We start from the raw sequence: 115,343 nt of genomic DNA on the forward strand, positions 1-115,343 counted from the left end.
GGAGCGAGGCCAGCAGCATCTTGCCGACGGAGGTGCAGTGGGCCGGAAGACGGCGGCCGGCGGCCGACACCATCCGGACCGCGTGCGTGGAGTCGACCTTGGCGATGTAGATGACGTCCGTGCCCTCCAGGATCGCCACGTGGACCGTCTCGTCACACGTCTCAGCGACGGTGCGCGCGACCTGCTGACCCTCGGCGGCGAGGTCGAGCTGTTCGGCGTAGCGGCTGCCGAGCTGGTACGGACGTACGCCGAGGCGGTACCGTCCGGGCTGTCCCGGTACGGCCACGATGTACGAACGTGCCGAGAGCGTGGTCACCAATTCGTGCACGGTGGTGCGCGGAAGCTGGAGCTTGCGCACGATGTCGGGGGCGGAGAGCGAACCGTCCCCGTCGAGGAAGAGCTCCAGAATGTCGAGAGCTCGGGTCACGGCAGGTACGAGGCGTCCCACAACCGGCCCTCCCTTAGGTAGTCGTCTCAGTGCCTGTGTTCGAGATTTCAACAGGCGATCGGCATGACGAACACAGGCTTTCATACGGCGTTGCGCCGGGCAATGGCCGGGAATCGCGCAGTGGCCCAGGACGGTGCGCCCGGTGGGCCAGGATGGAGGGCATGCCGACCCAGAAACGCCTCGCCGGCTCGTTTTCGGCGCTCGACTTCCAACAGGTCCTGTTGCGCCGCATGGCCGATCACAATCCCGATCTGGTGGAGGAGGCCCGCCATGCGCTGGGCGTCTCCCTCGTACAGACGCGGGAGGCCAACAAGCGTTGGCAGGCGATGCTCCACTCCCCGCACGCCCGGGGCTCACTGGCCCGCTACCGCTCGGTCCTCGGCGAGCCGGAGTCCCGGACGCCCCGTCGCGTCGGGGATCTCGACTGCGAGGCCTGGCTCTGGCCGCTGCCTCTCTGGCCCGACCTGCGCTTCGAGGTGCTCCTCGCCCCGAACGGCGGCGTCTGGAACGAGTGGCTGGTCCGCGCCCCGGGAGCCGCGCCGCCGCGCCTGACGAGCCTCGAAGACCTCACCCCCTGGTCCTGCACGGTCGACGAGGCCGCCCACGCCTTCGCCCCGGCCCGCCCCCTGGAGGGCACCGCCCCCACCCGCTGGGGACTGGCTTTCACCGCCCCGGACAGCTGGGGCGTGCGACGGGAGGTCGTCGCCGAGTTCACCTGGGGGCTGCTGCAACGGACGGCGGTCCGGCAGTAGGGCCGGCCGGTGGTGGCGCGGGAGCGGGCGCGGTCGTCAGGGGGTGGCGGCCGCCGTCAGGATCGCGGCCACGACGGCCGGCACCGACTCCGGGTGCAGGAACAGGAACAGGTTCGGCTCGACCAGTTCCAGCTCCATCACGCGCGGCTCCCCGTCGTCGCCGTCCACGAGGTCGACACGGGCGTAGAGCAGCTCCGGCGCGTCCGGTACGGCGGCCAGGGCGCGTTCCGCGACGGCGAGCTCGGCCGGGGTCGGGGTCCACGGCTCCAGACCGGGATGGGCGACCTTGTCCGCGTCGAACGCGGTTCCGGGGGCCAGGACGGCCCGCTTGCGGCTGGCGTGCAGCAGGCGCCCGCCGTAGAACTGAAGGGCCCGCTCACCGCCGGTGTCGATGCTCCGCATGTACGGCTGCACCATCGCCGTCAGCCCCTCGGCGTGCATCCGCGCGAGGTGCCGTACGGCCGCCTCGTGCTGGTCGGGCGTGTAGCGGGCGGCGTACCGCGCGCCGGCGCCGGAGGTGGGCTTGACGACGTACTCGTGGTCGACCGGCAGCCCCGCGGGGGCGTCCGGGTCGCCCGGGGTGAGATAGCGGGTGGGGACCGTGGGCACCCCGGCCGCCGCGAGCTCCCCGATGTACCGCTTGTCGGTGTTCCAGCGCACGACGGAGGCCGGGTTGGCCAGCCGCGTCAGCTTGCCGCACCGCTCCGCCCAGGCCGTGAACTCGGCGGCGCGCCAGCTGTAGTCCCAGGTCGAGCGGATGACGGCCAGGTCGTAGGAGGCCCAGTCGGCGTCGGCGTCGTCCCAGAACACGGCGTCCGCCTCGGCCCCGGCCGCCTGCAGGGCCGCCCGCAGCCCGGGAAGATCGCTGTCCTTGCCCGGCTCCGGCCGGGGGTCGTAGGTGACGAGGGCGACTCGGGGCACGGCGGGACTCCGTTCTCGTACGTCGGTACCTCCGCACGCCTGTATCCGTACGTCTGTACCTCCGTACATCTGTATTCGTACGTCCGTGTAGTACCTCCGCAGGTTAACGGCCGTCCCCACGACCGGGACAACCCTCGTGAAGGTCCGCGACCACTCCACCTGCCAGCGTCGGCTCCGCCGCCGGATCGTCGAGGGCGCGGACCCGCAGAACCGTTCGGGGCACACGGCTGAGCAGCAGTCCTGGCAACAGGACTCACTTCCCCTCAGTCCGCAGGAACGGTATGAACGGGTTTGTTGTGTCCCGCAGCCACTCAAGGAGTCCGTTCCGTGTCCTCTCTCTTCCCGGCTCTGACGGACGCCCCGTCCGGGCGACCCGCCCTGCGGTTCGGCGAGCGTTCCCTGACGTACGCGCAGCTCGCCTCGGCGGCCGGTGCCGTCGGTGAACGGGTGCGGGGTCAGGAGAGGGTCGCCGTGTGGGCGACTCCGTCGTTGGAGACCGCCGTCGCGGTGGTGGGCGCGCTGCTCGCCGGGGTGGCCGCCGTGCCGCTGAACCCGAAGTCGGGCGACAAGGAGCTCGGGCACATTCTGGGCGACAGCGCGCCGGGGGTGGTGCTGGCGGCCCCGGGCGACGAACTGCCCGCCGCGCTGCGTGAGCTGGAACGGATCGACGTCAAGGTCGAGGTCGAGGTCGACGGGGATGTCGACGGGGACGGTGTCGGGGCGCCGGCCGGGGCGCCCGTGGGTGATGAGGAGCCCGCCCTCGTCGTCTACACCTCCGGCACCACCGGGCCGCCCAAGGGCGCGGTGATCCCCCGTCGCGCGATCACCACGACCCTGGACGCGCTCGCCGACGCCTGGCAGTGGACCGGGGACGACGTCCTCGTGCACGGGCTGCCGCTGTTCCATGTGCACGGGCTGGTGCTGGGGATCCTCGGGCCGCTGCGGCGCGGCGGGTCTGTTCGGCATCTCGGGCGGTTCGGCACGGAGGGCGTGACGCGGGAGCTGAGCACCGGCGCGAGCATGCTCTTCGGGGTGCCCACGATGTACCACCGCATCGCGGAGGCGCTGCCCGACGACCCGGGGCTGGCCAAGGCGCTCACCGGGGCGCGGCTGCTGGTGTCCGGCTCGGCCGCGCTGCCCGTGCACGACCACGAGCGGATCGCGGCCGCGACCGGGCGGCGGGTGATCGAGCGGTACGGGATGACGGAGACGCTGATGAACACCAGCGTCCGGGCGGACGGGGAGGCGCGGGCGGGGACCGTCGGGGTGCCCCTGCCCGGCGTGGAGCTGCGGCTCGTGGACGAGGACGGGTCGGCCGTCGAGGCGTACGACGGGGAGAGCGTCGGGGAGATCCAGGTGCGCGGGCCGAACCTGTTCACCGAGTACCTCAACCGGCCGGACGCGACAGTCGCCGCGTTCACTTCCGACGGCTGGTTCCGGACGGGTGATGTGGCCGTGCGCGATCCCGACGGCTATGTCCGGATCGTCGGGCGCAAGGCGACCGACCTCATCAAGAGCGGCGGGTACAAGATCGGGGCCGGTGAGATCGAGAACGCGCTGCTGGAGCATCCGGGGGTGCGCGAGGCCGCCGTCACCGGGGAGCCGGACGCGGACCTCGGGGAGCGGATCGTCGCGTGGGTCGTGCCGGCGGATCCCGGATCGCCGCCGGCCGAGGGCGAGTTGGCCGACCACGTGGCCCGTCGCCTGGCCCCGCACAAGCGGCCCCGCGTGGTGCGCTACCTCGACGCGCTGCCCCGCAACGACATGGGGAAGATCATGAAGCGGGCGCTGCCGTCATGACGACGCGGCGGGCGAGCGCGCGGGAGGCCGTCGCCCTCGTCACCGACGACTTCAGCGAGTTCGCCGACCCGCCGGGCGGACAGCGGGCGTCCGCTCCCGACGGGCCCCTCGGCTGGCCCGGCTACGACGCCTCGCGCGAGCGCGCCGCCCGGCGCACCGGTGAGTCGGAGTCCGTCGTGTGCGGCACGGGAAGCGTCGGGGGCACCCGGGCCGTGCTGATCGCCTTCGAGTTCGGCTTCCTGGGCGGATCGCTGGGCGAGCGCACCGGTGACCGGCTGGCGGCGGCGTACACGTACGCCCGTGAACACCGGCTGCCGGTCGTGCCGTTGATCGCCACCGGCGGCAGCCGGATGCAGGAGGGCATGCTCGCCCTCACCCAACTCCAGCGGGTGGCACGGCAGTCGGCGCTCACCCGGGAGGCCGGGCTGGCGCAGATCGCGGTCCTGCGGGACCCGACGACCGGCGGCGGCTGGGCCACCCTGGGCGCGGGCGCCGACGTGGTGCTCGCACTGCCGGACGCCCAGGTCGGCTTCGCGGGCTCGCGGGTCCGGCCGCCGGACGCCGACCCGGCCGCCTACACGGCCCGGGCGCAGGTCGCGGCGGGAGCGGCGGACGCGGCGGTGCCCCCGGCAGAGCTACGGGACGTACTGGGCCGGTGGCTGCGGCTGCTGACCGACGGAACACCCGGACCCGGCGGAGCACCCGGACCCGACGGAACACCCGGACCCGACGGAACACCCGGACCCGGCGGAACCCCGAAGTCGCTTCGTGAGGGCGCGCCCGTCCCCGCCGCTCTCGGTGTCACGGAGCTGCCCCGGAGCGGAATGGACGCGGTGCGGCGGGCCAGGGCGCCGGAGCGGCCCCGTGCGCGGGTCTATCTGGACGCCTACTTCACCGACCGGCTCGCGATCTCCGGGGATCGGTGCGGCGGCGTCGACCCGGACGGGATGCTGTGCGGGTTCGGTTTCCACCAGGGCCGTACGGTCGCCTACGCCGCGCAGACCGGGACGGCGACCCGGCCCGCCGGGTACCGCACGGCCGCCCGGCTGATCCGCCTCGCGGACCGGCTCGGCATCCCGGTGCTGACCCTGGTGGACACCCCGGGCGCGGCCAACGACGCCGAGGCCGAGCGGCAGGGGGCGGGCGCGGCGATCGCGGAGCTGTTCGGCGTGGTCGCCACCGCCCGCACGCCGATCACCACGCTGGTCATCGGCGAGGGCGGCTCCGGCGGCGCGCTGGCCCTGGCCGCACCCGGCCGCACCTGGGCCACCCCGGACAGCTACTTCTCGGTCATCGCACCGGAGTCGGCGGCTGCGATCCTCAAGCGGCCCCCGCGGGAGGTGGCGGCGACGGCCGATCAACTCCGTATCCGGCCGCAGGACTTGGTGGAGCTTGGCCTGATCCGGATCACGGAGGCGCGCTGAACACAGGACAATCTCCAGTACCGTCCGTGACAATGGATGCGCGCAGAGCCGCAGGACCACAACGGGTAAGGGGTTACGGGGGCACCGTGGACGCACTGGTGGAGTTCAGGACCGACGACGGGGCCGTGGTCGCGGTCGAGGCGGTCACGGAGGGGCGGCCCGGTTCCCGGCTGGTGGCCCGCGACGGGACGGTCCAGGCGGCCCGCACCTTCGAGGGCGCCCTGGAGGGTGTGCGCGCGGCCGCCGAGTCCGCGCTGCGGGTGTTCCGAGACGGGACGCTACGGCCCGACGGGGTGGAGATCGAGTTCGGGGTGAAGCTGTCGGCGGAGACCGGCGCGATCATCGCCAAGGGCACGGCGGAGGGCCACCTCGTCGTGCGGCTGACCTGGTCGCCCTCCCCCGCGTCATGAACAGCGCCGAGTGGCACGCCCGGATCGAGAGCGCGGGCCAGGTGGCGGGCGCGGGCTTCCTCGTCACCCCGTGCCGGGTGCTGACCTGCGCCCATGTCGTGCGGCAGGCCGACCCGGACGCCCTCACGGTGACCTTCACCGAACGCCCCGGCGCCCCCGCCGTACCGGCCCGGGTGGTCGCCGACGGCGGCTGGGGCGGCGGCGCCACCGACCTCGGCGACCTGGCCGTCCTGGAGCTGGCGCACGAGGTCCCGATCGCCCCGGCCGCGCTGGCCCCCGTGGACGCCGCCCACGACCGGCGGCCCGACCGGCCCCGCAAGCTGGTCGTCTACGGTTTCCCGGTCGGTTTCGACGAGGGCACCCTCGCCGAGTACCGCATCACCGCCACGCAGTTGCTCAACCGCGAGTGGATCCAGCTGGAGGCCTGGCAGCCCGGCGGGCAGCCGCTCGCCCCCGGGTTCAGCGGCGCCGCGGTCACTCTCGTCGACACCGGTGAGGTCGTCGGCATGGTCACCGCGGCCGCCGGTGACCGGGGTGTGCACAACGGGCGGATGATGCCCACGGAGGTGATGGCCCGCTACTGGCCCGATCTGGAGGGCCTGGTCCCCACCTCCGACCACCGCTCCGCCGACCGCGCCCGGCTGCGCGAGCTCGTCGAGCGTGCCGTCCGTGCGGGCCTGGACGGCGATCCGGGGCGGCGCGTGCGGCTCTACGAGTCCGCCCGGGGCCCGCTGGACCCGGACGGGCCCGAGGAGGGTTTCGACTCGCTGTGGTCGGCGGCCCTGTTCGTGCTGTGCGAGGTCGACGGCGTCGACGCGGCGGCCACCGTCGCCCGCTTCACCGCCCATGTGGAGAGCCTCTTCCGGGCGCCCGTCGAGAGGGCCGCCGAGACGGCCGCCGCCCCCGACTGGTCGCCCATCCTCGTCGACCTCCAGCACAGCGGCGCGGGCGACGGACACGTCCGTGTCGAGGTGTCCGCGTACAGCGGGGGCCGTCGGCACCCGGTCGGCTCCGGCACCGTCCCGCAGGCCGGGCTGCGCGCCTTCGTGCAGGACCGGATCGAGGCCGCCTTCCGGTATCTGACGCCCGGCTGCGACGAGTTGCTCGCGTTCGCGCTGCCCCGCGACTGGATCGACCTGCCGGTCGACCGCTGGGCGAGCACGCCCGACGACGACACGCCGCTCGGCTGTGTGTACCCGCTCGTCGTCACCGACCAGGCGCGCCGCAGGGCGGGTCTCCGGCACCAGCTGACCCGGGTGTGGAACCGGCTCGACGCGGCGCCCGGCGCCCGGGTGCACCGCGTCGAGTGCGGCAGCCCCGAGGAGCCCCGCCGGCTCCGGGTGCGGCTGCGTCAGGACGACGCCTGTCTGGCGGGTTTCGCGACCGCCCCGGCCGCCTCCCACACCCGCCCCCACTTCGACACCTCGCTCAACGCGCCCGCCCCGATGGTCATCTGGTCCCGTGAGGGCTGCGCCGGCGGTCCCGACGAGTCCTGCGCCGGCGGGGACGGCTGCCCGGGCAAGACGTTCCTGGACGAGCTCGACACCTGCGTGTCCGGCGTGTCGCCGGCCGAACTCCCGCGCCGGGTACTGGCGCTGCGCGAGGAGGCCGACGCGGAGGACGGCCACTGGGCGCACGACATCCAGCTGCTGTGGGACGACCCACGCCTCTTCGCCGACCCGCACGGTGAAGCGGCCGGCCACCCCCACTCCCCCGTGACCTGAGCCGCGCCCACCACCGCCCTCGCCCCCCACCCCCGCCGCCACCACCACCGAGCCACGAGCCGTACGAGTCACACGAGCCCCACGAGTCACACCAGAGTTTCGGAGAACCATGCCGCACTGGTCCGTCTACACCGGGAACAGCGAGCCGCACGACGGCATCGCCCGGCTCCCCGCGCCGCCGCCCTGGCGGGCGTTCGACGGCGACCCCGTCGTGCCGCCGCCCCGGGACGCCGACGACGAGGCGGCCGTGTCCCCCGACCGCGTCCACCGCGCCCGCTCGTACGTCGCCACCCCGGAGAGCGTCGAACTCGTCAACGCGGCCCTGGTGCTGCGCCGCCCGCTGCTGGTCACCGGACCGCCCGGCACCGGCAAGTCCTCCCTGACGTACGCGGTGGCGCGCGAGCTGGGTCTCGGCCCGGTGCTGCGCTGGAACATCACCAGCCGGTCCACCCTGGCCGACGGCCTCTACCAGTACGACCCGCTGTCCCGGCTGTACGCGGCCCGGCAGGCGGCGTGGCGCGAACGGGACGGGGACGCCGGGGGCGGGATCGAGGACCATCTGCGCCTCGGCCCCCTCGGTACGGCTCTGCTGCCCTACGAACGCCCCCGCGCGCTGCTCGTCGACGAGATCGACAAGAGCGACCTCGACCTGCCCAACGACCTGCTGAACGTCCTGGAGGAGGGCCAGTACGAGATCCCCGAACTCATGCGCGCGGCCCGGCATTCCGCCGAGGACGTCACCGCCGGGGTCCTGGCCGACGGCTCGGACGACCCGGTCGCCGTCACCCGGGGCCGGGTGCGCTGCCGCGCCTTCCCGTTCGTCGTCCTGACCAGCAACGGCGAGCGTGAGTTCCCGCCCGCCTTCCTACGCCGCTGTGTCCGGCTGAAGCTGCGCCGCCCCGGTCGCGAACAGCTCACCGAGATCGTCCGGGCCCACCTCGACACCCCGCCCGGCGAGGCGGAACACCTCATCGACCGCTTCCTGACCCGCGCCGCCGACGGCGAACTCGCCACCGACCAGCTGCTGAACGCGCTCTACCTCACCGGAGTCGCCGGACTGGACGCCGACTCCAGCGACGGGCTGGCGGAGCGACTGATGCCGTACCTCAGCGCCACGGCGGACGGCGATGGCTTCTGAGAAGACACCGGGGGGTGGCATGTCCGCCCTGGACCGGCTGACCGCACTGCTGACGGCCGCGGCGGACACCGCGCCCACCCCGCGCGAGCTGGCCGAACTGCTCTGGCTCGCAGGACTGTCGAGCGACCCGGAGAAGCCGTCGGAGCCGGCAGCGTCGCCGGCCCCGAACACGGCGGCCGCACAGGCTCAGCGGGACACCGACGGTACGCCTGACGATGCGGCCGGCGGCGCGCCCGACAGCTCGGCCGACCGTACGGCCGGGGGTGTGTCGCCGAAGTCCGCCTCCGCCGCCCCCGCCGACCGTGTCCCCCTCCACCTCCCCGCGCCCGCCGCCGACTCCGGCGGCGGCGCCGGGAACCGTCCCGTCCTCGCGCCCGCGCCTCCGATGCTCCCGCACCCCCTCGCCCTCCAGCGGGCCCTGCGTCCGCTGAAGCGCACGGTGCCCTCGGCGCGCGCCCGTCTCCTCGACGAGCGGGCGACAGCCGACCGCATCGCCCGGCTGGGCGCCCACCCGGACGTCTGGCTGCCCGTGCTGCGTCCCGCGCGCGACCGCTGGCTGCGCCTCAACCTCGTCCACGACACCGGCCCGACGATGCCGGTCTGGCGGCCCCTCGTGCGTGAACTGCACACCGTCCTCGCCCAGTCGGGCGTCTTCCGGACGGTCACCCCGCACCCGGCCACGCCCGACGGCGAGGCCCGGCACGTTCCGGACCCGGCGGACGGCCGGACGGTCACCCTCGTCGTGAGCGACTGCATGGGCCCGCAGTGGCGCCCAGGACCGGCGGGCGAGCGCTGGTACCGGACCCTGCGGCACTGGGCGACCCGGATGCCGCTGGCCGTCGTACAGCCGCTACCGGAGCATCTGTGGCCCACGACGGCCCTCCCGGCCGAGCCGGGTCTGCTCTCCTGCGCGACCCGGGCGGCCCCGCTCTCCGCGCTCACCTTCACCCCGTACGACCCCGAGACCGCGCCCCGGCCCGGCGCGGCCCTCCCGCTCCCCGTCCTGGAGCCGGGCGCGCCCTGGCTGGCCAACTGGGCGGCGCTGGTCGCGAGTCCGGGCGGTGCGCGCACCCCGGGCGCGGTGGCCTGGCTGCCCCCGGCCCCCGTCCCGCCCGGGTCCGCCGGGCCGGCGGCCGCCGACCCGGCCGACCTGCCCGCCCGGGACCTGGTGCTGCGCTTCCGCGCCACCGCCTCCCGGGAGGCCTTCCGGCTGGCCGGCCACCTCGCCATGGCCGTCCCCTCGGTTCCGGTGATGCGCCTCGTCCAACGCGCCGTGAACCGCGACCCGCGCCCCCAGCACCTGGCCGAGGTGATCCTCAGCGGCATGCTGACCACGGTCCCGGGTCCGCCCGGCTCGTACGACTTCCGTCCCGGCGTACGCGACCTGCTGCTGCGTACCCTGCCGCGCACGACACGCGGCAGCACCCGCGAACTCCTGGACCGGATCGGCGGGTTGATCGACGAACGGGCCGGCCTCACAGCGGGCGAGTTCCGCGCGGAGGCGGGCGGCACCGGCGGGGCCGACAGCACCGCCGGTGCGTTCGCCACGGTGAGCGCGGAGACGGTGCGCAGGCTGGGCGGGGGCGTCGGGGAACCCCCGCGACAGCCCGCCGGGACGGCCACGCTCCTCTTCGAGACCGCCACCGACCTCACCGCCCGCCCCGAGACCCGCATCACCCTCGAGTACGCCGTCCACGAGGTCCTCGCCCGTGGCGATCTCACCCCCCAGCAGTACGAGGTCCACGTCCGCGGGAACGGCTATGCCGTCCGGATCCAGCCGGAGGCGTATCTCCTCCCGGTGCTCGCCGCCGCCCTGCGCGGGCTCCCCGGCCCGCTCTCCGAGCTGGCCGAACGGCCGCGTCTGCGGGTGACGTTCCAGGACGGGTCCGCGTCCCCCACGCCCCCGCCGGGCGCCGCCCCCGTCCTCCTCACCGTCCCCCCGGCCCTCTACGCGGCCTTCGCCGACAGCTCCGCCGCCGCCGGACCGCACCGCTTCCGGCCCCTGTTCGGCGACGCCCCGGACGCCCCGCCGCTCGCCTGGTACTGCCCGCTGCCGCCGGAGGGCGGCGCGGCGGGAGCGGCGGGCGACCCCGGCGACGTCCGGGACCTGGTGCGCGGGCCCTTCCTCACCCGTGACCTGCGCCGGCTGGGCATCCCCGCGCCCGGCCGCACCGCGATCGTGCACACCCGTCCCGACAGCCCCCTCACCCTCCTGGACCCCGTCCTGCCCTACGACGGCCGCCCGCCGCGACCGGCGACGTACTACGAGGTCGACCTCACGCCGCAGCACGCCACCGACCGGATCTCCCTGCCGAGCTCCGGGAAGGGCCTCTTCACCGCGGCCGTCGAGCTGACCTGGCGGGTCGACGACCCGGTGGCGTTCGTGCGGGCGGAGACCGTGGGTGTGCCCGAGCGGCTGCTGGCACACCTGCGGGCGGCGGGCTCGGGCATCACCCACCACCACTCCGTCCGCCGGGCGTCCGGTGCCCAGCGGGCCGTCAACTCACAGCTCGGCAGGTGGCCGGTGCCGGGTCTGGCGGTGACCTGCGCGGTCACGCTCGCGCCGGCCTACGCCCCGCCCCCCGAGGTGCGCCGGCCGGCCGGCCGCTCCGCACGCCCGCTCCAGGACCTGCTCGCCGACGCCGAGACCGTGCTGTTCGGCTTCGACGGCCCGCTGACCCGGCTCTTCACGGCGACGACCGCCCGTGCGGCCGCCCTCGACCTGCTCAGGGTCGTCGCCGAACACCGCGACCCCGAGGACGCTCTGGCGGGCCGTCCGCCGGGCGACCGCGCCGCGGCCCGGGAGCTGTTCGTGCACCCGCTGGACGTGCTGCGGGCCTTCGCCCAGGACCGGCTGGGCCCGCTGCTGCGGGACCGTCTCGACCGGCTGGAGCTGAGCGCCGTACCGGACGCGCCCACGACACACCACTCCGTCGTCCTCGTCCGCACCCTGAACGACACCGGGCGCCGGGTCGGGGTGGCCACGGACGTCTGCGCGGCGGCCGTCCACCGCTATCTGGAGTCCTACCGGCTTCCGCTCCCGGCCGGCGTCCACGGCCGCGACGACGACCTCGGCCGGCTCACACCGAACCCGCACCGTCTGCTGCACGCCCTGCGGCCGCTCGACGCGCCCGCCGCCACCGGCGTCCTGATCGGCTCCACGCTCGCCGAGCTCGCCGCCGCGCGGGCCGCGGGTCTGCGCTTCCTCGGCCTCGCGCGCAATCCCACCGTCGAGCAGGCGCTGCTCGGGGCGGGCTGCGACGTGGTGGTCCCCTCCCTCACCCCGGTACTGGAAGCGGCCCGCGCCCTGTAGCGCCGGCCGAACCGGGCGATGCACCGTCACAGGCGAAGGTACCGGCGAAAACCGGCACTCTGCGGGGCCAACTGGCTTACTGTGGCGGGGATTTGAGAATCTCATGGAGATTTCCAGGGGGAAACACGCATGTTCAGCACACCGTCAAGACGTACCGTCCTGCGCGGACTCACGGTCACCGGAGCCGCGGTGACCGGCTTCGATCCCGGCGCCCGCAGCTGGGCCGCGACCACGGCCGAGCCGGACTCCGAGGCCGTCACGGAACTGGCCAGGGTTCCCCGGCTGGACGGCACGCTCGTCACGGACGACCTCTCCCTCACGGCGGCGGCCGACGACTACGGGCACATCGTGCACCGCCGTCCTTCGGCCGTCCTGCGCCCGGGCTCGGTCCGTGACGTCGTCGCCATGGTCCGCTTCTGCAACGACCACTGTCTGCCGGTCGCGCCGCGCGGCCAGGGACACGCCCCGTTCGGTCAGGCTCAGGTGGAGGGCGGTCTGGTCATCGAGACCGCGACGCTCACGGACATCGGACCGCTGGGGCCCGACAGCACCACCGTCACCGTCGGCGCGGGCGCCAGGTGGAGCACGGTCGCCCAGGCCACGCTCGCGCACGGCCTCACCCCGCCCGTCTTCACCGACTACCTCGAACTCTCCGTCGGCGGCACCCTGTCCGTGGGCGGCCTGGGCGGCCAGGCCCACCGGCACGGCGCCCAGGTCGACAACGTGACCGAGCTGCGGGTCGTCACCGGGGCGGGCGAGCTGGTGCGCTGCTCCCCGTCCCGGCGCGCCGACCTCTTCCACGCCGTCCTGGCCGGCCTCGGCCAGTGCGCCGTCATCGTCGAGGCCACCCTGCGCCTGGTCCCCGCGCCCCGGACCGTACGGCGCTACCAGTTGACCTACGACGACCTGGAGGTCTTCCTCGACGACCAGCGCGTCCTGGTGCGGGACGGCCGCTTCGACTACGTCGAGGGACAGGTCCACCCGGACGCCGCCGGAGTGTTCGGGGTCTTCGTCCTGGAGGCGGTGGCCTACGGCCCGCCGGTGGGCCCCGCACCGGACGACAGGGCGCTGCTGCGCGGGCTGCGCCACGACCCGGCGAGCGCCCAGTCCACCGACCAGCCCTACTACGACTTCCTCGACCGGCTGGCCCCCGTCATCGCCGCCCTGAAAGCCGCCGGCATCTGGACGTACGCCCACCCCTGGCTCAACCTCATGCTGCCCGGCGGCTCCGCCGCGGCCCTCGGCGCGCGGATCCTGGGCGGGCTCACCCCGGCCGACGTGGGCCCCGGGGCCGTCATCCTCTTCTACCCCCTGCGCGGCGACCGCCTCACCACCCCGCTGCTGCGCACCTCGGACGACGCCGTGTCGTACCTCTTCGACGTGCTGAGCTCCGCCGCGCCGGACGACACCGTCGCCGTCGACCGCCTCCTGGCGGCCAACCGCGCCGCCTACGACGCCACCGCCGCGGCCGGGGGCACCCAGTACCCCGTCGGCAGCATCCCCTTCACCCCCGCCGACTGGCGCGCCCACTTCGGTCCGGCCTGGCCGGGACTGGAGTCGGCGAAACGGACGTACGACCCGCAGGGGATCCTCGTCCCGGGGCAGGGGGTCTTCGGCTGATCCGGCCGCGCGCCTCCCCGACCCGACCGTATTTCATACTTAATCTGGTCATGTGACACAAACCACTCGTTCGGGCGCACCCCGCCCGGCCCACCTGAAAAGGCGGCCTCCTCCCCGCCCCCGCACCATGCGAAGGAGGCCGACCGCCCGGCGGCCCACGCACGAGAGGCCCGCCGGCCCGGCGAGCCCCCAAGGTCTGTGCTCTCGGGAGGACCTGCCATGACCGCCAGTCTGGAGCAGTTGCGCCGCTGTCACTTCGCCGTCGACCTGGGAGCGGCGCGGACGCGGGTGTACGTGAAGGGGGCCGGGCTCGTCGTCGACCAGCCGTCCGCCGCCGCCGTGAACACCCGCACCGGCGCACTGATCGCGGTCGGCGAGTTCGCCGAGAAGATGACCGGGCGCACACCGCACTACATCCGCGTCGTGCGGCCGGTCTCCGGCGGCACGGTCGTCGACATCGAGATGGCGCAGCGCATGCTGCGCCACCTGCTGGGCGACAAGATCCGCCGTCAGCTGCGCCGCAAGCCGTTCCTGCGCGCCGCCGCCTGCACCCCGCACGACGCCGACCCGCTCGCCCAGCGCGCCGCGATCGAGACCCTGGTGGGTCTCGGGGCCCGCCGCGTGGAACTCGTCGACACCCTGATCGCCGCCGCCGTCGGGTGCGGGCTGCCCGTCGAACGCCCCGAGGCCACCATGATCATGGTGTGCGGGGCGGCCGCCACCCAGGTCGCCGTCCTCTCCCTCGGCTCGATCGTGACCGCCGAGCGGATCCCCGTGGGTGGTGAGGCCGTGGACCACGCGATCGTCCAGCACCTGCGCCACGAGCACGAGTTGATGCTGCCCAGCCAGTCCGTCCGGCCCTTGCAGGTCGCCCTCTCCGGCAACGGCCTCACCTCGCAGGGCCCGGTGTCCACCGAGATCCACGGGCGGGACGTCGCCACCGGCCTCGCCCGTTCCGTGCAGGTCGACACCGCGGCCGTCCGGGACGCCATCGAGACCCCGCTGACCGCCGTGCTCGACGGCATCGGCAGGGTGCTGCGCGAGTGCCCGCCCGACCTGGTCGCCGACCTCGCCGACCGCGGGATCATGATGGTCGGCGGTTCCGCCCTGCTGCCGGGCTTCGACCAGATGCTGCGTCAGGCCACCGGTATGCCGGTACACATCGCGGAACGGCCCGACATCTGCGCCGCACAGGGCCTGGGCGCCATGCTGGAGGGCAAGATCGAGCCGCTGACCCTGGACCCGCTGGGCGCCTGAGCCCGGGAACCGGCCACCGTGACCGACCTGCCCCCCCTGCCGCGCGCCTTCCTCGGCGTCGGTGGGAGCGCGGCCTGCGTCCCTTGCCACCCCAGAACTCCTTCGTTAAAATACGATTGCTGTATGCAAATAGAATTTCGATCGGCAAATCGGGGTTGCGCGGGTCACGCCGAGCTTCGCTCAGAGCGTTTATCGGAACACCGGGGGGATTTAATTGGGGGGTTTTCGCAGAGCCGACCCCGATCGGGCCGTGTGCATCACCGGAATGGGCTGGACCACAGCGCTGGGTGACGGTCTCGACGAGGTCTGGCACCAGCTGACGAGCGGCCGCGTCGGCATCCGGGAGTCGGCGGGCGCCGGAGGTCCGCCCGCCGCCCTCCTGACGGACGCCGGGCCGGCCGCGCCTCCGTCCGAGCGGCAGGTCTCGCTCGCCGTGACCACCGCGTCCGCCGCCCTGCGCGACGCCGGCTGCCCGGCCGGGGACGTCGACACGCTGGTGCTCGGCAGCAGCCTCGGCCCGCACCTGGACGACGCCGCCGAGATCTCGCCGCACGCCCTGACGTCCGCCGTCGCCGAACAGCTGGGGGTGGCCGGGTCCGCCTCGGTGAGCACCGCCTGCTCCTCCGGCGCCGACGCGGTCCTGGCCGGCGCGGCCCTGCTCACCGGCGGCGAGGCGGAACGCTGTCTGTGCGGCGGCATCGACCTGCTCACCGAGGGCAAGCTCCTCGGACACCGGGCGCTCGGCACCCTCGCGGCGTCCGGCACCGTCCGCCCCTTCGACACCGACCGCGACGGCACCCTCTTCGGCGAGGGCGCCGGCTTCCTGCTGCTGGAGACCCGGGCCGCGGCCACGGCGCGCGGCGCCCGGATCCTGGGCGAGCTGCGCGGCTGGGGCGCGTCCAACGACGGCACCGGCCCGACCGCCCCCGACGAGACCGGGGCCGGCGCGGTCCTCGCCGTCCGGCGCGCCCTGGCCAGGGCCGGGGCGGACGCCCGGGACATCGCGGTGATCAACGCCCACGGCACCGGCACCCGCGCCAACGACGCGGCGGAGGCGGCGTGTTACGGCACCGTCTTCGGCCCGGAGTCGGAGGCGGTCGTGTTCGCCACCAAGCCGGCCTTGGGCCACACCCTCGGCGCCACCGGCGCCCTGGAGGCGATAGCCCTGCTCCTCGCGCTGCGGCACGGCACCGTGCCCCCGCTTCCGCACACCCGCACGGTGATGCCGGAACTGACCCTGCCGCTCGCCGCGGACGGCCCCCGGGAGTTCACCGGCTCCCTCGGCATCAGCCTCACCCTAGGCTTCGGCGGCTTCAACACCTGCCTGCTGCTGGCGGCTCCCGAGCAGCGGACCGCGGTCGGGGGCGCCGCGTGAACCCGGCCCAGTGGTGCCCCGCGGGAGCCGTCATCACCGGCTCCGCCCTGGTCGAGGCCGACGACCCGGGCACGATCGGTCGCCGCGTCCCCGGTGTGTACGCCGACCCCGTGGCCTGGCTGATGGCCGCGACCGTGGCGGACGCGCTGGAGAACTGCGGCGACGCGGCGCCGAGCCGTCCCGAGGAGGTCGGGGTCATCGGGGTGAGCGAGCGGGCCACCCGACACACCCTGCGCGCACTGGCCGAGTCCGTCCCCCGCGGCCGGGTCTCCCCCATGCGGTTCGCGGGCGCCGGAGCGGGCTCGCTCGTCGGCGTCGTCTGCTCGGCGTTCGGCTTCCACGGGCCGGTGTCGATGCTGCCCATGCCCCTCACCCCGGCGGTTCCGCTCACCAGAGCCCTGTGCGGCGACTGGCTGCTCGGCGACCCGCCGAGCGCCGCACACGTCCTGGTCGTCACCCACGAAGTCGACGACGAAGGCAAGCACCGGGCGCACTGCCTGGTCGTCAGTGGGCCGACGCCCACGCGGAGGCCCCGGAGAACATGACCTCGCAGAACACCACCCCCAGGAACACGACCTCACCGAGCACGACTTCATCGAGCACGACTTCACCGAGCGCGGCTTCAGCGGATCTGACCGATCCGCTGCTCGATCCCGGCGTCGTCGGCGACTTCCTGGGCCGCGTCGAGGAGCTGTCACCCACCGAGGATCCCGGCGGGCCGGCCGGGCTGCCCGCCCTGGTCGACCGGTTCGCGGCGCTGCCCGCCCCGCCCGGCGCCGTCGTAGTCATCGCGCTGCCGAACGGCATCCGGGCGCTGCGGTTCTTCTTCGCCGTCGCGCTGGCCGGACACACCCCCGTGCTGCTCTCCCCGTCCACCCCGGTGTCCCGGGTCCGCGAGGTGGCCCGCGAACTGGGCGCCTGCGCGCTGGTCCGGGCGGCGATCCGGGCCGACGCGTACGGCGTCACCGACGTCACCCGCACCGGCGGCGCCGACCTCGGCCTCTTCACCGGCCGGCCGTATCTGCACCACGGGCCGGGCCATGTGATCCTGATGAGCTCCGGCACCTCCGGCATGTCCACCGGCTGTCTGCACGGCCTCGACGCCCTGCTGCGCAACGCCCGCCGCCACGGCCGTTCCCTCGGCCAGCGCGCCGCCGACACCGCCCTGGTCAGCCTGCCCGTCTACTACTCCTACGCGCTGGTCGCCCAGGTCCTCGGCGGTCTCGTGCACGGCTCGCGGCTGGTCATGGCCGGCCCGCCGTTCTCGGTGGCCGACTATCTGGCCACGGTCGCCGGCCGGGGCGTCACCCTCTCCTCGCTCACCCCGAGTCTGGTGAAGTCCGTCGTCACCGCGGGCGGCGAACTGCCCGCGCCGCTGCGCACGCTGACCGTGGGCGGCCAGGCGCTCGACCCGTCGTACGTCTCCCGCCTGCTGAAACTCAACCCCGAGCTGGGCCTGTACATCACCTACGGGCTGACCGAGGCCGGCCCGCGGGTGTCCACCCTCGCCGCCCACCGCGAGCCCCCGCACCGGCACGGCTCGGTGGGGGTGCCGCTGGACGGCGTCGAGGTGCTCACCCGGCCCACCGACACCGGGGAGCGCGAGCTGCTCGTGCGCTCCGACACCGTCTACCGCAGGCGGGTCGGCGAGCCCGCGCCGTCCAAGCGCGGCGATCTGATCGAGCCCGGCCTGCTGGCCACCGGCGACATCGGGCACGTCGACGACGACGGGTACGTGTACGTGCACGGCCGCTCGTCGGACTTCGCGATGGTGCGCGGCGAGAAGGTGTCGACGGCCACGGTGCGCCGGGCCGCCGAGTCGCTGCCCGGTGTGGTCCGGGCCGCGACCAGGATCGCCGTCGTGGACGACGACTCCGCCGTCCTCGAACTGGATGTCTTCGTCGACGACGCCGTACCGCCCTCCGAGGCGGAGATGAGGCGGCATCTGCGGTCCCTGCTGACCCGTAACGAACTGCCGCTGACGGTCCGGATCCAGCCGCTGCGCGCGGGCGAGCACCACAAGTGACGGGCCCGGAACCGCTCACCCTGTACTGCGTGCCGCATGCCGGCGGCTCCGCGCGCAGCTTCGTGCGCTGGCGGCGCGAGCTGCCGGCCGCCCTGAGCGCCCGGCCGCTGGAGATCGCCGGCAAGGGTCTGCGCTCCCGTGAGCCGCGGGCGGCGACCCTGCGGGCGGCCGCCGCCGACCTCGCGCTGCGTCTGGACCCGTCCGGCCGGTACGCGCTCCTCGGCCACAGCATGGGCGGCCTGCTCGCCTACGAGACGGCCCTCGCCCTGCACGCCCTGGGCCGCCCCGCGCCGGAGTTCGTCGTGGTCGCCGCGGCCCGGCCGCCGCACCTCCTCGGCAGCTCCTCGTACGGCCCCCTGCTCAGCCTGGACGACGACGCGCTGCTCGACGCGCTCGCGGAGAACGGCCGGATCCCGCGGGAGGTGCGCAGGTCACCGATGCGGCACCGGTTCGTGCCGGTCATCCGCGGCGACCTCACGCTGCTCGCCGGCCACCGCCCCGACCCCGAGCCGCGGCCCCTCCCGAGCGACCTCGTCGCCTGGTACGGCGGCGACGACGCGGACACCCCGCCCGAGGTGATGGCCGGCTGGCGGCACTACACGCGGCGCACGCACGCCGGCGAGGCCTTCGCCGGCGGCCACTTCTTCCTCCATGAGCGCTTCGACGAGGTCGCGGCCCGGCTCCTCGGCCTGGCACAGCGCGAAGCGGGCCGCTGACCGAGACCGGCCGGCGGCCCGCTCGCCGAGGGGCGGTGCCAGAAGGGGAGATGCCGAGGGAGCGGGGTCAGTGCTGCACGGGACAGCCGCTCCCGCCGCCGCGCACCGGGGCGTCGGTGTCGTGCCGGGTGCCGAGCAGCCAGTACGCGTCCTCCGCCGCCCGCCACAGTTCCGGGAAGAGCGCCAGCTGAGAGCGGGCCTCCAGTGTCGCCAGGGAACGGCCGCCGAGGCTCTGCGGCAGCTCCAGCTCGTCGTCGCCCTCCTCGTTCCCCTTGCGCAGCCCGGGCTGGCCGCCCAGCTGCGACCAGACCATGATCAGGTGGTGCTGCTTCCAGCCGAGGACACTGCCGTCCAGCCGCAGCATCGCCTCCCGCACCAGGGCCAGCGACTGCGAGCCGGGCGAGCGCGGCCCGTCGTAGCCGTCGTCCTGCTGGGCGATCACGTCCTGGAGGGACAGCCCGGCGCGCTCCACCGCCTGCTCGTAGGCCTTCCAGACCGGACGGGCCACCCGCCGCAGATTGCGGTAGCCGGGCGAGTCCAGGCCGGTGGCGTCCTCGGGGAGGGCGTTGCGCATCATCAGCAGGCTGTGCTGCGGCAGATGGTCGGTGAGCAGCCGCACCGCCTGGACGGTGACCTCGCTGAGCCCGGTGGCCCGGTCGAACATGCGGACCGCCTGGTGGTACCGGTCCTGGTCGAGGTGTCCGATCGCCCGGCGCAGCTCGTAGTGCACCTGCACCCACGCGTACTCGGTGATGAGGTGGGTGACCTGGAAGAACCGCTGGTCGGGGTGTTCGGTCTCGCTCTCCGGGACCAGTGCGCCGAGGGCGTCGGTGAGGTGCAGGACGTTCTCGTAGTTGCTGCCCCGGTCGAAGTCGTAGGAGAGCAGGGCGTTGGGCTCGTCCGGGTTCAGCGAGCGCTTCACCGGGTCTCCTCTTTGGTGTACTCGACCAGCCAGTGGCCGGGCAGCTCGAACTTCCTGGAGTCCGTGAGGGTGAGCCCGACGCCGGCGCCGAGGTCGCGCAGATCGTCCATGCTGCGTTCACGGCCGCCGAGCAGGACCAGCATCAGCAGGTCGGCGTAGCTCGCCATCACGGGGTCCTTGCCGCTGTCCAGCAGCCGCTCGACGACCACGACCCGCCCGCCGGGGGCGAGCGCCGCCGAGCAGCGGCCTAGGATGCGGGCGGCGTCCCGGTCGCTCCAGTTGTGCAGGGTGTTGGCGATCAGGTAGACGTCGCCGCCGGCCGGGATCGGCTCGAAGAAGCTGCCCGCGACCAGCTCGCAGCGGTCGGACACCGGGGCGGTGATCCCGGCGGCCTCGTCGATGACGCTCGGCAGCTCCAGCAGCGTGCCGCGCAGCGCCGGGTGCTCGGTGAGCAGCTTCAGCAGCAGGGAGCCGTTGCCGCCGCCGACGTCCACGACGTGCCCCACCGACGCCCAGTCGTAGATGCGGGCCAGTTCCGGCACGAGCCGGTCCGCGATCCGGGCGATGCCCGCGTTGAAGGACTTCTCGATGTCGGGGTTCGCCTCCAGGTCCTTCCAGAAGGGCCGCCCGTGCGCCTGCTCGTACACCGGCAGACCGGTGCGTACGGCGTCCATGAGCCGGCCGACGGCCGGTTCGAAGCGGGCCTCCATGGGCCGGCTGGGGTCCTCGTAGTCCAGCCAGCGGCGCAGATTGCCCGGATGGTCGCCGAGCAGCACCCGTCCCACGTCGGTGAGCTCGTACGTCCGCTGCTTCGACACGGAGTCGTTCGTCTCCTCGAAGAGGCCGAGGAGGCTGACGTAGTGCAGGACCCGGCCCAGGGACTGCTCGTCGGTGCCGGTCTCGGCGGCCAGGGCGGCCGCGGTCCGGTGCCCCTGCTCGACCAGGTCGGGCAGGCGGAGGGTCGCGGTCACCCGCACGGCGGTGGGGGTGAACCCGGAGCCCAGGGCGAGGATCGTGTTCAACGGGTCTTGGCGGAACACCAAAAGCCTCCAGTCGTTCTCGGTGGAAATTCAGGCGCTCTTCTCGATCTCGTCGAGGGCGTCGAGGAACCGCAGGAGGTCCTTTTGTGCGCCGAGCGACGTACGGAGATAGCCGGGAAATCCGAACAGTCCCGCATTGCGAACGAGAATGCCGAAATCAGCGGCGAGACGATCCTGTGCTCGGGCGCAGTCCCGGGCCGCGACGGCGACGAAGTTGGTCACGGAGGGCAGATGGGCACGCCCCCGCCGGTCCAGTTCGCCGACGAACCAGCGCCGCCGCTCGGCGGTGGACCGGCGTACCCCGTCGACGAAGTCCCGGTCGCCGAGGGCGGCGGTCGCGGCCGCCTGCCCGAGCCGGTTCACGCTGAAGGGCAGGGCGCGCAGGGTCCCCCGCAGCCCGGCGATCAGCTCGGGCCGGCCGACGGCGTAGCCGACGCGCAGCGCGGCCAGGCCGTAGGCCTTGGAGAAGGTGCGCAGCGCGACGACCGGCGCGTCCCCGTCCAGCAGGTCGCGGGTCTGCGGGGTGCCCGGGTCGGCGAACTCCATGTACGCCTCGTCGCACACCAGCGGGACGCCGCTGCGCCCGGAGGCGTCGACCAGCTCGGCCAGCTCCTGCCGGGTGAGGGCCGCGCCGCTGGGGTTGTGCGGGTTGCACAGATAGCCGATCCCGTGTGCGGGCAGCCGCGCGGCGAAGGCGGCGGTGTCGACGGCCGTGCCGGCCGGCGGCACGGCGGTACAGCCGCGCCCGACGAGCTCCAGACAGGCCCGGTAGCCGGGGAACGTACCGTCGGTGACGAGACCGGGAAGGCTCCGGTCCCCGAGGGTGAGGGCGGTGGCGAGTACGAGCTCGTCACTGCCGTTGGCGACGGCGATGTGGTCCGGACCGACACCCCAGTGCGCGGCGAGCGCCCGCACCAACTCCTGCCGTTCGGGGTCCGGATAGACATTGACCCGCCCCAACTCCCGCTCGGCCGCCCGCAGAGCGGCCTCGCTGGCCCCGTGCGGACTCTCGCTCAGATGCAGCCGGATCAGGTCGTCGGCCCCGGGAACACTCGCGTTGAACGACTTGCCGACGGCGGGGGCCGACTGTCCCGCGGCCGTGGTCACAGGCGGTCCCCCAGCAGGACGCCGAAACAGTAGCTGCCGACCTCCGCCTCGAGGGTCAGGAAGCAGTGTTCGCTGCCGGCCGGGATCCGCATGACGGCCGGGGAGAGCAGTTCATGGCGTCTGCCGTCGAGTTGGACCTCGATGCGGGCGCCGCCCTTGTTCGGGGAGACCAGCAGGTACAGCTCGTCGACCGGGTGGGTGTGCGGCGCGGCGACCGGCTTGCCGACCAGCGTGCTGAGTTCACCGCCGGCGAGTTGCACGGGCAGGCCGCCGAACATGTCCGCGGTGAGGTAGAAGGGCGCGGGCTGGTGGTGCCCGGCCACGGCGAGGGGGATGGGCAGACCCTCCACGATCTCGGGGTCGGCGGGACATCGCTCGATCGTCACTGCGCCTCCAGGACGAACAGGTAGGTGTGCGGGGCGCCGAAGGGAACCGTGCGGCGCAGGTGCAGCCCGCCCTCGTGGAAGAGGTTCTCGTACTCCTCGCGCGTGTAGATCGGGACGCCCATCAGGGCGTGGGCGAGCTCGAAGCCGCTGGAGAAGACGGGCAGCGTGTCCTTCTCCCCGCGCGGCCGGACGGTGGTGTCGGCGAGCAGGAAGGTGTGCGCGCGCGGGAAGGCCTTGCGCAGCGCCGGGATGACGTCCGTCCGGGTGGTGGGGTCGACGAGCAGGTCGTGCAGGAACATGAAGCTCATCGCGACGTCCACCTGGTCGGCGCCCTCGATGCGGCGGCCCCGGAAGAGGACGTCGAGGACGTCGGCGCAGATCGGCTGGACGCGGTCGGCCAGCTCGTGGCGCTCGACGGTGCCGGCGGCCAGCGCGGTGGCCGAGGCGCTGATGTCCAGGCCCAGACCGCGGGCGCCGGGGCGGGACTTGACGAGGCGGGACACGCGCTCGCTGATCCCGCTGCCGAGGTCGGCGATGACGGAGAAGTCGAGGGCGGCGATCTGCTCGTCGAGCAGGTTCCGCATCAGCGCCATGTCGGCCTGGGCCGAACCGAGCGCCACCATGGCCTCGTCGCGCAACACGTCCTTGCCGAAGGCGCGTTCTCCGCGCGCGATGGACGCGGCGTTGGCGAAGACGTCGTGGTATCCGCCCACGCCCCAGGTGAAGAACCCTATTTTCCGGCGGAGTTCACCCCAGGCCGGCGTGGGCGTCACCCGGTCGTCCCTGACGTCGAGATACCCGAAGGACTCCGCCGCCGACAGCAACTGGCGGAAAACGCTTTCGTGCACCTGTCGACGCCAGCAGTACTCCGGGACGTCGAGCCGGTCGGCCTCGTCGAACCAGGCGAACAGCCCCAATTGCTCCAAGGCGAAAACGACGTGCGTGGAGATGAATCCGTTGAACGCGGTGTCGGCGTCGAGCGGGGTGTTCGCGGTGCCCTGCCATTCGGCGGGACGGAAAACGCTTTCACCTAACTCTTGGAGGCCGTCACGGGAAAGGGGCGCAGTCACGAGAAGTGCCTTCCTGGTTTCGGTCGAATGCCGAGCTCCGGTCGAGCCGACGTCGAGCCGGCACTGAGCCGGTATTGAGCCGGTATTGAGCCGACCTTGAGCCGATGTCGAGCCGACGTTCAGTCGATGCCCGGCGTTCGAATCAGCGGCGATTCGGCTACACGCGGGGTGCGGTGGCGGCGACACGCTCCACCGCCACCGCCAGTTCGCGCACGGTGGGGTGGTCGAAGAACAGCCGGTTGGGCAGCCGGACACCCAGCCGCCGCCGCAGCCGGATGAGCACCTGCGTGGCCTTCAGGGAATGACCGCCCGCCTCGAGAAAGGGGGTGTCGTCATCGAAGTCGTCATGCCCGAGCACCTCGGTCCACGCGGCTCTGACCTGGTCTTCCATGGCCTGCGCGGGCGGCGTCACGGGCGACTCGAAAGCCGGTTCGGAAAGCGGCCCGGAAAGCGGTCCGGAAGGAAGCCCGGAATCCGGTCCGGCCGGTCCCGAAGGCAGACCCGAAGATGGCCCGGCACATGGATCCGGACGTGTTCTCACGCCGTCGTCGTTCAAAAGGATTCCCCCGTGTCATGACGGATCACGGTCGATTACCCCGGATGCGGAGCAGCCGTGGAACGGCCCCGCACATGGGCGCGGCTCGGTGAAGCTTCAATTGTTTTTCCCCGTAGAAACGGACGCTCCACCGGTGGGTCAAACCGGTTCGGTCCCTGAGGTGATTGCTCACCCTGGCGGCAGATTGCCGATATCGGAGAGTAGGCAGGGGCCATCGAGCCAGTCAAGGGTCGAATGTCGGCCAGCACTTAAACAGAACACCTTTGGCCAACGCTTCCACTCTGGGTGCGAAACCGCCCCGACATTCATGTGCATCGGCCATTCGGTTGGCCGAAAAGCGGGTTGACGGCCGAAACTCGGCAGCTCTACCGTCGGTGAGTCGATTGTGAACGCAGTATTTCAAGGGTTGCGTTCGAGGCCGACACCAACCGGCGTGACAGGGGGAATGATGTACGCCGAAACGGGGGAGACGGAACCGGCTGACCAACCGGTTCCCTATTCCGTCAGAGTCCTTTTCGAACTCCGATGATCCTTGGATCGGCGATCACCTGACCCGTGGCCACCTGGTCCCTCGAAGGCCGTAGCCGGCCTTTCTCCATCATTCACACGGGGTCGTCTTCCGCTGCCCGCTGCCCGCCGCACAGCGCACCGCAGTGCGCGCACCGCTGTGCGGGCTCCGGCATTCGTCACGAGATGCATCAAGGAAGCGTGTTGAGGCATGCCATTCTGGGCGCCGGGGGAGTCGGGCTCGCCCTCGGAGCGGCGCTGGCCCGCGCGGGCCACGAGGTCGTGCTGGTGATGCGGGAGTCCTCACGAGCCCGCTACCGCGGCGTGATCGACGTCCACAGCAAACTGCACGGCGACCTCGCCGTCGAGGCACGCGCGGTGGAACGGCTCGACGAGCCGGTCGACGTCCTGTGGGTGACGGTGAAGGCGCCGGCGCTGGACGCCGCCCTCGCCAGGGTCGCCCCACGGCTGAGCCCCGACTCGGTCGTCCCCCTGCTCAACGGACTCGACCATCCGCGGCCGCTGCGGGCCAGGTTCGGCCCCCGCCAGCTCGTCGGCGCGATCCTCATCGAGGCGGAACGCACCGCACCCGGCCGGGTGACCTGGCACTCCCTGTACGCGGAGATCAGCCTCGCGGCCACCGGCGACGGCCACACCGGGGGCGTCTGCGATGCGGGCGCCGCAGCCGGTGGCCGGCGTCTCGGCGGGCTCGCCGAGGTCCTCGCCGACGCGGGTCTCGGCTGCACCCCGGAGCGGGATCCGGCGAGCGTCCTGTGGCGCAAGCTGGTCCTGCTGCTGCCGTTGGCGCTGGCCACCACCGCCGCCGACGGCCCGCTCGGCGTCGTCCGCCGACGGCTCGAGCTGTCCGCCCTGCTGCACGACGCCGCCCGGGAAGTCTGTGCCGTCGCCGCGGCGGACACCGTCGCCGTCGACGCCCGGAGCCTGCTGCACACCCTGGACACCCTGCCCGGCCGGACCGACACCTCCCTGCACCGGGACGTCACCGCCGGGGTCCGGCCGACCGAACTCGCCGCGCTCGCCGAGCCGGTGCTGCGCCGTGCCCGGGACCACCACGTGGCCGTACCCGCGCTGGCCGAACTGGCCCGCAGGGCCGCGGAGCGGGAGCGGCAGGCGGAGGTTCCCGCACCGCACCGATCCACCTACCGCAAGGGAGAAACGTCATGACAGTCGGTTCGGGCGAGACACTGGGCGAAACCCTGGAAGCGACCCTCAAGGAGATCCTCGTCGAGGACCTCTTCCTGGACGTGCCCACCGAACGCATCGGGGACGACGACGGCCTCCAGGACGTGCTGGGCCTGGACTCCCTCGGCTTCGTGGAGCTGCGCGCCCAGTGCGAGCAGCGCTTCGGCGTGGCCATCACGGACGCCGAGTTCACCCCGCTGCACTTCCACTCGGTGCGCACGGTGGCGGACCTGGTGCGCACCCTGCGCACGGGCGCGGCCGGCGAGCACCTGGCGGTCCCGCAGTGAGAGAACCGGCCTCCTCCGAGCAGCTGGACGTCTGGCTCGCCTGTCAGCGCGAACCGGAGTCCGACCGCTACAACGTCACCGTCGACCTGGAGTTCACCCCGACCGTCGACATCCCGGCGCTGCGTGCCGCACTCGGCGATGTGCTGACCGCCCACCCGGCCCTGCGCTGCGCCTTCGTCACCGAGGGCGGCGAGCTGTGGCGCACCACCGAGGCCGACCCGCCGATGGCCTTCGTCACCGACCGGCTCCCCGGCCGCTACGACCGTGCGCGAGCCCTCGCCCGCGCGGTGGTCGCCGGCCGTGCGCCCTTCGACCTGGCCACCGCACCGCTGTTGCGGGCGACGCTGCTGGCCGGGGAGGGCGGCGCGCTGCTCGCCGTCACGATGCACCACATCGTCTCCGACGGCTGGTCCAGCCGGATCCTCGCCGAGGACCTGGTGACGGCCTACCGCTCCCGGACGGCGGGCGGCCCGGCCCCGGCCCCGGCCCCGCGCACGTCGTCCGACATCGATGCCGACATCGATGCCGAATCCGGTACGGGCGCCCGTGCCGAATCCGGTACGGGTGCCGGTGCCGGTACTGCTCCCGGTAGTGCCGCTGTTGCCGGTATGGATGCCGACGCCCAGGGCGATCACGACGCCGACCCCGAGACCGACGCCGATATCGACACCGACGCGGACGCCGAAGCGGACGCCGACGCCGATGTGGACGCGGACGCCGACGCGGACGCCGACGAGTACTGGACCTCCGTCCTGCGCGACGCCCCCGCCTCGCTCGCGCCCCCGCACGACCTGGTGCCGGAGGACGGTTTCCCCGGTCCCTCCGGCCGGGTGGAGGTGCTCCTGCCCGCCGAGGTGCACGCGGGGGTCCAGGCGCTGGCCGCCGCCGAACGCGGCTCCCCCGCCGTCGTGTTGCTCGCCGCCTGGTCCGTGCTGCTGCACGCGTGGGCCGGGGAGTCCGAGGGCACCTTCGGCATGGTCTTCGCCGGCCGGCGGTACTCCGACGCCGAGCGCGTCGACCTGTTCAGCCGTGCGCTGCCGATGCGCGACCGGACGTCCCTCGACGACCGCTTCCTGGACGTGGCGGCCCGGCTGCGCGAGCAGATGCTCGACGCGATGGAGCACGCCCACCTCCCCGTGCGGCGGCTGCGGGCGATCCGCAGCGCGCGGGCGAACGGGCCCGGCGTCGAGCGGACGGTGTTCATGTACACCCCCGCCTACGAGGACGAGTGGCAGGCCGGAGAGGTGACCGTCCGCCGCTTCGACCACCCGGACGAGACGACGAAGTACGAGTTCTCGGTCAACGTGCTGGAGGGCTCGGCCGGCACCCGGCTGTGCGTCTACTACGACACCGCCCGCTATCTCCCCGCCACCGCCGAGCTGTTCGCCGAGGAACTGCGCGAGCTGCTGGCCCGCGCGGTGGCCGCCCCGGACAGCACCTGCGGCGACCTGCTCGCCACCTGCGACCCGGGGCTGTCCGGGGTCGCCGCGCACGGCGAGCCCGTCACGTCACCGGCGCCCGGCATCCCCGAGCTGGTCCTGCGGCACGCCGCCGACCGCCCGGACGCCATTGCCGTACGCCACGGCGAGCGCACCCTCGCCTACGGCGAACTCGCGGCCCGCGCGGGCGAGCTGGCCGGCTGGCTGCGCGACCGGGGGGTCGGCCCCGGCGACACCGTGGCCCTGCTGCTCGCCCCCGGCGTCGAGACTCCGGTCTTCTGGCTGGCGTCCGCCCTGGCCGGCGCCGCCTACCTCCCCCTCGACCCGGCCTATCCACAGGCCCAGCTCCAGCTGATCGTGGACGACGCCCGCCCCGCGGTCCTCGTCGTCGACCCGGAGTGCGGACAGGCCCTCGACGTACCGGAGGGCACGGCCGTCACGGTCGCCGAGGCGCTCGCGCGAGCTCGCGGCCGGACGGCCCCCGGGCCGGCGTACGACGACAGCGCGACCCTGTGCGTGCTCTACACCTCCGGCACCACCGGCCGGCCCAAGGGGGTCGTCCTGCCGCACCGCGGCCTGGCCCGGCTCTTCGTACGGCCCGACTTCCTGCCGCTGGACGAGACGGACGTCGTCGCCCAGCTGTGCCCGCTCAACTTCGACGGCGCCAGCTACGAGATCTGGGGCGCCCTCACGCACGGCGCGCAGCTGGTCGTCCTCGACAAGCACCTGGTGCTCAGCCCCCGTGAGATGCGCACGGTGGTCCGCGAGCGCGGGGTGACCACGCTGCTCGTGACGACACCGCTGCTCAACCGGATCATCGAGGACGCCCCGGATCTGCTCCAGTCGCTGCGGCGGGTGTACTTCGGCGGCGAGCTGATCTCCGTACGGCACATGCGCCGTGCGCTGCGCTGGTCCCGGCCGGGCGTCCTGCTGCACAGCTACGGCCCCACCGAGAACTCCTTCACCTCGACCTGGTTCCCGATCACCGACCTCGCGCCGAATGCCAGGACGGTCCCGATCGGCCGGCCGGTGCCCGGCACCGAGGTACGGGTGGTGCAGGAGGGCGGCACCCGTCCGGTGCCGCGCGGGGTACCGGGCGAACTGCTGCTCGGTGGCGCGGGGTTGGCCGACGGCTATCTGAACGCGCCCGCGATGACGGCGGACCGGTTCGTCACCGACGGCACGACCCGGCTCTACCGGACCGGTGACCGGGTGCGCTGGCGTCCCGACGGCCTGCTGGAGTTCATCGGCCGCAACGACAACCAGGTGAAGATCCGCAGCCAGCGCGTCGAACTCGGCGAGGTGGAGGCGGTGTTGGACGCACACCCGGCCGTCGAGTCGGTCTTCGTCACGACGCGCGTCAACCGGCGTGCCGAGAAGGAGATCGTCGCCTACGCGGTGGCCGCGCCCGGCACGGACGCCGACGAGATCGGCCGGCACGCCAGACTGCGGCTGCCCGCCTTCGCCGTACCCAGCCATCTGCTGCTGGTCGGCGAACTGCCGCTCACCCCGACCGGCAAGATCGACCGGCGTCGGCTGCCGGACCCGGAACAGTCGTCCCGGTCCGCACAGCCCTCCCCTTCCCCCTCACCCTCCCCCGCCCCCGCATCGGTCCCCATCCCGGCCCTCGCGCCGGAAGCGCCGTCCGTGGCTTCCGTGACCTCCGCGGCTTCCATGGCTTCCGCGGCTTCCGTGAACTCCGTGACGGAAGGCGTGCGGGCCGCCTGGCGGGCGGTGCTGGAGCACGACGGCTTCGGGCCCGACCGCAACTTCTTCGACGCCGGCGGCCATTCGCTGCTGCTGGTGAAACTGATGGAGCAGCTGCGGCTGACGACCGGCGCCGACGTCCCGGTCATCGACCTGCTGCGCCATGTCACGGTCCGCGACCAGGCCCGCCTGATCGCCACGGCCCACCGGCCCGTGGGCGGGACGGCGGCCCCAGCCACCGTCGTACCCCGGCCCCCGCTCGAACGGGTGCCGTCGAGGCCGGCCGGCACGGCGCCGGTGTCGCCTCCCGGTCCGCGGATCATCGCCCTCTCCGCCGCCACCGCCGACGCCCTGGTCGTCGCCCGCGAGCGGCTGGCCGTCCATCTGGAGGCGAATCCGGACCTGGCACTGGTGGACGTGGCGCACACGCTGGAGGTGGGCCGGCGGCACTTCGGTCACCGATGCGCCGTCGTGGCGTCCGACCTGGCCGAGGCGGTACGTGCCCTGCGCGCCCCGCACACCGCGACGCCCGCCGCCCCCGGTTCGCCCCCGGCCGTGGTGTTCGCCTTCGCGGACGGCCCGCCGGACGGCGCCGGCCCGGCCGCCGGTCCGCTCACCCGCCAGCTGCGCCTGGCCGGCCGGTTCGCCGAACGGGGCGTGACCCCGGCGGCGGTGTACGGCGTGGGAACGGGACGGTTCGCGGCCGCGGTGGTGAGCGGCGCGCTCACGGCCGAGGAAGGCGTGCGGCTGGTCGCCGAAGGGCCCGGCGCGCGCGTCCCCGTACCCCGCCGTCCCGCCCTGCTGTGGTCCACCGCGCTGGGTCCGCTCCTGCCCGACGGGCCCGCCCCGCAGGAACAGCACCTGTCGGCCGAGGCCGAACCGGCCAAGCTGCTCCGGACGGCCGGTGACCGGCTCGGCGAGGTGGCCGTCCTCGACATCGCGGCCGTGGAGCCCGCCGAGCGAGCCCTGCTGACGGCACTCGCGGCCCTGTGGTGCCAGGGCGCCGAGGTGCGGCTGACACCGGCCGGCCCGGCCCGCCGGCTGCGCCTGCCCGGCCACCCCCTGTCCTGGGCGTGTTCCGCGTCCCCGCTCCCCGCACATTCCTGAAGGAAGGTCCGCATGCCGCACGTACGTGGCGAAGCCGCCGTTCTCGTCGAACCCGGGCGCCTGGAGGTGGCGGAGGTCGCCTTCCGGGCGCCGGCCGAGGGCGAGGTCCTCGTCCGCAACACCGTGGCCGCCATCTGCGGCAGCGATGTGCACCGGGTGCGCGCCGAGTCCCCCTTCTTCCGGGACATGCGCGACCATCCCTACCCCTGCCCGGCGGGCTATCCGGGGCACGAGGGCGTCGGGGAGGTCGTCGAGAGCCGGTCGGCCCGCTTCTCGCCCGGCGACCTGGTGCTCACCGTGCCCAACCACGCCTACATGGCGTCGTTCGCCCGCTACCAGACGATCGCGGACCGTTTCCTGCTGCCGGTGCGGGGCTCCGGGGCGCCGACCGTCCAGCTGATGGCGCAGCAGCTCGGGACGGTCGTCTTCGCGCTGAAGCGGTTCTGGCCGGAGCCCGTGCCCCAGGGGTCGACGGCCGCCGTGGTCGGCGTCGGCTCGGCGGGACTGCTGTTCCAGCAGCTGCTCAAGCACCGTGGTTTCGAGAAGGTCGTCGCGGTCGACCTGGAGCCGGGGCGGCTCGCGGTGGCCCGCTCCCTCGGCGCGGACGCGACCGCGCACGTGCCCGGGCAGAGCGCCGAGGAGGTCGTCATGGAGGCGACCGGCGGCAAGGGCGCCGACCTGGTCGTCGAGGCGGCCGGCACCGACGGAGCGCGCGAGCACGCGATGCGGATGGTCGGTCAGCACGGCCGGCTGGGCTTCTTCGGCATGCCCGAGGACTACGACATGCGCATCCCGTACGCCCATCTCTTCGTCCGCCAGGCGCAGTTGATCACCGCGGTCGGCGGCGCGCAGCTGGAACCGGGGCTCCCCTCCTTCCGGACCGCGCTGGAGCTGATCGGCGACGGCTCGATCCGGGTCGACGACCACATCACCCACACCTTCGACATCAAGAACATCGCCGACGCCTTCGACCTCGCGCACAACCGGCAGGACGACGTCGTCAAGATCGCGCTCACTTTCGGCTGACGGGAGGACAGGCATGTCGGAACTCGCCAAGCACTCGGCCCCGGTGGCCGTCATCGGCGTCGGCGGCCGTTTCGCCGAGGCGCCCGACGTAGGGGCGTTCTGGGACAACCTCGTCGCGGGCCGCGACTGTTTCCGGCGGGAGCCGGTCCCGGTCGTGGAGGACCTGGGCGAGGACCGGCTGCGGGTCCACTCGTGGGGGATCGCCCCGCACCGGGACACCTACGACCACACGCTCGTCGGCGTCGAGGGCCTGGACCCGCAGCACGGCATCCTCCAGGAGTCGCTGTGGCAGGCGGCGGAGGACGCCGGGGTCAGGATGTCGGCGATCGCCGACCGCACCGCCGTCTACGCCGGCTGCGCCCGCACCAGGCATGTGCCGCGGGCCGCCTTCGACGACGTGGTGCGGGTCGACCCGACGTTCGCCGGGCCCTACTTCTCCTACCTCCAGGACCTGTGGGGCGAGTCGCTGATGCTGGACTCGGCGTGCGCCACCTCCACGGTGGCCGTCCAGCTCGCCTGCCAGAGCCTGCGCTCGCACGCGTGCGACTACGCGCTGGCCGGGGCGGTGGCCATCCAGGAGGACGCCGACGGCTCCTATCTGCGGACCCCGCGCAGCATCTACTCCACCGAGGGCATCGTGCGGCCCTTCGACCGCCGTCACAACGGCGTCGTGCCCGGCGACGGCTCCGGGGCCGTCCTGCTGCGCAGACTGGACGACGCCCTGCGCGACGGCGATCCGGTCTACGCCGTCATCCGGGGCGGCGCCGTCACCAACGACGGGCGGGCCAAGCCCGGGTTCGTCATCCCCGGCGTCGACGGCAAGGTCCGCGCGGTGCGCCGGGCGCTGGAGGCGGCGGGCCTGACCGGGGCCGACGTCGACTACGTCGAGACGCACGGCGTCGGCATCCCGCTGAACGACCAGATCGAGGCGACCGCCCTGATCGAGGCCCTCGGCACCGACGGGCCGCCGGTGGCGGTCGGCTCGGTGAAGGCCTCGGTCGGCCACTGCGACACCGCCGCCGGCATGGCGGCCCTGATCAAGACGTGCCTCGCGATCGACCGCGGCTTCCTGCCCGCGACCCCGAACACCGAGGTCCCCATCGAGGAGTTCACCGGGCGCGGCGAACGCTTCGGCATCCTCCCCGAAGGCCGCGCCTGGCCCACGAACGGCCGCCCACGCACGGCCGGCCTGATGTCGGCCGGCGTGGGCGGCACCAACGCCTTCCTCGTCCTCGAGGAAGCCCCGGCCCACTGACACCGGCCACCGGGCACATCAGTTTCCGTTCCGCATCTTCACCTGCCGAGGAGCACGCATGTCCGTCACCGCCGACCTCTACATCGAGGTCAAGAACTTCTACGCCCGCCAGATGCGCGTCCTGGACGACCTGGACATCGAGCGTTTCACCGCGACCTTCACCGAGGACGGCTCGGTCGCCCACCCCCACCGCGGCGAGAAGGTGGAGGGCCGCGAGGCGATGCGCACCAAGATGAAGAGCATGCTCCCGATGTACGAGGGGCTGGTCACCCGCCACTGGTTCGACCACTTCCTGATCGAGCAGGACGGTGGCGAAGGCCTGCGCGTCACCTACTACTCGCTGGTGACCCAGACGAACACGCAGGACGAGGTCCACTTCTTCTCCTCCTCCAGCGTCGAGGACCGGATGGTGCGCGAGGAGGGTGAACTGCGCATCCGGGAGCGGGTCATCCACCGCGACAACCCCAAGTACGGCCGAGTGATCTGACCCCCCGCCCACGCATCCGTGAACCGCTGAAGGAGGGCAGAGCAGATGGCAGAGCAACCGGCGCGGCAGTTGGCGGAACAGCCCACGGAGTCCTGGGAACGGCCGCCGGCCGAGTGGAACGACACGGCGCGGCCGTTCGAGGACCAGGTGAGCATGATCGACCTGATCGAGCGGCGCGTCCGGAAGTCCCCCGACGCCCCCGCCGTCCGCCTCGGCGAGGGGGAGGTCAGGACGTACGGGGAGCTGTGGGCCGCCTCGGGTCTGCTCGCCCGTTTCCTCTCAGGTCACGGGGTGGGCCGGGGCGCGTTCGTCGGCATCCTGCACGAGAACTCGTGGGACAGCGTGCTGGCGGTCGTCGGTGTGCTGCGCACCGGCGCCGCCTATGTGCCGCTGGACGCGCGCTGGCCGGCCGCCCGGATCGCGGCGCCCGTACGCCAGTCGGGCATCGGATGGCTCGTCACCGGCCATGCGCTGGCGCGCCGCGCGGAGGAGGCCGGGCTGCTCGCGGGCACCGGCGTGCGCCTGGTCTGCACGGACCTGCGGGCCGCGGTCCCGGACCCGCTGGACACGGAGGCGGTGGGCCTGCTGTGGGACGCCGTCGCCGAGGACGAGGACCTGGGCCGGGCCTCGGGCTTCAACCAGAACCCCGGCGACAAGATCTCCACCGCGCACATCGCCACCTACGTCTCGCACGTGCGAGACCTGGTGCTGTCGGCGGCTCCGGCGGAACGGCGGCCCCGGGTCGTCGAGGTGGGCTGCGGTGCCGGTCTGATCGCGGGGGCGCTGCGGGACCGGGTGGCCGGCTACACGGGCGTCGACGTGTCGGCCGTCGCCCTGGAGCGGGCGGGGCGGGAGGCCGGCGAGGGGGCACGGTTCGTACGGGCCGCGGCGGCCGACCTGGGCCGGGTGGTGGCACCGGCGAGCGCGGACGTCGTCCTCCTCGCGAGCGTCGCCCAGTTCTTCCCCGGGTTCGAGTATCTGCGGTCCGTGCTGCGGGACTCCGTGGGCGCCCTGGCGCCGGGCGGGGCGGTGGTCCTCGCGGACCTCGCGGAGCCGGGTGAGGGACCCGACGCCGGTCATCTGCGGGTGCCCGCCGAGTGGTTCGGACACCTCGCGGCCCGACTCGGCCTGCCGGTAAGGGCGGAGATCCACCGACGCGGCGGGGACGGCTGGCCGCAGGTTTTGCGGGACCGGTACGACGTCGTCCTGCGCCTGGCGCCGCAGGACGCGTCCCCGACACACACGCCGGTGATCAGCACCTGGAGCGACGTCGAGGAGGCCCGCGCCCTGCCGCTGCCGGCCGGCCCCGGCGCCGACGACACCGCGTACGTCATCTTCACCTCGGGCTCCACCGGCGTACCGAAGGGCGTGTCGGTGCGCCACCGCAGTGCCGTCAACGTCATCCAGTGGGTGAACGAGACCTACGCGGTGGGTCCGGACGACTGTCTGCTGTGGGTCACCGCGCTCACCTTCGACCTGTCCGTCTACGACCTGCTCGGCGTGCTCGCGGCGGGCGCCAGCCTGCGCGTGGTCCCCGCCGCCGAACTGTCCGACGGCGAGCGGCTGCTGGACATCATGCTGCGCGAGCCGATCACCTTCTGGGACTCGGCGCCGGCCGCGCTCGGCATGGTGATGTCCTTCGCCGACGAGCCGATGGGGACTGCCGGGACGGACGGGACGAACGAGTCGGACGGGACGGACGGGACGGACGAGTCGGAGGAGTCGGAGGAGTCGGAGGAGTCGGAGGAGTCGGAGGAGTCGGCCAGTGCGGACAAGTCGGCCGGGACGGACGGGACGACCAGTGCGGACGAGACGGCCGGGACGGACGGGACGACCAGTGCGGACGAGACGGCCGGGACGGCGGACGGCGGTCCGGTGCCGAGGCTGCGCCTGGTCTTCCTCAGCGGCGACTGGGTGCCGTTGGCCCTGCCCGGCCGGGTCCGGTCCCGCTTCCCGAAGGCCCATGTCGTGGCGCTGGGCGGCGCGACCGAGGCGACGATCTGGTCCAACCACTTCGACGTCGGCGAGATAGACCCGGCCTGGACGAGCATCCCGTACGGCAAGCCGATCCAGAACGCCCGCTACTACGTCCTGGACGGCGACCGCAAGCCGTGCCCGATCGGCGTCGAGGGCGATCTCCACATCGCGGGCGTGGTCGTGGCCGACGGGTATGTCGGCGATCCGGAGCTGTCGGCCGCGAAGTTCACGGCCGACACGGTGAGCGGCCCGGCGGACGAGTCCATGTACGCCACGGGCGACCGGGCCCGCTGGATGGCCGACGGCAATCTGGAGTTCCGGGGACGCCGGGACGACCAGGTCAAGGTGCGCGGCTACCGGATCGAGCTGGGCGAGGTGCTGGCCGCCCTGCGCCAGGTGCCGGGGGTGGTGGACTGCGCCGTCACCACGCTGCGGCGCGAGGACGGACCGCAGATCGTGGCGGCCGTGGCCGTGGGCGGCTCGGAGCCGTTGCCGGGCGGCGGCTTCGTCCGCCGCCACCTCGCGCGGAGCCTGCCCAGCTACATGCTTCCGGAGCATGTGCTCGTCCTGCCGGCCCTGCCGGTCGGCCCCACGGGCAAGGTCGACCGGGACCGGCTGGCCCGCCTGGCCGCCCGCCCCCGGGACCGCCGACGAGCCTGAGCGGGACGCCACGGGACGGCACCGGACGGGACGGAGCGGGACGAAGGGGGACGGCACCGGACGGCACGGGAGAGGGCGCGACGGAGTGGGAGTGGGAGAGGGAAAGGGCGGGACGCACGGCAGTCGCCGGACGTCCCGCCCCTCGGTCCGCACCCGATGCGCGGTCAGGCCGCCACGAGGCCCGACCGCGCAGGTCCTAGCCGCGCACGCCCAACTTCCACACCATCGCGGCGACGGCGTCGCTGTTGACGTCCAGGGCCCGCCTGTCGATGTTGGCGGGGGTGTCACAGGCCTGGTGGTAGCACTTGTCCATGGCCTCACCGGCGGTGCCGCCCCACTTCGCGGCCTGCTCCGGGGTCTTGATCTCGGCGGATCCGGTGAAGATCCCGCCCACCGCGACGCCCTTGGCCAGGAACGGCTCGTGGTCGCTGCGGCCGTTGAGCGCGGTCGCGGGCTCGGTGGGGATGCCCTTGGCGGTGAAGTAGCGGTCGAAGTGCCGGGCGATCTCCGGGCTCTGGTCATAGACGAAGTACCCGGGGTTCGGTGAGCCGATCATGTCGAAGTTCAGATAGGCGGTGATCTTCGACAGTTCGGCCGCCGGCAGGGTGTTCACGTAGTGCGTGGACCCGATGTAGGTCTCCTCCTCCGTTCCCCAGAAGCCGAAACGGAGGTGCTGGGAAGGGGTGACGTTCTTCGCGGAAACCGTCAGCGCGGTTTCCAGGATCGCGGCGACACTGGAGCCGTTGTCGTTGATTCCGGGGCTTGTGTCCACCGAGTCGAGGTGCGCCCCGACCATGAGGACTTTTCCGGTCCGGCCACCCTTGGGCCAGTCGGCGATCAGATTCCAGCTCTTCTTTCCGCCGAACTCGAATTCCTGGAGCGAGGTGGTGAATCCAGCGACGTCCAGCTTCTTCTTCACATAATCCAAGGAGGCCTGATAACCGGCAGTGCCATGGGCCCGGTTTCCGTTGTTCGCGTCGGAGATCCGCTGGAGCGCGTCCAGGTGTCGCATCACTCCGGTGACGGAGATGTCGGGCGCCACACTTGCCTGAGCAGGCTCTTCCGCATGCACACCGACTGTTGTCAGCATCAGGACGGACAGCGTGGACGCCGCGACGGCGGCCGGACGGGACGGCTTGAAAGACACAGCTGATTCCCTTCTCGGTGTGAGCAGTTGATCTTTCCGAATGCTTCCACGAAGCCCGCGCCAAAGCCAACGGACTTCAACAGACTTCACAAACGGAACCGCCCGGACGCCTCTTTTGCGCCAGTCGACCACAACGGCTTTCCCTCCATAAGGCCCACCGGAAATCACCTGCAGACGACCGCCGCCACGCCGAATAAGCGCATCAATTCATGACGCGTTTCGCACTCCCGAGAACCGACCCGAGAATCGACCCGATAACCCGATCGACAACCCGATCGGGAACCGGCCCGGGAACCGGCTCGGCAGAACTGCGGGACCGCCCCGCGCGCGACCGGGCCACAGGACTCGTTCGCGGGCCCGGACCGCCGGGCACCTCGCCGCACCGACACTCGGCGGTCCGCCCACACCCCACCCCTCAGCCCCACACCGTCCCACCCGTCACAGGCGGCACAGGCAGCACAGGCAGCACAGGCAGCACAGGCAGCACAGGCAGCACAGGCAGCACAGGCAGCAACAGCGGCAACAGCGGCAACAGCGGCAACAGCGGCAACAGACGTTACGTGCCCGAAACCTTGACGATCACATCGCCGGGTGCCACGATTCCGGCGCCGCCATGTTTACGTAAACATCAGCCACCCCGGGACATTGATGTTTACGCAAACATCGCGTGGCGGCCGCCGCCCAGCCCGCGCGTCCCCCAGCGCCGAGCCGCCTCTCCTGAAAGGGCACGTCATGCGCAAGACCCCCACCAGAGCCCCCCGCACCCCCCGCCTGCGCGCCGCCCTCGTCGCGGTCGCCGTCGCCGCCGTCACCGGCACGACCCTGGCCGGCAGCCCGGCCGCCGCCTCCTCCGGCGCCGCGCCAACCACCGACACGACCCAGTTCAAGGGCGTGAACTGGGCCGATCCGCGCGACAACTTCGCCGACGACCTCCTCCAGCTGTCCGGTCTGTCGACCACGGACACCTACCGGCAGACCTACGCGAAGGCGACCCGGATCATCGCGGCGTTCCGCGCGAACCTCGGCGCCAACACCGTGCGGCTGCCCATCAACCCGTACACGGTCGACGGCGCCTACTGGAAGTCCTACCGCGGGGTCATCGACGCGGCCTCGGACCAGGGCTTCAAGGTCATCGTGTCCTACTGGGAGGGCACGGGCGCGCAGAAGGACGGCTTCATCGACGACACGGCCACGTACTGGCCGATGTGGGACACCGTCGTCAAGGCGTACAAGAACGACAAGCGTGTCTACTTCGAGCCGATGAACGAGCCGCACGGCTACACCGACACCGAGTGGGCCGACATCGCGGCCAAGTGGCTGTCGACGTACTCGAAGGTCCCGCGCGACCGGGTGTTCGTCAGCGGCGCCGGCTACAACGACCACGTCACCTCGGTCTGCGCCGACCCGCGGCTGAAGGGCACGTACCTCTCCCTGCACCACTACGGGTTCTGGAAGGACTACGCGACCTACGACCAGTGGGTGGCCGACCTGAAGGTGCGCATCGGCGACTGCGCGAACCGGACCGTCGCGGACGAGTTCGGCGCCCCGATGACGACCGGGCTGAACTACAACGTGAAGACACCGGACGACAACTTCGTCAACTACGTCCAGGCCGTCACCGACACCTTCCGCGAGCTGAAGATGGGCTCCGTGTACTGGCCGGGTCTGCGCACCGACGACACGTACTCGGTGCAGACCCTCACCGGCACCACCGCCCGCCCCTGGCTGGCCACCACCAACCAGTCCGGCGCCGACCGCCTCGCCTGGGCATGGGGCCGCGGCAAGCCCGTCAAGGGCTGAACCGACGAGGACCGGGCCCCGTCGAGGACCGGGCCCCGTCGAGGACCGGGCCCCGTCGAGGACCAGGCCCCGTCGAGGACCAGGCCCCGTCGAGGACCAGGCCCCGTCGAGGACCAGGCCCCGTCGAGGACCGGGGCGGTCACGGACCGGCCTCGGTCACTGGACCGGGCGGTCCAGGAGCGAGGCCGTCACGGCCGGGGCGGCCGAGGACCGGGGCGGTCACGACCGGCGCAATCACTGGACCGGGCGTGAGCCGCCTCCCGTGATCGTCCTCGGCAGCGGCCCCCACCGCGCCCGGCCCCACCGGTCACCATCACCGGGCCGGCCGACCTGACGGCCGGCCCGGTGGCGGCTTGCCCGTCTAGACCGACGGCTCCGCGCCGGGGCCCGCGCCGGCGTAGTCGGCGACGAGAGCGGCGAACTCGTCGGGCGCGGCGAGCCGGACGCCGAGGGTCTCCGCCTTGGTCCGCTTGGATCCGGCGCCCTCGCCGGCGACGACCAGGCTGGTCTTCTTGGAGACGCTGGAGGAGGAGCGGCCCCCGGCGCGCTCGATGAGCTCGTTCATCTGGTTGCGGCTGAGCTTCTCCAGCGCCCCGGTCATCGCGCCGGTGACGACCACGGTCATCCCGGCCAGCGGCCCGGCATCGGCGACGGCATCGGAGACGGCCCGCGCGCTCGCGCTGTCGGTCGCTTCGGCCGCGTCGGCCCCGTCGGCCGTCGGCGGGGCGGGCGGGGTGGCGCCGGGCTCGGTCATGTTCACCCCGGCGGCGACGAGTCTGTCGATGAGCGGGGCGAGTTCGGCGAGTTCGGCGACGATGGACGGGGCCTTCTCGGTGCCGATGCCGTCGACCTGCTGGATCGCTTCGGCGTCGGCGGCCCGCAGCAGGTCCATGGTGGCGAAGTGGCGTGCGATACGGCGGGACATGGAGCGGCCGGTGCCGCGCACGCCGAGGGCGCACAGGACCCGCGACAGCGGTTGGTTCTTGGCAGCGGTGAGCGCGGCGAGGAGGTTGTCGGTGCTGGTCTCCCCCATCCGCTCCAGGCCGAGGAGCTGGTCGCGGGTGAGGGCGAACAGGCCGGCGAGGTCGGTGACCAGCCCGGCCTCGACGAGTTGGACGACCCGGGTGTGGCCGAGGCCCTCGATGTCGAGCTGGTCGCGTCCGGCGGCGTAGGAGAGGGAGGCGACGAGGTGGCAGTCGCGGCCGTTGACACAGCGCCAGCGCTGCTCGCTGGTGTCGATGCCCGATCCGCAGCGCGGGCACGCCTCGGGGAAGACGATGGGCTGTTCGTCGCCGGTGCGCAGATGGGCGACGGGCGCCTCGATGCGGGGGATGACGTCTCCGGCCCGGTGGACCATGACGTGGTCGCCGAGGCGCAGGTCGCGGCGGGTGATGTCGGCCGCGTTGTGGAGGGTGGCGTAGGTGATCGTGGAGCCGTCGATCCGTACCGGTTCCAGGACGGCGCGGGGGGCGATGATGCCGGTGCGGCCCACGTTCCACTCCACCGCCAGCAGCCGGGTGATCTTCTCGACGGCGGGCAGTTTGTAGGCGGTCGCCCAGCGCGGGGCGCGTGAACCCGATCCGGCCGCCCGCTGGTCGGCGGCGAGGTCGGCCTTGACGACGATCCCGTCGATCCCGAACGGCAGCGAGGCGCGCAGCCCGGCGATCTCGGCCACCCGGGCCAGGACCTCCTCGCCGGTGCTCGCGGTGATGCCGGGCACGGCCGTGGTCGCGGTGGTGTTCACGCCGTAGCCGCCGGTCCGGGTCATGAGGTCGCTGTGCGCGCTCTCCTCCAGCAGCGCGGCCAGCGCCGGTTCGGTGTCGTCCAGGGGCAGCAGCCCGTAGCCGAAGAAGGTCATCGGCACGGTGTACGCGCGGTCCTTGGCGCGCAGGGTGCCCGCCGCGGCGTTGCGCGGGTTGGCGAACGGCGCGCCGCCGTGCGCGGTGCGTACCTCGTTGGCGTGCTCGAACTGGGCTGTCGTCATCAGGACTTCGCCGCGCACCTCGACCGTGACGGGCTCCGTCAGTTCGTCCGGCAGGCCCTCGACGGTGCCGATCGCGTGCGAGACGTCCTCCCCGGCAGTTCCGTCGCCCCGGGTGATCAGCCGCGTGAGGCGGCCGCGGGTGTAACGGGCCGCGATAGCCAGGCCGTCCAGCTTCGGCTCGACACTGAACGGGGTGACGTCGTGGCCGACGCGCCGGGTGAGCGAGGCGGTCCACGCGGTGAACTCCTCCGCGGAGAACACGTTGTCCAGGCTCAGCATCGCTCTCGTGTGCGGGACATCGCCCTCGACCGCTCCGCCGGCGACCTTGCCGGTCGGCGAGTCGGGCAGCACCTGCTCCGGGTGCTCGTCCTCCCACGCCGAGATGGCGCGCACCAGCCGGTCGTAGGCGTCGTCGTCCAGTACCGAGGTGCCACCCGCGTAGTAGGCGGCCGACGCCTTCACCGCGTCCTCGATCGCCTGCGCGTAGGCGACGGCGTCCACAATCACTGCACCGGGTGTTGTCATGCCTCACATCCTGCCTCCCACCACTGACAACGCCCGGAACGAGAGGGGCGGGCCGGGCTCCCGGGTGCGGCCCCGCGGCCCGGATACGCCGTTGATCCACCCGCTGCCCACCCCATAGGTTCCGGGGCATGACGAACGTGACGAACGTACGGGTCGGTGTCATGTACGACCGCGACTGGGCTCCCGAGGAGTTGCCCGGGTTCGCGCGGCGGGCCGAGGCGCTCGGGGTGGACGACCTGTGGGTGGTCGAGGACCTCGGCTGGAACGGCGGGGTGTCGGCGGCGGCCGTGGCGCTGGGGGCGACCGAGCGGCTGCGGGTGGGCATCGGGATCGCACCGGCGCCGTTGCGCAGTCCGGCGTTGCTGGCGATGGAACTGGCCACGCTGGCCCGGGTGTTCCCCGGGCGGCTGGTGGCCGGGATCGGGCACGGGGTGCGGGAGTGGATGGAGTCGGCCGGTGTCGCTCCCCGGTCGCCGCTGGCTCTCCTGGAGGAGACGATCACCTCCGTGCGCGCGCTGCTGCGCGGTGCTCGGGTCGACCTGGAAGGACGTGAAGTGCGTCTGGACGGCGTGCAGTTGGTGCATCCGCCGGTCCAGGTGCCGCCGGTGGTGGCGGGCGTGGTCCGCCCTCGTTCGCTCGAACTGTCCGGCCGGGTCGCGGACGGCACCCTGATCGCCGAGGGGCACGGCCCGCGGGACCTGGAGAACACGCGGGTCCTCACCGCCAAGGGCGGGGCCGGCCCCGACCACACGCTGACCGTGCTGTCCTTCGCCTGTGTGGGCGACGACCCCGAGCAGGTCGCGCGGATCCTGCATCCGCACACGGAGGGCCACGGCGCCTGGCTGGGCCGTCCGCAGGAGGAGGTGTTCACCGTCTCGGGCACCCCCGCGCAGGCCGTCGCCGGTATCCGGGCCCTGAAGGACTCCGGCGCCGACACCGTCGTCCTGCGCATCGTCGGCCCCGAGCCCCTGCGCCAGCTCGAAGCCGTGCTGACGGCTCTCGGACGCTGAACGGGTGACCGGGCGGCCCGGACCGGCCGTACGGCGCCCGCCCGGAACTCCGGGCCACCGTCCGGGCGTTCCCTCGTGGGTGGCGTACGACAACGGGGCCGTGCGTCCGTGAGCGGAACAGCGGGGTGAGGCATGGCGCGCCTTCTGGTCATCGGCGGCGGGATCGCCGGCTCGGCGGCGGCTCTGGCGCTGGACAAGGCGGGGCAGGAGGTCGCCGTGTACGAGGCGCATCCCGACTCCGCCGAGGACGTCGGCGCGTTCCTCACCCTCGCGAGCAACGGCCTGCGGGCCCTCGCACAGCTCGACGCGACCCCCGCGGTCACCGCGATCGGCTTCCCGCTCACCACCATGCGGCTGCTGGACGCCGAGGGCGGCGAGGTGGCCCGCGCTCCGCTCGGCGAGGCCGACGACCCCGGCCCGGCCCGACGAGGAACTCACCCGCCAACTGGAGTGGACCACGGCTCTCCGGTGACCGGCGCGATCCGCGAACTCCCGCCTCCGCGCGGCGACTTACCGCGGTGCCCGATCGGGCGCTCGCTACGATCCTCGGCGTGTGCGCAAACATCATGGTCGCCGAAGACGACGCGAAGCAGGCAGAACTGGTGCGTCGCTACCTCGAGCACGAGGGACACGCGGTCACGGTCGTCGAGGACGGCCGTGCGGCTCTCGAGGAGGTCCGGCACCGGGAACCCGACCTGCTCGTCCTCGATGTGATGATGCCCCGGGCCGACGGCCTCGACGTGGTGCGGATCCTGCGCGCCGAGGACCGGCAGCTACCGGTCCTGATGCTGACGGCCCGCAGCACGGAGGACGATCTCCTGCTCGGGCTGGATCTCGGCGCCGACGACTACATGACCAAGCCGTTCAGCCCCCGTGAGCTGGTCGCCCGGGTCCGCACGCTGCTGCGCCGCAACCGGCGCACCGCGGCCCCCTCCCCCGCCGTCGACCCCGCGCCCACGCCCGGCCCCGCGCCCGCGCCCGCCCCCGCCGAGGCCGACGACGCGCTGACGGTCGGCGCGCTCCGGGTCGATCCGGTCCGGCACGAGGTGTCGGTCGGCGGGACACCGGTCGTGTGCACGCCCGGCGAGTTCCGCATCCTCGCCGCGATGGCCGCGGAACCCGACCGGGTGTTCACCAGGCAGCGGCTCCTGGCGGAACTGCACGGCTTCGACAAGTACATCGGCGGCCGCACCGTCGATGTGCACGTGATGCATCTGCGCAAGAAGATCGAGCGGGCCCCGCGCCGGCCGGTCCGGCTGCTCACCGTCTTCGGCGTCGGCTACAAGCTGACCGACCCGGCCAAGGGAGCACGCCGTGCGTCGTCGTGACGAGCGGACGAGGCAGAGAAACGGGACACAGCCGGCGGGGCGGACGCGGCTGCCGCTCCGCAGGAGCCTGCTCGGCCGGCTGCTGACCGTGTCGGCGCTGGTGGCCTTCTGCTCGGTCGCCGCCACCGCCTGGCTCGCCGTGCAGACGACCTCCGTCGCGATCCGTCAGGAACAGGGACGCAACCTCAGCACCGACGCGAGGATCTACGACACCCTGCTGGGCTACGCGGCCGGCCATCCCGACTGGACGGACGTCGACGGCACCGTACGGGACCTGGCCCGGGAGTCCGGGCGCCGGATCGTGCTGACCACCGAGGACCGGCAGCCGCTCTTCGACTCCGCCGCCGGCGCCTCGCCCGCCGCAGAGCTGCCGACACAGGCTTCGGCGGTCGTCGACCCGCTGTCGGTCGACACCGTGCTGGTGCCCGACGCCGTTCCGGTCGGCACGGACCGCGTCGATCCACGGGCCGTCGGGCCCTTCCTGCTGCCCGCGAAGGAACGAACGGTCCTGCGCAGGTCCACCACCCGCAGCGCGGAGTGCCTCGCGGGGATGGGGATCGCCGCGGACGTCGTCGACAGCCCCAGCGGGCGGCCCTGGGTCCGGTTCGTGAGCGACGGCACCGACCGCGACAGCGAGCTGAAGTGCCTGTCCGTCGACGGCGCCGAGACCACCGCGACCGAGGACAAGGCCCTGCGGGCGCTGGAGCAGCTCGCCGACGCCTGTCTGAAGCGGCAGGGCCGCACGGGCGTGAAACTGAACCTGGATCTGTCCTGGGACCGGGGATACGGACAGGAAGGCACGGATGTCGGCTCGTCGGCGCCCGTCCCCGTGCCCGAGACCGGCAGCACCAAGGAAGAGGTGATCGAGCGGCGCATGGCCGAGGACAAGGCGGCCGCGGCGGCCGCGGCGGGCGTTGCGGCCGAAGGCAGGAAGGCGGCCACGGACGACAGCGCGGCGCAGGCCCGCAGCAGCGGGTACGACCGGGCCGTGGCCGCCTGTGTGGGCAGCGCCCGCCGTGAACAGCTCACGGCCTATGTCGCCGCGCCCGCCCTGCTGTTCATCGACGGCCCCGGCGCCGTCAGCGTGCCCGGTTTCGACCTCTCACCGGCCAACACCGCGCGCATCGCCGGAGTCACGGCCCTCGTCCTCGCCCTCACCGTCGGCGCCTCGGTGATCGCCGGAACCCGGCTGGTACGCCCGCTGCACGCGCTCACCGGCGCCGCCCAGCGGATGCGGGACGGCCTGGACTCGGCGCCCGTGCCGGTCGGCGCGGACAACGAGATCGGACGACTGGCGCTGGCCTTCAACGACATGGCCGCACACCGGACCCGGCTCGAGGAACAGCGCAAGGTGATGGTCAGCGACGTCGCCCACGAGCTGCGTACCCCGCTGAGCAACATCCGTGGCTGGCTGGAGGCGGCACACGACGGTCTGGCCGAGCCGGACCCGGCGTTCGTCTCCTCGCTCCTCGACGAGGCCGTGCAGCTCCAGCACCTCATCAACGATCTGCAGGACCTGGGGGCGGCCGAAGCGGGCGCGCTGCGGCTGCACCTGGAGCCGGTGACCGTCGGCGACCTGCTCGGCCAGGTCGCCGCGGCGCACCAGGGGCCGGCCGAGACCGCGGGTGTGACCCTGGAGGTCGCCACGGCACCCGGCGCCCCTCCCCCGCCGCCGGTCGAGGCCGACCCGGTCCGGCTGCGCCAGGCCGTCAGCAACCTGCTCTCCAACGCGGTACGCCACACCCCGCCCGGTGGCCGGGTCACGCTGCGTTCGTACGTCACGAAGGGCGGGGCCGAGGTCGCCGTGGAGGTGTCCGACACCGGCAGCGGCATCCCGGCGGGCGATGTCCCGCATGTGTTCGACCGCTTCTGGCGGGCGGAGAAGTCCCGCAACCGCAGCACCGGCGGCAGCGGCCTCGGGCTGGCGATCGTGCTCAAGCTGGCCGAGGCGCACGGGGGCACGGTGACCGTGACGAGCGCCGAGGGGCAGGGCTCCGTCTTCACCGTGCGGTTGCCGGCCATGACCGACGGGGACGCCGAACCGCCGAGGCACGGCGAGGAGACCACCGTCCGGCCTTGATGCGATGACCCTGTGCGATGACCGATGCGATGACCCTGATGCGATGACCACGACGCTCTGACAGCTTCTTCACAACTGACGGCAAGTCTTCGGTCATGCCCGCGGCCACCGAGGCCGGGCTGGAACTGGAGTCATACATGTCCCGCCGTCCCATCCTGCGTCTCGCCGTGCTGACCGCCCTCGCGGGCGGCGCGCTGCTCGCCCCCGCCACCGCGGCCCTCGCCGCCGACCCGTCCCCGGCGGCGTCCGCGCTGACGGACGGCACGGACACGACCGTGGACGAGAAGAAGGCCGAAGACGCCAAGACCAAGGAGGAGGCGGCGGTCGCGGCCAGGAAGGCCGAGGCCGCCAAGCAGCTGCCGCGGGGCGGCGTCGACGCGGGCGAGGCCCCGGCCGGTGGCAGCGGCTCCGGCACCACCGCTCTCGTCGGTTCCGCCGCCGGCGCCCTGCTGCTCGCGGGCGCGGGCACCTTCGTGGTACGCCGTCGCGCCGCCGGCCGCCCCACCGGCTGACCCCGCATCCCACCCGGCCGACACCCCATGGCGCCGCCCCTCACGGGCGGCGCCATCGCGTATCGCCGTACGTCTTCACGTATCGCCGCGCGCACCTCCCGCGTATCGCCGCGGACCCCCGCTCACTCCCGCTCACCCCCGCTCACCCCCGCTCACCCCCGCTCACCCCCGGCGGGAGTCTTCGCGCCTCCGCTCACCCCCCGCGGGCATCCGCGGGCATCCGCGGGCATCCGCGGGCATCCGCGGGCATCCGCTTATCGCCGCGCACGCGTCCACCCTGCTTGGAGCCCCTCATGTCCCCCGTACACCGTCCGGTACGGCCCCGCGCCACCCTGCCGGTCCCGGCCGCTGCCCGTCTCGTCCGCCTCGCCCTCGTCGTACCCGTGGCGCTGGCCGTGCTCACCGGCTGCTCGTCCGCCCCCGAGAAGGCCGCCGCCTCGGCCACCCCGGGTTCCTCCGCCGCCGCGGGCACCCCCGCGTCCGGCGGCGCGCCGCAGACCGAGCAGCCGCCGGACCCCGCCGAGGTGAGCATCCCCTCGCTCGGGATCACCAGTTCTCTGATGGAACTCGGCCTCGACACGGACGGCACCGTCGAGGTACCGCCGGCCGACAAGGGCATGACCGCCGGCTGGTACACCGGCGGTGCCGTGCCCGGTGAGCCCGGCGCCGCCGTCATCATCGGCCACAACGACACCCGGTACGGCAAGGCCGTCTTCCACGACCTCGACAAGATCGCCGAGGGCGCGGACATCATCGTCACCGACGCGCAGGGGGATGCGGCGCACTTCTCCGTCACGAGCACCGAGAGCGTCAGCAAGAGCGCCTTCCCCACCGAGAAGGTCTACGGCCCGACAGGGGACCGTGCCCTGCGGCTGATCACCTGTGACGGCGACTTCGACGCCGAGGGACACCCGGTGAACAACCTCATCGTCTACGCGACGCGGGACTGACCCACGGGCCGGCACCGGCGGGCGCCTCGCTCAGCCCTCGCGGAGGCGGGTCGCCAGGGCGGCCAGGGTCTGGGCGGTGTCGGTCAGGGACTGGACGGCCACCTCCAGGTCCGCGGCCAGGAGGGGGGCCGGGATGGCGACGACCGCCGGCCCGGGTGCGGGGACCGGCGTTCCGCGATAGCCGATCGGGCCCTCGTTGTCACGCTGGTAGTAGCCGGTGAACGCCCGGCCGACGGGACCCTCGACGAAGCGGACCCGGGCGAGCTGGGTCTCGGTCGCACCAGAGTTACGGGTGATGTCGAGACGGTAGTGACGGTAGGCCGTGGGGGCCGCTCGGAGCTGGAACTCCCTTGCCTGGTACCGCCCGTTGAAGGTCTCTCCGGCACGGGAGTCCAGGCGCGTCCAGGTACGGCCGTCGGTCGAGCCGTGCAGGGTCCAGTCGCGCGGGTCGCGATCGGGGCAGTCGTTCGCCGACGTCAGGGTGTAGGAGGTGACGGTGGCGGAGCGGGCGAGGGTGAAGCGGAGACTGGCCGTGTCGTCGAAGGCCAGCCACTTGGCCCGGGTGCCGGTCAGCAGGTTGTCCGCCGTCTCCCCGCCTTCCTCGAACTCCTCGCTCGCCTCGACGTCGGTCACCTCGACGTCGTCCGACCTCGCCCCGGGCGCCCCGGCCGCGGCCGCGGCCGGCGGGACCTGGAGCACGACCACGCCGGAGTTGCCCCGCTGATCACGCCAGGTCACCCGTTCCACGGGGGCTCCACCGTCGTCCACCAGCAACCGCAGTTCGTGGGAGGCGTGCCAGCCTCCGCCCCATCCCTCCTCGGTGATGAAGCGATGCAGGTGGGCCGCCGACGTCTCCTCGAGCCCTTCCGGATAGGCCCAGCCGCCGGTGAGGCGGCCCCGGTACTCGTAGGCCGTACCGTCTGCGGCGCGGTGGCAGCCGTGGAAGTCGGACATGTTCGACTGGAAGCTGATGGCCGATTCGGCCCCGTCGACCCCTCGCCAGCCGAGCTGCGCGGGCAGCGAGTGCTCGTCCCGGTCGAGGTGGAACACCAGCCGCGGAGCCGCTTCCCAGGGCGTGGACGAGGGGGCGTGGGCGGCGCGGAGTTCCGTCCGGAAGGCGAAGACCGAGTTCCGGGCGGCCCGCGCGGCCAGCGCGCGCTCCGAGCGGCCCCGCTCGTCGACGGAGTCCAGGGTGATCCGGTAGAGCCGGAGCGTGCTGCGCGCCTCGGCCGACGCCCGTATCTCCAGGGTGTTGGTCCCCGGCTTCAGCAGGGCGGCCGGCACCGCGAAAACGTTGTCCTGCGGAAGGTCTCCGCCGCCGGGCACGGTGAGGTCTTCGGCCAGCGCCTCGCCCTGGAGCAGTACGTCGATCGGGGCATGGCCCGGGGCGGAGCCGAGCCTGGAGACGAGGGCCGTGACGGTGAGCGTCGCCTCGGGGATGTCCTCCGGGTCCGCCACCTCGAAGTCCAGCGTCACCGTTCCGCCCGCGTTCAGCGTCAGGTGGGATCCGCCGAACTCGGCCCGGTCATGCCCGACCACGGCGTTGGACAGCCGGGCCGGGTCGACGGAGAAGTCGGCGAAGGTGGCCTGCATGCTCATGGTGCTCAGCTCCTGATAGACAGTCAACAACGCTTGCACCAAGGGGAGGTGACGCGTCCAGGGGGACCCTAGCGCCCAGCTCTGACAACGCCGGTGCCCCAAGTCGCCGCCCTCGTACCGCGATTCACGGCTCCGCTGCCCTCTGCCCCGGCGGGGACGACGGCACGTCGAGGCGGAGCAGCACGGCGGTGCCGGGGCGTGGCAGGGAGACGGTGAGCTGCGCGGAACCGGCGTCCCAGGTCGTGGTCGCGTCGGCGGTGACGGGGTAGAGCGGCGTGGGGCGAAGGCGGCTGCCGCGCAGGTGGGAGACCGTGACGGTGCAGGTGCCGTCGTCGGCCGCGTGGGCCGCGTGGGCCGCGTGGGCCGCGTGCCGGTCGCGGGGGCGCGGGACGCCCTCTTGTTCCCCGGCTGCCGGCTCCCGTCGCCACAGCGCGAGCCAGGTGGCGGTGGGACCGCGCCAGCCGTAGGCGATCCAGCCGTCCTCCCAGGAGGGCAGCCCGAGGGGCCAGAACGGCAGGCTGTCGGGGATCTCCGCGCGCAGGGCCTTGTAGACGGAGAGACCCGAGCGGACGAGGTCGAACTGCTCTGGGCTCATGCGGTCGAGGAACCCGGACAGGTGGACGCGGCCCGGCAGCGCGCCGGTGAGGGTGAAGGCGATCTCGTCGAGGCTGAAGTCCGGCTGGGGGTAGGCCCACACGGCGGCCTGCTCGGGGGTCGCCGCGGTGGCGGCCGCGGCGGCGATGGGCGGGTAGCGCAGGGGGTCCTGCTGGTCGCTGGTGGACTGGATCTGGACGACGGCGAGCTGCGCGTAGTCCATGCGCAGCCCGCCCGACGCACAGTTCTCCAGGACGAGACCGGGGTGCCGGTCGAGGAGGGAGCCGAGCCAGTCGAGATGCGCGCGGTGGTGCCCGAGCAGCCCGGCGCCGGCGCTTTCGCCGCCGTTCTCGGTGCCGGGACCGATGTTGATGTTGTAGTCGAACTTCAGATAGCCCACCCCCCACTCCCCCACGAGCCGGTCGACGACCCGGTCGAGGTGGGCGCGGGCCACGGGGTGGCGCAGGTCCAGGTGGTGCCGGCCGTGTTCGGTGACACGGACCCCGCCCCGGCGGAAGAACGCCTCGGGTGGCAGGGAGTAGGCCAACGGGCTGCGCACGCCCACCACTTCGGGCTCCAGCCACAGTCCCGGGGTCATCCCGTGCCGCCTGACGGCGTCCAGCACCTGCTGGATACCGCCGGGAAAGCGCCTGGCGGAGGCGTCCCAGGCGCCGACGGCGTCCCACCAGCCCTGGGCGTCGTCGTCGTACCAGCCGGCGTCGATGACGAAGACCTCGGCGCCGGCGGCTCCCGCCGCCTCGACCAGCGGCAGGAGCCTCTCGGTGGTGGGGTCGCCCATCAGGGTGTTCATGTAGTCGTTGTAGATCACCGGGAGCGTCGTAAGGTCAGGATGACGGCGACGGATCCGGCGCCGGTAGGCGGTGAGTTCGCCGAACGCGGCGTCCAGCCCGCCGGTTGCGACGCCGACGAGCACAGCCGGCACGGTGGTGAACTCCTGCCCGGGTGCCAGGAGTTGGCGCCACTGGTGGTGGGCGTCGTCGGGTCCGAAGAGCGCGAGGTAGGCGGCGCCCTCCCGTTCGCCGCTCTCGTAGCGCCAGCCCGCGCTGGACTCGATCTGCCAGAGCCAGGCGCGGCCCGTCCGGTCGTCGGTGAGCGCGGCCATCGGCAGGTGCCGTCCTGTGGACCAACTGCCCTGCGAGTACCGCTCGAAGCAGCCGCGCCCCTCGTGGCCGTGGGCGGCCCGGTTCAGCGGGACGACATGGTCGCGGAACGCGCCGTGCCGCCAACGGCACTCGGCGAGCCAGTCGTTGTCCGCCCAGTGCAGGGTCAGGCCGTCCGGCGCGCCCACGTCGTCCACGATCCCCCCGAGGGTCAGGGTCGACACGCTCTCCAGCCGGAGCGGGACGTCTCCCTCGTTGACCAGGCGGACCTGCGAGCGGAGGAAGCCGGCGCCGGGGCAGGTCCGCAGGATGATGTCGGCGGCGAGGCCGGTCACCGGATCCGCCAGCCGGATCGTCGTGCGCTGCAGGTCCCCCTCGTCGACCGTCCCGTGGTCCCGGTGGACCAGACGCCCGCCGATGGCGGTGTCGATGAACCGCTCGCCCGACCAGGTGCGGCCGTGTCCGGTGGCGGCGACCTCGACCAGCGGCAGCAGGGTGTTCCAGTTCCGGCCCGGCGCGCCCAGCCTGACCGACCCGTCGGAATCCACGACGGCGTGCAGCCCAAGGGCCTCATGGGACCAGAGCGGAGATCTCCCGACTGCTTCGACGACAACGGTCAACGCGGTCTCCCCTTCTACGATGCCTGGTCTCTCGCATGCGCCGCGGTGTCCGGCTCTCTCGCACGCGCCGCGGTGGGCGGCCCCTTGCGTGCGCCGCGGTGTCCGATGTCGCGCGGATCTCACCAGGGTCTTCCGTCGGCCCCGTCGGCCCCGTCGGGCTCGCCGCTCCGCGTCCGGTTCCGTGCCCGATTCCCCGCCCGGCTCAGCACCCGTCGGCGCGCGATGTGCGCTGATACGATCGCCGGGCAAATCCCGGGTTCGTGTTGACGGTTGACGTTGTGACCGCTCACAATCGTGGCATGGATGTGACCGGTCACACAAGCCCCGACAATCCCTCGGATCCCGGACCGGCACCGCGCAAGGCCGCCAGTATCCGGGATGTCGCTCGGGCTGCGGGCGTCTCGTACCAGACCGTGTCGAGGGTCATCAACAGCCACCCGAACGTCCGCGAGGAGACCCGCAAGCGGGTCGAAGCGGCCGTCGAGACGCTGGGCTTCCGACGCAACGCCACCGCGTTCGCGCTGGCCAGCGGCGTCACCCGGTCGGTCACCGTACTGACGTCGAACACCACCCTCTACGGCTATGCGGCCACCCTCCAGGGCCTGGAGGAAGCGGCCCGCGCCGCGGGCTACTCGCTGGGCGTGAAGCTGCTGACGCCCGAGGACGACCTGAACCGCACCATCTCCTCGGCAGTAGCCGGAGGCGGCGGACTGATGGTCATCGGCTTCGATCCGCTCGGCGCGTCCGCACTGAGCCGGGTCCCGGCGGACGTGCCGTGCGCAGCGGTCGTCGAAGCGCCCTCCCACGGCCGGCCTCCTCCCCGTCCCGCGGTGTGGGCCGACGACCGTGAGGCCGCCCGGGCCGCCACCACGTACCTGCTGGAGCTCGGACACGAGACCGTCCACTACGTGGCGATCCCGACATCGGTGGGCACCCGCCGATCGGAAGGGCCGCGTGCGCAGGGCTGGCGAGGGGCCCTGGAAGCGGCCGGGGTCACCCCGCCCGAACCCCACGGCGGCAAGGGCTGGTACGCGCAGGTCGGCTACGACGAGGGACGGGAACTCGCCCACGACCCGGGCGTCACGGCGATCCTGTGCGGCAACGACGACCTGGCGCTGGGCGTGCTGCGCGCCCTGCACCACGCCGGCCGGTCGGTGCCGGGAGACGTCAGCGTCATCGGCTTCGACGACGCCCCGCACTCGGGGTTCGTCACCCCCTCCCTCACCACCGTCCGGATGGACTTCCAGGGACTGGGCCGCGACGCCTTCGCCCTCCTGCGCAGCCGCATGGAGAACGACTACCGGCCCCCTGCTCCGACCTTCGTCGGCACCGACCTGATCGTCCGCGAGAGCGCGGGCCCCGCCGGGCCGACCACGTCAGCAGCGCCTGAAGCCCCTACGCAGGGTTGAGTACCCGTACTCCGCCCTGCCCGCGCGCCCTGGTCCCTCCTCTTGCATCTCTTCAACGTCCCGGAAAACGCATGACACGGGGTGCCAAAGATTGCTCACCGAGCGTCTCGGGTGCAATGTTCTGTCATGGATCCGATCGATCTGGCAATCATCGCCGAGTTGGAGCAGGACGGGCGACTGACCAATGTCGAGCTGGCGCAGCGGGTCGGCCTCACGACCGGGCCGTGCCTGCGGCGCGTTCAGCGTCTGGAGGCCGACGGCGTCATCCGCGGCTACCGGGCCGTCGTCGACCCCACGGCCGTGGGCCGCTCCTTCGAGGTGCTCATCGAACTCAGCCTCGATGCCCAGGACGCGGATACGGTGGAGCGCTTCGAACAGATCCTGGCCCGGGCCGAGGAAGTCATCGAGCTGAGACGGCTGTTCGGCAGCCCGGACTACTTCGTACGCGTCGCCGTCGCCGACCTGGCGGCCTACGAGACCTTCCTCAGCCGGCACGTCATGACCATCCCGCGGATCAAGAACGTCACGTCGCACTTCACGATGAAGACGGTGAAACCGGCCTGACAACGGGCAACTTCGACGCCGCCGAGGCAGCCGCTTCCGCCGGGAAGCTCGCGGCGTCCGGCATGGACGGGCCGCGTCGACCCTCCCTGGGCCGGCGGTCGCCCACGTAAGGGGTCGGATGAACGCCAATCCGCTCCAGAACTCGCCGAACCCCGCGAAGGCTGAGCCTGCGTACTTTCGCCGCCGCCTTCCCCGCGGTACGCCCGTACCGGCGGGTGTCTACCGGCACGGGCATACCGTCAGGGCGAGCTGCCGTGTGCGTGGCGGGCCGGGTCCTACCGGTGGCCACGCAGGCGGGCGCGCAGGAGATTGGGGTCGGTGGCCGTGGTGTAGGCGGCGCTGAGTACGTACACCTCGTTACCGCGCAGCGCGACGGAGGTGGGGTTCTGGAGTCCGTCGGCCGCGTCCAGAACGGTGGTGCTGGTGCCGTCGGGCCGGATGCGCACGACCTTGTTGGGAGCGTTGAGGGCGGCGAGGATCTCGTCTCCGCGGCCGGTGAAGGTGCGAACAGCCCGTGTCCCGGCCGGTTCCAGGCCAGGACGTCGCCGCGGCGGCCGACGACGACGGCGGGTGTGCCCTCGACGGCCGCGAGCAAGGCGCTCATCGCCGGGGTGACGCGTTCGGCGGGCGGCCGGCCGGCAGCCCTGGCCCTTCGTGGCGCACGGGCCAGGGTGTGCAGATGGGCACGCTCGGACGTCCAGTCGCAGGGCGCTCGCCACGGCGTCGAGCACCTCGCGCGAGGCGTTGCGTGACTGGCCCTGTTCCAGGCGGGTGTAGTAGGGCGCGCTGATGCCCGCGAGCAACGCGAGCTCCTCCCGCCGCAGCCCAGGCACCCGGCGCCGTTCGCCGTAGGTCTCCAACCCGACGTCTTGGGGCCGCAGTTGGCCACGACGTGCCTGGAGGAAGTCGGCGAGCTGCCCGTGCTCGTTCATGGAACCGAGTATGCGTACCGCCGACGATCCGCGCCTCACCCCGCTGGGGTAGGGATCGGCAGGGTCTGGCTCGGCCCGGCCGCCCCCTGGCTCCCACAGCCGACGACTGGAGTTCGTCTCGACTGCTGAAGCCGCGATAAGAGCAACCTGTCAACCAGCCCAGTGTTTCTCCTCGATATGCGGCGTGCGCCATCCAAATGGGACGCACTCCGAAGCTCACGCATTGAGGTGTCAACAATGTTGCTGATAGTTCTCTGCTCATCGCGCGCGTGTCCTGGACGGTGCCGCTCTCCGAGTCGGCGCACCGTCCCCACCCTTGTCTTCAGGGAGTTGTTCGTGAGCAGAGAGAGAACACGTCGGGCGCGTAGCCGACGAACCTGGCGCGCCATAGCCGGCGTAGCCGCCGGTGCGGTCCTCGTGGGGGGCGGATTCGTGGCGGCCAACGCCGCGACGACCACGGGCGACGCCAAGAAGGCCGGCGTCCACTACCCGGTCAACAAGAAGGCCACCGGCGTCGCGGCCGTGGTCAGCGCCGCCAACACGTTCCTGAACACGCTGGACTCCGACCAGCAGGCGGCGACGGTTCTGGACTTCTCCCAGGCGAACGCGACCTCCTGGTCGAACCTGCCGTGCGGCTCGTCCTGCCGGCCGGGCATCCAGACCGGCTCGCTGAGCGACGACCAGCTGGCCGCCCTGAAGAACGTGCTGAAGGTGGCCCTCGGGACCGGCAAGGACACCGGTTACGAGCACGTCCTGCAGACCCTCCTGGCCGACGACCAGCTGGCCTCGGCGGAGAGCTCCGGCTCCGGTCCCTCCGCGCCGTCGGGCAGCACCTCGACCGACGCCTCGGCCACCGCCTCGGCCGACCCCTCCGCCTCCACCTCGGCGGACCCGAGCGCCACGGCCACCGACGCCCCGACGGGCGCCCCGCCGTCCGGCGCCCCCGGTGGCGGCGCCGGCGGCGGGTACGGCAGTGACATCTACTTCCTGGCGTTCCTGGGCACCCCGTCGGCGGACGGCACCTGGCAGCTGCACTTCGGCGGCCACCACCTCGCCGTGAACATCACCTACAAGGACGGCAAGGTGTCCGGCGCCAGCCCGTTCTTCACCGGCGTCGAGCCCACCAGCTGGACCGCGGACGACGGCACCACGTACGAGCCGCTGGCGAACTTCCGCGACGGTCTGCTCAAACTGACCAGCAGCCTCAGCACGGAGCAGCTGGCCAAGGCCAAGCTGTCCGAGTCGTTCAGCGACGTGCTGCTCGGCCCGGGCGAGGACGGCCAGTTCCCGACGACCAAGGAAGGTATCAAGGCCAGCTCCCTGTCGCCCAAGCAGAAGAAGCTGGTCCTGGAGGCGATCCACCCGTGGATCGCCGACGTGGACGACGCCACCGCCAAGCAGCTCACGAAGACGTACGCGCGTGAGCTCGACCAGACCTTCGTCTCCTATTCCGGCGGCACCGCTCTGGACACCCAGGGCGACTACGTCCGCATCGACGGCCCGAGCGTGTGGATCGAGTTCGTCTGCCAGAACGGCTTCGTCTACCAGGACAAGGTCCACTACCACACCGTGTACCGGGACCACACCCGCGACTACGGCAGCGAGTTCTCCTTCTCATGACCCGATCGCGAAACTGGCTGACCACCGCACTCCGTATGGTGGCCGGGATCGCGATCGCGGTACCGGCGGCGCTCCTCGCAGGGGCGTCGCCGGCCGCCGCGCATCCGATGCCCCACTCGGTGGTGGAACTCGACGTGCACCAGACCTCGGTGAACACCCGTCTGGAACTGCCGACCGACGACTTCTCCCGGGCCAGCGGGATCGATCTGAGCAACGCCACCCGGACCACACTGTCCCAGCAGGCCAAGGCCGTCCGGACCTACCTCGGCAAGCACATCCACCCGGTCACCACCCAGGGCAGGGCCTGGCAGGTCAGCATCGGCAGCCTGAGTCTCAGCAGCACCGAGCAGACCTCCACCGGCCCCTATCGCGAGCTGGTCGCCGAGGCCGTGCTCACCCCGCCGGCCGGCACGGACGTACGCCGCTTCACCTTCGATTACGACGTCATAGTCCACCAGGTCATCACGCACACAGTGTTGGTGACGGTACGTCAGGACTGGGCCGCTGGGCAGGTCGACGGCGAGGGCACCACCCAGGTCGGCACCATCAGGATCGACACCCGGACCATGACCGTCCCGGCGCTCAAGGTCGACCTCGGCGAAGGCAGCGCCTGGCGCGGTTTCGTCGCCATGGTGAAGCTGGGCGGCGACCACATCATCACCGGCACCGACCACCTGCTGTTCCTGCTGATCCTGCTCCTGCCCGCGCCGCTCGCGGCGACCGGACGGCGCTGGGACGGCTTGGTCGGCGCCCGGTCCGCGCTCGGCCGGATCGGCCGCATCACGCTCGCCTTCACCGCCGGGCACTCCGTCGCGCTGGCCGCCACGGCGCTCGGCCGTCTGACCATCCCCGGCTGGCCGGTCGAGGCGTTCATCGCCGCCAGCATCCTCGTCGGCGCGATCCACGCCATCCGCCCCCTCTTCCCGGGCAAGGAGGCGCTCGTGGCCGGGGTTTTCGGGCTCGGCCACGGCATGGCGTTCTCCTTCGTCCTGGCCGAGATGCAGCTGTCCACCGGGCAGCTCGTGACCAGCCTCCTCGGCTTCAACCTCGGCATCGAACTGGTCCAGCTCCTGCTGGTCTGCCTGGCCCTGCCCTCACTGCTGGTCCTCGCGCGCTTGCGAGTGCAGCCCGCGCTGCGGCTGACCGGGGCGGGGCTCACCGGCACGGCGGCCGTCGGCTGGCTGGCCGACCGCCTCGGCCTGCCGAACCCCGTTGCCCGGGCCGCCGACAGCGCCGGATCCCACACCACGCTGATGCTCACCGTCCTCACGGTGACCGCGCTGGCCGCCACCGTCTGGACGCTGGCCGCCCGTCGGCACGCACGGCCCGGAGCGGCCGAGCCCCCTGCGGCACCATGTCCCGAGCGTGAAGGGCGACTCGCGGCGACCACGTGTGAGCCGTACGAACGGGACCAGTCCGCGGACACCGCCGGTTCAGCGCAGACGCAGAACCGTTGAGAGCGGGATGCGGGATGCGGGATGTGGGATGTACGAGATGTGCGGCCGACTGCGCGCGCAGCCGAGCAGCCGAGGAGCAGGTGGCCTGCTTACCGGTGTGGGTGGATGTGCCCCCGCCGGTCTGCCCCGCACCTCCTGCCCGAACGAGCCGGAGACGGTCCGCCGCCGCCCTACGGCTACCGCGCTTCAGCCTGCTACGGGCACGGTCGGCGCGCTCCGGGATGGTGTGAGAGATGCCGCTACGCCGCAGCCAGGTGCGGCTGACCTGCGCCGGTTCGACCGGACTCGTCACGCATTCGTGGCCAGCGGGTTCAGGAACGTCAGCACGGAGGCGTCCTCTTCGATCAGCGGGGTCAGGGCGGCGTTGAAAGGGCCGCCGTACGGGGCGTTCAGGTGCGCCTGGAAGGCGTCCTCGTCCCGGTACACCTCGAAGATCCAGAAGGCGCGCGGGTCGGCCGCCCTGGTGTAGACGTCGAAGGCGATGTTGCCTTCTTCCTCGCGCACCTTCAGGGCGTAGTCGCCGATCAGGCGGGCGACCTCGCCCTGCGCTCCCTCGCGGGCGGTGAACTCGGCAAGCAGGGTCTTCTTCACGGTCTCGCGTCCTTGTCGGTCGTGGGCGTCGGTCATGGGCGTCACTTGTGGGCGGAGTCGAGGTGCCGGACGACGGTCTTGTCCCGCCACCGTGCCGTTCTCGGCGAAGACCTGCGCTCCCTGGCCGGCGGGGTCGCGGAAGATCTCGTGGGTGATCGCGGCCTCGCCACTGCCGCCGAAGACCTCGACGGACGCCCGGTCGACGAGGATCCGCAGCTTCACCTTGCCGTTCTCGGCCTTGAGCGGTGCGGTCTGGACGCCGGGGAAGGCGCTGTTGAAGTCGACGGCGCCGGAGTGGGTGCGGTCGACGTACAGCTCCTGTGTCGTGGTGTCGTGGTGTCGTAGCCGATGGCGGTCTCCTCGCCATGCGCTTCCGTGCGCACCTTCAGGCCGACTGTGTCATCGATGACATCGAGTGGCCCGATGATGAGCGACATCCTGCCGATGCGTCAACGGTCCGGGCGGGATTGCCCCAACGCGGCCCAGCCGCCCGTCAGGCGCCGCCGGCGGTCGTCGGCTGCTCCAGCTGGTTTCGCCACGGCGGGTTGGGACCGGCGACCGAGCAGGTCAGGGCTGCGACCCGAGTGCCGAACCGGCAGGCCTCCGCGACCTCGTCGAGACCGAGACCGGCCAGCCGGCCACCGAGGAGTCCGCGGGCGCCGAGGTCGTGCAGCAGGCCGGCGGTGAAGGAGTCCCCCGCGCCGACCGTGTCGACGACCCGGGTGGCCACCGCGGGCACCCGCAGCCGTTCGCCGTCGAGCGAGGCCAGGGCGCCGTCGGCGCCGAGCGTGATCACGACGAGCCGGACCCCCGCGGCATGCCAGGTGTCGCACGCCTGCTCGGGCGGGGTGCCCGGCAGGAGGAGTTCCAGGTCGTCCTCGCTCAGGCGCAGGATGTCGGCGAGAGCGCACCAGTGCGCCAGCCGGGCGCGGTAGTCCTCGGGGCGCACCAGCAGCGGCCGGACGTTGGGATCGATGCTGATGGTGGCCCGCGGAGCCGCTGCTGCCAGGAACTCCTCCACCACCGCCCCGCCGGGCTCACGGACCAGGGCCAGCGACCCGGTGTGCACACAGGCCGTTTCGGACAGATCCACCCTCGCCAGTTCGTCTGGAGTCCACTGCCAGTCGGCCGTGTTCTGCGCGTGGAACGAGAACGCGGCCTGTCCGGTGGCGTCCAGCTCCGCCACAGCCAGTGTGCTGGGCTCGGCGGCGGCGACGGCGTACGACAGGTCCACGCCGGACGCCTCCAGGTGGGCCCGGAACAGGCGGCCGAACACGTCGCCGGACAGGCGAGCCAGGAAGCGGGCCGAGGTGCCGAGGCGGGCCAGGGCCACCGCCGTATTCGCAGGTCCGCCGCCGGGCAGTACCCGAAGGGCGAGTTCGTTCGAGCTGTCTGCCGGTTCGGTGAAGGCGTCCGCGACGCACTCTCCCAGAACGGTGATCTGACGCGGGCTCATGGACTGCTCTCCCTCGGAAAGGCTCGGAAAGGGCTCGGAAAGACCGGGCAACGGGTCCGCTCGGCACCGCAGCCGCTGACCGGCCGCGTGGCGACGGCGGCTACGGACGTTGCCGATTTGTGACGGGTGGAAGGCATTGACGTTGCCGGGATCCGGAGTCCATCATCCTGGCCAGGCAGTGTCAACGATGACACAAGTCAACGATGACACCCCGGGCGGCATGCTCTGATCCCAACCCCGTGCCGCTCGCTATCCCACAGGAGTCGATCATGTCTCGCACCACTCGCCTGCCCTCCTCCCTCCTCAGAGCCGCCGCCGTCACGGGCGTCGCGGCCCTCACCCTGACGGCCTGCGGGTCCGGCTCCGGTTCGGGCTCCACGAGCTCGGGCGAGGTCAAGGTCGGTCTGATCACCAAGACCGACACCAACCCGTTCTTCGTGAAGATGAAGGAGGGCGCGGAGAGGGCCGCCAAGGAGAACGGCGCCCAACTGTCCACCGCTGCAGGCAAGTTCGACGGGGACAACGCCGGTCAGGTCACCGCCATCGAGAACATGGTCGCCGCCGGGGTGAAGGGCATCCTGATCACCCCGAGCGACTCCAAGGCGATCGTGCCCGCGATCGAGAAGGCCAAGGCCAAGGGTGTCCTGGTCATCGCCCTGGACACCCCGACAGACCCGGAGAGCGCGGTCGACGCCCTCTTCGCCACCGACAACCTCAAGGCCGGCCAGCTGATCGGCGAGTACGCCAAGGCCGCCATGAGCGGCAAGACCGCGAAGATAGCCGCCCTCGACCTCGCGCCGGGCGTCTCCGTCGGCGTCCAGCGGCACAACGGTTTCCTGAAGGGCTTCGGCGCCACCGACAAGGACGTCGTCTGCGCCCAGGACACCGGTGGCGACCAGGCCAAGGGCCAGACCGCGATGGAGAACTGCCTCCAGAAGTCGCCCGACATCAACGTCGTCTACACCATCAACGAGCCGGCGGCACTGGGCGCGTACACCGCTCTGAAGGCCAAGGGCCGGGAGAAGGACGTGCTGATCGTCTCCGTCGACGGCGGCTGCACCGGTACCCAGGCGGTCAAGGACGGCAAGATCGCCGCGACGTCGCAGCAGTACCCGCTGAAGATGGCCGCCGAGGGCGTCAAGGCCGTCGTGGCGTACGCCAAGGACGGCAAGAAGGCGTCCGGTTACACCGACACCGGCGTCACGCTGATCACCGACAAGGCGCAGACCGGGGTCACGTCGAAGGACACCGGCTACGGCCTGGAGAACTGCTGGGGCTGAGCCGCGCCCCGAGGACCGTACGACACCGTACGAAACCGCCACTCCCCTCGGCGGGGCGGTCGGCCCATCTCCCCGACCAGGGACGACCGCCCCCCTTGTCCCGGCGGCGGGGCCTTGAGCCCTCGCCCGCCGACAAGGACATCTGTCTTCCGACAAGGACTTCGCATGACAGCCACGACCACGCCGTACTCGGAGCTCAAAGCACCGACCACGGCCCGCAGACTGCTCACGGCGCCGACCACCGGACCCCTGGCCGCCCTCCTCCTGGCCTGTGCCTTCTTCTCCTTCTCGACCGACCAGTTCCTGACCGGCGGGAACTTCTCGCTGATCGTCCAGCAGGTCATGGTCGTCGGCACCCTCGCCATCGGACAGACCCTGATCATCCTCACGGCGGGGATCGACCTGTCGTGCGGGGCCGTGATGGCCTTCGGCAGCATCGTGATCGCCAAGATGGCGGCCGAGGGCTCCGTACCCCCGCTCGTCGCGATCGCGCTGGGCCTGGTCGTCTGCGGCGGATTCGGGCTGCTCAACGGGCTGCTGGTGCAGAAGATCCCGCTGCCGCCGTTCATCGTGACCCTCGGCATGCTCAACGTGGCGTTCGCACTGACCCACATCTACTCCGAGGAACAGACGGTCACCAGCCTGCCCGGCTCGCTGACGGCCCTCGGAGAGACCTTCCCGCTGGGCCACACGGACATCACCTACGGCTCCCTGGTTACCATCGCCCTGTTCCTCCTCCTCGCCTACGCGCTGAGCAGCACCGGCTGGGGCCGGCACGTCTACGCCCTGGGCAACAGCGCCGAGGCCGCCCGGCTCAACGGCATCCGCACCTCCCGCCTCACCATCGGCATCTACACCGTGGCCGGCCTGCTGTACGGCATCGCCGCCCTGCTGCTCATCTCCCGCACCGGAGTGGGCGACCCACAGGCCGGGCAGACCGACAACCTCGACAGCATCACCGCCGTGGTCCTCGGCGGCACCAGCCTCTTCGGCGGCCGCGGCTCGGTCCTGGGCACCTTCATCGGCGTCCTCATCGTCGGCGTGTTCCGCAACGGCCTCCAGCTGATGGGCGTCGCCTCCATCTACCAGACCCTGATCACCGGCGTCCTGGTGATCCTCGCGGTGACCGTCGACCAGATCTCCCGGAAGAAGGCCCGATGACCGCCACCTCCTCCCCCACGCCCGTGCTGCGGGCCCGCGGTCTGGTCAAGCGGTACGGCCAGGTCACCGCCATCGACGGCGCCGACTTCGACCTGCTCCCCGGCGAGGTACTCGCCGTCATCGGCGACAACGGCGCCGGCAAGACCAGCCTGATCAAGGCCCTGACCGGCGCGGTGGTCCCGGACGCGGGCGAGATACGCCTCAACGGCGAGCCCATCACCTTCTCGGGCCCGCAGAGCGCACAGGCCCACGGCATCGAGACGGTCTATCAGGACCTCGCCGTGGCCGCCTCCATGGACATCGCCTCGAACATGTTCCTCGGCCGCGAGCTGCGCCGCCCCGGCCTCCTCGGCAGCACCTTCCGGATGCTCGACAAGAAGCGCATGCGGCAGGAGGCCGCCGAGCACATGGCCGACCTGAAGATCGGCCTTCGCTCGCTCACTCAGGCGGTCGAGACCCTCTCCGGCGGACAGCGGCAGGCCGTCGCGGTCGCCCGCGCCGTCGCCTGGGCCCGCTCCGTCGTCGTCATGGACGAACCCACCGCCGCCCTCGGCGTAAAGGAGTCCGGCCAGGTCCTGGACCTCATCCGCCGAGTCCGCGACAAGGGCATGCCGGTCGTCCTGATCAGCCACAACATGCCCCACGTCTTCGAGATCGCCGACCGGATCCACGTCCACCGACTGGGCCGGCGCGCCGCCCTGATCAAGCCCGCCGACTACTCCATGGCCGAGGTCGTCGCCATCATGACCGGCGCGCTCAGCATCGACGAGGCCGGAGATACTGTCGTAGCGGATTCGGAGGCCGCGAAGGCCGCCGGAGTCCAGGCCACCTGACAGCACAACCCAGCTCTCGCATCTTCCGGCCGAGGCCGCGGCCGGAACCGAGAGCCCTCAGGAGACGGTTTCCTCCATGGCAGCGAACCGCCGCCCCACCCTGGCCGATGTCGCCCGAGAAGTCGGCGTCAGCGCCAAGACGGTCTCCCGGGTCCTCAACGAGGACGGACCCGCCTCCGCGCAGACCAGGGAACAGGTACTGGCCGCAGTGGCCAAGCTCGGTTTCCAGCCGAACCTCATGGCCCGCAACATCCGCGTCGGCGGCCCGGACACCACCATCGGCCTGGTCATCCCCGACCTCGCCAACCCCTTCTTCGGAGCCGTGGCCCGCGCCATCGAGGACACCGTCCGCGAACGCGGACTGACCCTGCTCATGGGCTCCTCCGCGGACGACCCCGAGCGCGAACGCGCCCTGACGGACAAGTTCCTCGCCCGCCGCGTCAGCATCCTGATAGTCGTACCGTCCGTCGGCGCCGACCACTCCCACCTCAAGTCCCACCGTACGGCGGGACTGCCCGTGATCTTCCTGGACCGACCCGGAGTCGGCCTCGCCACCGACAGCATCGTCAGCTCCAACCGGGCCGGAGCCCACGACGGCGTCGCCCACCTCGTCGCCCACGGACACCGGCGCATCGGCTTCGTCGGCGACCTGCCCCCGAAGCTGTACACCCGGCGCGAACGTCTGGCCGGCTACCGCTCGGCACTGGAGGAAGCCGACACTCCCTACGACCGCGCGCTGGTCACCAACGCCCACGACCAGCAGGGAGCCGAGGCCGCGACCGCCCAACTCCTCGGCCTGGCCGATCCCCCCACCGCCCTGTTCGCCGGCAACAACATCATGGCCCTGGGCATCGTCGCCGAACTGGCCCGCAGCAGGCGCAAGGACGTCGCCGTCGTCGCCTTCGACGACGTGTCGCTCGCCGAGGCACTCGAGCCGGCCCTGACCGTCGTCGCCCAGGACCCGGAGGAACTCGGCAGAACCGCCGCGGCCACCGCGCTGACCCGCCTGGACGGCGACCGCACCCGCGCCCGCACCATCACCGTTCCCACCCGTCTGATCGTCCGGGGCTCGGGCGAGCTCCCTGTCCCCGCGCTGCAGGAAGCGTGACCTGAAGTCGGCTCGCTGACATGGCGCTCTTCGGTATGGGTTCCTGGCAGTTGCTCGGGCCGCAAATCGCCCTGTGGGTGGTCGATCGTCACCGCGCAACTACGCGGAACGCCGGACCGTCATCCAGCGCCACTGGGTGAACTGCTCCAGGTTGGCGGTGCCACCGATGCGGGAGCCGTTGCCGGATGCTCCCATCCCGCCGAAGGGGGCGTTCGCGGCGTCCTTGGCAGACACGTCGTTGAGGTGCACCATGCCGGTGCGCAACTGCTCGGCAATGACCGCGGCCCGCGACGCCGACCGGGAGTGCACAGCCGCCGTCAGGCCGTACTCGGTGTCGTTGGCGATCTCGACGGCCTCCTGGTCGGTACGGAACGCGACGACGGGGGCGACAGGCCCGAAGATCTCCTCGGTGAAGGCGGGCATGGTCCGCTCGACGTGGTCCAGGACGGTGGGCGGGTAGAACAGCCCGTCGCGGCGTCCGCCTGCCAGCAGCCGTGCACCGGCGGCCACGCTCGCGTCCACGATGCGTTCGATCCTCGCGGCCTGGCGCTCGCTGATCACAGGACCGAGGGCCACACCCTCCTCCCGGGGGTCGCCGACCCGCAGTTCCTTGGCCTGCCTGATCAGTGCCTCGGTGTAAGGCTCCACGACGTCGGCGTGCACCAGATGACGTCCGGCGGCGACGCAGGCCTGCCCCTGATAGCCGAAGGAACTCATCGCCCCGGCTGCCACGGCGGAGTCGATGTCCGCGTCATCGAGCACGACGATCGAGTTCTTGCCACCCAGTTCCAGGGCCACCCGCTTGAGCCCGTCGGCCGCGGCGCGGGCGACCGCCCGTCCCGCCTCGGTGGAGCCGGTGAACACGACCATGGCGACGTGGGGATCAGCCACGACCGCCTCACCGGTGCCGGGGCCTCCGGGCAGCACATGGAGCAGCCCCTCGGGCAGTCCGGCCTCCTCGAACAGCCGCGCCACGACGACACCGCCGGACACCGGTGTGTGGGGATCGGGCTTGAGCAGGACGGCGTTGCCCAGCACGAGCGCGGGTGCCAGGGCCCGCATGGCGAACAGCAGGGGGGCGTTCCAGGGGTTGATGACGCCGACCACCCCCAGCGGTACCCGCCATGCGTAACTGGTCCGTCCAGGTGCCGACGGGCTCAGGATCTCGCCGCGGGGCAGCGATGCGAGTCCGGCGGCCTGTGCCAGCTGGCTGAGTCCGGCCGCGATCTCGTAGTCGCCCTTCGCCGGGACGCCTGCGGACTCCCTGACGATCCACTCGCGTACCGCCCCGCTGTTGTCGCTCAGTGCCCGGGCGGCGCGGAGCAGGACCTCGGCACGCTGCTGGGGTGCCGTCTCGGCCCAGGCCCGCTGAGCTCGGGCGGCCATAGCCCCGGCCCTGGCGACGTCCGCGGGCCCTGCCACACCCACCTCCGCCAGCCGCTCTCCGGTGGCAGGTTCGTTCACCTGCTGAACTCCGCCCTCGGACTGCCGCCAACCGCCGCTGTAGATCTTCCCGGTCCAGTCGGACACGTCCGGCCACGTCTCCTCCCCGGTGGAAGTCATGGCACGCCGCTCCAGCCCCGATACATTGGTATCTCTTTTCACATTGGTATCTCTTTTACGCTTATGGCCTTATTGAGCATATATGTCCAACCACTCCCCGTCGGCTGCTCGGGTGGCCGGGCCGGGACACACAGTGGAAAGACCGAGGTGAGGGCGGATGAACGCGATGACGGGTTCTGACACCGCCGGCGACGACCGGGCGGCGTGGCGGCCGGACGACCCCATCGACGAGTCGGCCACGGCCAGAGCCTGCATGGATCCGAACGGCATCGTGACCGGGTGGAGCGAGGGAGCACGGCGGCTGCTCGGATACCGGTCCGCGGAGGTCATCGGCCGGCCCGCCGCATCGTTGCTCCCCGGGGAGCCGCCCGCCGAGACGCTGCGCTCCCTGAAGACGCTGTCGAGGTGGAACGGGACGGCCGCTCTCCTGCACCGGGACGGCCACCGCCTCGCAGTGAACCTGCTGGCCCACCGTCGGGCGCCCCACCGCGAGGGCGGGGGGGCCGGCGAGTGGCTCCTGGTCTCCCCCCTGGCCCGGCCGTCGTCGCCGCTCCAGGACGACGCGCTGGTGATGTGGGCGTTCACCCGGTCCCCGTTCACCACGGCGCTCTACGACATCGGCCTGCGGCTGCGGCGGGCGAACACGGACATGGAGCGTGTGATCGGCCTGCCCGAAGCGGCGATGCAGGGGCTGCGTGTATCGGAGATCGTGGTCGATCCGGAGAGCGACCGGACGGAACAGTGCATGCGGCGGGCGCTGGAGACCGGTGAACAGCAGCATCTACAGCAGTCCCTGCACCTCGCGGGCCAAGAGAGCGAGAGCGTCTGGACGACTTCGCTCACACCCGTGCGGGACACCGAGGGGGCGATACGGGGAGTGCTGCTTTCCGCACACGACGTGACTGAGGAGCACCTGGCCCGAGGGCGCCTGGCCCTGCTCAACGAGGCCAGCATCCGCATCGGCAGCACCCTGGACCTCGCCCGGACCGCACAGGAACTCGCCGATGTGGCCATCCCGCACCTCGCGGACTTCGTCACCGTCGACCTGCTTCCCGCCATCGAAGGCGGCGACGACCCACTCGCCGGCTCGCCGCCCAGCCCCGTCATGCTGCGCCGTGTCGCCTACCAGTCCGTCCTGGAAGGCTGCCCCGAGGTCGTGGTGAGCCGCGGAACGGTGGCCGCCTACCCGGACGAGTCGACCGCGGCCAGGTGCCTGACCAGCGGCCGGCCGCTGATCGAGAACGTGACCGTCCCCGTGATCGACCAGGTGGCGAGGCAGGCCCCGGACCGGGCTGAGCAGATGCGGCGCTTCGGCTTCCACTCGGTGCTGGCCGTGCCGATGCGCGCCCGCGGCATCACCCTCGGCGTGGCGACGTTCTCCCGCCACCGGCGCCCGGAACCCTTCGAGCGGGACGACCTGCTTCTGGGCGAGGAGATCACCGCCAGGGCCGCCGTCTGCATCGACAACGCCCGCCGCTACACCCGCGAGCGCCTCACCTCCCTCACCCTGCAAAGCAGTCTCCTGCCGCAACGGCTGCCCCCGCAGGCCGCCGTCGACGTCGCCTCCCGCTACCTCCCCGCCAGCACGCAGGCCGGCGTCGGCGGCGACTGGTTCGACGTGATCCCGTTGTCCGGCGCCCGGGTCGCGCTCGTCGTCGGCGACGTCGTCGGCCACGGCATCCAGGCCTCGGCCGCCATGGGACGACTGCGTACCGCCGTGCGCACCCTTGCCGATGTCGACCTCCCGCCCGACGAACTGCTGACCCACCTGGACGACATGGTCATCCGCATGTCCGCCGAGGGCGAAAGCGCGGCCGACACCGTCGGCGACATCGGCGCGACCTGCCTGTACGCCGTCTACGACCCGGTCTCCCGGCGCTGCACACTGGCTCGCGCGGGCCACCCCGTACCCGCGCTGGTGACCCCGGACGGCGCCGTGGAATTCCCCGACATCCCTGCCGGCCCGCCGCTGGGGCTGGGCGGCCTGCCCTTCGAAGTCGCCGAGATCGAGCTGCCCGAAGGCAGCCTCCTCGCGCTGTTCACCGACGGCCTCATCGAGGCCCGTGGCCGCGACATCGACGAAGGTTTCGACGTGCTGCGCAAGGTGCTGGCCCGGCCGGCTCAGTCGTTGGAGAGCACCTGCGACACCGTGCTCCAGGCACTTCTCCCGGACCACCCCACCGATGACGTGGCGCTGCTGATAGCCCGCACCTGCGCCTTGGACGCGGCCCATGTCGCCACCTGGGACGTGCCGCCCGATCCCTCAGCGGTCGCCGAGGCGCGTAAGAAGGCCACCCGGCAGCTGGACGCCTGGGGCCTGGACGAGGCCGCCTTCGTCACCGAACTGGTTGTCAGCGAACTCGTCACCAACGCCATCCGCTACGGCGGCGCCCCCATCCAGCTCCGGCTCATCCTCGACCGCAACCTCATCTGCGAGGTCTCCGACGCCAGCAACACCACCCCCCACCTGCGCCGCGCCCGCACCTTCGACGAGGGCGGCCGCGGCCTGCTCCTCGTCGCCCAGCTCACCCGGGGCTGGGGCACCCGCCAGACGTCCACCGGCAAGACGATCTGGGCCGAACAGGCCCTCTCCATCCCGCGTTCCTCACCGTCGACGAGGACGGACTGATCGGTGCGCCAGTCCTGCCGCCGTGACGGCGCGGCCGGGCGGAGCCGATGGTGACGCCACGCCCATTCCCGGTGTCCTGCCAGCGTCCCGAGGGGATCTTGGCGGTCCTGGCGTCTCTACGCCGATCCATGGCGTTCCTGCAGGTCAGACGCGCTCTTCAGCGTTGGGATCAGCTGATCTTTGTCGGTCTGTTCCTGTCCTTGTGTCCTCAACGCGTCCTCAACACGGCCATTTAAGGGAGGCCTTCCCCGTGGGGTGCCTGCGGCCGGCGGTCCGCGCCCATGCGACGAGCCCGTTCTCGCGAGCCGACCGGAGCCGAATGCGGGCGGCGGATTCCGGGAGCCGCACACGTGGGAACCGTGCGCAGTGGGCAGAGCGCAGCGGCGGGCCCGATCAGTTGGCCGACGTGTTCCGTGTCATCTCGGCTGCCTCGGTGGTGGCGCGTTGTCTGAGATCGCCGAACAGCTGCATCGTGACGGCGGCCAGGACGTCGTCCCCGCCGACAGTCCGCCCGTCCCCGCGGCGGGTGGACAGGGCGAGGAGGGGGTCCTTGAGCAGCGGGGCCGGGGCCGGCTCGCCCGGCACCACCAGACTGACCGTCCCGAACCGCTTGACCCCGGCCTCGCGGACGACCTTGGCCGCGTCCCGGGCCAGGGCCGTCAGGAACACGCTCGCGATTCCGTCCAGGTCGCGGACCATCGCCGGGACGGCCCTCACCCCCCGGCTCCCCAGCAGCCTTCTCACCCCGGCCTCGAACCGGTGGGCGCCGGCCACACCACTCGGTGTACGCGCCCCGCGGCGCTCACGAAGGGACACGAGCGCACCATCGGCGTTGCGCACCTCGCCCATCAGGCCGTGGAAGGTCGGGCTGTGCAAGTACCACGCCGATCCCACCTCCACCTCGACGTTCCGGTCGATCGCCGAGATGAGGTCCTTGGGAATCAGCCTCGTCCTGGCCTCCTCGGCCGCCGCGCTTCTCGCGCCGTCGATGATCTCCGTCAGCACGGTCCGCGTCACCGACGCGGCGGCCCACGCGGCCGGCCGGGAGACGTGCAACGAGGTCACGTCCCTGAACACCGCTTTGACGAGCTGAGGCTTGAACGGCAGGTCGGCCACGACGGAAGCGGTCTGCGGACCGCTGCGCTCGGTGCGTAGGGGCTGTGTGGTGGTCATCGAAGAATGTGCTTTCTGCTGTCGGAAGTGTCAGTGGCCCATGCCGCACCGGGCGGCGAGACCACAGAGCTCTGCGGAGGGCGCCGAGCCGGCACAGGGCCTGCCGGGCGGGGCCGCCGGCACACAGAGGTGCAGGCGGCCCCGCCCGGATTCTCGGCGTTCGGGCGACCGGGCGTGCGGCAGGGGGTGCCACCCGGGCGACGCGCTGTGGTGCGGCACCGTGCCGGTCAGGCGACCTGGTGTCTGCCGACTTCCAGGAAGTGGCGCAGTGCTTCGGGTGTGTTGTCGTCGAGGGCGGCGTTGGCTGCCGCGCGCAGGGCCGGGCTGATGGACGGGTCGGCGAGGATGCGGGCGATGGCGACGCGGTCGTCCTCGGCCTGGGCTATCCGGTAGCCGGTCTCCAGCCAGGCGCGCATCGCCTCGGGGTCGTTGGCGTCCAGGAGGGCGTTGGCTTCTCGTGTCACACGCCGGCCGCTGTCCGGGTCGGCGAGGATCCGGACTATGGCCACCCTCAGGTCGTCGGCGTCCGGCTCGTCCGCGGACGAGGACACCGCGGGCGCCGGCACCGCGGTCGGTGCCGCCGTGGCGGCGAAGGACGGGGTGGCGAGCAGGAGGGCCGGGGCGAGGATGCCCGCGGCAATGCCGGGCGCTACGCGATGCAGTCGCAAGGGGAATGCTCCTCTTCGTTTGCTACGGAGGTGAGTTGAGGACGCCTCAGGGCGTTCACTTCGGTGATGCTGCCACCTGGGTCTGACAGTGGCAGTTGCCCCCTGCGGTCGCAGGGCACCGTCACCGCGGACGTGGCCGGTGCTTCACGGCGGCGCGCCTTCGAGAAGGGCGGCCTTGAGCGCGGCTCGTGGCTGTCGGGGCATGATCGGGGCGAGACGATTCCTGGGGGCGGTCCGAGCGTGTGGTGGTGCGCGACGGGGTTCGGCTTGTCTGCCGGGACCGGGGCGGGCCGGGGGAGCCGGTCGTGCTGCTGCACGGCTTGGCCGGTCATGCGGGTGAGTGGGAGGTGGTGGCCACGCGGCTGATTGCCCGGTATCGGGTTGTCGCCACGGCAGCGAGGCCGGCTTTGCGGTTCAGGTCCCGCGCGAGCGGGCGTCTTCGTCACTGTGCCGGAGTGATCGACTTTCCGCTGTCCGTGGTTCGTCGGCAGCGGATTGCCCTTCCAACCCGCTGAGGCTCGCCCCGCTGTCAGGGGAGCCTCAGCAGCAGTCTTGACAAGCCAGGACCTCTGCCGCCTGCCACCGACGGACCATATACAAAAGATCTTGTATCTTGGTATACTCCAGTTGATATATACGGGAGGGCACCCATGAGTCGTACCGTGATCGACCTCGACGACGAGGCCCTGGAAGAAGCGGCCAAGGAACTCGGCACCACCACCAAGCGCGAGACCATCAACACCGCGCTGCGGGAAGTCACGGCCCGTTATAGGCGTCTGCGCGCGCTCGACGAAGCCCGCGAGCTGGTGACCGACGGCGCGCTGGACATGGACCTCCTCCTGGACAAGAGCAAGTACCGGCCCACGAGCACAGCCGACGCCGCCTCCGACACCGGAGCGCATGAGTGACCGTCGCCGATTACCTCATCGACACCTCCGCGCTCGCCCGCGTCCTGCTCCGCCAGAACACGGCCGACTGGGATGACAGGATCGGCGCCGGCCTCGTCGCGATCTGCGACATCACCGAACTCGAGGTCCTTTACTCAGCCCGTTCGGCCGCAGACCGTACGCGTGTGAAGGCGGCGCTCGACGCCCACTACGTCTGGTGCCCCATGCCGGACGGCGTCTACCGCCGCTCCCGCGTCGTCCAGGAACAGCTGACCGCCAAGGGTGAGCACCGCAGCGCGGGCCCCGTCGACCTCCTAGTGGCTGCCGCCGCCGAGGAAGCGGGGCTCACACTGCTCCACTGCGACCACGACTTCGACACCATCGCCCGCACCACGGGACAGCCGGTCCGCACGATCGACCTCAGGCAGTAGAGCCTCCACAGCCGCACAGTCGGCGATGAGGAACGGGGTGGCCCGTGGCAACGGCCTGTCGAGGACTCAGCCGAAGCCCGAGCGCCCGAGCCACGGGAATGATCGGCCAACCAGGGAACTCACCCCCGGCCCGTACCGTTCGTCAACCTTGCTCGTGACCCTTGCTCTCGGTCCCGGGTAGCCGAGGACGGGCACTTCGGATGGGTGCCAGGCAGCTACGGCACTGGACCCGCACCGTGCACGCTGCCCTTGAGGTGACCTCGAAGGCAGACAGCGTCCTCAATGACGCCTCCGGCTCCTCGCTGAGGCCGCTCTCTTGGACTCCTCCCCCACCACGCTCCGGCGCATTCACGCAGGTCGGCGCAATGCCTACCGCCACCCGCCGCCCGCCGTCGAACTCGCGAGCAGCGGATTCGGTCCGTTTAGCGGTAGTTGACGCTCCAACACCCAACGAGGAACGTTTCCGCAGGTCACGAGCCTGCGCAGGTGGGGCGGGTGGGACTCGAACCCACGGCCGACGGATTATGAGTCCGCTGCTCTAACCGGCTGAGCTACCGCCCCATCGCGGCGTGTCGCGTACATGTGTGCGCGCCGTCTGCCGCAGCATAGCCGCTCATACGATCTCACGCTCCGGCTGGTCGACCTTGCACGACCATGAGGACAGCGCCCCTGGCCTGCACGGTTCCCGCCGACATGAAAAAGGACCCCCATGGGGCCCTCGTTCACGATGCTCCCCCGACTGGACTCGAACCAGTAACCTGCCGGTTAACAGCCGGCTGCTCTGCCAATTGAGCTACAGGGGACCGAGCTCCCCCGACTGGACTCGAACCAGTAACCTGCCGGTTAACAGCCGGCTGCTCTGCCAATTGAGCTACAGGGGAATGCCTCGTTTGCATCGAACGTGCTCACCTGGGTATTCGCCAGGGGGCGCTCGCTCTCTGCGACACATACATTAGCGCAAGCAGGGGGGTGCTCCGCCAATCGGTTCCCCCCGGCGCCCATGTCGTGCCAGGGACAACGCAAGGAGAGGATGGCCGTCATGCGCTACAAGCTCACGTTCGTCGTCGGGCTGGCTCTGGGTTACGTACTGGGCACGCGTGCCGGGCGCGAGCGCTACGAGCAGTTGAAGAAGTCCGCGCGGCAGGTCACCCAGAACCCCGCCGTGCGCAACACCGCCGAGACCGCCGCCCAGCAGGGCCGCCAGTACGCGGGCAAGGCCTACCACGCGGTGAGCGACAAGGTCGGCGACCGGATGCCCGAATCGGTTGCGGGCCGGGTGCGGTCCCTGCGCGACCGCAACAGCAACGGCGCGGGTGGGGACGACTGGGGCACCAGCAACACCTAGCGGCGCCTTCGAGACGCCGGGAGGGCCGTCCCGGGGCCGCGGGGATGTGACATATACGGCTCCGTCGCGGGGGCTCCCACCAGCGACAACGCCCCGCGTTCGGCAGCAGCGGGGCACCCCTGGGGTCTCCGCGGCCCAACCCGAGCGGCGCGTGCGGCAGAATTTTCGCCATGGGGATAGTCGCCGGGTTGGACAGTTCACCCGATTTCACTCGTATCGTCGTCTGCGACGCGGACACCGGAGCCGTGCTCCGGCAGGGGTATGCGCCGCATCCGATGGAAGGCGCCGAGAGTGCGGGAGGGCGGCCCTCCGATGTCGATCCGCAGGCCTGGCTGCTGTCCCTGGGCGAGGCCGCGGGCGGCGGGCTGCTCGAGGGGGTGCAGGCCATCGGCGTGTCCTCGCAGCAGAACGCCGTCGTGCCGCTGGACTCACAGGGCAACACCGTGCGCCCCGCGATGGTCGGCGGGGACAAGCGGGCGCAGGTCGCGGCAGCTGATCTGATCGACGCGGTCGGCGGGCGCGAGGCATGGGCGCAGGCGGTGGGATGCGTCCCGCAGGCCGCTCAGCCGGTGACCAAGCTGCGCTGGCTGGCGAAGAACGAACCGGACGCCGCCGCCCGGACCGCCGTGCTGCTCCAGGCCCACGACTGGCTGGTGTGGCAGCTCCTGGGGCGGCCCGCGCGCAGGACCACCGATCGCGGCGGGGCCTCCGGGACCGGGTACTGGTCCGCCGCCACCGGCGGTTACCGGCCAGATCTCGTCGAGCTGGCGCTCGGTCACCAGGCCATGCTTCCCGAGGTGATCGGGCCGTCCGACGCGGCCGGTACGACGCCGGAGGGGCTGCTGATCTCCGCCGGGACCGGCGAGACCATGGCCGCGGCCCTGGGGCTGGGAATCGGACACGGGGACGCGGTCGTCTCCCTCGGCGCCTCCGGGTCCGTGATGGCCGTGCACCACGAGGCGCTCATCGACCAGAGCGGGATGATCACCTCGCTGGCCGACGCGACGGGCATGCACCTGCCGGTCGTCACCACCCTGAACGCCGTACGGACCCTGCGCGGGGCCGCCGAGCTGATCGGGGCGCCGGATCTGGAGGCGCTGTCGGACCTGGCGATGAAGTCGACGCCGGGATCGCACGGGCTGGTCATGCTGCCCTACCTGGAGGGCGAGCGGACGCCGAACCTGCCGCACACGGCCGGGACGCTGGCGGGTCTGCGCCGCGAGTCGATGAAGCCCGAGCACTTCGCGCGGGCCGCATTCGAGGGCATGTTGTGCGGGCTCGCGGACGCGCTCGACGTGCTGCGCGGCCGGGGCGTGGACGTGCGGCGCATCTTCCTGCTGGGGGCGGCGGCCGAGCTGCCGGCCGTGCAGGCGGCGGCGCCCGCGCTGTTCGGCGCGCAGGTCGTCGTGCCGCAGCCGGCGGACTACGCGGCGATCGGGGCCGCCCGGCAGGCCGCGTGGGCGCTCGGAGCGTCGCAGGGCACCCTCGACCCGCGGACGCCGCCGGCCTGGCAGGGAGCCACCGCGCAGGTCCTGGACCCGGGCGAGGAGCTGGCCGTCGGGCAGGCGGTGCGGCAGCAGTACGTGTCGGTGCGGGAGCAGACGCATCCGGGAGCGTTCCGCGGATAGAGCGAAGCGTCGTCGCGGACGGAGCGAAGCGTTCCGCGGGCAGGAGCGCACGGGGCGTAGCGGGCGCATCGGGTGCGTGGGGCGCATCGGGTGTACGGGTGTGCATCCGGCTTGCACAGACGGCCGTAAAACCACTGCTCTCAGCTTAATCAGTTGAGGTAACGCGGGTGGAGTGTTCAACGATAGGGGCCAGGGGCAACCAATGCCCCTCCCCTGCTCCTCCCCGCCGACTCCGAGAGACGTAGCGTGCTCATACGACTACTACGGACCTATCTCAGGCCCTACAAGAAACCCATCGCCCTGCTGGTGGCGCTGCAGTTCCTCCAGACCTGCGCCACCCTCTACCTGCCCACGCTGAACGCGCACATCATCGACAACGGTGTCGTCGAGGGGGACACCGGATACATCCTGTCCTTCGGCGGCGTGATGATCGCCATCTCGCTGGCGCAGGTCGTGTGCAACATCGGCGCCGTGTACTACGGCGCCAGAACCGCTTCCGCGCTCGGCCGGGACGTGCGGGCGGCGGTCTTCGACCGGGTGCAGTCCTTCTCCGCCCGCGAGGTCGGCCAGTTCGGCGCCCCCTCGCTGATCACCCGGACGACGAACGACGTCCAGCAGGTCCAGATGCTGGCCCTGATGACGTTCACGCTGATGGTGTCGGCGCCCATCATGTGCGTGGGCGGGGTCGTGCTGGCGCTCGGCCTGGACGTGCCGCTGTCAGCGGTGCTCGTCGCCGTGGTGCCGGTGCTGGGCATCTGCGTGACGCTGATCGTGCGCCGGCTGCGGCCGTTGTTCCGGTCCATGCAGGTGAAGCTGGACACCGTGAACCGGGTGCTGCGTGAGCAGATCACCGGCAACCGGGTGATCCGGGCCTTCGTCCGCGACGAGTACGAGCAGCAGCGGTTCCGGAACGCCAACAGCGACCTCACGGGCATCTCGCTGAAGACCGGCAACCTGCTGGCGCTGATGTTCCCGGTGGTCATGACCACGGTGAACCTGTCGTCGATCGCCGTGGTGTGGTTCGGCGCCCACCGGATCGACAGCGGGGAGATGCAGATCGGCGATCTGACCGCCTTCCTCGCCTACCTCATGCAGATCGTCATGTCCGTGATGATGGCCACCTTCATGTTCATGATGGTGCCGCGCGCGGAGGTGTGCGCCGAGCGCATCCAGGAGGTGCTGGACACCTCGTCGTCCGTGGTTCCGCCGGTGGCCCCCGTCACCGAGCTGCGGCGGCACGGGCATCTGGAGATCCGGGGGGCCGGATTCCGCTATCCCGGCGCCGAGGAGCCCGTCCTGAAGTCCATCGAGCTCGTGGCGCGGCCGGGCGAGACGACGGCCGTGATCGGCTCGACCGGCAGCGGCAAGTCCACGCTGCTCGGGCTGGTGCCGCGGCTGTTCGACGCCACCGAGGGCGAGGTGCTCGTCGACGGGGTGGCCGTCGACGAGGTCGAGCCGGTGCTGCTGGCGAAGACCGTCGGACTCGTACCGCAGAAGCCGTACCTGTTCGCGGGCACGGTCGCCACCAATCTGCGCTACGGCAATCCGGACGCCACCGACGAGGAGCTGTGGCACGCGCTGGAGGTGGCGCAGGCCAAGGACTTCGTGAGCAAGCTGGAGAACGGCCTCGACTCCCCCATCGCGCAGGGCGGGACGAACGTCTCCGGTGGTCAGCGGCAGCGGCTCGCGATCGCCCGGACGCTCGTGCAGCAGCCGGAGATCTACCTCTTCGACGACTCCTTCTCCGCCCTCGACTACGCCACCGACGCGGCGCTGCGGGCGGCGCTCGGGCGGGAGACCGCCGAGGCGACCGTGGTGATCGTCGCCCAGCGGGTGGCCACCATCCGCGACGCCGACCGGATCATCGTCCTCGACGAGGGCCTGGTCGTCGGCACGGGCACCCACAGCGAGCTGATGGCTGACAACGAGACCTACCGGGAGATCGTGCTCTCCCAGCTCACGGAAGCGGAGGCTGCCTGATGGCCGGGCCCATGGGGCGCATGATGGCCGGCACCGGTCCCGACAGCCACTCGCTGGACTTCAAGGTGTCCGGCAGGCGGCTGCTCGCCCAGTTCAAGCCGGAGCGGTTCACCCTCTACGCGATGCTGGCCTGCGTGACGCTGAGCGTCGGCCTCAGCGTGGTCGGGCCGAAGATCCTCGGCAAGGCCACCGACCTGGTCTTCGCGGGCATCGTCGGACGGCAGATGCCGGCCGGGGCGAGCAAGGAGCAGGTCCTCGACTCGATGCGGGAGCGCGGCGAGGGCAGTGTCGCCGACATGCTCAGGAGCACCGACTTCACGCCCGGCAAGGGCATCGACTTCGGCTCGGTCGGCGAGGTCCTGCTGTTCGCGGTCGGGGTGTTCCTGGTCGCCGGTCTGCTGATGGCGGTGGCGACGCGGCTGGTCAACAAGACCGTCAACCGCACCATGTTCCGGATGCGCGAGGACGTGCAGACGAAGCTGTCCCGGCTGCCGCTGTCGTACTTCGACAAGCGTCAGCGCGGCGAGGTGCTGTCCCGCGCCACCAACGACATCGACAACATCGGGCAAACGCTCCAGCAGTCGATGGGCCAGCTGATCAACTCGCTGCTGACCGTCATCGGCGTGCTGGCGATGATGTTCTGGGTGTCGTGGATCCTGGCCCTGGTCGCGCTCGTCACGGTGCCGCTGTCGGCGGTCGTCGCCACCCGGGTGGGCAAGCGGTCGCAGCCGCACTTCGTGCAGCAGTGGCGCTCCACCGGCAAGCTCAACGCCCACATCGAGGAGATGTACACCGGCCACACCCTGGTGAAGGTCTTCGGCCGCCAGGAGGAGTCGGCGCAGCAGTTCGCCGAGCAGAACGACGCGCTGTACGAGGCCGGGTTCAAGGCGCAGTTCAACAGCGGGGTCATGCAGCCGCTGATGATGTTCGTGTCGAACCTCAACTATGTACTGGTCGCCGTGGTCGGCGGGCTGCGCGTGGCGTCGGGTTCCCTGTCCATCGGTGACGTGCAGGCGTTCATCCAGTACTCGCGCCAGTTCTCGATGCCGCTGACGCAGCTCGCCTCGATGGCGAACCTGGTGCAGTCGGGCGTCGCCTCGGCCGAGCGGGTCTTCGAACTCCTGGACGCGGAGGAGCAGGAGGCGGACCCGGTGGCGGCCGAGCAGCCCGCGGAGCTGCGCGGGCGGGTGGCGCTGGAGGGCGTGTCCTTCCGGTACGACCCGGAGAAGCCGCTGATCGAGGACCTGTCCCTGACGGTGGAGCCCGGCCACACGGTCGCCATCGTCGGCCCGACGGGCGCCGGCAAGACGACGCTGGTGAACCTGCTCATGCGGTTCTACGACGTCTCGGGCGGGCGCATCACCCTCGACGGCGTCGACATAGCGAGGATGTCCCGCGACGAACTGCGGGCGGGCATCGGCATGGTGCTCCAGGACACCTGGCTGTTCGGCGGCACCATCGCGGAGAACATCGCGTACGGGGCGTCGGGCGAGGTCACCCGCGGCGAGATCGAGGAGGCGGCGCGGGCCGCGCACGCCGACCGGTTCGTCCGTACCCTTCCCGACGGTTACGACACGGTGATCGACGACGAGGGCAGCGGGGTCAGCGCCGGTGAGAAGCAGCTGATCACCATCGCGCGGGCGTTCCTGTCCGACCCGACGATCCTGGTGCTCGACGAGGCCACCAGCTCCGTCGACACGCGCACCGAGGTGCTGATCCAGAAGGCGATGGCGAAGCTGGCGCACGGGCGTACGTCGTTCGTCATCGCGCACCGGCTGTCGACCATCCGGGACGCCGACACGATCCTGGTGATGGAGAACGGCTCGATCGTCGAGCAGGGCACCCACACCGACCTGCTGGCGGCGGACGGGGCCTACGCGCGCCTGTACAAGGCACAGTTCGCGCAGGCGCTGGCCGAGGTCGACTGAGGGCTTCCGGTCCGGAAACCTTCCGGGGGACCGCTCGCGCCGGGTGACGGCGAGCGGTCCCGCTCAGTCCAGGTAGCCCCTCAGCTGGTCCGCGAAAGCGTGGTCGCGGAGTTTGTTGAGGGTCTTCGACTCGATCTGCCGGATCCGCTCGCGCGTCACGCCGAAGATGCGGCCGATCTCCTCCAGCGTGCGCGGCCGGCCGTCCGCCAGCCCGTAGCGCAGCTGGACGACCTTCCGCTCGCGTTCGCCGAGAGTGGAGAGCACGGCTTCCAGGTGCTCGCGCAGCAGCAGGAAGGCCGCCGACTCGACGGGGCTGGCCGCGTCGCCGTCCTCGATGAGGTCGCCGAGGGCCACGTCGTCCTCCTCGCCCACCGGGGCGTGCAGCGAGACCGGCTCCTGGGCCAGCCGCAGGACCTCTCCGACGCGTTCGGGCAGGAGGTCGAGCTGGGCTGCGACCTCTTCCGCGGTCGGCTCGTAGCCGCGCTCCTGGAGCATCCGGCGCTGGACGCGGACGACCCGGTTGATGAGCTCGACGACATGGACCGGGACGCGGATGGTGCGGGCCTGGTCGGCCAGCGCGCGGGACATGGCCTGGCGGATCCACCAGGTGGCGTACGTGGAGAACTTGTAGCCGCGGGCGTAGTCGAACTTCTCGACCGCCCGGATCAGGCCGAGGTTGCCCTCCTGGACGAGGTCGAGCATGGTGAGCCCGCGCCCGACGTACCGCTTGGCGACGGAGACGACGAGCCGCAGGTTGGCCTCGATGAGGCGGCGCTTGGCCATGCGGCCCAGGACGACCAGGCGGTCGAGGTCGAGGGTCAGTTGGCTGTCCAGGTCGGTGGCGCCGGCCAGCTTCTCCTCGGCGAACAGGCCGGCCTCCACGCGGCGGGCCAGGTCGACCTCCTCGGCCGCGGTGAGCAGCGGGATGCGGCCGATCTCGCGCAGGTACTGCCGGAACAGGTCCGAGGAGGGGCTGCCGTTGTCGGTGGCCCGGGCGCGGGGCGGCGGGACGGGCTCGGGGGCGTCCTCGGGAGCCTCCTCCAGGACCTCGGCGGGCGGCTCGGTCTCGGGCTCGGCCTGCGTCTGCGGGTGCGCTTCCGCGTGGGTCTCGGGGTGGTGCGCGGCACGGTTCTGCGGCGGGACGGCGGCCAGGACGTCGGCCTCGGCGTCCGGTTCCGTGCCGTCGGCCGGGCCGGCACCGCTGGTACCGGCCGTACTCTCGGCAGTGCTGACGGTCTGGGTCAGGGTCCGGGTCTGCACGGGGGCGACCTCCAGGATGATCGCTGCTGAGGTGAGCAGCAGCGGTACTTCGGGGCGGAGTCGGCGGCCACGCCGCGTCCGTCCGGGATCGGCCGCGCTCCGAGGACTCAGGCACCGCACCCAGTGTGGAGTACGACACACAGCCGCCACGAGGGGCGTGCGGCGACTTTTTGAGTCCGGTCAGTGACCGCGTGGTCACCCTGCCGCGGGCGACGGCTCAGAGAGCGGACGGGCCCTCGTGCTGCAACGCCCTGTCGTACCTGGTCAGGATCATCATCTCGTTCTGGACGGCGGCCGACTGGGCCGGGTCCGCGTGGCCGAGACGGGTCAGCGTGCCCTGGAGATCGGTGAGCCTGCGGGTCACGGCCCTGCGGCGGACCGTCACCAACTGCTCCCCCGCGTAGTTCTCGTCGACCGTGCGGCGCATGATCGCCTCGACCGCGAGCTCCGTCACCATCGCGCGGACCGCGTCGTCGGGCGCGGCCTCGCGGACCCGGACGAGGTACTCCTGCCCGTCCTTGACGCCGAACCCGGCGCCGCCCGCGTCCTGGATCGCCTGGCGTACGGCGGCGTAGGGGGCGGCTGTGAACTCGTCGATCCCGTACGCGTCGAAGGCCGGGGAGACCAGTTCGGGGCGCTGGAGGGCGAGCTTCAGCAACTCGCGTTCGGTGGCGTAGACGGCGTTGCGGAGATTGAGGGCGGGGCCGCCCGCGGTGGGCCGGGAGGCGGACTCGTACGACTGGGGGCCGCGGGCCGGCGCCGGGCCCTTGCCGCCCCGGTCGCGGGCCCAACGGGCCAGCTGGGCAACCCTTTTGACGACGAACTGGGTGTCCAGGATGCCGAGCATGCCGGCCAGCTGGACGGCGACCTCGTGCTGGGCGCCGCTGTTCTTGATGCGGGCGACGATGGGCGCGGCCTCGTCGAGGGCGGCGGCGCGGCCCGCCGGGGTGTCGAGGTCGTAGCGGACGACGATCTGACGGAGCGCGAACTCGAAGAGCGGCGTGCGGGGTTCGACCAGGTCGGCGACCGCCTCGTCGCCCTTCGCGAGGCGCAGGTCGCAGGGGTCCATGTTGTCCGGCGCGATGGCGATGTACGTCTCGGCGGCGAACTTCTGGTCGTCCTCGAAGGCGCGCAGGGCCGCCTTCTGGCCGGCCGCGTCGCCGTCGAAGGTGAAGATGACACGGGCGCTGCCGTTGTCCATGAGGAGTCGGCGGAGGATCTTGATGTGGTCGCCGCCGAAGGCCGTGCCGCAGGTCGCGATGGCGGTGGTGACGCCGGCCAGGTGGCAGGCCATGACGTCGGTGTACCCCTCGACTACGACCGCGCGGCTGGACTTGGCGATGTCCTTCTTCGCGAGGTCGATGCCGTAGAGGACCTGGGACTTCTTGTAGATCGCCGTGTCGGGCGTGTTGAGGTACTTGGGCCCGTTGTCGGTCTCGTAGAGCTTGCGCGCGCCGAAGCCGACGACCTCTCCGCCGATGTCGCGGATGGGCCACATCAGCCGGCCCCGGAAGCGGTCGATGGGCCCGCGGCGACCCTCCTGGGAGAGCCCGGAGAGGAGCAGCTCCTTGTCGGTGAAGCCCTTGCCGCGCAGGAAGCGGGTGAGGTGGTCCCAGCCCTGGGGGCTGTAGCCGACGCCGAAGTGGACGGCCGCGGCCTGGTCGAAGCCACGCTCGGCGAGGAAGATCCGGCCGGTGTCGGCCTCGGGCCCGGTGGCGAGCTGTTCCGCGTACCACTCGGCGGCGGTCTTGTGCGCCTCGACCAGCCGGATGCGTTCGCCGCGCTGGTGGGCGGGGTTGTAGCCGCCCTCCTCGTAACGCAGGGTGATGCCGGCCTGGGCGGCGAGCCGCTCGACCACCTCGGAGAAGGTGAGGTGGTCGACCTTCATCACGAACGTGATGGTGTCGCCGCCCTCCTGGCAGCCGAAGCAGTGGAAGAGTCCCTTGCTCGGGCTGACCTGGAAGGACGGCGACTTCTCGTCGTGGAACGGGCAGAGGCCCTTGAGGTTGCCGCCGCCCGCGTTGCGCAGCTGGAGGTACTCGGACACCACGGCGTCGATCGGGACCGCGTCCCGTACCGCCTTCACGTCCTCGTCGTTGATCCGTCCTGCCACGTGGTGATTCTACGGGGGCGCGGTGACATCTCCGGCGGGCCGCGGTGCCCTTGGGGTGTGCGGGGCGGGCCGTGTGCGGCTCGCCCGCGGGGGCGCGACCGGCCGCACACGACCCGCGTCCGCCGGCCACAGCCCCGCGGACGACCGGAACGGCCTAGGCGCCGAGGTCCTCCAGCGGCACCCGGGGGTCCGCCAGGGCCTCCGTGTCGATCCGCTCGCGCGAGCGGATCAGCTTCTGGATCGGCTCTGTGACGTCCCACACGTTCACGTTCATCCCGGCGAGGAGGCGGCCCTCCTTCAGCCAGAACGCGACGAACTGCCGCTTGCCCGCGTCGCCGCGGATCACCACCTCGTCGTACGTCCCCGGCGGTGCCCAGCCGCTGTACTCCATGCCCAGGTCGTACTGGTCGGAGAAGAAGTAGGGCACGCGGTCGTAGGAGACGTCCTGGCCGAGCATCGCGCGGGCGGCCGCCGGGCCGCCGTTCAGGGCGTTGGCCCAGTGCTCGACGCGCAGCCGGGTGTCGAAGAGAGCGTGCGGGAAGGACGCGACGTCGCCGGCCGCGTGGATGTCGGGGTCGGAGGTGCGCAGCCGGACGTCGACCGCGATCCCGCCGCCGTGCGCGCGGTCGGCGAGGGTGAGGCCCGCCGTCTCCGCGAGGCCCGTGCGGGGGGCCGCGCCGATCGCCGCGAGGACGTCGTGCGCCGGGTGTTCCTCGCCGTCGTCGGTGCGGACGGCGAGGACCATGCCGTCCTGGCCGACGATCTCGGTGAGCCGGGCGCCGAAGTGGAAGCGGACGCCGTGCTCGCGGTGCAGATCGGCGAAGACGCTCCCGAGCTCCGGGCCGAGGACGCCGTGCAGCGGGGTGGGTTCCGGTTCGACGACGGTGACCTCGGCGCCGTACCCACGGGCCGCCGCCGCGATCTCCAGGCCGATCCAGCCGCCGCCCGCGATCACGATGTGGCCGTTGTCACGGCCGAGGGCGGCCAGCACGCCCTTGAGACGCTCGGCGTGCGAGAGCCGGCGCAGATGGTGCACGCCCGCGAGGTCGGTGCCGGGGATGTCCAGCCGGCGGGGCTCCGCGCCGGTGGCGAGGAGCAGCTTGTCGTAGTGCGCGAGCGTGCCGTCGTCACCGAAGCGGACCGTCTTCGCGGTGCGGTCGATCGCGTCGACGGTCTGGCCGAGGTGCAGCTCGATGTCGTTCTGCGCGTACCAGGCGGGCTCATGGACGAAGACGCTCTCCCGCGTCTCCTTGCCGAGCAGGAAGCCCTTGGAGAGCGGCGGCCGCTCGTAGGGGTGGTCGCGCTCGTCGCAGATCAGTATCACGCGGCCGGTGAAGCCCTCCGCCCTCAGCGTCTCGGCCGCCTTGGCGCCGGCCAGGCCTCCTCCGACGATGACAAATGTCTGATCCGCGTCGACCACGTGATGCCTCCTACCGGGGATCCGGGGGGTGGTCCCCCGGATAACACTGTGCGTGCCGCCACATGCGAGCGTCCCGCACGCAGCGTGATCGGGGAAGGGGGACGTGCCCGATCAGGGCACGCTGGGTCACGTTCCGGGCCCGTTCGGGCGCACCCGGTCCGCACTTGTCAGGATCTCGTCCGCCTCGTCGGACGGCTGTGCAGCGAGCGGGCCGAGGCGTCGGTGAGGGAGGCGATCTGGTCGACGACGACCCGCTTGCGGGCGCGGTCGTCGGGCGCCTGCTCGAACAGGGCGCGGAACTGGGGGTCGAGGCCGTCGGGGGCGCGGGCGGTGAGCGCCTCGGCGAGCTCGGTGATGACCACGCGCTGGTCGGCGCGCAGGAGTTCCTGTTCGGCGCGCTGCATGACGTACCGGTCGGCGACCGCCTTGAGGACCGCGCACTCCAGGCGCGCCTCCTCGGGTACGACGAGCTCGGCGTCGTAACGGGTGAGGCTCCCGTTTCCGTAGCGCGCGCGTGTGGCGCCCTCGGCGGCCAGACAGAAGCGGCCGATGAGCTGGCTGGTGGCGTCCTTCAGACGGGCCTGGGCGGCCGCCGTGCCGTCGTAGCCGTGCGGCCACCAGTCCTGGTCCTGGAGTCGGTCGAGGGCGGCGGCGAGCGCGGCCGGATCGGTGCCGGCGGGGACGTAGCGGCCGACGGCGACCCGGAAGATCTCCTGGCGCTCCGGTTCGGCGTGCAGGCAGTTGGGGTCGATGTGCCCCGCGTGCAGGCCGTCCTCCACGTCGTGCACCGAGTACGCCACGTCGTCGGCCCAGTCCATGACCTGCGCCTCGAAGCACGTACGCGTGCCGGGGGCCGCTGCGCGGACCCAGTCGAAGACGGGCCTGTCGTCCTCGTAGACGCCGAACTTGGGGGACGCCGGGTCGGTGGGATGGGCGCCCCGGGGCCAGGGGTACTTGGTGGCGGCGTCGAGGGTGGCCCGGGTGAGGTTGAGGCCCACGGAGCCCTCGGCGGTGAAGCGCTTGGGTTCGATGCGGGTGAGGAGCCGCAGCGACTGGGCGTTGCCCTCGAAGCCGCCGCAGTCCCGCGCGAACTCGTTCAGTGCCTGTTCGCCGTTGTGACCGAACGGGGGGTGCCCGAGGTCGTGGGAGAGGCAGGCCGCCTCGACCAGGTCGGGGTCGCAGCCGAGGGCGGCGCCGAGCTCACGGCCCACCTGGGCGCACTCCAGGGAGTGGGTGAGCCGGGTGCGGGGGGTGGCGTCCCACGCGTCGGTGCGGGTGCCCGGTGTGACCACCTGTGTCTTGCCGGAGAGCCTTCTCAGGGCGGAGGAGTGCAGCACGCGGGCGCGGTCTCGTTGGAAGGCGGTCCGGCCGGGGCGTTTGTCCGGCTCGTGGGCCCAGCGGGCGACTGACGTCGGGTCATAGGCGGTGTCGAGGTGTGCGGTGCCTTCCATGCCTCGACAGTAAGCGGCGGGGGTGACAATCGGGTGGTACCGGGCGCCTGACCGGCTGTCGGGTCCGGCACATCGGCGGTCCGGCGCGTCGGCGGTCCGGCACATCGGCGGTCCGGCGCATCGGCGGCCGGCGCGCGTCGGCGGCCGGCGCATCGGCGGTCCGGCGCGTCGGAGGGTCCGGGCCGGTCGGGGGTCTCAGGCCGACGCCAGTTCGAGGGCCGTGTTCGCCGGGGTCGCGCGCGCCTGGTCGTAGCGGTGCAGGAGCAGGCTCGCCATCGCCGGGTGGGTGCCCAGCGGAGCGGACGCGATCCAGGGGGCCGCCCGCGCGGACTCGGTCGCGAAGCGGCCGGGGGCCGTGAAGTAGGAGGCGACCGCCACCCGGTCGCGGCCCCGCGCGGCCAGGGCGCGCAGCGCCGTCGGGACGGTCGGGGTCGCCGTGGAGGCGTACGCGGGGACCACCGGGACGCCCAGACGGCGCGCCAGGAGACGGGCCGTACGGCGGGTGTCGACGGCCGAGTCGGGGTCGCGGGAGCCCGCCGCCGCCAGGACGACCGCGCTCGTCCGGCGCTCCTCCCGCGTCATGTCCTGGCGCCAGCCCGCCTCGGCCAGGCGGGTGTACAGGGTCTCCACGAGGAACGGGTGCGGGCCGAGCGGTGCGGCCACGCGCGTGCGCACCCGCGCCTGCGCGGCCATCTCGGGGATGTCCCGCTTGACGTGGTAGCCGCGGGCCAGGAGGAGCGGGACCAGGACGGCGTCCGTCGTGCCGTGGGCGTCGAGGTCGGCGAGGGTGTCCGACAGCAGCGGCTCGTTGAGCTCGATGTGGCCGAGGTGCACCGGCAGGCCGGGGCGCTGCTCACGGACGCGGTCCAGGAGCGTGCGGACGGTGCTCAGCGCGCGGGGGTCGCGGCTGCCGTGGGCGACGACGACCAGCGCGGGCGGGCCGGGACGCCGGCGGCCGTCGAGCTGGACGAGGCTGAGCTGGCTGGCGAGCTGGGAGCTGATCCGGTTCATGATGTGCGCCGTACTGTCGAGGTGGACTTCGGACTCGTCGTACTGAGCGGGCGACGCCTTCATGAACAGATCCTGACGGCTCGAGGTTGCACCCCCGTTGCCTGACCGTCACGAGTGTTTTCGGGTCGTTCACGTCGCGCCCGGGGGCGGTGTGAGATGTGGCTCGTGGTGCGGGGGCGAACCGGATCACCGTCTGCTGCGTCTTCCGGGGCCGAAGGGGCTTTCGACCTGTTCGACCTGGGGGGAACACCGTATGGACATCCGTCGACCGCGGCTGCCGCGCACTCGTGCCGGCCGGCGGCGGCTGGTGCAGGCCGTGATGGCCGGATGCGTGCTCGCGCTGCTGCCGGCCACCTGGCTGTACGTGTCCACGGCCGGCCGGCTCGGTACGACCGCCGACGCGCCGCGCACCGAGGTCGCCGTCGTGTTCGGCGCCGGTCTGTGGGACGGCGAGCCCTCGCCGTATCTCGCGCACCGGCTGGACGCGGCGGCGAAGCTGTACCGGGAGGGCCGTATCGAGGTCGTGCTCGTGACGGGCGACAACAGCCGCGAGGACTACGACGAGCCCGACGCCATGCGCACCTATCTGACCGGACACGGGGTGCCCGACGCGCGGATCGTCAGCGACTACGCCGGTTTCGACACCTGGGACTCCTGCGTCCGCGCCAAGAAGATCTTCGGCGTCGACCGGGCCGTGCTGATCAGCCAGGACTTCCACATCCGGCGGGCCGTCGCCCTGTGCGAGGCGGCGGGCGTGGACTCGTACGGGGTCGGCGTCGCCGCCAAGCACGACGTGACCTGGTACTACGGGGGCGCCCGGGAGGTTCTCGCGGCCGGCAAGGCGGCCCTGGACGCGGTGTTCGAGCCGGACCCCAGGTTCCTCGGACCGAAGGAAGCGGGAGTGACGAAGGCCCTCGCCGACGACCGGTGAGGCGAGGGCTGCGGCGACCGGTGAGGCGAGGGCTCCCGCCCGGTGAGGCGAGGGCTGCGGCGGGGGCTGCGCCGACCGGTGAGGCGAGGGCTCCCGCCCGGTGAGGCGGGGGCTGCGGCGGCGGATGCGGGGGCTGCGGCGGCAGAAGCGGCGGCCGGTGAGGCGAGGGCTCCCGCCCGGTGAGGCGGGGGCTGCGGCGGCGGATGCGGGGGCTGCGGCGGCGGGCGCCTCACGGTCAGTTCGCCCCGGCGGGCGCCTCACGGCCAGTTCGCCCCGGCGGGCGCCTCACGGTGGGTCCGGTCGGGCGAGGAGGGCACCACCACACCGCCGTAACAGGAGACCGCACGGCGCGTAACACGGCCGAAGCACGCTGGAGCGTATGCCGACCACTTCGACGCCCACCCACTGCCCGTACTGCGCTCTGCAGTGCGGGATGGCCCTGTCGCCCCTGCCCACGGGTGGCGTCGAGGTGGTCGAGCGCCCGGACTTCCCGGTGAACCGGGGCGCGCTGTGCGGCAAGGGCCGTACGGCGCCCGCCGTGCTCTCCTCCCGGGTGCGGCTGACCTCCCCGTTGGTGCGGTCCGGCGACTCGCTCGTGCCCGCCACCTGGGAGGAGGCGCTGGACCGGATCGCCGGGGAGTTCCGCAGGGTGCGCTCCGAGCGCGGGGCCGACGCGCTCGGCGTGTTCGGCGGGGGCGGGCTGACGAACGAGAAGGCGTACACGCTCGGCAAGTTCGCGCGGGTCGTGCTCGGCACCTCGCAGATCGACTACAACGGCCGCTTCTGCATGTCGTCCGCGGCGGCGGCGGGCATCAAGGCCTTCGGGCTCGACCGGGGGCTCCCGTTCCCGCTGGAGGACATCCCGAGGACGGGGTGCGTGATCCTGGTCGGATCCAACCTCGCGGAGACCATGCCGCCCGCTCTGCGGTTCTTCAACGAGCTGCGGGAGAACGGCGGCACGCTGATCGTGATCGACCCGCGCCGCACGAAGACCGCCGAGCAGGCCGACCTGCACCTCGCGCCCCGGCCCGGGACGGATCTCGCGCTGGCGCTGGGCCTGCTGCACCTGATCGTCGCCGAGGGGCGGGTCGACGAGGAGTACGTGCGGGAGCGGACCAGTGGCTGGGAGGAGGCGCGGGCGGCCGCCATGGCGCACTGGCCGGAGTACGTGGAGCGGATCACGGGGGTGTCCGTTCCACAACTCCGCGAGACCGTAAGGCTGTTCTGCGAGCCCGAGGCCGCGATGGTGCTCACCGCGCGCGGGCCCGAGCAGCAGTCCAAGGGCACCGACACGGTCGGCGCGTGGATCAACCTCTGCCTGGCGACCGGGCGGGCCGGGCGCCCGCTCAGCGGCTACGGCTGTCTGACCGGGCAGGGCAACGGGCAGGGCGGGCGTGAGCACGGCCAGAAGGCCGACCAGCTGCCCGGCTACCGCAAGCTGGACGACCCGGCGGCCCGGCGGCACGTCGCCGAGGTCTGGGGCGTGGACCCGGACTCGCTGCCCGGGCCCGGGCGCAGCGCGTACGAGCTGCTGGACGCCCTGGGGTCCGACATCCGGTCGCTGCTGCTGATGGGGTCGAACCCGGTGGTGTCGGCGCCGAACGCCGCGCACATCGAGGAGCGCATCAAGTCCCTCGAGTTCCTCGCCGTCTGCGATGTCGTCCTGTCGGAGACGGCGGCCCTCGCGGACGTCGTCCTGCCGGTCACCCAGTGGGCGGAGGAGACGGGGACGACGACCAGCCTGGAGGGACGGGTCCTGCTGCGACGCCAGGCGATCACCGCCCCGGAGGGGGTACGCAGCGACCTGGAGGTCCTGCACGAACTGGCGGCCCGGCTGGGCTTCGAGAAGGGCTTCCCGACCGACCCCGGGGAGGTCTTCGAGGAACTCCGACGAGCCAGCGCGGGCGGCATCGCGGACTACTCCGGCATCACCTACGCGCGCCTGACGGAGGACGGCGGAACCGGGGTGTTCTGGCCCTGCCCGGCGGAGGCGGAGGCGGAGGCGGAGGCGGAGAGTGATGCGCGGGACGAGGGTGACGCGGCGGCCGAGGGCGGCGCGCGGGTCGCGGGAGGCGAGAAGAGCGACCGGCGGCTCAGTGCGGACGCCGAGGGTGACGCGGAGGGCGACCGGCGGCGCAATGTGGCGGCCGGGGACGATGCGGAAGCCGAGGCCGGTGCGGCACTCGGGGGCGGTGCGCAAGCCGAGGGTGACGCTGCGGCCGAGGGTGGTGCGGCGGCCAGGAGGGGGCGGCGGGGGGCCGGTACGCCGCGGCTCTTTCTCGAGCGGTTCGCCACGGAGGACGGGCGGGCCCGCTTCGTGCCGGTCTCGCACCGGCCCACCGCCGAGGAACCGGACGACGACTACCCCGTCCTGCTCACCACCGGACGGGTCGTGGCGCAGTACCAGTCCGGCGCCCAGACCCGCCGCGTGGACGAGCTGAACGCCGCCGCGCCCGGCCCGTTCGTCGAGCTGCACCCCCGGCTGGCGGCGCGGCTCGGAGCGGCCGAGGGCGACCCCCTGGCCGTGGTGTCGCGGCGCGGACGGGCGGTGGCCCCCGCCCGGATCACCACCGGGATCCGCCCCGACACCGTCTTCATGCCGTTCCACTGGCCGGGCGAGGGCCGCGTCAACACGCTGACCAACCCGGCACTGGACCCGACCTCGCGCATGCCGGAGTTCAAGGTGTGCGCGGTGCGGGTGGAGATCGCCGAGTGACCGGCCGGCCGCCGGCGGGCTAGCCGGGCAGGCGCAGGGCGAGGCCGTCCAGGACGACCTCCAGGCCGTACCGGAACTTCTTCTCGCGCAGCGCGACGGGGTCGGCGGCCGTCGCGGCGGCGTCCGCGTAGCCGCCGGCGAGATGCTCGTGCCCGGCCGCGGCCCGCTGGGCGGCGGGCATGAGGCGGGCGATGAAGTCGGACTCGCTCTCGCCCGAGCGGGCGACCGTGGTGAGCCAGGCGGCCTCGGTGGTGCTCATGCCGATGACGTACGACAGGACGGTGTCGATGGCTCGGCTCGGCTCCGGGAAGCCGGCGGCCGTGAACAGCGCGGCCAGGCGCTCGGAGAAGGACATGAGGTTGGGGCCGAGGTAGGCGAGGCCCGCCTGACCGAGAACCGACGACAGCCAGGGGTGGCGCAGACTCGTCGCGCGGAAGGCGGCGGCGGCCTCGGTGACGGCCGCCCGCCAGTCGGGGGCGGTCGCGTCCGGGACGTGGATCTCGGCGGCGACCTCGTCGACGGCCAGCTCCATCAGCTCGTCCTTGGTGGCGACGTGCCGGTACAGGGAGGTCGCGCCGGCGTTCAGCCGGGCGCCCAGCTTGCGCATGCTCAGCGCCTCGATGCCGTCGGCGTCCAGCATGGCGATCGCCTCGCGGACGATCGAGCCCCGGCTGAGCGTCGGCTGGTCGGGCTCACGGCGCTGCCTGGCCCAGACGGACGGCACGGACGGCACGGGGTGCGGGTTCTTCGGCCTGGCGGCCATGGGTTCCTGTTCCTCTCCTCGGTGCGTACTGCTGCGTCACGTACTGCTGCGTCGCGTACTGCTGCGTGGCGATGCGTGGCGCCGTGTTCGGCGCGTACATCGTGCGCTCCCAGCGTACAGAGTTCGAGGGTTGCGCACACTGTTCCGCCATGCGTACAGTGTGCGCATCGGACGGGACGCCGTACGCAACATCCGGAACGGTGTGCGCATCGAGAGAACGATGTGCGCACGACGAAGGGACAGGACACCGTCATGGAGAACCCCGTGAAAATCCGCGACCCCCGCCGCTGGTGGATCCTCGTCGTGCTGTGTCTGAGCACGGTGGTCCTGACGATCGACAGCATGGCGCTCACCGTCGCGGTCCCCTCGATGACCGAGGACATCGGCGCGAGCGCCCAGGACACCCAGTGGATCCTGGACTCCTACATCCTGGTCTTCGCCGGCCTCCTGCTGACCTCCGGCAGCCTCGGCGACCGCTTCGGCCGCCGCAAGGTGATGCTGCTGGGCCTGCTGCTCTTCGGGGCGGCCTCACTGGCCGCGACGCTCTGCACCGACCCCGGCGAGGTGATCGCCGTGCGCACCGCGATGGGCGTCGGCGGGGCGCTGATCATGCCGTCCACCCTCTCGATCCTCATCACCGTCTTCGACGACGAGGAGCGCGGCAGGGCGATGGCGGCGTGGGGTTCGGTGTCGATGCTGGGGCTGGTCGGCAGCCCGGTCCTGGGAGGCGTCCTGATCGACCACTTCTCCTGGCACTCGATCTTCCTCATCAACGTCCCGGTCGTCGCGCTCGCCGTCGTCGCCGCCGTGGTCCTGATGCCGGAGTCCAGGGCGCCCTGGCAGAAGCCCGACCCGCTGGGCGCGGTGCTCTCCGCGGTCGGTATGACCGCCCTGGTCTGGTGGATCATCGAGCTCCCGCAGCACGGCGCGTTCGGCGGCCGCTCGACGCTCTCGCTGGCGGTCGCCGTGGCCGGCCTGGCCGGCTTCGTGATCTGGGAGAACGTCACATCCGCCCCGATGGTCCCGCTGGTCCTCTTCAAGCACCGCAACTTCAGCGGCGGTTCGCTCTCCCTGGCCCTGGTCCAGATCGGCAACGGCGGTCTGCTGCTGGTCCTCACCCAGTACCTGCAGTTCGTCCTCGGCTACTCCCCCGTCAAGGCGGGCCTCGCCTTCCTGCCCCTCGCCGTCGCCGCGCTGATCGGCAACGGCGTGGCCGTGAAGCTGGCCGAGAAGATCGGCAACCGGTTCGTGATCCTGTCCGGGATGCTGGTGATGACCACCTGCTTCGCCCTGCTGACGACGGTCGACGCCGACTCGGGCTTCACCGTCCCGGCCATCGCTCTCGGACTGCTCGGCCTCGGCGCGGGTCTGGCGATGCCGGCGGCCGTCGGCTCGCTGATGGGGACCATCCCCGAGGACAAGGCGGGCGTCGGCTCGGCCCTCAACGACACCATCCAGCAGGCCGGCACCGCACTCGGCATCGCCATCCTCGGCTCGCTGCTGACCAGTGGCTACGCCGCCGAGATGCCGTCCGACGCCCCCGAGGCGGCCCGGCAGTCGATCGGCGGGGCGCTGGCGGTGGCCGGCCAGGACGCGGGCCTGGTGCGGGCGGCCCGGGAGGCATTCACGGCCTCGATGACGACGACCTTCACGGTGAGCGCGATCGGCGTCCTGGCGGCGGCGATCCTGGCGACCCTGGTGATGCGGGACGGCAAGCCGGAGCAGGAGCGGCACGCGACCGAGGCCCGGGTGGCGGAGCCCGAACCGGCCGCCTGAGCCGGCCGCCTGAGCGGCACGGCTTCCGTTTTGAGAAGGCCGGCATCCCGCGGGGGGTGCCGGCCTTCCGCGTCGTCGGCGGCGTGCGACACGGCCGGGCCGCCGGCAGCCCACCGCTGTCGGTCGACCGCCGTCAGCCCACCGCTGTCAGCCGGCCTCCGTCACCCGGCCGCCGTCCAGCCCGGGATCGCGGGCAGGACCTTCTGCGCGATGCTCAGCAGGGCAGCGTCGTCCGGGCGCACGTCGTCCTGGCGCCAGATGGCGAGTTCGTAGGAGCCGCCGCCGTCCTTGCTGTCCGGGGCGACGACCAGGGCGCGGGCGATGCCGCCGGGGCCGGCGTCGGACTTGCCGCCGCCGAGGTCGAAGCTGAAGGCGATCGTCTGGCTCGAGTAGAGCACCGCGGGGTGGCCCAGGACCGTCTTCGCCTCCGCTTCGTTCAGCAGGTCCTCCATCCCCGCGATCGGGAGCTCGTCATAGGACCGCGAGAGCTTCACCGTGTAGGTGTCCAGTTGGACGGTCCCCTCCGGGCTGGGGATCTCGGTGCCGCTCGCCATCTTGACCGAGCCGTCACTGCCGTAGGCCGTCAGCGCGTGCTCCTGCGGAGTGCCGAGAAGCGCCGGCAGGTCCGCGCGGTTCAGCGCCGTGCACAGCTCCGTCCCGGAGATACGCTGCGCGGCCTTCGCGGCCTCGGCCGCCTTCTCGTCCTCGTCGTCGAGGCGGCAGAGCGCCGGTTTGTCGACGGCAGCGGCGTCGCTCTTCTGGATCACGTACAGCCCGCCCCCGAGCGCCCCGACCACCACCAGCGCCGCGATGGCTTGAGCCCATGCGTTCGGGCCCTTCTCGGGCGCGGCAACTATCTCCGCCATGTCCCCCGTTACCCCCATTACCCCCGGTACCCCCTGCTCGCGCCGGATGCGCGCTGAGGGAGCGTAACGGGTGATCCAGCCACGGGGAAGCGGGATTCCTCACCAGAAGGTCACGTCCAACACCCGCGCGCAGTGCGGATCCCCGGCGTCCGTCACCATCCGCTCCACCTCCCCTCGGACCAGCGAGGGGAGCGCCGCGATCAGCGCCGTCAGCGCCCCGGTCGTCCGGAGGCCGGCGGCGGTCACCCCCGGGGGTCCGTCGGCCCGCAAGTACAGCCGCACCCGATCCTGGTCCAGGAAGAGAAAGCCGTGCAGGAGGGGATCGGCGGAGTGGTTCTCGTCGAAGCACGACGACCGGACCAGGGTCCGCACCAACCGGAGCCCCCGGTCGGCGGCCGTCTCGTCGGCACGCGGCACGACCGCAGGGTCCACGGGAACGAGCGGCATCCCCATCACGGTGCCCGTCCCGGCCGGCCGGCCGCCCTCACCGCACAGGGTGCGCAGCATCCCGATCGGCGCGGGCGGCAACACCATCGGGTTCGCCGACAACGAGCTGCCTCGGGCCCGACGGCCCGAGGCAGCTCCGGCGAAACGCCCGCGCCCGGTACGAGAGCGTGGTCAGCTGACGTTGACCGCGGTCCAGGTCGCCGCCACCGCGTTGTACTCCGTGGTGCCCGTGCCGTAGAGGTCGCGGGCCGCGTTCAGGGTGGCTGTTCTCGCTGCCGCGTAGTTCGTCGAGGACGTCATGTAGACGGTCAGGGCGCGGTACCAGATCGCGCCGAGCTTCTCGCGGCCGATGCCGGTGAGCGTCGAGCCGTTGTATGTCGGGGAGTTGTACGTGACACCGTTGACGGTCTTGGTGCCGCTGCCCTCCGCGAGGAGGTAGGCGAAGTGGTTGGCGACCCCGGAGGAGTAGTGGACGTCGAGGTTGCCGACCGAACTGCTCCAGTAGTCGGCGGAGTTGCCGTCCTTGCTCGGCTTGTCCATGTAGCGCAGGGCGTCCCGGCCGAAGCCGGAGCGGACGATCTTCTCGCCGATGAGGTAGTCGCCGGTGTCCGAGGTGTTCCCGGCGTAGAACTCGACCAGGCTGCCGAAGATGTCGGACGTCGCCTCGTTCAGGCCGCCCGACTCGCCCGAGTAGGTCAGCTTGGCCGTCTTGGAGGTCACGCCGTGGGACATCTCGTGGCCGGCCACGTCCAGGGCGACCAGCGGGCCCAGCTGGGTGCCGTCACCGTCGCCGTAGGTCATGCAGAAGCAACTGTCGTCCCAGAAGGCGTTGTTGTAGCTGTTGCCGTAGTGGACGCGGTTGTAGGAGCCCTTGCCGTCGTTGCCGATGCCGTTGCGGCCGTGCACGTTCTTGTAGTAGTCCCAGGTCACGTCGGTCCCGTACTGGGCGTCGACGGCGGCCGTGGAGCGGTCCGCCGTGGCGCCGGTGCCCCAGTGGTTGTCGGTGTCCGTGAAGAGGGTCGCGGGGGCGCGGCTGATGCAGATGCCGAAGATGCACAGGTCGGTCTTGTTGGCCGCGTCGCCGGTGTACGTGTTGCCGCGGGTCGGGTCCTTGAGCTGGTACGTCGATCCCGAGAGGGTCGTCTCCAGCGGGACCGTGCCGCCGTACAGGGACTTGCCGTCGCCCGTGGCGGTCTCGATGGTGTCCCAGGCGTCGATCTGGGCGCCGGTGCGCGCGTCGGTCAGCACCGCGCGGGCGACCGGGTTGCCGAGCGTGTCCAGGGCGACGACGTCGGTCCGCCAGGCCAGCTTCGGGGCGCCGTGCAGCGCGTCGACGACCAGCTGCGGCTTGGCCTTCACCTGCTTCAGCGTCTCGCCGAGGTTGGCCGCGCGCAGGGCGTTCACGGCGACGTCGGCGGCCTTGGGGGCGGACACCTGCGGGGTGATGCTCGACAGCGAGATCGCCGTCCTCGTCGCCCGGTTCGCGCTGCGGTACGCGCCGTCGGGGGCCAGGTGGACGATGAAGTCACCGCCCAGGACGGGGAGTTTGCGGTAGGTGCGGTCGTAGCGGACGTGCTGGGTGCCGTCCTTGTCGACGACCACGTCACGGACGGAGGTGCCCTGTACGGAGGTGAGGCCGAGGGCCGCGGCGTGGTCGACGAGGACCGCCGCCGCGTTGTCGAGTGCCGTCGCCCGGGTGGGCCTGTCGGCCGCGTCGGCGACCGGGGAGAGTACGGCGGCCAGGAGCGTGGCCGTGGTGGCGGCGATACCGGCGGTGGCGAGACGGGAACCTCGGACGTGCTGCCGTATCCGACTCATCAGTGTCTTCGGTCTCCTCGGGAAGGCGCCGTGGGGGCGCGTGTGGGGGTGGCCTGTGGGTGGCCTGTGGAGGTGGCGCTGATGTCGTCCTGGCATTTAAGAGGGCATGACATGTCATGTCCATAGCGCATACGCGATGGACCGGTGAGGGGGCGGTGAGGAGAGAGAATCGTTTCCGTGAGCGCCCCGGAACTCCCCTTCTTCGTCTACGGCACCCTCCGCGCCGGCGAGGTCAACCACGACCTCCTCCTGCGCGGCCGCACCCTCCGCGAGGAACCGGCCCGGCTGTCGGGAGCGGTGCTCTACCACGGCCCCGGTTACCCCTACGCGGTGGAGGAGCCCGGCGGGACGGTGGCCGGCGAACTCGTCACACCTCTCCCCCGGGCGTACGCGCGACTGCTCGCCGAGCTCGACCGGCTCGAGGAGTACGTGCCGGGCGACCCTCGCAACCTGTACGAGCGGGTCGAGCGCGAGGTGACAGCGGACGGGGGCCGGGACAGGGACAGGGGCGGGGATGGGGATGGCGCGGTCCGCCTGGGCGGGATTCCTCCCGTGCGCGCCTGGGTGTACGTCGCCGCACCCGCCGTCGCCGACCGCCTGCGGGCCCGGGGCAAGCAGATCGAGAGCGGGGACTGGCTCACCCGACGGTGACCTCGCCCGTGCCCCGCGACAGCCGTCGGCCCGCCCCGGCGGGGATCGTCAGCCCGCCCCGGCGACAGCCGTCGGTCCGTCCCGGCGACAGCCGTGGGCCCGTCCCGGCGGGGACCGTCAGCCCGTCCCGGCGACAGCCGTGGGCCCGTCCCGGCGAGGATCGTCAGCCCGCCCCGGCGACAGCCGTCGGTCCGCCCCAGCGAGGATCGTCGGCCTGCCCGGCGGGGACCCACCGGCGGCGGTCACCCGTTCACCCGCCCTGTGGGCGCTTTTCCGCGCCGGGCCGTCCGCACGCCGGTGACCTGGTGAAACCCACACGCGGGCCACTCTCCCGCGCGCACATCTGACACCCATTCATCCCATTCCTGACGCTCCCTCAGGAAGCGCGCTCGCCGCGCTGCGACTTACCTCGGAAGGGCAGGGAGACTCGAAGAGCTCGAAGGAGCACCGATGCGACGCACCGCCCGTCGTACCGCACGTCGTGCCGCACATGTGCTGACCGGTACCGCGCTGGCCGTCATCGCCACGGCCGGGTTCACCGCACCCGCCCACGCCGCGGGTGCCGGAACCCGTGCCGGAAGTCTGGAGGTGTATCCCTCCACCGCGGTGCCGGGCGGGACGGTCTCGGTGAACACGGCGGCGTGCGGGGAGGGCGGAGCGGCGACGGGCGACGCCGGGGCGGTGGGCGCCGGTCGCTTCCCGCTGGCGCCCCGCGCACACGAGGGCGAGGCGATCGGACGGTTCCGGGTGCCGCCGAGCGCGCAGCCGGGGACGTACGAGATCGTCGCGGAGTGCGCCGCGGGCGGGCGGCGCGTCACCGGGGACCTGGTGGTCGTGCTGGCCTCGGACCGGCAGCCGGCGCAGCCGGTGCAGCCGCGAGGAAGTGTGAAGACGGGGGTCGGCGGCGCACTGGGCCCCGACCCCGTACAGACCGCGGCCGGTGTGGCGGCTCTCGCCGTCGCCGCCGCGGGCGGTACCTGGCTCCTGCATCGCCGGGCGAGAGGCGACGGGATCTGACGGACACCCTCCGCTGTCCGTCCGCCGGTACCGCATGTCCCCTCCCCCTCCGGGTCCGACGCCCCTCGCGGCCCGGAGGGGGAACGGGGTTCCCCTGACCAGGAAACGCACGGAAAGCGTTCGCGCGAAGAATCACGGAGAAGGGTCCCGGGATGCGCAGGGTCGGCAACATCGCCATAGCGGCCGTCACCGTGATCGCTCTCGGCAGCGGCGCCTGGCTGCTGCACAGCGGCGCGGAGACACACGCCCCGCCGCAGCCGTCCGCGGCCGAGGCCCACTCGGCCGGCCCTGACGTACGGGCCCGGTCCGCCCCGGCGCTGCCGCCCTCCCCGCCCGACCGGGTCCGTATCCCCGCGATCCAGGTGGACGCCCCGCTGACGGGCCTCGCGCTCACCCCGTCCGGCAGTCTCGACGTCCCGCCCGCCGAGAGGAAGAACCTGGCCGGCTGGTACGAGGCCGGCACCACTCCCGGCGAGACGGGCACCGCGATCGTCGCCGGTCATGTCGACAACGCCGACGGCCCGGCCGTCTTCTACGACCTGGGCGCCCTGCGCAAGGGCAGTGCGGTCGAGGTCGACCGGCGCGACGGAAGCGTGGCCGTGTTCACCGTGGACGCCGTCGCGGTCTACCAGGCACGCGGCTTCCCCGACGAGAAGGTGTACGGAGCGGCGAGCAGGCCGGAGCTGCGGGTGATCACCTGCGGCGGGGGCTATACGAAGTCGACCGGCTATCAGGGGAACGTCGTCGTGTTCGCACATCTCACCTCCTCCCACGCCTGAGGGAGCGGCGGGAGCGCGGGACGCAACCCTCACACCCCCGCCCCGGCCCCGCTGAGGGCAGCGTTCCTCGCGGGAAACAACCGTGATGCGGTCGGGTAACGTCGGCAACGCACGCTCCTGGACATGACCTCGAATTCGCGTGTGGTGGTGATCGGCGCCGGCCTCGCGGGCGTACGACTCGCCCGCCGGCTCGGCGAGCTGGGCACGCCCGCGCTGCTGATCGGCGAGGAGGAGCACCGGCCCTACAACCGGGTCCTGCTCGCCGAGGTGCTGGCCGGCCGGTACGCCCCCGAGGTGATCGCGCTGCCCGCGCCCGCCGGACTGGTCCGGGGCCGGGTCACCGGCATCGACCGCGACCGGCGGACCGTGGCCTGCGCGGACGGCTCGGAGATCGCATACGACACCCTGGTCCTGGCCACCGGCTCCAACCCGGTGCTGCCGCCCCTGCGCGGTCTGTTCACGCCGGACCACGTCCTGCCGGAGGGCGTCCACGCCTTCCGCACCATGGACGACTGCCTCGGCCTGTCGAAGGCGGTGCGGCCGGGCGTGCGGGCGGTCGTCATCGGCGGCGGGCTCCTCGGGGTCTCCGCGGCCCGCGCGCTCGCGGTACGCGGCGCCCAGGTCGTCCTCGCGCAGCAGGCCGAGCGGCTGATGGAACGCCAGCTCGACCCGAACGCGTCCAAGCTGGTGCTCCGGCACCTGAGGGACCTCGGCGTCGAGGTCCACACCGAGTGCCGGGTCCGCGACGTGCGCTGCCTCGGCGGCGCCGTCCGCTCGGTCGAAATGGCCGACGGCTACGCCCTCGACGCCGACCTGGTGGTACTCGCCTGTGGGGTCTCCCCGCGCGCCGGACTCGCCAAGGCGTCGGGGATCGCCGTGCACAAGGGAATCCTGATCGACGACGAACTCCGCACGTCCGACCCGCACATCCGGGCGATCGGCGACTGCGCGCAGCACGACGGGAACGTGTACGGACTGGCCGCACCCGCGCTGGAACAGGCGGACGTCCTCGCCGAGTCGCTCGCCGGAGACGCGGGCTCCCGGTACGGCGGCACCCGCGCCCTCACCCGGCTCACCCTCGCCGGGCACAGCGCCTTCGACCTCGCCGCGTTCGGCGAGACGGAACCGCGCCCCGGCGACGACGTCGTACAGCTCGCCGACGCCACCCGGGGCACCTACCGCAAGGTCGTCGTCCGCGACGACCGCCTGGTCGGCGGGGTCCTCGTCGGCGAACTCGGCACCGTCGGCGCGCTGGCGCGCGCCTGGGAGGGAGCAGAGCCGCTCCCCTCCGACGGCGGACCCCTGCTCCACCTGCTCACCAACGACGGAGGCTCCTGATGACCGCCACCCCCGGGGGCACCCCCACGATCGTGCTCGTCGGCCACGGCATGGTCGGCCAGCGCTTCCTCGAAGCGCTCGCCGAGCGCGGCCTGACCGCCACGCACCGCGTGGTCGTGCTGTGCGAGGAGCCGCGTCCCGCGTACGACCGCGTGCAGCTCACCTCGTACTTCTCGGGCCGGACGCCCGAGGAACTGTCCATGACGGACATGGCGTTCATCGCCGACCACGGGATCGAGCTGTACGTCGGCGACCCCGCGGAGACCATCGACCGCGAGGCCCGCAAGGTGACCGCCCGCTCTGGACTGGCGGTCGACTACGACATCCTCGTCCTGGCCACCGGCTCCTACCCCTTCGTGCCGCCCGTCCCGAACAAGGACGCCGAGGGCTGCTTCGTCTACCGCACGATCGAGGACCTGTTCGCGATCGAGGCGTACGCGAAGTCCCGTGCCACCACCGGCGCGGTGGTCGGCGGCGGCCTGCTGGGTCTGGAGGCCGCGGGCGCGCTCAAGGGCCTCGGGCTCACCTCCCACATCGTGGAGTTCGCGCCGCGCCTGATGCCCGTCCAGGTCGACGACGGCGGCGGCGCGGCCCTGCTGCGCACCATCGAGGACATGGGCCTGAGCGTCCACACCGGGGTGGGCACCCAGGAGATCGTCGTCGGCGAGGACGGCGCGGTCACCGGTATGAAGCTCTCCGACGGCTCCGAACTCGCCACCGACCTGGTGGTGTTCAGCGCCGGTGTCCGTCCCCGTGACCAGCTGGCCCGCGAGTCCGGCCTGACGGTCGGCGAGCGCGGCGGCATCGCCGTCGACGAGCAGTGCCGCACGGTGAACGACCCGCACGTGTTCGCGATCGGCGAGTGCGCGCTGGCCGCCGACGGCCGGGTGTACGGCCTGGTGGCCCCGGGCTACGAGCAGGCCGTCACGGTGGCCGCGACCATCGCCGCCGACGAGTCCGAGCAGCTGTCCTTCACCGGCGCCGACCTCTCCACCAAGCTGAAGCTGCTCGGCGTCGACGTGGCGTCCTTCGGTGACGCGCACGGCACCGCCGAGGACTGCCTCGACGTCGTCTACTCCGACTCCCGCTCGGGCCTGTACAAGAAGCTGGTCATCGGCCGCGACGGCACGCTGCTCGGCGGCATCCTGGTCGGCGACGCGGAGGCGTACGGCACCCTGCGCGCGTTCACGGGGTCCGTGCCGCCCGTCTCCCCCGAGTCGCTGGTCCTGCCGGCCGGCGCCGGCGAGTCCGTCCAGCTCGGCCCGTCCGCGCTGCCGGACGAGGCGATCGTCTGCTCCTGCCACAACGTGTCGAAGGGCACGATCCGCGGCGCGGTGACGGAGCACTCCTGCACGACCGTGCCCGAGGTGAAGAAGTGCACCAAGGCCGGTACCGGCTGCGGAAGCTGCGTCAAGGTGCTCGGCCAGCTGGTCACCGCCGAGCTGGAGGCGAGCGGCGTCGAGGTCGACAAGGGCCTGTGCGGCTGCTTCTCGCAGACCCGCGAGGAGTTGTACGAGATCGTCCTCGCCCTGCGCATCAACACCTACCAGGACCTCCTCGACCGCTACGGCCGGGACGGCGCCCGGGGCGGCGACGGCTGCGAGGTCTGCAAGCCGACCGTCGGCTCGATCATCGCCTCCCTCGCCCCGACGATCGGCGCGAGCGGCTATGTCCTGGACGGCGAGCAGGCGGCCCTTCAGGACAGCAACGACCACTTCCTCGCCAACCTCCAGAAGAACGGCTCCTACTCGGTCGTCCCGCGCATCCCCGGCGGTGAGATCACCCCCGAGGGGCTGATCGTGATCGGTGAGATCGCCCGCGACTTCGGCCTCTACACGAAGATCACCGGCGGCCAGCGCATCGACATGTTCGGCGCCCGGGTGGAGCAGCTTCCGCTGATCTGGACCAGGCTGGTGGACGCCGGCTTCGAGTCCGGCCACGCCTACGGCAAGTCGCTGCGCACCGTGAAGTCCTGCGTCGGCCAGACCTGGTGCCGCTACGGCGTCCAGGACTCCGTCCGCATGGCGATCGACCTGGAGCTGCGCTACCGAGGGCTGCGCTCCCCGCACAAGCTCAAGTCGGCGGTGTCGGGCTGCGCCCGCGAGTGCGCCGAGGCCCAGTCGAAGGACTTCGGCATCATCGCCACCTCCAACGGCTGGAACCTCTACGTCGGCGGCAACGGCGGCGCCACCCCGCGCCACGCCGACCTGCTCGCCCAGGACCTCACCGACACCGAACTGGTCCGCCTCATCGACCGGTTCCTGATGTTCTACATCCGCACCGCCGACCGCCTGGAGCGCACCTCGACCTGGCTGGACCGGATCCCCGGCGGCCTGGACCACGTACGGGACGTGGTGGTGGAGGACTCCCTCGGCATCTGCGAGGAGCTGGAGTCCCTGATGACCGACCACGTGGCGCACTACGCCGACGAGTGGGCGACCACCATCAACGACCCGGAGAAGCTCGCCCGGTTCGTGTCCTTCGTCAACGCCCCCGACACCCCCGACCCGGTCGTCGGCTTCGTGCCGGAGCGCGACCAGATCAAGCCCGACCTGCCGTTGCTGTCCATCGGCCACCGTCCCCTGGAAGGGAGCGCCCAGCGATGACCCTGGCACTCGAGACGACCGACCTCAAGGTCCAACTGCGTTTGCAGGACCAGTGGTTCACGGTCTGTGACCTCAGCCAGCTGATCCCCGGCCGCGGGGTGGCCGCCCTGCTTCCCGACGGCCGCCAGGTCGCCCTGTTCCGGGACCGGGCGGGTGAGCTGTACGCCGTCGACAACCGCGACCCGTTCGGCGGCGCGGCCGTCCTCTCCCGCGGCCTGACCGGTACCCACGAGGGCCGTTCGTTCGTCGCCTCCCCGCTGCTCAAGCAGCGTTTCGACCTGCTGAGCGGGGAGTGCCTGGACGACGACTCGGTGCGCATCGTCACCTACGAGGTGCGCACGGCCTGACGGCCGCCTGTCCCGTCGGCTACCGCCGGCCCGGTGTCGCGGACGGGTGTCGCGGACCGGAGACATCCGACCGGACGCTGGGCCGGGATGCCGGCACTCCTCGTGCCGCCGGTACGGCCGGTGCACCCTGGCCCGCCGGTGCGGCCGGTGCACCCTGGCCCGCCGGTACGGCCGGCACCCTGGCCCGCCGGTACGGCCGGTGCACCCTGGCCCGCCGGTACGTCGGGCTGCGCCCGGTCCCGCAGGTGAGCGGCGGGGCGGCCGGGGCTCGGCGGCTCAGACCTTGAGGGCGTCGTAGGACACCCCGGTCAGCTGTTCGGAGGCGGCCCACAACCGCTCCCCCGCCCGGTCTTCGAGGGTCCAGGGTGCTCGCCGCGACGGCGCGGGCGCCCCGCGCCACATGGCGAGGGACGGCCCGGTGAACGAGTCCGGGCGGACCCCGGGCGCGGTCGCCGCGTACAAAGCGGGCAGCGCGCCGGCCTCGGCGGGCTGGGCGAAGACCCGGTTGCCCAGCGCCATCAGCCGCTCGGCGACCGGTCGCCCCTCCGCGCGTGGCCCCGCCGTCTGGAGGTTGGTCGCCGCGTACCCCGGATGCGCGGCCGCCGCGACGGCCTCGGCACCGGCCTCGTCGAGTCTGCGTGCCAGTTCGTGCGTGAAGAGCAGGTTGGCGGTCTTGGTTCGCCCGTAGGCGATCCAACGGCGGTAGTGGCGCTCGGAGTTGAGGTCGTCCGGGTCGATGTTGCCGAGCAGGTGGGCCATGCTGGAGACGGTCACGATCCGCGCCTCGGGCGAGCGGCCCCGCGTGGCGAGCAGCACGGGCAGCAGCAGTCCGGTGAGGGCGAAGTGCCCCAGGTGGTTCACCCCGAACTGCGTCTCGAACCCGTCGGCGGTGGTGCCGTACGGCATCGCCATCACGCCCGCGTTGTTGACGAGCAGGTCGAGCCGGTCGTACGGCAGCGCGTCCGCGAACTCCCTTACGGAGGCGAGGTCCCCGAGATCGAGCCGCCGCAACTCCGCTTCCGCCCCCGGAACTTCGTCGTGCAGTCGCCGGACGGCCTCCCGCCCCCGCGTCTCGCTCCGGCAGGCGAGCACCACGCGCGCCCCCTTGCGGGCGAGCTCGCGCGCGGTGACATATCCGAGCCCGCTGTTGGCCCCGGTGACGACAGCGGTGCGACCGCCCTGGTCAGGGATGTCGTGCGCGCTCCAGCCGGCCATGGCCGTACTCCCTCCGCAGTGTGCACGGCAGCCTACGACGCTGCCGGTCATCCATCCCGCATCTCCCCGTTACGACATGTCCACAACATAGCTACCCTGCGCTTCTAGCGTTCGGCAGCGCACGACCCCTGAACGACCCCGTCGCCGGGACCGGCGTGCGGGCCGGTTCACCACACCACCCCCGGGAGTGAGCGTGGAACGTCGTACCTTCCTGCGTGCGGCCGCGATCGGCGGCTCCTCCGCCGTACTCGGCGGAACCCTCTGGCGCGGCGCCGCCTACGCCGCCCCGGCCCAGCCCGGCACAGGCCCGTACGGGGCACTCGGCACGGCCGACGCCAACGGCGTCCGGCTCCCGAGCGGCTTCACCAGCCGGGTGATCGCCCGCTCCGGCCAGACGGTGTCCGGGACGTCGTACGCCTGGCACAACGCCCCCGACGGCGGCGCCTGTTACGCGGACGGCACGGGCTGGATCTACGTCTCCAACTCGGAGATCAACCCGTCGGGCGGCGCGAGCGCGGTCAAGTTCTCGGCGGCCGGGACGATCACGGCCGCGTACCGCATCCTCTCCTCCACCCGCCAGAACTGCGCGGGCGGCAGGACCCCGTGGAACACCTGGCTGTCCTGCGAGGAGGTCGACCGCGGGTACGTCTACGAGACCGACCCCTGGGGCGCGAAGGCGGCGGTCCGCCGGGACGCGATGGGCCGCTTCAAGCACGAGGCGGCGGCCGCCGACCCGGTCCGCAGGGTGATCTACCTGACCGAGGACGTGACCGACGGCTGCTTCTACCGTTTCCGGCCGACGAGCTGGGGCGACCTGTCCTCGGGGACGCTGGAGGTCCTGGTGGCCGGCACGGCCACGAGCGGCCCCGTGACCTGGTCGCCGGTGCCCGACCCGACCGGCGCCACCGCCACCCGCAACCAGGTCTCCGGCGCCAAGCACTTCAACGGCGGCGAGGGCTGCCACTACGCGAACGACACCTGCTGGTTCACGACGAAGGGCGACAACCGGGTCTGGCAGTACGACGCGGCCGCCCAGAAGATCGAACTCGCCTACGACGACTCGCTGGTGACGTCCGGCACCGCTCCCCTCACCGGGGTGGACAACGTCACCGGCTCCGCCTCCGGCGACCTGTTCGTGGCGGAGGACGGCGGCAGCATGGACATCTGCCTCATCACCCCCGACGACGTCGTCGCGCCCTTCCTGCGCATCGACGGCCAGTCGGCCTCCGAGATCACGGGCCCGGCCTTCTCCCCGGACGGCACCCGTCTGTACTTCTCCAGCCAGCGGGGCACGAGCGGCAGTTCGTCCGGCGGGATCACCTACGAGGTGAAGGGCCCGTTCCGGACCTAGGAACGCCCGGGCAGGCACTTCGGGATTGACAGGAACCCGACAGCAGATCGGAGGAACGCGGTCGGGCGGCGACTCGTTACTCGCCAACGAAGTCGAAGCGGAGTGAGACCACACCCGGTGTGGCCACAGTTCGCCGTGTCACGCGGTTCGCCGTGTCACGCGGTTCGCAGAGTCACACGACTCGCCGTGCCACGCGACTCGCCGTGCCACGCGACTCGCCGTGCCACGCGACTTTCAGAATCACGCCGTTCGCAGAGTTACGCCGTTCGCCGCCCGCACCCCACTCACGGAGGCACGTAACCATGACCCCCACGCCCACGCCCGCCCCCACCCCGTCCCGCCGCACCGTACTCGGCGGCGCGGCCCTGGCCGCCCTCGCCGTGACGGCCACGGCGACCACAGCGGCCACAGCGGCTCCTGCCGCGACCGCGGCCACCTCCCCGTCCTCGTCCGCCAAGTCTTTTACGGACGAGGCGAGTTGGCCGACCGAGTACCCCCTCCCCGACGGCTGGCTCCCTGAGGGCATCGCCATCGGCAACAAGCCGTACGCCTACCAGGGCTCCCGCGCCCACGGCGGCATCCTCCGCACCGACCTGCGCACCGGCGAGGGCACGGTCCTGTACGCGGGCGGCACCGGCCAGGTCTCGGTCGGCCTGAAGCTCGACCACGACGGCCTGCTGTACGTGGCGGGCAGCACGGGAGTGGCGCGCGTGGTCGACTCCCGCACCGGTGCACTGGTGACGACCCACCAACTCGTCCCGGCAGCAGGTCATTTCATCAACGACGTGACCCTGCTGGGCGACCGGGCCTGGTTCACCGACTCCAGAGACGCCGTACTGTACGGCGTCCCACGCGGCCGGACCGACGGCGAGATCCGCGCCCTTCCGCTCACCGGCGACTGGGTCCAGCTCCCCGACGTGAACAACGCCAACGGGATCGTCGGCACACCGGACGGCCGGGGTCTGATCGTCGTCAAGAGCACACCGGGCGAGCTGTACAACGTGAACCTCAGGACGGGCCACGCCACGAGGATCACGCTGGTCGGCGCGTCGGACGTGGTGAACGGCGACGGCCTCTACCGCATCGGCCGCACGCTGTACGTGGTCCAGAACCGCCTGAACCTGATCAGTGTCTGGTCCCTGGACCGCACGGCGACCACCGCCACCCTCACCCGCACGATCACCGACCCCCGCTTCGACGTCCCCACCACGGCCGCCCGCTACGGCGACCGCCTCTACCTGGTCAACGCGCGCTTCACCAGCCCGCAACTCCCGGAGACGACGTTCACAGCGGTGGCGGTGCCGATCTGACGAATCGTCCGGCCCGCCGAGGAGGGGACGGGGAGGGGCGGTACTCGACGAGCGCGGGTGCCACCCCGGTCGATGCACACAGAAAAGTCACAGAACAGCCACGTCTCCCGCACCACACGTAAAACGGCCATACCGTCGTCCCCTCACACCACACCACAGCCCGGGGGACGCACATGAGCAACCCGTACACCACCGCACCCACCCAGAACCCCGCTCCCAGATGGGCCAGGAAGAGATACGTCCTGCCCGCCCTCGCCCTGGCCCTGTTCGTCGGCGTGGGCCTCGGCGGATCCGACGGCGACACGAAGACCGAGGCGAAGCCGACGTCCGCCGAGCCGCAGCCCACGGTGACCGTGACGGCCACGACGACGGAAACCGCCGTCCCCGAACCGGCGGGCACGGTGACCGCCACGGCGACGGAGACCGTGAAGGTGACGAAGACGGTCACGGCGAAGGCGGCGGCGAACGAGAACGGCACCGGAGCAGGTACCGACGACTCCGCCGAATCCGACGGCTCAGCCGATTCCGGAAGCGTCTACTACGACAACTGCACGGCCGCCCGCGCGGCCGGCGCCGCTCCGGTCCGCGTGGGCGACCCCGGCTACGGGCGCCACCTGGACCGCGACGGCGACGGCGTCGGCTGCGAATGAGAAACGAAGGCGGCGCCTGCCGCTCCGGCCCTCACCTCACTAGGCGCTCGCGCCCTGATAGCCGTCCGCGTAGGTGACCAGCAGGTTCCCGGCCACGGAGCCACGTCGTCGACCGATTCGCGACGGTGCCTCCTCCTCCGGGTGAACACCGACTGCACGGCCGGCCGTTTTGCCGAACCGGCAACAGAACTCGCGGCATACGCGCCAGGACCGCATCCTCGTCCTCATCCTCGAAACGATCTCGAGTCATGGAGGGCCGATGTCCCAGCAGACCGCGAGCGACGCGAAACACCACATGGTCCCCGCGCCCGCCGGCCGGATCCACGTGGTGGAACAGGGCGAGGGCCCACTGGTCCTGCTCGTGCACGGCTTCCCCGAAACCTGGCACTCCTGGCGTCACCAGTTGCCGGCGCTGGCCGCGGCCGGGTACCGCGCGGCCGCCATCGACGTCCGCGGCTACGGCCGCTCCTCCAAACCCCCTGCCACGGACGCGTACCGCATGCTGGAACTGGTGAAGGACAACGCCGCGGTCGTCCACGCCCTGGGCGAGCGGTCCGCGGTGATCGTCGGTCACGACTGGGGCGCGACGATCGCGGCCGACTCGGCGCTGCTGCGCCCGGACGTCTTCCACGCCGTGGGTCTGCTGAGCGTCCCCTACACCCCGCCGGGCGGACCGAAACCGAGCGAGGTCTTCGCACAACTGGGCGCGACAGGCGGGGAGGAAGAGAAGGGGGAGGAATTCTACGTCTCCTACTTCCAGGAACCCGGCCGCGCCGAGGCGGAGATCGAGCCCGACGTACGAGGCTGGCTCGCGGGTTTCTACGCCGCCCTGTCCGCGGACACGATGCCGGCGGCGGACTCCCCCGACCCCCACTTCGTCACCCGGGGCGGAAAGCTGCGCGACCGCTTCCCCGCCGAGGGACTCCCCGCCTGGCTCACCGAGGCGGACCTCGACCTCTGCGCAGCGGAGTTCGAGCGAACCGGCATGACCGGCGCCCTGAACCGCTACCGCAACATGGACCGCGACTGGCAGGACCTCAAGGACCTCACCGGCGCCCCGATCACCCAGCCGTCCCTGTTCATCGCCGGCGCCCTCGACGCCTCCACGACCTGGCTGGCCGCCGCGATCGAGGCATTCCCCACGACCCTCCCCGGCCTCACCTCCTCCCACATCCTCGAAAACTGCGGCCACTGGCTCCAGCAGGAACACCCCGAAGAAACAAACCAGCTCCTGACCACCTGGCTGTCCACCCTGCCGACCTGAACACCCCCGCCGCAAACGCCAGGGGCGGCACCCCCACACTCAGGGTGCCGCCCCTAACCCCCATCCGACCGCCGACCTCAGTCGCGCCGAATCAACTCCGGATCAATCCGCCGCCCGACCAACGGCAGCGCGCCCAGCGCGGCGACGACCACAACGCCGAACGCGGAAGCGACAAGCAGCGGCAGCCCTGCCCCGTCCCAGAAGACGGCCCCGCCACCGGTCACCAGGTAACTGGACTCCGCCATCTTCCCGGTCACCACCGCGAGCACGAGCCCGACAACCAGGGGCAACGCGACCTGCGCGACCTGAACGGCCCGGAGTGTCCGGGGTTTGGCCCCGAGCAACGCCAGGGCGGTGACCTGTGGCCGGCGTTCCACCGCTCGATCGGTGGCGGCGACGAGATACGCCGCCACACCGATGATCAGCCCCAGGATCATGCCTACGGCGAGGAGGGTCTTGACGACGGTGATCTGCTGGAGAGACGCCGCATCCACGCCGTCCGTCTCGACCTCGACCGTGGGGTCGACCCCCGCGATGCCTTCGAGCACGGAGCGAACAGTCTCGGGGGCGGAGCTGCTGAGAAGGCTGAGAGTGGCTCGCTCCTCGGGACGGAATCCGGCGGGGAACAAGGACGGCGGGATCAGAACAGCGCCGCTGCTGACCATCTGCGCTGCCGTGTCGTCGTGATACTTGATTGTCTGACGCGGCACCCGCACGTTGACGACCCGGCGATTGCCCTCGGAGTTACGCAGGTGGAAGGGGAAGCTGCTGCCCGGCTTGCTGGCCTCGTCGTAGGTGTGCCCCGAGACCATCAGCCGTGCCGGACGTCCCTCGACGCAGTTCCCGACCAAGGACGCGATCCTGCGCAGCTGATCGCAGGTGGCGATCACGGCATTGATACTCGTCCGTTCCTCGCTGTCGGGGTCCGTCCACGACGGCGCCTGGATGGCGTGACTGCGGACGCCGGGAACCTTCGTGAGAGCCCCCTCCTTGTTCCGGGGAACATCATCGAGCGCCATGGTGTAGAGCTGGACCGGCGAGGTGTTCTTGGACACCTGATCCAGCTCGATGAGCACGCCCTGCGTGAGCGACGCCGCGTAGACCAGGAGCACCAGGCCGGTCGCGACGCGGAGCGCACCGCCCGGTTCCACTTCGTTGCGACGCATGGCGAGACCCAGAGACAGCGAACTCGTGGCACGGGCGACTGCCCGGGCCAGGGCGCGCGAGAGGATCGGCAGCGACAGCACGAGGCCGGTACCGACCAGCACGACGGCGAGCGGCATCAGGATCGCGGAGAGCGAGGTGTCCGTGGGGACGTTCCCCGTCGCGCCGGCCACACAGTATCCGATGACGATGCCCAGTCCGGGAACAAGCGGGAGCAGGCCCCACAGTCGCGGCGGTTTCTCCACGGCGCTGCGTCGCACGGCCAGCGGGTTGGCCGCGGCCTTCTTCGCTCCGACCCGGCCCACGAACCAGGCAAGCGCCGGACAACCCACCAGACAGACGAGGAGCGCCGTCCCGGACAGCGCGCCATCGGCCGGGTACCACTTGAACCCGGGCAATCCCATCCGCGCGACCAGTTGGTTGACGACCCAGTAGGCGCCCAGACCGAGGACGGCTCCCAGCAACGCGGCAGCGACGGTCTCGGCCGCATTGACGCGCTGCGTACCCTTTCTGCTCAGCCCGAGCAGCCGCAACGCGGCCAACCGCCTCATACGGGAGGCGGCGGACAACCGAGCACACACGGAGAGGAACACTGCAAGCGGCAGCAGCACGACACCTGCCAAGGTGAACCGCAGAATGTCGAGCGTGGAGGGCTCCACGGTGGGAAAGCGCGCCCATTTCCAACCGAATGCCGACAGATGGCCGCCCCCCTTGAGCTCTTCGGGACTGGCGCCGACATACGCGTAGAGCTCATCGGGTTGGGCCAGCCCCTGAGCGGAGATGAGACCAACCTCTTTCCCCGGCAGGAGTTTGGCAAGGCCGGAATCCCTGCTCAGTAGCTCGTGCAGCCGAGGGGATACGAACACCTCACCGGGGCCGGGAAGTTCAGGCAGACCCGGCGGAGGGGCGATAGGCGCACCTGTCTGAGCCACGAAGATCCGAGTGAGGGGTTCGGAGCCATAGGGGTCCAGTCGGGTGAGTGCCAGTCCGTCTCCCGAGGTTGAGAGACAGCTGCCTCGCCCGTTTGAGCAATCTGGCTCTCGAGCTGCCTTGCGGGCATCTTGCGCGGCAAGAATGCCCGGAATCGCTAGGACAACCGCCAGACAGCACACACCAATCCCGCTGCCCACAACCATAAGCAGGAAACGCACACGATTACCTCGCCCGCTTCCCAGCAACAGCCGCAGCCCCAAGACCAGTTCACTCACGACGCCACCCGCCCTTGAGCCGTGAGAATTCCGTCACACATGGTGTATCGGGTATCGGCCCGGGCTGCTACCTGCGTGTCGTGCGTCACGAGCACAACTGCGGTCCCCTGTGATCGCGCGAGAGTGAGGAACTCCTCCAGCACTGCTGTGGCATTGCTGCTGTCGAGTGAGCCGGTGGGCTCATCTGCGAAAACAACGGCGGGCTTGTGCACCAATGAACGAGCCACCGCCACGCGTTGACTCTGCCCCCCGGAAATCTGCGACGGACGTCGCCGATGCAGATCAGCAAGGCCGAGCCGCCCCAGGACCTCACCGGCTGCGGCTAGCGCGTCGGCCTTACGCCGTCCGGCCAGCCGTAGTGGCAGCGCCGTATTTTCTTCCACGGTCAGCTCAGGCAAGAGCTCGCCGTACTGGAAAACGAAGCCGAATCGTTCACGACGGAGTGCGCTTAGTTCTTCGTCGTTGAGAGACCCGAGGGAATGCCCTTCGAAGCGGATCTCGCCGCAAGCAACTGGCAACACACCTGCCAAGCAGTACAGGAGCGACGACTTGCCCGAACCGCTTTGACCGGTGATCGCCGCAACCTCTCCCCGGTGCAGGGAAATCTGCGCGTTCCTGACAGCCGAAGTTTCCCCATAAAGAAGGTCAACTCCATTGGCCGAAAGAACTTCTGACGTGTCGATCACTTTCCCCTATCAAGAGCCCGAGCCCAGGCGAATCCACCTGGGCTCGGGAAGTCGGAACTAGTCAGCGATGATCCCAGTCGTACCGGAAGTCCTGCTCCTGAGCGCAGTTGTCCGGGCGAAGCGCACCCCGGTCGCGACAGACCCGGAGCTTGACCTTTCCCGTATAGCGCTGCGCACCGTCCCAATTGGACTCATGCATGCGCACCAAGCTCCGCTGCTTTCCGTAGTAGCGCACCCAATCGTGTCCGTGGACCTTGACCTCGACATAGACGTTGTGCCGGTCAGTGGTGTCCGTGTCTTTGAGGTGACCCCACCATTCGAAGGCGCCGTGATTGATTCCGGGCCGATTGAACTTGTACTTGCCATGACTGAACTCGGCACCCAGCGGTGCGAGTTTCGGGATCTTCCCCTGCACCGGCGAAGCAGGAACCGCCACCGCCCCGCCGAGCGCCAGACCAACCGCAGCCAAGCCGAGCAACGCCCTCTTCATCCACGCCTCCGTAACCATCAGCAACACCGCCGTTGCCGTGAGTAACGGACTGTAGCGGCACGTAAGTTGACAGAAACGATCTATCGCCCCACAACCATCACATCAGGCGATCGACTTCAAGCCACACCCCGCCGAAAACCGCAAGAGGACGGCACCCCCGCACAGGGTGCCGTCCTCCTTGGTGCGCCGGGGCCGTCGCCGATCGGTGAGGGTCGGGGACCGGCGGCGGCTCCGGGGCTATCGGGGTGTCAGCGGTGGTCGCTGCCCGCCGACTGCGAGGCCGCCCGGCCCGCTTCCAGCCGCGCCACCGGGATCCGGAACGGCGAGCAGGAGACGTAGTCGAGTCCCACCTCGTGGAAGAAGTGGACGGACTCCGGGTCGCCGCCGTGCTCGCCGCAGACGCCGAGCTTCAGGTCGGGGCGGGTGGCGCGGCCGGCCTCCACCGCCAGCTTCACCAGGGAGCCGACGCCGTCCCGGTCGATCGTCTCGAACGGGCTGACGCCGAAGATGCCCTTCTCCAGGTAGGCCGTGAAGAACGAGGCCTCGACGTCGTCGCGGCTGAAGCCCCACACCGTCTGGGTCAGGTCGTTGGTGCCGAAGGAGAAGAACTGTGCCGCCTCGGCGATCTGACCGGCGGTCAGCGCGGCGCGCGGCAGCTCGATCATCGTGCCGATCGAGAGCTTCAGCTGGACGCCGGTCGCCGCCTCCACCTCCGCGATGACCTGGTCGGCCTCCTCGCGGACGATCTCCAGCTCCTGGACCGTGCCGACGAGCGGGATCATGATCTCCGGGCGCGGGTCGCCCTTGGCCGTCCTGCGCTCGGCCGCGGCCTCGGCGATCGCCCGTACCTGCATGGTGAACAGGCCGGGGATGACCAGGCCGAGGCGTACGCCGCGCAGACCCAGCATCGGGTTCTGCTCGTGCAGACGGTGGACGGCCTGGAGGAGTCGGAGTTCGTTCTCGTGGGGTTCCTGGCGGGACTCGGCGAGGGCCACGCGGACCGACAGCTCGGTGATGTCGGGCAGGAACTCGTGAAGGGGCGGGTCCAGGAGCCGGACCGTGACCGGAAGGCCGTCCATCGCCGAGAACAGCTCCACGAAGTCCTGCTTCTGGAGGGGCAGGAGCGCCTTCAGCGACTCCTCGCGCTCGGTCTCGGTGTCCGCGAGGATCAGGCGCTCGACCAGCTCACGACGGTCGCCGAGGAACATGTGCTCCGTACGGCACAGGCCGATGCCCTGGGCGCCGAAGCGGCGGGCGCGCAGCGCGTCCTCGGCGTTGTCCGCGTTGGCGCGCACCCACAGGCGGCGCTTGCGGTCGGCGAACGCCATGATCCGGTGCACGGCCTCGACCAGCTCGTCGGCGTCGTTGGCGCCCGCGTGCATCCGGCCCTCGAAGTACTCCACGACGGGGGACGGGACCACCGGGACCTCACCCAGGTAGACCTTGCCGCTCGAGCCGTCGATGGAGATCAGGTCGCCTTCCTCGACGACATGGCCGCCGGGCACCGTCATCCGGCGGCGCTTGGTGTCGACCTCGAGCTCCTCCGCGCCACAGACACAGGTCTTGCCCATGCCGCGGGCCACCACGGCCGCGTGGGACGTCTTGCCGCCGCGCGAGGTCAGGATGCCCTCGGCCGCGATCATGCCGTCCAGGTCGTCGGGGTTGGTCTCGCGGCGGACCAGGATGACCTTCTCGCCCGAGCGGGACCACTTGACGGCCGTGTACGAGTCGAAGACCGCCTTGCCGACCGCCGCGCCCGGCGACGCCGCGATGCCCCGGCCGACCTGCTGGACCTTCGCCTCCTCGTCGAAGCGGGGGAACATCAGCTGGGCGAGCTGGGCGCCGGTCACCCGCTGGAGCGCCTCGGCCTCGTCGATCAGACCCTGGTCGACGAGCTGGGTGGCGATGCGGAAGGCCGCGCCCGCCGTGCGCTTGCCGACACGCGTCTGGAGCATCCACAGCTGACCGCGCTCGATGGTGAACTCGATGTCGCAGAGGTCCTTGTAGTGGTTCTCCAGCGTCTCCATGATCTGGATCAGCTGGTCGTACGAGTTCTTGTCGATCGACTCCAGCTCGGCGAGCGGGACGGTGTTGCGGATGCCCGCCACCACGTCCTCGCCCTGGGCGTTCTGGAGGTAGTCGCCGTACACGCCCTGGTGGCCGGAGGCGGGGTCGCGGGTGAACGCGACGCCGGTGCCCGAGTCGGGGCCCAGGTTGCCGAAGACCATCGAGCAGACGTTGACGGCGGTGCCCAGGTCGCCCGGGATGCGCTCCTGGCGGCGGTAGAGCTTCGCGCGGTCGGTGTTCCAGGAGTCGAAGACCGCGTGGATGGCGAGGTCCATCTGTTCGCGCGGGTCCTGCGGGAAGTCGCGGCCGGCCTCGGTCTTGACGATCTTCTTGAAGCGGGTGACCAGCTTCTTCAGGTCCGCGGCCTCGAGCTCGGTGTCGACCGTGACCTTCTTGGCCGTCTTCGCGGCCTCCAGCGCGTCCTCGAAGAGCTCGCCCTCGACGCCGAGGACGGTCTTGCCGAACATCTGGATCAGGCGGCGGTAGGAGTCCCAGGCGAAGCGGTCGTCTCCGGACTGCTTGGCGAGACCCAGGACCGACTTGTCGGAGAGGCCGATGTTGAGGACCGTGTCCATCATTCCGGGCATCGAGAACTTGGCGCCGGAGCGGACGGAGACCAGCAGCGGGTCGTCGGCCTGGCCGAGCTTCTTGCCCATGCGCTGCTCCAGCGCGTCGAGGTGTGCACTCACCTCGTCACGCAGTGCCGCCGGCTCGTCGCCGCTGTCGAGGTAGACCCTGCAGGCGTCGGTGGTGATGGTGAAGCCCGGAGGGACGGGAAGGCCCAGGTTGGTCATCTCGGCGAGGTTCGCGCCCTTGCCGCCGAGGAGGTCCTTGAGGTCCTTGTTGCCCTCGGTGAAGTCGTAGACGAACTTCACGCCCTCAACGGTCGCGGCCTGCTCGGCTACCTGGAGATCTTTGTTTTCCGACACGGGTCTCGACTCCTCGAGGACGCGGTGGCTGCCCTGACGGCCAGGAACATACCCAGATCGAAGGCTCCTGGGTACGTCCACTCGCGCGTCATGTGCCCGTAACCAACCGTCCGCCAGCGGATCGAAAGTCAAGGCTTGGCAAGCGCGCGGCCGCCGATGTTTTCACTTCTTGAACGCAAGCACCTCCCGACCGCCTCTCACATGCCCCATATTACGCTCAGATGAGCACTGTGCGGCACGATTGATTTCGATCGATGAACGATCAAGGGGTGGCACTGAGTGCCACCCCTTGGAGAAGTGCAGTCGCTCTTGATTCGCTCATCTGAGCACTACCCCCCTCAGGGGTGGCGAGAATCACGCCGGAATCAGCCTTGCGTGGGCGCCTCGATTTCACGATGCGGACGCACCCGAGGACATGCCCAGGGACGGAAACCTGCTCGTCACACGAGGGTCCCGGGAGTTCCGGGAGTTCCGGAACTCCCGTCACACGAGCGTCCCTCACACCCCGAGCGCCAGCAACCGCTCCTCGGCCCGCTCCGGCGCGTACAGGTGCTCCACCACCAGCGCACCCGCTCCCACCAGGCCCGCCCGCTCCCCCAGCCGCGAGGTCACCACGTCCAGGTGGGCCGTGGAGCGGGGCAGCGCACGCTGATAGAGCAACTCGCGCACGCCGGTCAGGAAGGCGGTTCCGGCCAGATCCCCGGCGATCATCAGAACCCCGGGGTTGAGCAGCGTCACGACGGTCGCCAGTACGTCCCCGACCCGGCGGCCGGCCTCACGGGCCAGTGCGGCCGCCTCCGGGTGGCCGGCCGCGAGCAGGTCGCGCACATCCGATCCCGAGGAGGCCGGAACGCCCGACTCCGCCAGCCTCCGCGCCACGGCGCCACCACTGGCGACCGCCGCGAGACAGCCGTAGGAACCGCAGCGGCACAGCGCCTCCGCGCCCACCCGGATGTGCCCGATGTCGCCGGCCCCGCCGTCGATGCCCCGGAAGATCGAGCCGCCGACCACGACTCCCGCGCCTATGCCCGTCGATACCTTGACCAGCACGAACGCCGAGCAGTCGGCGTATCCGGTGCGCTGTTCGCCGTACGCCATGAGGTTCGCGTCGTTGTCGACGAGGACGGGGACCGCCACCGCCGCGCCGCCACCCGCTTCCCCGCCCGCGCCCGCCGTCCGTTCGGTGAAGGCGCGGGACAGGCGCCCCCTTATGTCGTAGCCGTCCCAGCCGGGCATGATCGGCGGCTGGACGACCCGGCCGGTCTCGCTGTCGACCGGGCCGGGCACGGCGAGTCCGATGCCGCACACCTCGTCCGGCCGGTGGCCCGCCTTCTCCAGCAGCTCGGCGAACCAGCCGCCCAGCTCGCCGAGCACCGCGTCCGGCCCGTCCTCGATGACCAGCGTGCCGCCGTGCTCGGCCAGGATCTCCCCGGTCAGCGTCAGCACGGCCGCCCGCGCGTGCCGCGTGTCCAGGTCCGCCGCCAGGACGACGGCGTGGGCGTCGTCGAACTCCAGGGTGATCGAGGGGCGGCCGCCCAGCGGGGAGTCGACCGGGCCGCCGGCGCCCTCACGCAGCCAGCCGGCGCGGAAGAGGCGGTCCAGACGCTGGCCGACGGTCGCGCGGGAGAGGCCGGTGGCCTGCTGGAGGGCACCACGTGTCGTCGCCCGTCCCCTGCGCACCAGTTCGAGCAGATCCCCGGAGCTGGCCTGGCCGCGTCCCGTCATGCGCACCCCCTTGTGTTTCTCAAGCCTGCATTACATATTGAGTTTTGCGTGTTAAATAGACGTAACCCTATGGTAGCCACTGCCGAACCGGTCGGCCTTGTCGTCTTCGGGGAGCCCCGAGTGGATCGCACCGCCCAGCTCATCGCCCGCCCGGCGGAGTACGCCGTTGCATACGATCCGGCGGCTCCGCCGGGTCCGCCGCAGCCCGGGGCTCCGGCACCCGGCACTCCGCACCTCGCGGCTCTGCGCCGCCGGGCGGCGCACGTACTGGCGGGCAACTGGACGGGAACGTCGACCGTTCCCTCCCCCGGTCTGTACCCGCACCAGTGGTCCTGGGACTCGGCCTTCATCGCCATCGGCCTGCGGCACCTCTCGCCGCGCCGGGCGCAGACGGAGCTGGA

86 protein-coding genes, 3 tRNA genes and 4 pseudogenes (2 of these 93 running past the window's edge) are annotated in these 115,343 nt (G+C 71.9%); 56 read left to right on the forward strand and 37 right to left on the reverse strand.

Annotation, left to right across the window (positions count from 1 at the left end; all coding sequences use genetic code 11):
* Positions 1-448, reverse strand: the 5' portion of a protein-coding gene (locus ACFWBD_RS03015; RefSeq protein WP_385661780.1) for an IclR family transcriptional regulator. 326 nt of this gene lie to the left of the window's left edge; only the first 448 of its 774 coding nucleotides appear in the window; its start codon is at positions 446-448; the stop codon falls past the left edge of the window.
* A 152-nt stretch (positions 449-600) separates the two neighbouring features.
* On the opposite strand from ACFWBD_RS03015, the gene ACFWBD_RS03020 reads away from it, so the two are divergent.
* A complete protein-coding gene (locus ACFWBD_RS03020) occupies positions 601-1,200 on the forward strand; it encodes a hypothetical protein (protein ID WP_385661783.1) in 600 nt (199 codons plus the stop codon).
* 36 nt (positions 1,201-1,236) lie between these two features.
* On the opposite strand, the gene ACFWBD_RS03025 is transcribed toward ACFWBD_RS03020, so the two are convergent.
* Positions 1,237-2,121: a RimK family alpha-L-glutamate ligase gene (locus ACFWBD_RS03025; RefSeq protein WP_385661785.1), complete on the reverse strand. Its 885-nt coding sequence runs from the start codon at positions 2,119-2,121 to the stop codon at positions 1,237-1,239.
* A 327-nt stretch (positions 2,122-2,448) separates the two neighbouring features.
* Between ACFWBD_RS03025 and ACFWBD_RS03030 the strand changes: the two genes are divergently transcribed.
* From ACFWBD_RS03030 to ACFWBD_RS03085, 12 genes are all read left to right on the forward strand, one after another.
* Positions 2,449-3,921 carry an acyl-CoA synthetase gene (locus ACFWBD_RS03030; RefSeq protein WP_385661788.1) on the forward strand — a complete coding sequence of 491 codons (1,473 nt, stop codon included), beginning with the start codon at positions 2,449-2,451 and terminating at the stop codon, positions 3,919-3,921.
* Positions 3,918-5,345, forward strand: coding sequence for a carboxyl transferase domain-containing protein (locus tag ACFWBD_RS03035; RefSeq protein WP_385661791.1), 1,428 nt, complete (start codon positions 3,918-3,920; stop codon positions 5,343-5,345). The genes ACFWBD_RS03030 and ACFWBD_RS03035 overlap by 4 nt, the downstream gene beginning before the upstream one ends.
* 86 nt (positions 5,346-5,431) lie before the next feature.
* Positions 5,432-5,755, forward strand: a complete 324-nt coding sequence (locus tag ACFWBD_RS03040) for a CU044_2847 family protein (RefSeq protein WP_385562203.1) — start codon at positions 5,432-5,434, stop codon at positions 5,753-5,755.
* A complete protein-coding gene (locus ACFWBD_RS03045; RefSeq protein WP_385661793.1) occupies positions 5,752-7,479 on the forward strand; it encodes a trypsin-like peptidase domain-containing protein in 1,728 nt (575 codons plus the stop codon). Before ACFWBD_RS03040 ends, ACFWBD_RS03045 begins: the two co-directional genes overlap by 4 nt.
* A gap of 109 nt (positions 7,480-7,588) precedes the next feature.
* Positions 7,589-8,617, forward strand: coding sequence for an AAA family ATPase (locus ACFWBD_RS03050; RefSeq protein WP_385661796.1), 1,029 nt, complete (start codon positions 7,589-7,591; stop codon positions 8,615-8,617).
* A gap of 19 nt (positions 8,618-8,636) precedes the next feature.
* A complete protein-coding gene (locus ACFWBD_RS03055; protein ID WP_385661799.1) occupies positions 8,637-11,930 on the forward strand; it encodes an SAV_2336 N-terminal domain-related protein in 3,294 nt (1,097 codons plus the stop codon).
* A 129-nt stretch (positions 11,931-12,059) separates the two neighbouring features.
* On the forward strand, positions 12,060-13,550 hold the full coding sequence (locus ACFWBD_RS03060) for an FAD-binding protein (protein WP_385661802.1): 1,491 nt from the start codon (positions 12,060-12,062) through the stop codon (positions 13,548-13,550).
* 219 nt (positions 13,551-13,769) lie between these two features.
* On the forward strand, positions 13,770-14,807 hold the full coding sequence (locus tag ACFWBD_RS03065; RefSeq protein ID WP_385661804.1) for a rod shape-determining protein: 1,038 nt from the start codon (positions 13,770-13,772) through the stop codon (positions 14,805-14,807).
* Positions 14,808-15,057: 250 nt separating this feature from the next.
* Positions 15,058-16,182: a beta-ketoacyl synthase N-terminal-like domain-containing protein gene (locus ACFWBD_RS03070; RefSeq protein WP_385661807.1), complete on the forward strand. Its 1,125-nt coding sequence runs from the start codon at positions 15,058-15,060 to the stop codon at positions 16,180-16,182.
* Positions 16,179-16,727 (forward strand): hypothetical protein, encoded by a 549-nt coding sequence (locus ACFWBD_RS03075; RefSeq protein WP_385661810.1) that lies wholly within the window; start codon positions 16,179-16,181, stop codon positions 16,725-16,727. Before ACFWBD_RS03070 ends, ACFWBD_RS03075 begins: the two co-directional genes overlap by 4 nt.
* Positions 16,724-18,208, forward strand: a complete 1,485-nt coding sequence (locus ACFWBD_RS03080; RefSeq protein ID WP_385661813.1) for a class I adenylate-forming enzyme family protein — start codon at positions 16,724-16,726, stop codon at positions 18,206-18,208. Before ACFWBD_RS03075 ends, ACFWBD_RS03080 begins: the two co-directional genes overlap by 4 nt.
* 29 nt (positions 18,209-18,237) lie before the next feature.
* A complete protein-coding gene (locus ACFWBD_RS03085) occupies positions 18,238-18,924 on the forward strand; it encodes a thioesterase II family protein (protein ID WP_385661815.1) in 687 nt (228 codons plus the stop codon).
* A gap of 67 nt (positions 18,925-18,991) precedes the next feature.
* Here ACFWBD_RS03085 and ACFWBD_RS03090 read toward each other — a convergent pair whose 3' ends face one another.
* The 6 genes from ACFWBD_RS03090 to ACFWBD_RS03115 form a co-directional block, all read right to left on the reverse strand.
* Positions 18,992-19,846: a hypothetical protein gene (locus tag ACFWBD_RS03090; RefSeq protein WP_385661818.1), complete on the reverse strand. Its 855-nt coding sequence runs from the start codon at positions 19,844-19,846 to the stop codon at positions 18,992-18,994.
* Positions 19,843-20,886 (reverse strand): methyltransferase, encoded by a 1,044-nt coding sequence (locus ACFWBD_RS03095; protein ID WP_385661821.1) that lies wholly within the window; start codon positions 20,884-20,886, stop codon positions 19,843-19,845. The genes ACFWBD_RS03090 and ACFWBD_RS03095 overlap by 4 nt, the downstream gene beginning before the upstream one ends.
* Positions 20,887-20,916: 30 nt before the next feature.
* Positions 20,917-21,993 (reverse strand): pyridoxal phosphate-dependent aminotransferase, encoded by a 1,077-nt coding sequence (locus ACFWBD_RS03100; protein WP_385661823.1) that lies wholly within the window; start codon positions 21,991-21,993, stop codon positions 20,917-20,919.
* Complete coding sequence (locus ACFWBD_RS03105; RefSeq protein ID WP_385661826.1) at positions 21,990-22,379, reverse strand: cupin domain-containing protein; 390 nt, start codon at positions 22,377-22,379, stop codon at positions 21,990-21,992. The genes ACFWBD_RS03100 and ACFWBD_RS03105 overlap by 4 nt, the downstream gene beginning before the upstream one ends.
* Positions 22,376-23,449: an SAM-dependent methyltransferase gene (locus ACFWBD_RS03110; protein ID WP_385661829.1), complete on the reverse strand. Its 1,074-nt coding sequence runs from the start codon at positions 23,447-23,449 to the stop codon at positions 22,376-22,378. The genes ACFWBD_RS03105 and ACFWBD_RS03110 overlap by 4 nt, the downstream gene beginning before the upstream one ends.
* A gap of 157 nt (positions 23,450-23,606) precedes the next feature.
* On the reverse strand, positions 23,607-23,861 hold the full coding sequence (locus ACFWBD_RS03115; RefSeq protein ID WP_385661832.1) for an acyl carrier protein: 255 nt from the start codon (positions 23,859-23,861) through the stop codon (positions 23,607-23,609).
* An 855-nt stretch (positions 23,862-24,716) separates the two neighbouring features.
* On the opposite strand from ACFWBD_RS03115, the gene ACFWBD_RS03120 reads away from it, so the two are divergent.
* From ACFWBD_RS03120 to ACFWBD_RS03150, 7 genes are read left to right on the forward strand one after another with little or no spacing between them, the layout of a single operon-like run.
* On the forward strand, positions 24,717-25,697 hold the full coding sequence (locus ACFWBD_RS03120) for a ketopantoate reductase family protein (protein ID WP_385661835.1): 981 nt from the start codon (positions 24,717-24,719) through the stop codon (positions 25,695-25,697).
* The gene (locus tag ACFWBD_RS03125) at positions 25,694-26,002 is read left to right on the forward strand and encodes an acyl carrier protein (protein ID WP_384122065.1); all 309 of its coding nucleotides are present in this window, start codon (positions 25,694-25,696) and stop codon (positions 26,000-26,002) included. Before ACFWBD_RS03120 ends, ACFWBD_RS03125 begins: the two co-directional genes overlap by 4 nt.
* Positions 25,999-30,255, forward strand: coding sequence for an amino acid adenylation domain-containing protein (locus ACFWBD_RS03130; protein WP_385661838.1), 4,257 nt, complete (start codon positions 25,999-26,001; stop codon positions 30,253-30,255). Before ACFWBD_RS03125 ends, ACFWBD_RS03130 begins: the two co-directional genes overlap by 4 nt.
* 12 nt (positions 30,256-30,267) lie before the next feature.
* Positions 30,268-31,281 (forward strand): zinc-binding dehydrogenase, encoded by a 1,014-nt coding sequence (locus tag ACFWBD_RS03135; protein ID WP_385661841.1) that lies wholly within the window; start codon positions 30,268-30,270, stop codon positions 31,279-31,281.
* 13 nt (positions 31,282-31,294) lie between these two features.
* Positions 31,295-32,536 carry a polyketide synthase gene (locus ACFWBD_RS03140; protein ID WP_385661844.1) on the forward strand — a complete coding sequence of 414 codons (1,242 nt, stop codon included), beginning with the start codon at positions 31,295-31,297 and terminating at the stop codon, positions 32,534-32,536.
* 58 nt (positions 32,537-32,594) lie between these two features.
* On the forward strand, positions 32,595-33,023 hold the full coding sequence (locus ACFWBD_RS03145; RefSeq protein ID WP_385661847.1) for a nuclear transport factor 2 family protein: 429 nt from the start codon (positions 32,595-32,597) through the stop codon (positions 33,021-33,023).
* A 45-nt stretch (positions 33,024-33,068) separates the two neighbouring features.
* Positions 33,069-35,660 (forward strand): AMP-binding protein, encoded by a 2,592-nt coding sequence (locus ACFWBD_RS03150; RefSeq protein ID WP_385661851.1) that lies wholly within the window; start codon positions 33,069-33,071, stop codon positions 35,658-35,660.
* 196 nt (positions 35,661-35,856) lie between these two features.
* Here the strand turns inward: ACFWBD_RS03150 and ACFWBD_RS03155 are convergent, their stop codons facing one another.
* Positions 35,857-36,807 carry a M28 family metallopeptidase gene (locus ACFWBD_RS03155; RefSeq protein WP_385661854.1) on the reverse strand — a complete coding sequence of 317 codons (951 nt, stop codon included), beginning with the start codon at positions 36,805-36,807 and terminating at the stop codon, positions 35,857-35,859.
* A 732-nt stretch (positions 36,808-37,539) separates the two neighbouring features.
* Here ACFWBD_RS03155 and ACFWBD_RS03160 point away from each other — a divergent pair.
* Complete coding sequence (locus ACFWBD_RS03160; RefSeq protein ID WP_385661856.1) at positions 37,540-38,607, forward strand: glycoside hydrolase family 5 protein; 1,068 nt, start codon at positions 37,540-37,542, stop codon at positions 38,605-38,607.
* 361 nt (positions 38,608-38,968) lie between these two features.
* Here ACFWBD_RS03160 and ligA read toward each other — a convergent pair whose 3' ends face one another.
* Entirely contained in the window at positions 38,969-41,116 is a 2,148-nt protein-coding gene (ligA, locus tag ACFWBD_RS03165) for an NAD-dependent DNA ligase LigA (protein ID WP_385661859.1), read from the reverse strand.
* Positions 41,117-41,253: 137 nt separating this feature from the next.
* Between ligA and ACFWBD_RS03170 the strand changes: the two genes are divergently transcribed.
* From ACFWBD_RS03170 to ACFWBD_RS03195, 6 genes and pseudogenes are all read left to right on the forward strand, one after another.
* Positions 41,254-42,126 (forward strand): LLM class flavin-dependent oxidoreductase, encoded by an 873-nt coding sequence (locus ACFWBD_RS03170; RefSeq protein ID WP_385662263.1) that lies wholly within the window; start codon positions 41,254-41,256, stop codon positions 42,124-42,126.
* Positions 42,127-42,258: 132 nt separating this feature from the next.
* Positions 42,259-42,540, forward strand: a pseudogene (locus tag ACFWBD_RS03175) (FAD-dependent oxidoreductase); the annotation flags it as partial.
* A gap of 152 nt (positions 42,541-42,692) precedes the next feature.
* A complete protein-coding gene (locus ACFWBD_RS03180) occupies positions 42,693-43,454 on the forward strand; it encodes a response regulator transcription factor (RefSeq protein ID WP_385662266.1) in 762 nt (253 codons plus the stop codon).
* Positions 43,441-45,534, forward strand: coding sequence for a sensor histidine kinase (locus tag ACFWBD_RS03185; protein ID WP_385661861.1), 2,094 nt, complete (start codon positions 43,441-43,443; stop codon positions 45,532-45,534). The genes ACFWBD_RS03180 and ACFWBD_RS03185 overlap by 14 nt, the downstream gene beginning before the upstream one ends.
* A gap of 95 nt (positions 45,535-45,629) precedes the next feature.
* On the forward strand, positions 45,630-46,046 hold the full coding sequence (locus ACFWBD_RS03190; protein WP_385661864.1) for a hypothetical protein: 417 nt from the start codon (positions 45,630-45,632) through the stop codon (positions 46,044-46,046).
* Positions 46,047-46,339: 293 nt separating this feature from the next.
* Entirely contained in the window at positions 46,340-46,996 is a 657-nt protein-coding gene (locus ACFWBD_RS03195; protein ID WP_385661867.1) for a class F sortase, read from the forward strand.
* A 30-nt stretch (positions 46,997-47,026) separates the two neighbouring features.
* Here the strand turns inward: ACFWBD_RS03195 and ACFWBD_RS03200 are convergent, their stop codons facing one another.
* Together ACFWBD_RS03200 and ACFWBD_RS03205 are read right to left on the reverse strand one after the other, a co-directional pair.
* A complete protein-coding gene (locus tag ACFWBD_RS03200) occupies positions 47,027-48,595 on the reverse strand; it encodes a discoidin domain-containing protein (RefSeq protein ID WP_385661869.1) in 1,569 nt (522 codons plus the stop codon).
* Positions 48,596-48,719: 124 nt separating this feature from the next.
* A complete protein-coding gene (locus tag ACFWBD_RS03205; protein ID WP_385661871.1) occupies positions 48,720-50,858 on the reverse strand; it encodes an alpha-galactosidase in 2,139 nt (712 codons plus the stop codon).
* A gap of 371 nt (positions 50,859-51,229) precedes the next feature.
* Here ACFWBD_RS03205 and ACFWBD_RS03210 point away from each other — a divergent pair, with 371 nt between their 5' ends.
* Complete coding sequence (locus ACFWBD_RS03210) at positions 51,230-52,339, forward strand: LacI family DNA-binding transcriptional regulator (RefSeq protein ID WP_385661874.1); 1,110 nt, start codon at positions 51,230-51,232, stop codon at positions 52,337-52,339.
* A 126-nt stretch (positions 52,340-52,465) separates the two neighbouring features.
* Entirely contained in the window at positions 52,466-52,903 is a 438-nt protein-coding gene (locus tag ACFWBD_RS03215; protein WP_385661877.1) for an Lrp/AsnC family transcriptional regulator, read from the forward strand.
* A gap of 502 nt (positions 52,904-53,405) precedes the next feature.
* Here ACFWBD_RS03215 and ACFWBD_RS03220 read toward each other — a convergent pair.
* Positions 53,406-53,835, reverse strand: a pseudogene (locus ACFWBD_RS03220) (helix-turn-helix domain-containing protein); the annotation flags it as partial.
* Between the two features lie 432 nt (positions 53,836-54,267).
* On the opposite strand from ACFWBD_RS03220, the gene ACFWBD_RS03225 reads away from it, so the two are divergent.
* Complete coding sequence (locus ACFWBD_RS03225) at positions 54,268-55,455, forward strand: DUF3500 domain-containing protein (RefSeq protein WP_385661880.1); 1,188 nt, start codon at positions 54,268-54,270, stop codon at positions 55,453-55,455.
* A complete protein-coding gene (locus tag ACFWBD_RS03230) occupies positions 55,452-56,912 on the forward strand; it encodes a HupE/UreJ family protein (protein ID WP_385661883.1) in 1,461 nt (486 codons plus the stop codon). Before ACFWBD_RS03225 ends, ACFWBD_RS03230 begins: the two co-directional genes overlap by 4 nt.
* A gap of 288 nt (positions 56,913-57,200) precedes the next feature.
* On the opposite strand, the gene ACFWBD_RS03235 is transcribed toward ACFWBD_RS03230, so the two are convergent.
* The 3 genes and pseudogenes from ACFWBD_RS03235 to ACFWBD_RS03245 form a co-directional block, all read right to left on the reverse strand.
* Positions 57,201-57,503 (reverse strand): putative quinol monooxygenase, encoded by a 303-nt coding sequence (locus tag ACFWBD_RS03235; protein WP_385661886.1) that lies wholly within the window; start codon positions 57,501-57,503, stop codon positions 57,201-57,203.
* Positions 57,504-57,544: 41 nt separating this feature from the next.
* Positions 57,545-57,895, reverse strand: a pseudogene (locus ACFWBD_RS03240) (GH32 C-terminal domain-containing protein); the annotation flags it as partial.
* 101 nt (positions 57,896-57,996) lie between these two features.
* Positions 57,997-58,959, reverse strand: a complete 963-nt coding sequence (locus ACFWBD_RS03245; RefSeq protein WP_385661889.1) for a carbohydrate kinase — start codon at positions 58,957-58,959, stop codon at positions 57,997-57,999.
* Between the two features lie 269 nt (positions 58,960-59,228).
* On the opposite strand from ACFWBD_RS03245, the gene ACFWBD_RS03250 reads away from it, so the two are divergent.
* The 4 genes from ACFWBD_RS03250 to ACFWBD_RS03265 all read left to right on the forward strand — a co-directional run bounded on the left by ACFWBD_RS03250 (position 59,229) and on the right by ACFWBD_RS03265 (position 63,341).
* Positions 59,229-60,239: a sugar ABC transporter substrate-binding protein gene (locus ACFWBD_RS03250; protein WP_385661892.1), complete on the forward strand. Its 1,011-nt coding sequence runs from the start codon at positions 59,229-59,231 to the stop codon at positions 60,237-60,239.
* A gap of 165 nt (positions 60,240-60,404) precedes the next feature.
* Complete coding sequence (locus ACFWBD_RS03255) at positions 60,405-61,400, forward strand: ABC transporter permease (protein ID WP_385661894.1); 996 nt, start codon at positions 60,405-60,407, stop codon at positions 61,398-61,400.
* A complete protein-coding gene (locus ACFWBD_RS03260; RefSeq protein ID WP_385661898.1) occupies positions 61,397-62,233 on the forward strand; it encodes an ATP-binding cassette domain-containing protein in 837 nt (278 codons plus the stop codon). Before ACFWBD_RS03255 ends, ACFWBD_RS03260 begins: the two co-directional genes overlap by 4 nt.
* A gap of 76 nt (positions 62,234-62,309) precedes the next feature.
* Positions 62,310-63,341, forward strand: a complete 1,032-nt coding sequence (locus ACFWBD_RS03265; protein WP_385661901.1) for a LacI family DNA-binding transcriptional regulator — start codon at positions 62,310-62,312, stop codon at positions 63,339-63,341.
* Positions 63,342-63,440: 99 nt separating this feature from the next.
* On the opposite strand, the gene ACFWBD_RS03270 is transcribed toward ACFWBD_RS03265, so the two are convergent.
* Positions 63,441-64,904 carry a benzaldehyde dehydrogenase gene (locus ACFWBD_RS03270; protein WP_385661903.1) on the reverse strand — a complete coding sequence of 488 codons (1,464 nt, stop codon included), beginning with the start codon at positions 64,902-64,904 and terminating at the stop codon, positions 63,441-63,443.
* 157 nt (positions 64,905-65,061) lie between these two features.
* Between ACFWBD_RS03270 and ACFWBD_RS03275 the strand changes: the two genes are divergently transcribed.
* Positions 65,062-67,533, forward strand: a complete 2,472-nt coding sequence (locus tag ACFWBD_RS03275; RefSeq protein WP_385661905.1) for a SpoIIE family protein phosphatase — start codon at positions 65,062-65,064, stop codon at positions 67,531-67,533.
* Positions 67,534-67,926: 393 nt separating this feature from the next.
* On the opposite strand, the gene ACFWBD_RS03280 is transcribed toward ACFWBD_RS03275, so the two are convergent.
* Together ACFWBD_RS03280 and ACFWBD_RS03285 are read right to left on the reverse strand one after the other, a co-directional pair.
* Complete coding sequence (locus ACFWBD_RS03280) at positions 67,927-68,706, reverse strand: hypothetical protein (RefSeq protein WP_385661908.1); 780 nt, start codon at positions 68,704-68,706, stop codon at positions 67,927-67,929.
* A gap of 227 nt (positions 68,707-68,933) precedes the next feature.
* A complete protein-coding gene (locus ACFWBD_RS03285) occupies positions 68,934-69,374 on the reverse strand; it encodes an ALF repeat-containing protein (RefSeq protein ID WP_385661910.1) in 441 nt (146 codons plus the stop codon).
* Positions 69,375-70,024: 650 nt separating this feature from the next.
* On the opposite strand from ACFWBD_RS03285, the gene ACFWBD_RS03290 reads away from it, so the two are divergent.
* Positions 70,025-70,282 (forward strand): type II toxin-antitoxin system VapB family antitoxin, encoded by a 258-nt coding sequence (locus ACFWBD_RS03290; RefSeq protein WP_356252029.1) that lies wholly within the window; start codon positions 70,025-70,027, stop codon positions 70,280-70,282.
* Positions 70,279-70,692, forward strand: coding sequence for a PIN domain nuclease (locus tag ACFWBD_RS03295; protein ID WP_328482038.1), 414 nt, complete (start codon positions 70,279-70,281; stop codon positions 70,690-70,692). Before ACFWBD_RS03290 ends, ACFWBD_RS03295 begins: the two co-directional genes overlap by 4 nt.
* Positions 70,693-71,179: 487 nt before the next feature.
* Here ACFWBD_RS03295 and ACFWBD_RS03300 read toward each other — a convergent pair.
* The 3 genes from ACFWBD_RS03300 to ACFWBD_RS03310 form a co-directional block, all read right to left on the reverse strand.
* Positions 71,180-71,253, reverse strand: a tRNA-Ile gene (locus ACFWBD_RS03300).
* Between the two features lie 169 nt (positions 71,254-71,422).
* A tRNA-Asn gene (locus ACFWBD_RS03305) sits at positions 71,423-71,495 on the reverse strand.
* A gap of 5 nt (positions 71,496-71,500) precedes the next feature.
* A tRNA-Asn gene (locus tag ACFWBD_RS03310) sits at positions 71,501-71,573 on the reverse strand.
* A 158-nt stretch (positions 71,574-71,731) separates the two neighbouring features.
* On the opposite strand from ACFWBD_RS03310, the gene ACFWBD_RS03315 reads away from it, so the two are divergent.
* The 4 genes from ACFWBD_RS03315 to ACFWBD_RS03330 all read left to right on the forward strand — a co-directional run bounded on the left by ACFWBD_RS03315 (position 71,732) and on the right by ACFWBD_RS03330 (position 77,573).
* Positions 71,732-72,037, forward strand: coding sequence for a YtxH domain-containing protein (locus ACFWBD_RS03315; protein ID WP_385661914.1), 306 nt, complete (start codon positions 71,732-71,734; stop codon positions 72,035-72,037).
* A gap of 170 nt (positions 72,038-72,207) precedes the next feature.
* Positions 72,208-73,665: an FGGY-family carbohydrate kinase gene (locus ACFWBD_RS03320; RefSeq protein ID WP_385661916.1), complete on the forward strand. Its 1,458-nt coding sequence runs from the start codon at positions 72,208-72,210 to the stop codon at positions 73,663-73,665.
* 246 nt (positions 73,666-73,911) lie between these two features.
* A complete protein-coding gene (locus tag ACFWBD_RS03325; RefSeq protein WP_385661919.1) occupies positions 73,912-75,645 on the forward strand; it encodes an ABC transporter ATP-binding protein in 1,734 nt (577 codons plus the stop codon).
* Positions 75,645-77,573 (forward strand): ABC transporter ATP-binding protein, encoded by a 1,929-nt coding sequence (locus tag ACFWBD_RS03330; RefSeq protein WP_385661921.1) that lies wholly within the window; start codon positions 75,645-75,647, stop codon positions 77,571-77,573. Before ACFWBD_RS03325 ends, ACFWBD_RS03330 begins: the two co-directional genes overlap by 1 nt.
* 63 nt (positions 77,574-77,636) lie before the next feature.
* On the opposite strand, the pseudogene ACFWBD_RS03335 reads toward ACFWBD_RS03330, so the two are convergent.
* The 5 genes and pseudogenes from ACFWBD_RS03335 to ACFWBD_RS03355 all read right to left on the reverse strand — a co-directional run bounded on the left by ACFWBD_RS03335 (position 77,637) and on the right by ACFWBD_RS03355 (position 84,891).
* Positions 77,637-78,948, reverse strand: a pseudogene (locus ACFWBD_RS03335) (RNA polymerase sigma factor).
* Between the two features lie 102 nt (positions 78,949-79,050).
* Entirely contained in the window at positions 79,051-80,946 is a 1,896-nt protein-coding gene (gene dnaG, locus ACFWBD_RS03340) for a DNA primase (protein WP_385661924.1), read from the reverse strand.
* Positions 80,947-81,100: 154 nt separating this feature from the next.
* Positions 81,101-82,366 carry an NAD(P)/FAD-dependent oxidoreductase gene (locus ACFWBD_RS03345; RefSeq protein ID WP_385661927.1) on the reverse strand — a complete coding sequence of 422 codons (1,266 nt, stop codon included), beginning with the start codon at positions 82,364-82,366 and terminating at the stop codon, positions 81,101-81,103.
* Positions 82,367-82,533: 167 nt separating this feature from the next.
* Positions 82,534-83,817 (reverse strand): deoxyguanosinetriphosphate triphosphohydrolase, encoded by a 1,284-nt coding sequence (locus tag ACFWBD_RS03350; RefSeq protein ID WP_385661930.1) that lies wholly within the window; start codon positions 83,815-83,817, stop codon positions 82,534-82,536.
* A gap of 195 nt (positions 83,818-84,012) precedes the next feature.
* Positions 84,013-84,891 (reverse strand): sirohydrochlorin chelatase, encoded by an 879-nt coding sequence (locus ACFWBD_RS03355; RefSeq protein WP_385661933.1) that lies wholly within the window; start codon positions 84,889-84,891, stop codon positions 84,013-84,015.
* A 190-nt stretch (positions 84,892-85,081) separates the two neighbouring features.
* Here ACFWBD_RS03355 and ACFWBD_RS03360 point away from each other — a divergent pair, with 190 nt between their 5' ends.
* Together ACFWBD_RS03360 and ACFWBD_RS03365 are read left to right on the forward strand one after the other, a co-directional pair.
* On the forward strand, positions 85,082-85,759 hold the full coding sequence (locus ACFWBD_RS03360) for a vancomycin high temperature exclusion protein (protein ID WP_385661935.1): 678 nt from the start codon (positions 85,082-85,084) through the stop codon (positions 85,757-85,759).
* A 379-nt stretch (positions 85,760-86,138) separates the two neighbouring features.
* A complete protein-coding gene (locus ACFWBD_RS03365) occupies positions 86,139-88,475 on the forward strand; it encodes a molybdopterin oxidoreductase family protein (protein WP_385661938.1) in 2,337 nt (778 codons plus the stop codon).
* Positions 88,476-88,494: 19 nt separating this feature from the next.
* On the opposite strand, the gene ACFWBD_RS03370 is transcribed toward ACFWBD_RS03365, so the two are convergent.
* On the reverse strand, positions 88,495-89,238 hold the full coding sequence (locus ACFWBD_RS03370) for a TetR/AcrR family transcriptional regulator C-terminal domain-containing protein (protein ID WP_385661940.1): 744 nt from the start codon (positions 89,236-89,238) through the stop codon (positions 88,495-88,497).
* A 252-nt stretch (positions 89,239-89,490) separates the two neighbouring features.
* On the opposite strand from ACFWBD_RS03370, the gene ACFWBD_RS03375 reads away from it, so the two are divergent.
* Entirely contained in the window at positions 89,491-91,014 is a 1,524-nt protein-coding gene (locus ACFWBD_RS03375) for an MFS transporter (RefSeq protein ID WP_385661943.1), read from the forward strand.
* Positions 91,015-91,175: 161 nt separating this feature from the next.
* On the opposite strand, the gene ACFWBD_RS03380 is transcribed toward ACFWBD_RS03375, so the two are convergent.
* The 3 genes from ACFWBD_RS03380 to ACFWBD_RS03390 form a co-directional block, all read right to left on the reverse strand.
* Positions 91,176-91,880, reverse strand: a complete 705-nt coding sequence (locus ACFWBD_RS03380; protein WP_385661946.1) for a DUF6215 domain-containing protein — start codon at positions 91,878-91,880, stop codon at positions 91,176-91,178.
* Between the two features lie 99 nt (positions 91,881-91,979).
* A complete protein-coding gene (locus ACFWBD_RS03385) occupies positions 91,980-92,414 on the reverse strand; it encodes a hypothetical protein (protein WP_385661949.1) in 435 nt (144 codons plus the stop codon).
* A gap of 84 nt (positions 92,415-92,498) precedes the next feature.
* A complete protein-coding gene (locus ACFWBD_RS03390) occupies positions 92,499-94,145 on the reverse strand; it encodes a M4 family metallopeptidase (protein ID WP_385661952.1) in 1,647 nt (548 codons plus the stop codon).
* Positions 94,146-94,322: 177 nt separating this feature from the next.
* Between ACFWBD_RS03390 and ACFWBD_RS03395 the strand changes: the two genes are divergently transcribed.
* The 6 genes from ACFWBD_RS03395 to nirD all read left to right on the forward strand — a co-directional run bounded on the left by ACFWBD_RS03395 (position 94,323) and on the right by nirD (position 100,883).
* On the forward strand, positions 94,323-94,796 hold the full coding sequence (locus ACFWBD_RS03395; RefSeq protein ID WP_385661955.1) for a gamma-glutamylcyclotransferase family protein: 474 nt from the start codon (positions 94,323-94,325) through the stop codon (positions 94,794-94,796).
* Positions 94,797-95,246: 450 nt separating this feature from the next.
* A complete protein-coding gene (locus ACFWBD_RS03400) occupies positions 95,247-95,813 on the forward strand; it encodes a hypothetical protein (protein ID WP_385661958.1) in 567 nt (188 codons plus the stop codon).
* Positions 95,814-95,965: 152 nt separating this feature from the next.
* The gene (locus tag ACFWBD_RS03405; RefSeq protein WP_385661961.1) at positions 95,966-96,592 is read left to right on the forward strand and encodes a class F sortase; all 627 of its coding nucleotides are present in this window, start codon (positions 95,966-95,968) and stop codon (positions 96,590-96,592) included.
* A gap of 123 nt (positions 96,593-96,715) precedes the next feature.
* Entirely contained in the window at positions 96,716-97,930 is a 1,215-nt protein-coding gene (locus tag ACFWBD_RS03410; RefSeq protein WP_385661963.1) for an NAD(P)/FAD-dependent oxidoreductase, read from the forward strand.
* Complete coding sequence (nirB, locus tag ACFWBD_RS03415) at positions 97,930-100,536, forward strand: nitrite reductase large subunit NirB (protein ID WP_351753645.1); 2,607 nt, start codon at positions 97,930-97,932, stop codon at positions 100,534-100,536. Before ACFWBD_RS03410 ends, nirB begins: the two co-directional genes overlap by 1 nt.
* On the forward strand, positions 100,533-100,883 hold the full coding sequence (nirD, locus tag ACFWBD_RS03420; protein ID WP_385560283.1) for a nitrite reductase small subunit NirD: 351 nt from the start codon (positions 100,533-100,535) through the stop codon (positions 100,881-100,883). The genes nirB and nirD overlap by 4 nt, the downstream gene beginning before the upstream one ends.
* A gap of 276 nt (positions 100,884-101,159) precedes the next feature.
* On the opposite strand, the gene ACFWBD_RS03425 is transcribed toward nirD, so the two are convergent.
* The gene (locus tag ACFWBD_RS03425) at positions 101,160-102,098 is read right to left on the reverse strand and encodes an oxidoreductase (protein WP_385661966.1); all 939 of its coding nucleotides are present in this window, start codon (positions 102,096-102,098) and stop codon (positions 101,160-101,162) included.
* Between the two features lie 193 nt (positions 102,099-102,291).
* On the opposite strand from ACFWBD_RS03425, the gene ACFWBD_RS03430 reads away from it, so the two are divergent.
* The 4 genes from ACFWBD_RS03430 to ACFWBD_RS03445 all read left to right on the forward strand — a co-directional run bounded on the left by ACFWBD_RS03430 (position 102,292) and on the right by ACFWBD_RS03445 (position 106,673).
* Positions 102,292-103,449, forward strand: a complete 1,158-nt coding sequence (locus ACFWBD_RS03430; protein ID WP_385661969.1) for an alkaline phosphatase PhoX — start codon at positions 102,292-102,294, stop codon at positions 103,447-103,449.
* 302 nt (positions 103,450-103,751) lie between these two features.
* On the forward strand, positions 103,752-104,759 hold the full coding sequence (locus ACFWBD_RS03435; RefSeq protein ID WP_385661972.1) for an SMP-30/gluconolactonase/LRE family protein: 1,008 nt from the start codon (positions 103,752-103,754) through the stop codon (positions 104,757-104,759).
* A 173-nt stretch (positions 104,760-104,932) separates the two neighbouring features.
* On the forward strand, positions 104,933-105,409 hold the full coding sequence (locus ACFWBD_RS03440; protein ID WP_385661975.1) for an excalibur calcium-binding domain-containing protein: 477 nt from the start codon (positions 104,933-104,935) through the stop codon (positions 105,407-105,409).
* A gap of 259 nt (positions 105,410-105,668) precedes the next feature.
* Positions 105,669-106,673 carry an alpha/beta fold hydrolase gene (locus tag ACFWBD_RS03445; protein ID WP_385661978.1) on the forward strand — a complete coding sequence of 335 codons (1,005 nt, stop codon included), beginning with the start codon at positions 105,669-105,671 and terminating at the stop codon, positions 106,671-106,673.
* A 77-nt stretch (positions 106,674-106,750) separates the two neighbouring features.
* Here the strand turns inward: ACFWBD_RS03445 and ACFWBD_RS03450 are convergent, their stop codons facing one another.
* The 5 genes from ACFWBD_RS03450 to ACFWBD_RS03470 form a co-directional block, all read right to left on the reverse strand.
* A complete protein-coding gene (locus tag ACFWBD_RS03450; protein ID WP_385661981.1) occupies positions 106,751-109,045 on the reverse strand; it encodes an FtsX-like permease family protein in 2,295 nt (764 codons plus the stop codon).
* Entirely contained in the window at positions 109,042-109,731 is a 690-nt protein-coding gene (locus ACFWBD_RS03455) for an ABC transporter ATP-binding protein (RefSeq protein ID WP_385661983.1), read from the reverse strand. The genes ACFWBD_RS03450 and ACFWBD_RS03455 overlap by 4 nt, the downstream gene beginning before the upstream one ends.
* 61 nt (positions 109,732-109,792) lie before the next feature.
* A complete protein-coding gene (locus ACFWBD_RS03460; RefSeq protein ID WP_385661986.1) occupies positions 109,793-110,221 on the reverse strand; it encodes a hypothetical protein in 429 nt (142 codons plus the stop codon).
* Positions 110,222-110,469: 248 nt separating this feature from the next.
* A complete protein-coding gene (gene ppdK, locus ACFWBD_RS03465) occupies positions 110,470-113,217 on the reverse strand; it encodes a pyruvate, phosphate dikinase (RefSeq protein ID WP_385661989.1) in 2,748 nt (915 codons plus the stop codon).
* Between the two features lie 498 nt (positions 113,218-113,715).
* The gene (locus ACFWBD_RS03470; RefSeq protein ID WP_385661992.1) at positions 113,716-114,942 is read right to left on the reverse strand and encodes an ROK family protein; all 1,227 of its coding nucleotides are present in this window, start codon (positions 114,940-114,942) and stop codon (positions 113,716-113,718) included.
* Positions 114,943-115,062: 120 nt separating this feature from the next.
* On the opposite strand from ACFWBD_RS03470, the gene ACFWBD_RS03475 reads away from it, so the two are divergent.
* A protein-coding gene (locus ACFWBD_RS03475; RefSeq protein WP_385661995.1) for a hypothetical protein crosses the window boundary here: on the forward strand, positions 115,063-115,343 show its start. It continues 1,318 nt past the right edge of the window; the window shows 281 of its 1,599 coding nt (coding positions 1-281); it begins with the start codon at positions 115,063-115,065; the stop codon falls past the right edge of the window.

It is taken from the genome of Streptomyces sp. NPDC060002 (assembly GCF_042737245.1).
Lineage (GTDB): Bacteria > Actinomycetota > Actinomycetes > Streptomycetales > Streptomycetaceae > Streptomyces.

Bases quoted from the DNA above. Each gene is read 5' to 3' on its own strand.
- ACFWBD_RS03020 (WP_385661783.1), top strand. From the start codon at position 601: ATGGAGGGCATGCCGACCCAGAAACGCCTCGCCGGCTCGTTTTCGGCG.
- ACFWBD_RS03035 (WP_385661791.1), top strand. From the start codon at position 3,918: ATGACGACGCGGCGGGCGAGCGCGCGGGAGGCCGTCGCCCTCGTCACC.
- ACFWBD_RS03045 (WP_385661793.1), top strand. From the start codon at position 5,752: ATGAACAGCGCCGAGTGGCACGCCCGGATCGAGAGCGCGGGCCAGGTG.
- ACFWBD_RS03050 (WP_385661796.1), top strand. From the start codon at position 7,589: ATGCCGCACTGGTCCGTCTACACCGGGAACAGCGAGCCGCACGACGGC.
- ACFWBD_RS03055 (WP_385661799.1), top strand. From the start codon at position 8,637: ATGTCCGCCCTGGACCGGCTGACCGCACTGCTGACGGCCGCGGCGGAC.
- ACFWBD_RS03060 (WP_385661802.1), top strand. From the start codon at position 12,060: ATGTTCAGCACACCGTCAAGACGTACCGTCCTGCGCGGACTCACGGTC.
- ACFWBD_RS03065 (WP_385661804.1), top strand. From the start codon at position 13,770: ATGACCGCCAGTCTGGAGCAGTTGCGCCGCTGTCACTTCGCCGTCGAC.
- ACFWBD_RS03080 (WP_385661813.1), top strand. From the start codon at position 16,724: ATGACCTCGCAGAACACCACCCCCAGGAACACGACCTCACCGAGCACG.
- ACFWBD_RS03125 (WP_384122065.1), top strand. From the start codon at position 25,694: ATGACAGTCGGTTCGGGCGAGACACTGGGCGAAACCCTGGAAGCGACC.
- ACFWBD_RS03135 (WP_385661841.1), top strand. From the start codon at position 30,268: ATGCCGCACGTACGTGGCGAAGCCGCCGTTCTCGTCGAACCCGGGCGC.
- ACFWBD_RS03140 (WP_385661844.1), top strand. From the start codon at position 31,295: ATGTCGGAACTCGCCAAGCACTCGGCCCCGGTGGCCGTCATCGGCGTC.
- ACFWBD_RS03145 (WP_385661847.1), top strand. From the start codon at position 32,595: ATGTCCGTCACCGCCGACCTCTACATCGAGGTCAAGAACTTCTACGCC.
- ACFWBD_RS03150 (WP_385661851.1), top strand. From the start codon at position 33,069: ATGGCAGAGCAACCGGCGCGGCAGTTGGCGGAACAGCCCACGGAGTCC.
- ACFWBD_RS03160 (WP_385661856.1), top strand. From the start codon at position 37,540: ATGCGCAAGACCCCCACCAGAGCCCCCCGCACCCCCCGCCTGCGCGCC.
- ligA (WP_385661859.1), bottom strand. From the start codon at position 41,116: ATGACAACACCCGGTGCAGTGATTGTGGACGCCGTCGCCTACGCGCAG.
- ACFWBD_RS03180 (WP_385662266.1), top strand. From the start codon at position 42,693: ATGGTCGCCGAAGACGACGCGAAGCAGGCAGAACTGGTGCGTCGCTAC.
- ACFWBD_RS03190 (WP_385661864.1), top strand. From the start codon at position 45,630: ATGCCCGCGGCCACCGAGGCCGGGCTGGAACTGGAGTCATACATGTCC.
- ACFWBD_RS03195 (WP_385661867.1), top strand. From the start codon at position 46,340: ATGTCCCCCGTACACCGTCCGGTACGGCCCCGCGCCACCCTGCCGGTC.
- ACFWBD_RS03200 (WP_385661869.1), bottom strand. From the start codon at position 48,595: ATGAGCATGCAGGCCACCTTCGCCGACTTCTCCGTCGACCCGGCCCGG.
- ACFWBD_RS03210 (WP_385661874.1), top strand. From the start codon at position 51,230: ATGGATGTGACCGGTCACACAAGCCCCGACAATCCCTCGGATCCCGGA.
- ACFWBD_RS03215 (WP_385661877.1), top strand. From the start codon at position 52,466: ATGGATCCGATCGATCTGGCAATCATCGCCGAGTTGGAGCAGGACGGG.
- ACFWBD_RS03230 (WP_385661883.1), top strand. From the start codon at position 55,452: ATGACCCGATCGCGAAACTGGCTGACCACCGCACTCCGTATGGTGGCC.
- ACFWBD_RS03245 (WP_385661889.1), bottom strand. From the start codon at position 58,959: ATGAGCCCGCGTCAGATCACCGTTCTGGGAGAGTGCGTCGCGGACGCC.
- ACFWBD_RS03250 (WP_385661892.1), top strand. From the start codon at position 59,229: ATGTCTCGCACCACTCGCCTGCCCTCCTCCCTCCTCAGAGCCGCCGCC.
- ACFWBD_RS03255 (WP_385661894.1), top strand. From the start codon at position 60,405: ATGACAGCCACGACCACGCCGTACTCGGAGCTCAAAGCACCGACCACG.
- ACFWBD_RS03260 (WP_385661898.1), top strand. From the start codon at position 61,397: ATGACCGCCACCTCCTCCCCCACGCCCGTGCTGCGGGCCCGCGGTCTG.
- ACFWBD_RS03265 (WP_385661901.1), top strand. From the start codon at position 62,310: ATGGCAGCGAACCGCCGCCCCACCCTGGCCGATGTCGCCCGAGAAGTC.
- ACFWBD_RS03270 (WP_385661903.1), bottom strand. From the start codon at position 64,904: ATGACTTCCACCGGGGAGGAGACGTGGCCGGACGTGTCCGACTGGACC.
- ACFWBD_RS03275 (WP_385661905.1), top strand. From the start codon at position 65,062: ATGAACGCGATGACGGGTTCTGACACCGCCGGCGACGACCGGGCGGCG.
- ACFWBD_RS03280 (WP_385661908.1), bottom strand. From the start codon at position 68,706: ATGACCACCACACAGCCCCTACGCACCGAGCGCAGCGGTCCGCAGACC.
- ACFWBD_RS03290 (WP_356252029.1), top strand. From the start codon at position 70,025: ATGAGTCGTACCGTGATCGACCTCGACGACGAGGCCCTGGAAGAAGCG.
- ACFWBD_RS03315 (WP_385661914.1), top strand. From the start codon at position 71,732: ATGCGCTACAAGCTCACGTTCGTCGTCGGGCTGGCTCTGGGTTACGTA.
- ACFWBD_RS03320 (WP_385661916.1), top strand. From the start codon at position 72,208: ATGGGGATAGTCGCCGGGTTGGACAGTTCACCCGATTTCACTCGTATC.
- ACFWBD_RS03330 (WP_385661921.1), top strand. From the start codon at position 75,645: ATGGCCGGGCCCATGGGGCGCATGATGGCCGGCACCGGTCCCGACAGC.
- ACFWBD_RS03350 (WP_385661930.1), bottom strand. From the start codon at position 83,817: ATGGAAGGCACCGCACACCTCGACACCGCCTATGACCCGACGTCAGTC.
- ACFWBD_RS03355 (WP_385661933.1), bottom strand. From the start codon at position 84,891: ATGAAGGCGTCGCCCGCTCAGTACGACGAGTCCGAAGTCCACCTCGAC.
- ACFWBD_RS03360 (WP_385661935.1), top strand. From the start codon at position 85,082: ATGGACATCCGTCGACCGCGGCTGCCGCGCACTCGTGCCGGCCGGCGG.
- ACFWBD_RS03365 (WP_385661938.1), top strand. From the start codon at position 86,139: ATGCCGACCACTTCGACGCCCACCCACTGCCCGTACTGCGCTCTGCAG.
- ACFWBD_RS03370 (WP_385661940.1), bottom strand. From the start codon at position 89,238: ATGGCCGCCAGGCCGAAGAACCCGCACCCCGTGCCGTCCGTGCCGTCC.
- ACFWBD_RS03375 (WP_385661943.1), top strand. From the start codon at position 89,491: ATGGAGAACCCCGTGAAAATCCGCGACCCCCGCCGCTGGTGGATCCTC.
- ACFWBD_RS03380 (WP_385661946.1), bottom strand. From the start codon at position 91,880: ATGGCGGAGATAGTTGCCGCGCCCGAGAAGGGCCCGAACGCATGGGCT.
- ACFWBD_RS03385 (WP_385661949.1), bottom strand. From the start codon at position 92,414: ATGGTGTTGCCGCCCGCGCCGATCGGGATGCTGCGCACCCTGTGCGGT.
- ACFWBD_RS03390 (WP_385661952.1), bottom strand. From the start codon at position 94,145: ATGAGTCGGATACGGCAGCACGTCCGAGGTTCCCGTCTCGCCACCGCC.
- ACFWBD_RS03400 (WP_385661958.1), top strand. From the start codon at position 95,247: ATGCGACGCACCGCCCGTCGTACCGCACGTCGTGCCGCACATGTGCTG.
- ACFWBD_RS03405 (WP_385661961.1), top strand. From the start codon at position 95,966: ATGCGCAGGGTCGGCAACATCGCCATAGCGGCCGTCACCGTGATCGCT.
- ACFWBD_RS03410 (WP_385661963.1), top strand. From the start codon at position 96,716: ATGACCTCGAATTCGCGTGTGGTGGTGATCGGCGCCGGCCTCGCGGGC.
- nirB (WP_351753645.1), top strand. From the start codon at position 97,930: ATGACCGCCACCCCCGGGGGCACCCCCACGATCGTGCTCGTCGGCCAC.
- nirD (WP_385560283.1), top strand. From the start codon at position 100,533: ATGACCCTGGCACTCGAGACGACCGACCTCAAGGTCCAACTGCGTTTG.
- ACFWBD_RS03425 (WP_385661966.1), bottom strand. From the start codon at position 102,098: ATGGCCGGCTGGAGCGCGCACGACATCCCTGACCAGGGCGGTCGCACC.
- ACFWBD_RS03435 (WP_385661972.1), top strand. From the start codon at position 103,752: ATGACCCCCACGCCCACGCCCGCCCCCACCCCGTCCCGCCGCACCGTA.
- ACFWBD_RS03440 (WP_385661975.1), top strand. From the start codon at position 104,933: ATGAGCAACCCGTACACCACCGCACCCACCCAGAACCCCGCTCCCAGA.
- ACFWBD_RS03445 (WP_385661978.1), top strand. From the start codon at position 105,669: ATGTCCCAGCAGACCGCGAGCGACGCGAAACACCACATGGTCCCCGCG.
- ACFWBD_RS03460 (WP_385661986.1), bottom strand. From the start codon at position 110,221: ATGAAGAGGGCGTTGCTCGGCTTGGCTGCGGTTGGTCTGGCGCTCGGC.
- ACFWBD_RS03470 (WP_385661992.1), bottom strand. From the start codon at position 114,942: ATGACGGGACGCGGCCAGGCCAGCTCCGGGGATCTGCTCGAACTGGTG.